The following is a 115343-nucleotide window of genomic DNA, read 5'->3' as shown; positions in this document are numbered from 1 at the left end:
GCGATCATGCTGCGACGCTCGATCGAATCTGTCGTGGCGACGTGGGCGGTCGCCAAATGCGGGGCCGCGTTCGTCCAGTTGGCCCCCGAGTACCCGCGGAAGCGTTTGGAACACATGGTCGCCGACAGCGGCGCAGCCGTGGCGATCACGATCGACGCCTTGCGCGAGCGGCTCCCACCGACGATGCGTTCCGTGGTTCTCGATGACCCCGCAACTCGGGGGAATGACCCCGCCGCGAGCGGGCCGATTTCCGACCTCGACCGTATCCGCCCACTACGGCCGTCCGATATCGCCTATATCACCTATACCTCGGGATCCACCGGAGCGCCGAAAGGCGTCCAGGTCACGCACACCGGTCTCGCGAATCTGGTCGCCGACCGCGCCGCCACGTACGGAATCGACACGACCTCTCGGGTGTCCTATGCCCTCTCGCCCAGTTTCGACGCCTCCCTCGAACAATTTCTGACCTGCTTCGCGAGCGGATCCACGCTGGTGATCGTGCCGCCCGAGACGACCGGCGGCGAGCCGCTCACGCGACTGCTGGCCGACGAGCACGTGACCCACCTGACGCTGACGCCCACGATGCTGGCGACCGTGGACCCGCAGTCGGCGACGGACTTGCGAGTGCTCGTGGTCGGCGGCGACGTGTGTCCACCGCACGTCATCGAGCGGTGGACACCGTTGCTGTCCATGTACAACGAATACGGTCCCACCGAAGCCACGGTGACCGCCGTCGGCGCGACGCTCAGACCCGGCCACGCGCACCTGGTCGGTGGCCCCATTCGTGGCGTCTCGGCGATGGTGCTGGACCGAACGCTCCAACCGGTGCCCAAGGGCACCGCGGGCGAGCTGTATCTCGCCGGGCCGGGATTGGCCCGGGGATACAGCCATCTGTTCGTCGAAACCGCCGCGCGGTTCGTCGCGGATCCGTACGGCGACGCCGGCGAGCGGATGTACCGCACCGGCGACATCGCGCGCTGGACCGGCGACAACGCCGCGCTGACGCTGGAATTGACGGGGCGCGGCGACTTCCAGGTCAAGATCCGTGGATACCGGATCGAACCGGGTGAGATCGACGCCGTGCTCACCACACACGAGGACGTGGACCTCTCCGTGACGGTGCCGGTGCGCAACAACGCGGGCACGACCGTGCTGGCGTCCTATGTGGTCCCGGTCAGCGGCCGTCGGATCGAACCGCTCGAACTCCAGCGCTTCGCCCACGACTCGCTGCCGCCGCATATGGTCCCGGCGGTGATCCTCGCGTTGGACAGCCTCCCGGTGAACGCCTTCGGCAAGCTCGATCGCAGCGCTCTGCCGAAGCCGGAATTCGGGACCGCACCGGTCGGCCGGGCACCTGCCACCGTCCGGGAAAAGGCGGTCGCGAGTCTGTTCGCCGAGGTGCTCGGCGTGCCCCTCGTCGGGGCGGACGACAGCTTCTTCGCCCTTGGCGGCGACAGCATTCTGTCGATCCGGCTGGTGGCGCGGGCCAAGGCCGAGGGCCTGAGTTTCTCCACCCAGGACGTGTTCGTGCACAAGACCGTCGCGGCCTTGGCGGCCACGGCGACGGAAGTAAGCGATACCCCCGAGTTGGACGAGTTGCCCGGAGGTGGCGTAGGACAGATGCCGTTGTCGCCGATCATGTGCGCGATGCTCGATCGGGGTCACTACGACCGATTCGGGCAGGCCGCGCTCGTGCAGCTCCCCGAAGGGGTCGATCGAGCGGGCCTCGTGCGCGCGCTGGGAGCCCTGCTGGACCGCCACGACATGCTGCGCGCGGTATTGCGCGGCGATGCAATCGATCGGTACGTCGAGGTCCTCGAGCGGAAAGCGGTCGACCCGGACGCCGCGCTCGTCGATGTTCGGCTCGATCGACGTGACGCCGCCGAAGTCGACCGGCACCTGCAGCAGGCCGCGGATCGATTGGACCCGGGCGAAGGTGTGCTCGTTCAAGCCGTCTGGATGCGGGATCGCGACGGCTCAGGACCGGACCTGATGTGGCTGGTGATTCACCATCTCGCCGTCGACGTGGTGTCGTGGCGCATCATCCTCGCCGACCTCGCGCGGGCCTGGTCGCAGGTTTCCGACGGCGGCGAACCGGATTTCGGTCCGGTCACCACCTCGTTCCGGCGGTGGGCGCACGGCCTGGTGGAGCGGGCGCCGGGCAGACGGGCGGCGGAGCTCGACGTGTGGAAAGACGTACTCGCGCGAGGTGAGCAGCTACTCGGATCGCGCCGTCTGGTTCCGGATCGTGATGTCGGGGCCACGGCGGGCCGGGTACATCAGCGCATCCCGGCAGCGGTCACCGAGGCGGTTCTCACCACCATTCCGGACCGCTTCCACTGCAGCGCCAACGATCCGCTGCTCGCGGCCCTGGTACTGGCACTCGGTGCGTGGCGACGCAGGCGCGGTACGGCGGCGACCGTCGCAGAGTTGATCTCGCTGGAGGGACACGGCCGCGAGGAGCGGGCCGTACCCGGCGCCGATCTCAGCGGCACCGTGGGCTGGTTCACCACCCGCTTCCCGGTTCGGATCGAGTGGGACGGTGTCGACCTCGACGATGCGCTGGCCGGCGGCATCAGTGCTGGACTGGCGATAAAACAGGCGAAGGAGCAGTTACGTGCGGTGCCGAACAACGGCATCGGCTATCAGGTGCTGCGCCATCTCGGCAGTGCCGAGCTCGCGGACCTGCCCGAACCGCAGATCAGTTTCAACTACCTCGGGCGGGTGGGTGTCGGTGAACGCTCGGGGCCATGGGTACCCACCACCGAGTTCACCGCACTGACCGCGACGAGCGATCCGGGGATGGCGATGTCGGCCGTGCTCGATGTCAATGCGATCGCCGAGGAAGGTCGCGACGGGCTCGAACTCGACGTGACCTGGGAGTTCGCCTCGCAGGTGCTGGACAGCGAGGAGGTCGACGAGCTCGCCGGGCTGTGGGCTCGAGCCCTCGGGGCGCTCGCCGAGCACGTCCGATCCGGCAACGGATACGGCTTCACTCCCTCCGACTTCCCGCTCACCGCGGTATCGCAGCACGATGTCGACCACTGGCTGGCGGAATACCCGTCGATGATCGATGTGTGGCCGCTCACCGCCTTGCAGACCGGGCTGCTGTTCCACACGGTCTACGACCGGGACGGCGACGACGGCTACATCGTGCAGGCGGCGCTGACGTTTGCCGGGCAGGTGGACGGTGAGCGGATGCGGCGGGCCGCGCAGGTGCTCATCGACCGGCACGACAGCCTGCGGACCGCGTTCGTCGAGAGTGGCGATGGACCACGTCAGATCGTATTGCGCGACACCGAGGTCGATTGGGGCGAGTCGAGTATCACCGATATCAGCGATGTCGGCCGACGAGCGCGAGCACTTCGGCGACTCGCGACGGCGGCCGCGGCTCCGTTCGACCCGGCCCGCCCACCGCTGGTGCGTTTCCACCTCGTGCGCACCGACGTCGATACTTTCCAGTTGCTGGTCACGAACCATCACCTCGTGCTCGACGGCTGGTCGATGCCGCTGCTGATCCACGAGTTGCTCTCGTTGTACACATCCGACGGCGACACCGCCGAGCTCGCGCCCCCTCGTTCGTACCGCGAGTACCTGCGGTGGCTGCATGCGCAGGATCGCGACGCCGCAATCGCCGCGTGGCGGGAGATGCTCGCCGGAATCGACAGTCCGACGCGGGTCACGGGCACGCCGGATCGGACCGTCACCGCGCACGCCGGTGAAGTCGGCCTGAACCTGGACGCCGCGACCACCGCCGCGCTTCTCGATCTCGGCCGCTCACACGGCGTCACTGCCAATACGGCCCTGCAGGTGGCGTGGGCCTTGCTGGTGGCCGCCCTGACCGGACGGTCGGATGTGGTGTTCGGCAATACGATCGCGCACCGCCCGCCGCAGATTCCGGATATCGAGCGCATGGTGGGGCTGCTCGTCAACACGCTGCCCGTCCGAGTCCGCCTCGAACCCGACGAAACCGTCGGCGACCTGCTCGTCCGCGTGCAATCCGACCAGGCCGCGATGCTGGATCATCAGCACGTCGGCTTGGCGGAGCTGCAACGAGCCACCGGTATCACCGATATGTTCGACACCGCGACGGTGCTCGAATCCTATCCGCTCGACCGGGAACTGTTGGCGCGCAATCTCTCCGACGCCGGCTTGCGGTTCGTCGAGATCGACGCACACGACGCCACGCCGTACCCGCTGAGTTTGCAGGTGTCCCCGCCGCGGTCGAGTCGCGACGGCGGACCGGACACCGCCGACGAGCCCGGCACCTACACGGTGACGCTGAAATTCGCCACCGACCGATTCGATTCCGACGATGTCCGCACGCTGCTCGAACGATTCGAGCTCCTGCTCACGCAGATCGTCAGGCATCCCACCCGGAAGGTCGCCGCGATCTCCGCATGCTGGGATCCCGAACGAGCGGAACTGCTTTCGATCGGCAACGAGGAGCCCGCCGCCGAGCTCGTGCTGCGCGACATCCTGTGGGGGACCGCGCGCAAATATCCGGATGCCGTGGCTGTCCGGTGCGGTGACACCACGTGGACCTATCGTGAGCTGGAGCGTCGCGCCGACGGGTTCGCTCGCCTGCTGGCCGACCACGGTGCTCGCGCCGAGTCGATCGTCGCCTTGGCCGTTCCCCGTTCGGCCGAACTGGTGGTGGCGATCTGGGCGGTGGCGAGAACCGGTGCCGCCTTCCTGCCGTTGGATCCCGGCAATCCCGCCGCCCGGATCGAGGCGTTGTTATCGGACTCCCGGACCGGTCTCGGCGTGACGACCAGCGCTGTCGCACCACAGCTTCCGAACAGTGTCGATTGGTTGATTCTGGACGCTTCGGCTTCTCCTGAGGCTGCACCACGTCCGTCAGATTTCCCCACCGGGGCCGACCGGCTGTCGGCCGACAACGCGGCCTACGTGATCTATACGTCCGGATCGACCGGCACACCGAAGGCGGTCCACCTCAGCCACCGAGGCCTGGCCGACCTCGTCGCGGCGCAAGTCGATGCCTTCGGTGTCGGTACGGATTCGGTGGTGTTGCAGGTCGCGTCGCCGGGATTCGACGCCTGCCTGTCGGAGTTGCTGTTGGCGCACGGCAGTGGCGCCGGTCTCGTGGTGGCACCGCCGGAGGTCTACGCCGGGACCGACCTCGAGGAATTGCTTCGTGCGCAGCGGGTTTCGCACGCGATCATCACCCCGTCGGTGCTGAAGACCATGGATCCGTCCCGGACGCCGTCGCTGACATCGCTCGCGGTCGTCGGCGAAGCGACCGAGCCGGACACCGTGCACCGGTGGGGCCATGGGCGACGGCTGATGAATCACTACGGACCTACCGAGTGCACGATCTGGGCGACGGGGTCGGATGCCCTCGTACCCGGCGAGCCGGTGACGATCGGCGGCCCGATCCGGGGCGCGTCCGCGATCGTTCTCGACACATGGCTGAGACCGGTGCCGGTGGGTGTCGCGGGCGAACTCTATATCGGTGGGCCCGGACTTGCCCGCGGGTACGTCGATCGACCGGGCGTGACCGCGTCACGCTTCGTCGCGGATCCGCGATCCACCCGCGGTGAGCGGATCTACCGCACCGGCGATTCCGTGCGCTGGGTCCGCGGCCGCACCGGATCGGTCCTGGAATACCTGGGCCGATGCGATCAGCAGGTCAAGATTCACGGCCTGCGGATCGAGCCAGGGGAAATCGATGCCCACATGGCCCGGCACCCGGATGTGGGCAGCGTCGCCACCGTTGCGGTGAAAGGGCCTGCAGGCGAACCGGTTCTGGTGTCCTATGTCGTCGCCGCGCCGGGTGCCGCGGTGGACGTGGCGGCACTCGTCGACGATCTCTCGAGCTCGCTACCCCGCTATATGAATCCCGCGGCGATCGTGCGGCTCGAGGAGATGCCGCGCACGCCTACGGGTAAGACCGATCGGAAAGCATTGCAGCAGCGGGCTTTCGAATCCGATGTCACAGGCGGCAGGCCGCCGTCCACACCTACCGAGCAGGTGGTGGCGAAACTCTTCGCCGAGGTGCTCCATCTGGACACTGTGTCCGCCGACAGCAACTTCTTCGCCCTCGGCGGGGACAGTATCGTCTCGATGCGGCTGGTGGCGCTGGCCAGATCGGCCGGGCTCACGCTCACGCCGCGAGATGTCTTCGAAGGCAAGACAGTTGCGGCCCTCGCCGCGATGGCAGGCGGCGCTGCGGCTCCGGTGACGGATCACGCCTCGGACGCTCCGCTCGTCGCGCTCACACCACCCGACATTGCTCGGCTCGAGCAGCGGTACCACGGCCTGTCCGACGTATGGCCGTTGTCGCCCATGCAGTCCGGTGTGCACTTCCACTCGACGTTCGACCCGGACGCCGGGGACAACTACACCGTCCAGACGACGATCGGATTCTCCGGCGCGGTCGACGGTGAGCGCCTGCGCCGCGCCGCGCAGGCCGTGGTGGACCGGCACGACATCCTGCGGGCCGCCTTTGTGGAGACCGCGGCCGGGCCGTGCCAGATCGTGCTCGACCATGCCGAGGTCGGGTTCCGGGAGATCGATCTCGCCGGCGGTGGCGATGCGCAATCCCCGGCTGATCCGGGATCGATTGCCGCGGCGGACGCGGCGGCGGGATTCGACCTGTCGGCTCCGCCGCTCCTGCGCTTGACGCTGATCCGTCTCGACGCGGGGTCCTTCCGGCTGCTCGTCACGAATCACCATGTGATCCTGGACGGCTGGTCGATGCCGCTGCTGATGCGAGAACTGCTCGACTACTACGGGTCGCCCGACCATATCGACTCCGCCGGACCTGCTCCCTCCTATCGCGACTATCTGTCCTGGCTGGGTCGGCAGGACAGCGCCACATCCAAAGCGGCATGGGCGCAAGCTTTTTCGGATGTCGACGCCCCTACCCGGGTGTCCCGCGACGCGGGCACGACGGGTTCGGTATCCGCCGGCGAGGTCGGGGCCGAGCTGACGGCGGATCGTTTCGGAGAACTCCGTCGCGTGGCGGCCGAGACGGCCGTCACCATCAATACGGCGGTCGCCGCGGCCTGGGCCCTGAATCTGCGCGTACTGACCGGTGAGACCGATGTGATCTTCGGGTCCTCGGTGTCGGGACGGCCCCCGGAGCTGCCGCTGGTCGATCAGACGCTCGGCATGTTTCTGACTACGATTCCCGTGCGAGTCCCGCTCGAACCCACGATGACGGTGCGCGCGTTGCTGACCGGCATTCAGGCGCGGCACGCCGACATGCTGGAACATCACCATATCGGCCTACCGGAGATCCACCGCAGCGTCGGCCTGCCCGAACTCTTCGACACCGCCATCACTTTCCAGTCGTTCCCCGTCGACCGGACGGCACTGCAGCGACTCATCGATTCGGCGGGCCTGCGGGTGGACGAGCTCAGCGGTGTCGATGCGACGCCGTACCCGCTGAGCCTGGTCGTGGAACCGAAACAGTCCGAGCACGGTGAAGCACAGGGACTGCGGATCACCCTCCGATTCCACGACCGCGCATTCGACACCGCGGCGGCGCGCCGGATCCTCGACCGCTTCGTCGAGTTGCTCGGCCGGATCGCCGCGAACGCCGACGTACGGCTGGGCGAGCTGGCGCTCGACGAGGAACCGGGCCCGTCGTGGCCGGTTTCGGGTGCGGGACCGGCGATCCCGGACACGCTGGACCGGATACTCGCCGCCGGCGCTGCCGCCGAACCCGACGCGATCGCCGTGCGATGCGATGCGAACGACCTGACGTACCGGCAGCTCGACGAGCGATCCGCACGTCTGGCCCGGGCCATGCTGCGGCACGGTGTCCGGCCGGGACAGGTTGTCGCCGCTGTGCTTCCACGATCCCTGGCGGCGACCCTCGCCCTGTGGGCCGTGGCGAAGACCGGTGCCGCTTTCCTGCCGATAGACCCGACACTGCCAGCGGAGCGGATCGAATTTCTGCTGTCGGACTCGAAAACCGCGCTCGCGCTGACCGACACGTCCGCCGGGAAACGTCGCCCCGACGGCGTCGACTGGCTGATCCTCGACCAGGAACAGCTGCTCGACGCCGAGGACTCGGTTCCCGCTGTGCCGATCACCGATGCCGAACGCGGCGGACCGATTCGGCGGGATCAGACCGCGTACGTGAGTTACACCTCCGGGTCGACCGGTGTGCCCAAGGGCGTACTCGTCAGCCATCGCGGCCTGGCCGATATCGTCGCGGCGCAGCGGCGGATACTCGGCGTCGATCCGATGTCGGTGATACTGCAGGTCGCCTCGCCCAGTTTCGACGCCTCGGTGTTCGAGTTGTTGATGGCGCACGGCTCGGGCGGCCGACTGGTCGTCTCGCCCGCCGATGTCTACGCCGGACCCGAGCTGGCGGAACTGATCGGGCGCGAACATGTTTCGCATGCGGTGATCACTCCCTCGGCGCTGGCGACAGTCTCGAGCGACGGTCTCGACGGGCTGCGTGTACTGGCGACAGCCGGTGAGCCGGTCGGTGCCGAACTGGTCGATCGGTGGGCGCCGCATCGCACCATGGTCAATCTTTACGGGCCGAGCGAGACCACTATCTGGGCTACCGCCAGCGACGCACTGTCGCCCGGTGCCGCGATCACGATCGGCAGGCCGGTGGGCCCTGTCGCGACCATCGTCTTGGATACCTGGTTGCGGCCCGTGCCCCACGGTGTCGCGGGCGAGCTGTATCTGTTCGGCGCCGGTCTGGCCGAGGGGTACGCCGCGAGAATGGGGTTGACCGCGGCGCGGTTCGTCGCATGCCCGTTCGCGGAGCCGGGTCAGCGCATGTACCGCACCGGCGATGTGGTGCGCCGCGGCGCCGATGGTGCGATGGAATTCTTGGGGCGCAACGATTTTCAGGTGAAGGTGCACGGCACCAGGGTCGAGCTCGGGGAGATCGACGCGGTGCTCGGTGCGCGTGCGGATGTGGCCTATGCGGTCACGGTGCCGCGCCGCGACGGCGGGCGACCGGTGCTGCTGGTGTCCTATGTCGTACCCGCGACGGGCACGGAGGTGTCGGGCGAGGAGTTGCGAACGGCACTGGCCGCGGCGTTACCCCGGTACGCGGTGCCGTCCGCGGTGATGGTGCTCGACGAGGTGCCGCTGACCGTCAACGGGAAGCTCGATCGCGAGCGGTTGCCCGAGCCGCTTGCCGTCACGCGAGAATTCCGGGCGCCGTCGCCAGGGGTGGAAGAGCTGGTCGCGCTGACATTCGAGCAGGTGCTCGACGTGGACCGGGTGGGAGTCGACGACGACTTCTTCGCGCTTGGCGGCGATTCCCTGAGCGCCGCGATGGTAGTGGCGCGCCTGGGCGCGGCCCTGGACGCGCGCGTGCCGGTGCGGTCGGTTTTCGAGGCGCCGACTGTCGGCGGACTGGCCGGGCTCGCGGCGGCGGTCAGCGGCGGAGGCCGATTGCCCCTGCTGCCGGGCGTGCACCCCGACTCCGTGCCGCTGTCGCTGGCACAGCAGCGGATGTGGTTCCTCAACCGGTTCGAGCCGGACTCCGCGGTGCACAACATTCCGGTGATGCTGCGGTTGTCGGGACAGCTGGACACCGAAGCGCTGGCTGCCGCGCTCGCCGACGTGGTCGCGCGCCATGAAGTATTGCGGACGATATATCCCGAAGTCGCCGGTGAGCCACGGCAGGTCGTTCTCGACGAGCACCCGGTGCCGGTGATGTCGGTGCGAGTGGCGACGGATTCGGTCCCGGACGTGGTCGGCGAGTTCGTGCGCCGTGGATTCGATGTGACTGCCCGAGTGCCGATGCGCGTGGGATTGTTCGAGCTGGGCGCCGAGCGCGGCAGCGGCACAGCAGAATTCCTGCTGGTGCTGGTGGTCCATCACATCGCCGGCGACGGTCAGTCGATGGGCCCACTGGCCCGTGATGTGATGGTGGCCTATGTCGCGCGACGGGCCGGGCAGGCACCGCTGTGGGAACCGCTCGCTGTGCAGTACGCGGATTTCGCGTGGTGGCAGCGCCAGATGCTGGGGGCCGCGGACGATGCGGCGTCGTTGATGTCGGAGCAGCTGGAGTTCTGGCGCTCGACCCTCGCGGGTGCACCGGACCGGCTGGAACTACCGGCGGACCGCCCACGCCCGGCTGTCGCGTCGCTGTCGGGAGGCCGGGTACCGGTGGAGATCGGCGCGCGGCTGCACGAGCGGCTGGTCGCGCTGGCACGGTCGCGGGGGACGTCGCTGTTCATGGTGATGCACGCGGCGCTGGCAACAGTATTGGGGCGGCTCAGTGACAGCGATGACGTAGTGATCGGCACCCCGGTCGCGGGGCGGGGCGAGCCTGGTCTGGACGAGCTGGTCGGGATGTTCGTGAACACGCTGGCATTGCGGACCCGGGTGGACACGGGCGAGCCGTTCGCCGAGTTGCTGATGCGCACCCGGGAGACGGACCTGCTGGCGTTCGAGCACGCGGACGTGCCGTTCGAGCGCGTCGTGGAGGAGTTGAACCCGGAGCGATCGGCGGCGCGGCATCCGTTGTTCCAGGTGGCCTTGGCGTTCCAGAACGTGTCGACGGTCGATGTGGTGCTGCCCGACGTCCGGGTCGCGCGGGCGGATGTGGATACCGGGGCGATCCAGTTCGACCTGCAACTGGTGCTGGCCGAATCATCCGGCAATGCCGTTGTGGCGCAGGGTATGTCGGGAATACTGACCTACGCTCGGGATCTGTTCGACGAGGCGACCGCAGCGGCGATCGTCCGGCGGCTGGTGCGGGTACTGGAAGCCGTCGCCGACGATCCGGCCGTAGTGGTCGGCGATATCGACTGGCTGGAAGCCGACGAGCGTTCGGCGCTCACGTCGCGGGTCGGGGCACACGTCGTGGCGGACCTGGAGCCGTCCGGGCTGCTGCCGGAGGTGTTCACCTCGGCCGTCCGGGACAACGGCGACGGTCTCGCCGTCGTCGCGGGGGATGCCACGCTGTCGTATGCGCAGCTGGACGACCGATCGAGCAGGCTGGCGAGAATGCTGATCCGCCGTGGCGCCGGACCGGAGAACCCGGTGCTGGCGGCGGCAGCGCGGTCGACGGAGTCCGTCGTCGCATGGTGGGCGGTGGTGCGGTCGGGTGCGGCATACGTGCCGGTCGACCCGAGCTATCCCGCACACCGGATCGAGCAGATCGTGTCGGATTCCGGTGCGACGCTAGGGATTACGGTGTCGTCGGTGCGCGCCCAGCTACCCGATTCGGTGGACTGGATCGTGCTCGACGACCCGGCCGTCGCCGCGCAGCTCGACGCGGCGACGAGCGGCCCGATCGACGACGACGAGCGGACGCGGCCGCTGCGGGCCTCGGATGTCGCCTACGTGGTCTTCACCTCCGGATCCACCGGGGTGCCGAAGGGCGTCGCCATCACACATGCCGGCATCGCCGACTTCGTCTCGGGGCGGCGCGCCGACCGGCAACTCCAGCACACGTCCAGGGTGTTGCATTTCGCGTCACCGTCGTTCGACGCCGCACTGATGGAGATCCTGATCGCGGTCAGCCGGGCCGGTGCGTTGATCGTGGCGCCGACGGGGATCTACGGCGGCGCCGAGCTGGCCGAGTTCTTGCGCGTGCAGCGGGTCACCCACGCCTTCATCACCCCGGCCGCGCTCGCGTCGGTGGATCCGACCGGGTTGGACGACTTGCGGATGGTGATGTCCGGTGGTGAGGAGGTCCCGGCGGACCTGGTGAGCCGATGGGCGGGCACCGACCTCGCGGGCGCCCGGGAGTTCCAGGTGCTGTACGGGCCGACCGAGGCCACGATGCTCGCCACCGCGACGGGCGCACTGCGACCGGATGACCGGCCGACGATCGGTGCCCCGCTGCCGGGTATACAGGCGCTGGTTCTCGATGCCCGGCTGCGACCGGTGCCGGTGGGAGTGGCCGGCGAGTTGTATCTGGCGGGCCGGGCGCTGGCGCGCGGGTACCTGAACAAGCCGGCTACCGATGCGACGCGGTTCGTGGCGCATCCGTTCGGCGAACCGGGACGTCGCATGTACCGGACCGGTGATGTGGTGCGCTGGAATGTCGACGGCAACCTGGAGTTCTTGGGACGCAACGATTTCCAGGTGAAGATCCGTGGCTACCGGGTCGAGCTGGGCGAGATCGACGCGGCACTGAGCGCGCGGGCGGAGGTGGCGTACGCGGTCACGGTGCCGTGGCGTGTCGGTACGGGTCCGGCGCAGTTGGTGTCCTATGCGGTACCCGAAACCGGGGCGAGCCTGTCGGGTGAACAGTTGCGTGCGGCGTTGGTCGAAGTGCTGCCGTCGTACCTGGTGCCCGCCGCGGTGATGATCCTCGACGCGATCCCCCTGTCGCCGAATGGAAAGCTCGACCGCGCGGCCCTGCCCGCACCCGTTGTCCAGGCCAAGCGATTCCGGGCCCCGGTGTCACCGGTGGAGGAGATAGTGGCGGGCGTCTTCGCCGACATCCTCGGCGTCGACGGTCCCGTAGGCGCCGACGACGACTTCTTCGCCCTCGGTGGCAACAGCCTGGTGGCCACCCGGGTAGCCGCGCGGATCGGTGCCGCGCTCGACGCGACCATCCCGGTCTCGATGATCTTCGAGGCGCCGACGGTCGAAAGGTTGGCCGCGCGCGCCGAATCGCAGGCCGACACCGGTCGGGTAGCGCTGACCGCACAGCCACGGCCGCAGCGAATTCCCCTGTCGTACGCACAGCAGCGGATGTGGTTCCTGAACCAGCTCGAGCCCGGCTCGGCCGCCTACAGCATTCCGATCGTGCTGCGGCTGTCCGGACAGCTGAATCTCGACGCGCTGCGCGTGGCGATCGAGGAGGTGCTGGACCGGCACGAAGTACTGCGGACGGTCTACCCCTATTTCGAGGGTGAGCCGACCCAGCTCGTGCTTCCCGCCGCCGAGGCATTCGCGCCGATGACCGTGACCTCGGTCGCGGAACCCGAACTGGCCGAGACGTTGTCGGCGTTCGTCTCGACGGTGTTCGATGTGACGGTCGAGGCGCCGGTGCGGGCACGGTTGTACGAGCTCGGGCCGAACGAGTGGGTCCTGGCCGTGGTGGTGCACCACATTTCCTGCGACGGGTCCTCACTCGGCCCGCTGGCACGGGACGTGATGGCCGCGTACACCGCACACCTGCTCGGGAAGACGCCGAGCTGGCCGGTGCTGCCGGTGCAGTACGCCGACTACGCGATCTGGCAGCGGACGGTGCTGGGGTCCGAAGACGATCCCGAATCGGTGCTACACGCCCAGATCGACTACTGGACACTCGAATTGGCGGAGCTTCCGGTGTTGCTGGAGCTACCGACCGACCGACCGCGTCCGCACGTGCGGACCCATGCGGGCGCGAGCGTACCGATAGCCATCGATGCCGATCTGCACGCGGGATTACAGCAGGTCGCGCGAGCGCACAACACGACGCTGTTCATGGTCTTCCACGCTGCGCTCGCGGCCACGCTGGCCCGGCTGGCCGATACCGACGATATAGCGATCGGCACACCGTACGCGGGGCGCGGCGAGCCCGAACTCGACGATCTGGTCGGGATGTTCGTCAACACCCTGGTGTTGCGGACCCGGTTGACGCCGGGGATGACGTTCACCCAGCTTCTCGAACAACAGCGCGGAACCGATCTGGCCGCGTTCGGGCACGCCGATGTTCCGTTCGAGCGTCTGGTGCAGGAGTTGAACCCGGTGCGGTCGCACGACCGTCATCCACTGTTCCAGGTGATGCTGGCATTCCAGAACGTTGCCGGGGCCCAGTTCGAACTTCCGGGGCTCTCGGCGTCGGCCATGACTGCCGACACCGATATCGCCCTGTTCGATCTGCTGATCACGATGTCGGATTCCTATGACTCCGCCGGTGGCCCGGCCGGTATCAGCGGCGGGGTGATCTACGCGAGCGACCTCTTCGACGCGACGACAGCGACAGCGATCGTCGATCGCCTGCTGCGATCGCTCGGCGCGCTGGTGACCGATTCGACACAGCCGGTACACGAGGTGGATCTCCTCGGCGCCGACGAACGGGAAACCATTCTGACGCAGTGGAATTCGACCGATCGCAGCCGTCCTGCCGGCGAGACGCTCGCCGCCGTCTTCGCCCACTCCGTGCAGGCGCACGCGGACCGGCCCGCGGTGACAGCCGCCGAACAGACGTTGACCTATGCGGAATTCGCGTCCCGCGTAAACCGGTTGGCGCGGTGGTTGATCTCCCGCGGAGTGGGTCCGGAGTCGTTGGTGGCGCTGCGGATGCGGCGCTCACTGGACCAGGTCACCGCCATCTACGCGGTGCACGCCGCCGGCGGCGGGTACGTGCCGGTCGATCCGGACCTGCCGGCAGACCGCATCGCCTACATGCTGGCCATCGCCGCACCGGCGCTGGAACTGTCGTCTCTCGATGGGCTGGAGCTGTCCGGATTCGATGACGCGCCGGTCACCGACGCCGATCGGCTCGCACCGCTGCGATCGCACAACGTCGCGTACGTACTCTTCACTTCGGGGTCGACCGGTCGACCGAAGGGTGTTGCGGTATCGCACTGTTCGGTGGTCAACCAGGTGCGGTGGGTCAACGAGACCTACGAGCTGACGCCGAAGGACGTGGTGCTGCAGAAGTCTCCGGCCACGTTCGACATGTCGGTGTGGGAGCTGTTCGCGCCACTGGCAGTGGGCGCGCGGCTGGTGATCGCGCGGGCCTACGGGCACACCGACCCGGCCTATCTGACCGAAACCATTGCCGCACAGCGGGTCACGTTCACCGCCCTCGTGCCGTCGATGCTGGCGGTACTCGCGGACATGGCGCCAGCGGAGTCGCTCGAGTCGGTGCGAACGCTGCTGGTGGGTGGTGAGGCATTCGGCCCCGAGACGTTGGCCGCGGCACGGCGAATAATGCCCGGGGTCGGGTTGCACAATCTGTACGGGCCGACCGAGTGCACCGTGTGCGCGACCGCGCATCGGGTGACCGAGGCCGAGAGCGGGAACATGCCGATCGGCTCACCGGTATGGAACACGCGGGCATACGTACTCGACAACCGGTTACATCCGGTACCGCCCGGCGTCGCCGGGGAGCTGTACTTGGCGGGCACCCAGCTCGCGCGCGGCTACCAGTCACGGCCGGGCCTCACCGCGGAACGGTTCGTGCCCGACCCGTACGGCGACGGCCGACGCCTGTACCGCACCGGCGACCTGGTGCGCTGGCGCCGGACGGGCGAACTGGATTACCTGGGCCGCACCGATCTCCAGGTGAAGCTGCGTGGCCTGCGTATCGAACTCGGCGAAATCGAGGCAGTACTCGCCGAGCACCCCGGCATCGCCCGGGCGATCGCTGTGGTGCGCCCCATCGGTGTGATGGAGCACCTCGTCGCCTACGTCGTGCCCTCCGCGGGCGCCACGGTCCATACCGAGGCGCTTTCGGCGCACGCGGCGACCAAACTTCCCGACTACATGGTGCCCGCCACGATCATGGTGCTCGACACGGTGCCCCTCCACACGTCGGGCAAGCTGGACCCGTTGCGGCTACCGGAGCCGGTGATCGCGGCAGCGGAGTTCAGGGAGCCGTCGTCGTGGCTGGAAGGCGAGGTCGCACGGGCCTTCGGGACGGTACTCGGCGTGGACCGGGTTGGCGCGGATGACGACTTCTACGCATTGGGTGGTAACTCGCTGAAGTCGGTGCAGGTGGTGAGCGAGTTGCGCAAGGAACTCGACTACGAGGTTCCGATCAGCTGGATGTTGTCCGATCCCTGCCCCGCCGACCTGGCGAAGCGGATCGAATCCAGAATCGACTCCGATCCCACCGTCGACGGGACCGATGTCGGCTTCGACACGCTGCTGCCGATTCGCACCGGTGGTGAGCGAGCCCCGCTGTTCTGTATCCACCCGGCGTTGGGCCTGTCGTGGTGTTACCGCACACTCGACCGCTACCTCTCCGACGATCGACCGATCTACGGCATCCAAGCGCCACAGATCGGCGGTGAGATGCCCGGTCCCACCTCGATCGAAGACATGGCCGCTCGCTACTTCGACGAGATTCGCGCGGTGCAGCCACACGGCCCCTATCACCTCCTCGGCTGGTCACTGGGTGGTGCGATCGCCCATACCATCGCTGTCCAGATGCGCGCTGCCGGTGAGCAGGTCGCGCTGCTGGCACTGTTGGACGCCGAGGTGGGCGGTGTCGACGAGTCGACGTTGCGCGCTGTCACGGCAGGCGAGCTGATCAGCAATCTCGGCCCGGTCATGGGCGTCGATTTCGTCAGCCCCGACGCGACTGCCGAGGAGGCCGCCGAGCTGATCGAACGGCACCTGGGGGCCAGCCTCGGTATCGACGCCGCCCGGATCCAGCGCCTGACCGATGCCTACAACCTGGCGATCCGGGCAGCCGGTGCGTGGCATCCCGCGGTCTTGGACAGCGACATGCTCTATTTCACCGCGACCCGCGAACGGCGCTCCGATGCCACGGGTCACCAGGGATGGGCGCGGGTGGTCCGCGGGCAGATGTCGATTTTCGACATCGATGCGACCCACCTCGCAATGACCCAACCGGGTGCGATCGCCGACATCGCCCGGATTCTCAACGCGCGACTGGATCGATAACCGCGTTATCTCTCGGCGAGGTGGCCCACCTGGCGGCCCGGTTCGGTGCCTGCGGTCGCGACGCCAACCTGGTCGCCTGCTATTTTGAACGTCGTTCAATTCTGTAGCGAAGGAAGTCTGCCGTGCCCGAAGTCGAGAAATCCCCGAAGCGGGCAACCGGATTCACCGCACGGGACATGGCGCAGATCGCGGTGTTCGCGGCCCTGATCGCCGCCCTCGGCCTGCCCGGTGCGATCACCGTCGGGTTCAGCGGGGTGCCGATCACGCTGCAGACGCTCGGGGTGATCCTCACCGGTGCGATCCTGGGCGCCCGCAAAGGCACGGCCGCGGTGGCGGTGTTCATCGCGCTGACGATGATCGGGCTGCCACTGCTCTCCGGTGGCCGCACCGGACTCACCGCGCTGGCCTCGCCAACGGCCGGTTACCTGATCGGCTGGATTCCGGCGACGCTGGTCATCGGGCTGCTCACCGCGATGATCCTGCCGAAGTATCCGATCGTGTTCGGCCTACTGATCAACGCCCTCGGCGGCATCGTGATCATCTACCTGTTCGGCACCGCCGGACTGCTGGTGCGCACCGATCTGAGCCTCTGGGCGGCGGTGTCGACCAACTTCGCGTTCCTGCCCGGTGACCTGGCCAAGGTCGTGATCGCCACGGTCGTCGCGAAGGGTGTGCATCGCGCGTATCCCGGGCTGATCGGTTCCCCGACGTCGTGAGCGAGATCGTCGTCAGCGCGGTCGGGCACCGTTTCGGTGAGCGGACCGTGCTGCGCGATATCGACCTGCGGATCACCGAACGCCGGGTCGGCTTCATCGGGGCCAACGGGTCGGGCAAATCAACGCTGGCCCGCATGCTCAACGGCCTGCTGAAGCCGACCACCGGCACGGTCACCGTCGACGGGCTCGACGTCGCCCGTAAGGGCGCGCAGGTGCGGCGCAAGGTCGGTTTCGTGTTCACCGACCCCGACACCCAGATCGTGATGCCGACGGTCGCCGAAGACCTCGCGTTCTCCCTGCGCCGCAGCGGCCTGAGCAAGGCCGAGATCGCGGAACGGGTGCAGCGGATGCTCGATCGCTTCGGCCTCGCCGCCCACCCCGACCATCCGGCGCACCTGCTCTCCGGCGGACAGAAGCAACTACTCGCCATCGGTTCCGCGCTGATCCGCGAGCCCGAGGTGATCGTCGCCGACGAACCGACCACGCTGCTCGATCTGCGCAACGCACGGCGGGTATCGCAGGCGCTGAACTCCCTCGATCAGCAGGTGATCGTGGTGACCCACCAGCTCGGACTGCTCGACGGATTCGATCGAGTCGTGGTGCTGGACAACGGTTGCGTCGTTTTCGACGGCCACCCGGTGGCGGCGATCGACGCGTATCGGCAACTGATCGAATGATCGGCCTGTATTGCCCCGGCGACTCGCTGCTGCACCGGATACCCGCCGGGGTGAAGCTGGCGCTGTTGCTGGTCTCGATCCTGGCGATGACGGTATTCGTTCGTGGTCCGCTCGGTGTGCTGGTCGTCGTGGCGCTGGTGGCCGGTCTGTTCGCGCTCGCCCGCGTCTCCTGGCGGGTGGCCTTCGCCCAGGTGCGCCCGGTGCTGTGGATGACCGCGATCATCGGGGTGTTCCAGCTGCTCACCACCTCACCGCAGCGGGCCGTGGTGGTGTGCGGGGTATTGCTCGTGTCGGTGGCCCTCGCGGCCCTGGTCACGGTGACCACGCGCGTGACCGCCATGCTCGACGCCCTGACCCGTGCACTCGGACCGCTGCGTCGTGTCGGCGTGAACCCGGAGCGGGTGAGTCTGCTTCTGGCCCTTGCCATTCGGTGTGTTCCGCTGCTGACACAGATCGTCAACGAGGTCGGTGAGGCGCGGCGGGCGCGAGGGGTGTCGTGGTCGGCGACCGCACTGGTCACGCCCGTGCTGGTGCGGGCATTGCGGACCGCCGACGCGATGGGGGAAGCCCTGGCCGCACGCGGTGTCGATGACGACTGAGGACTTGCTATTCCTAGACGACCGGTCGTATAGTTCTTCGCATGGCACGACCTCGGCGCAGCGACGACACGAGAGCGCTCCTCATCGAGGAGGGCGCCGTCGGCCTGCTGTCCAACGGCTATCACGGTACCGGCATCAAGCAGGTGCTCGACAAGGTCGGGGTGCCGAAGGGCTCGTTCTACAACTACTTCGACAGCAAGGAGAGCTTCGCGCAGGCGGTCATCGAGCATCACTCACAGTGCGTGCAGCGCAATCTCGCCGCCGCCTTCGCCGCGGCACCGGACCCGCTCAGCGGTATCCGCGCCTTCTTCGCGAACCTGACCGACGATTTCGTCGCCGCCGAGTACACCGGCGGCTGCCTGATCGCCAACCTCGGTGGGGAACTGGAAGGCAGTGAGCTGCTGCGGAAGTCGTTATCGAATGCCTGGGCGGTCTGGCGCGACGGCATCGCCGGCGCCTTGCGCGAGGCGCAGGCGCAGGGCACCGTGCGCGCCGACATCGACGCCGTGGATCTGGCGGATCTGCTCCTCGAATCCTGGGAGGGCGCGGTGATCCGGATGAAGATCGACCGCACCGTCGAGCCGCTCGACAAATGCCTGCGCCGCCTGCTCGACGACTACTTCCGGCCCTAACACCCGTCGGCGCCGATCCGGTGCGGACCTGACCAGCATGGTCGACCCGCGGGGCGACCCCTTTTTCGGTCGCTATTAAAAGACGACCGGTCGTATATCCATCGAAAGGATCAGCTCATGTCCACATTGAAGACGGTCGTGGTGACCGGCGGTTCCAGCGGCATCGGGCGTGATGTCGCCCGCGCTCTCGTCGCCCGCGGTGACAATGTCGTCCTCGGCGGGCGCGACGCGGACAAGCTCGCCGTGGTCGCCGCCGAACTGGCCGCGCCCGAACAGGTGGCTACGGTGGTCGGTGACATCGCCTCGCCCGCAACGGGTTCGGCGTACGTGCGCACCGCCCTCGACCGGTTCGGCCGGATCGACGCGCTGATCAACAGCGCGGGTGTCTTCGGCGCCACACCGTTCGTCGACGTCACCGAGGCCGAACTCGATCGCTACCTCGGCGGCAACCTCAAGGGCACCTACTTCACCAGCCAGGCCGTCGTTCGGCAGCTGCTCGCCCAGGGGGAGGGCGGCAGCATCGTCAACATCGGCACGGTGCTGATCGACCACGCCCTCGCCGGTCTGCCCGCCTCGGCCGCGCTCATCAGCAAGGGCGGCGTGCACGCGCTCACCACCAGCCTGGCCGCCGAATTCGCGTCCGCCGGTATCCGGGTGAACGCGGTGGCTCCCGGCATCATCCGCACCCCACTGTTCGGCGACGGTGACGAGCGCGCGTCGGGAGCGCTGGCGCTGCTGAACCGGCTCGGCGAGGTCGCCGACACCACCGCGGCCGTGCTGTATCTCACCGACGCCGAATTCGTCACCGGCCACATCCTGCCCGTCGACGGCGGCTTCATTTCCGGTCGCGCGGCCTGAAACACCATCGAAAGGACACGCTCATGCCGTACGTGAACATCAAGGTCACCGATGAAAGGGTCACCACCGAGCAGAAGGCGCAGCTCATCAAGGGCGTCACCGATCTGCTCTTCGATGTGCTCGGCAAGGATCCCAACCTCACCTTCGTGGTGATCGACGAAGTGCCACTCACGGATTGGGGTGTGGGCGGGCTGAACGTCGCCGAGTACCGGGCGAAGCGCGCGGCCAAGGGCTGAGTTGATCGGTGAGCCGGAATTCGCCCGGCTCACCGACTCAGGCGGGTCCGTCGAACGGCACCGAGGCGTCGAGTGCGAACCAGCCCATGGGGATTCGCCTGCCCCGGGCCGAGAAATAGCTCGGGCCCAGCCACAGGTCCGGCTCGATCTCGCGCAGTTCGTCATAGATCCGCCGGGCGGGCCTACGGGATCCGACACGGAGATCGTCATAGTCGAAGAGCACTGCCGGTCGCCCGTCGATCACCGAATCGCCCACCGTGGCAATGAAATTCAATGCCCGCAACCCGCCGAGCAGACGAAAGACATTGTGGCCGAACGCCACCGCGCCCACGTGACGAAACGACTTGGCCACCCAGAAGTACGACGGCCGAGCCATCACCGGCCCCAGCAGTCGCTCGCCCGAGCCGGGGAACGAACGCATCGTCACGTCGCCGTCGAGTCGCGCGAAGTCGGTCGCTGTCACGTCGGGCGCCCCGGCGAACAGCCCGTGAAATTCGGTGTTTCCCGCTGCCGACAGCGCGTCCAGGCGAGGTCGGTGGTCGGACGGGCGGCGGACCGGCATCAGACCGTACGTGGACAAGGGTGTCGGTTTCATGGGCGGACTCGATTCTGTCGAAACTCGGTCCTCGCATGGTGCCAAGCGAAGCCGCCCGCCGGTGCCGGTTTCGCCGGAGCAGACGACAACGGGCCGGGACGCGTGCTGCGTCTCGGCCCGTTGTCGGTGCGGTTGCGCCTAGCCGCGCAGGGCGTACGGCTCGATCGCGCCGCGCTCCAGTGCTCGCGCGTCGATGGTCTCGGCGCGGTAGGGGAGCAGGGCGAGGCGGTCGCGCATGCCGCGGACCGGATCGTCGATCTTCTCGTTCAGGCCGAACAGGAAGGTCCACTCGTGCTCGTCGCTGCCGTAGGGGACCACGGTGGCGAACTGCTCCTGGAAACGACCCCACGAACGCTTCAGCGTTTCGTTGCGCCACATGGTCGCGCAACCCGCCTGGGCCGTCAGGACGCCACCGGGCGCCAGCAATTCCTTACATCGGGACAGGAACTCCGGCTCGTAGAGGCGGTTGTGCTGGGCGTCCTCGACGCGCTCGTCGGGCAGATCGATGACGATCACGTCGTAGCGGGTGCCTGCTTTCTGCGCGTTCGCCAGGAAATCCCAGCCGTCGGCGTAGTGCACGTGGATCGGGCCCTCGTGCCTGACGGCCGCGCTCAGTTCGGTGGTGGTGTAGCCGTAGGGCAGGTGCTCGGCACACAGCTCCACTTCGCGCTGGTCGATATCGACATGGTCGACCAGGGTCGCCCCGGCCGCCACCGACATCTGCGAGGCCACCCCTTCACCCGAACCGATGATCAGCACCCGATCGAGCTTCTCGGCCAGCACGAACGCCGGGACCATCATGGCCTCGTGGTAGGTGACCTGGGAGAACTCGGTGGACTGACGATCGTCGTCGGAGAACAGGGAGATGCCCTGATCGGTCCGCGCGATCACCATGTGCTGGAACGGGGTGTTCGTATCGATGATCACCTCGTGCAGATCCCAGATCCGGGTCAGGCCGTCGCCCACCGGTTCGTAGATCTTCTCGGCGCCGTGGCCACGCTGGACCGTCTGCATCCGAACAGTGGTGGGGGACAACTTGTCTCGGAGCAGATCGACTGCTTTCGTCGCGCCCGCACCGATGCTGCCGCAGGTGAAGACGTCGACGAAGATGTCGCCGGACTCCGGATAAGTGTGAATCGAGGCGTGAGACTCCGCCAACAGCGCGAGGACGGTCACCCCCTGCGGATCGAACTTTTTGTGGACGACTTCGCAGATGGTGACGCCTGCCGCGAGCAGAGATTCACGCAACGCCGATTCGAGTCGTTCGAGATCGTCACACAGGGCTGTGTCGACGCCACCGAACTCGGCCAGCACGTGCCAACCGGTGAATTCCGCCGTCATGGGCAAACTCACTCTCGCTCAGCGCCCGAGACATGAACGGTCAAGGGCGGAAAACCATTGAAGGACACCGACGAATAACTCGCGGTATAAGCGCCGGTGTGCAGGATCTGAATCCGGTCACCGGCTCGCAACGTGGTCGGCAGAAGGACCTTCGTGCGTTGATACAGTACATCGTCGCCGTCGCAGGTCGGACCCGCGACCACCGCCTCGTCGACCGGATCGCCGTCGCGATCGGTGACGAAACGGTAAGCGATGTACTCGTTCTCGGTCTCGGCCATACCGTTGTATCGGCCGATGTCGAGATACACCCAGCGCCGGCCGTCCGGCGCGAAACGCACGCCGACGACCTCGGCGTGCACGGTGCCCGCGTTACCCACCAGCGCACGGCCGGGTTCGGTGATCAGGCCGGTGGCCGCGGGCAGGAACTCGGCGGCGGCAGCTCCGATGGCGGCCGCGATCGCGTCGAGTTCGGGGGCTGCGTCGGCGTAGGAGATCGGCAGGCCGCCGCCCACGTTCACCGCGCTGACGTGAATGTCCTTGTCCGCCAAGGCTTGCACGATCTCACCGGCCTGCTCGATACCGATCCGCCACGCGGCCGGGTCGAGCTGCTGGGAGCCGACGTGAAAGTACGGGCCCCCGACCGTCAGACCGAGATCGCGGGCGCGCACCAGCAGACGCAGGGCCTCGGCGGGCGCGCAGCCGAACTTGGTGCCGAACGGGGTCCGTGATTCGGGGGCGCTCGACAGGAACCGGCATTCGACCTCGGCGCCCGGTGCGTGCTCGGCGATCCGGTCGAGATCGTCTTCGGTGTCGAAGGCGTAGCGGCGCACCCCGAGAGCGAAGGCGCGCGCGATGTGGGCGCTCTTCTTGATCGGGTTGCCGTAGCAGAGCCGCTCGGGGGCGACGCCGAGGTCGAGGCACTGGTCGATTTCGCCGATGCTGGCGACGTCGAATTCGGCGCCCTCGTCGTCGAGCAGGGTGATCAGTTCCGCCACCGGTGCCGCCTTGACCGCGTACCTGATCCTGGTGCCGACAGGGAGGGCGGCGTCGAGGGTTCGGTAGTTGACACGTACCCGCTCGGGGTCGATCACAAGGTACGGGGATTCGGGCACGGTGAACTTTCTCCTCGGGGGCCGGGAGAGACTATCAGCGGCGCCTACCCAACAACGAATCCGTCAAACATTCGTCACAGACGTCATAGACAGCCGGTATTACTCAGCCCGCCGCGACTGTGACCTCGTCGAACACGACCTCGCCCGCGGCGTCGGACTCCTCGAGGTCCACGATCGCCGTCAGCGCCCAGCCGTGATCGCCGGCCGGGTCGTCGATCACTTGGCGCACATGCCAGAAACCGGGCCGCTGCTCCACCTGGAACAGCTGTGGGCCGCGTGCGTCGGGGCCGGTGCCGATCGTGGCGTACTCGTCGAAGTAAGGGGCGAAGTCCTCGGCCCAGTCGGGTCCCGTGCCGAGTTGGTCGAGTTCGTACCAGCGGCGTCGCGACGCCAGCTCCACGCGGCGGAACATCGCGTTGCGGACCATGATTCGGAAGGCGCGTTCGTTGGCGGTGATCGGGCGCACCGTTTCGGCGCCGAACGCGATCTGCTGGGCGTCGTTCTCGGCGCCCGGGTTGGTGAGCTGCTCCCACTCGTCGAGCAGGCTGGAATCGACCTGGCGGATCAGTTCGCCGAGCCATTCGGTGAGATCGTCGAGATCCTCGGTGCGCGCGGCATCGGGCACGGTACGGCGCAGGGCACGGTAGGCGTCGGCGAGGTAGCGCAGCACCACGCCTTCGGAGCGGGTCAGCTCGTAGTGTGAGATCAGTTCGGCGAAGGTCATCGCGCGCTCGATCATGTCGCGCACCACCGACTTCGGTGACGGCGCGAATTCGGAGACCCAGGGGTGCCCGGCCCGGTAGGTCTCGAACATCGGATCGATCAGCTCGGCCAGCGGCTTGGGCCAGGTGACCTCTTCGAGCAGCTCCATCCGCTCCTCGTATTCGATGCCGTCGGCCTTCATCTCGTTGACGGCGACACCACGGGCCTTGTGCTGCTGGGCCATCAGCAGCTGGCGCGGATCCTCGAGGGTGGCCTCGATCAGGGAGACCACATCGAGTGTGTAGGTGGGACTCTCACGATCGAGAAGGTCGAACGCGGCCAGCGCGAACGGCGACAGTGGTTGGTCCAGCGCGAAATCGCGTTGCAGGTCGACGGTGAGCCGCGCCATCCGGCCCTTCGCGTCGGGTTCGGAAAGTTGTTGCACCACACCGGCATCGCGCAGCGAACGGTAGAGCCGCAGGGCTCGCAGGATGTGCTTGCGCTGTGCGGGACGCGGCTCGTGGTTGTCCTCGAGCAGGTGACGCATCGCGTAGAAGCAGTTGCCAGGGCGGGCGATTACATTGAGCAGCATCGAGTTCGTCACCGCGAAGCGCGACACCATCGGCTCCGGCGGGGCGGCGATCAGGCGGTCGAAGGTTTCCTCGCTCCATGACACGAAACCCTCGGGAGGCTTGCGGCGCACCACTCTTCGCTGCTTCTTCGGGTCGTCGCCCGCCTTGGCGATGAGGCGGGTGTTCTCGACTTCGTGTTCGGGGGCCTGCACCACTACGGTGCCCATGGTGTCGTAGCCCGCGCGGCCCGCACGGCCGGCGATCTGATGGAACTCGCGGGCTTTGAGCCTGCGGGTGCGCACGCCGTCGTATTTGGTCAGGCCGGTGAGCAACACCGTCCGAATCGGCACATTGATGCCGACGCCGAGCGTGTCGGTACCGCACACCACTTTCAACAGGCCGTCCTGGGCGAGCTTCTCCACCAGGCGGCGGTATTTGGGCAGCATGCCCGCGTGGTGCACGCCGATACCGTGGCGGATCAGCCGCGACAGCGTCTTGCCGAAGCCCGACGCGAACCGGAAATCGCCGATGGCAGTGGCGATCGCGTCCTTCTCGGCGCGGGAGGCGAAGTTCACGCTCGTCAGCGCCTGCGCGCGTTCGAGCGCGGCGGCCTGGGTGAAGTGCACGACGTAGACCGGCGCCTGATGAGTGGTCACCAGTTCTTCGAGAGTTTCGGTGATGGGGGTACGCACGTACGAGAATGTCAGTGGGACAGGGCGTTCGGTGCCCGCGACGACCGTGGTGGAACGGCCCGTGCGCGCCTCGAGATCGGTGGCGAAGAAGTCCACCTCGCCCAGCGTCGCCGACATCAGCAGGAACTGGGCGCGGGGCAGCTCGATGATCGGCACCTGCCACGCCCACCCGCGGTCGGGATCGGCGTAGAAATGGAACTCGTCCATCACGATCTGGCCGACCTCGGCCGCCGCACCCTCGCGCAACGCCAGGTTCGCCAGGATCTCGGCGGTGGCGCAGATGATCGGGGCGTCGGCGTTGACCGCCGCGTCACCGGTCACCATGCCGACGTTCGCCGCGCCGAACACCTCGCACAACGCGAAGAATTTCTCGCTGACCAAGGCCTTGATCGGCGCGGTGTAGTAACTGCGCTGTCCGTTGGCCATCGCGAACAGGTGCGCGCCGACCGCCACCAGCGACTTTCCGGAGCCGGTCGGGGTCGCCAGAATGACATTCGACCCCGACGCCAATTCCATCAGCGCCTCGTCCTGCGCTGGATACAGGGTTGTGCCCTGCTCGGCAGCCCACGCCGCGAACGACTCGTAGAGTGCGTCGGCGTCGGTCCCGGGAATTTCCAGTAGGTCGGTCAGATCCACTCCGACAACCCTAGTGTGCGCAGCGTGTGAAGCCCTCGTCGGCCACGCACGGCCGCAGGTACGCCCAGTGGGCTGGGTCAGTCCTTACCGTCGCCCGCGGTGTCGTCGTAACCGCCCTGCTCGGCCAGGAAGCGCTCGAACTCCGCGCCGAGCTCCTCACCGCTGGGCAGCTCACCGTCGGCGGCCAACAAGCTGGACTGCTGTTCCTGGGCGGTGACGAAACTGTCGTACTGGCGTTCCAGCGCCGTGACGACCGTCTCCACCTCCTCGTTGCCCGCGATATGCTCGGCGACCTGCTCACGCACGCGCGCGGCCGCCTCACCCAGCGCCGAGAGCGGCAGGTCAAGGCCCGCGTTCTCGGCGAAATTCTCCAGCAGCGTCTGCGCGGCCTCCGGGTAGTCGGTCTGGGCCAGGTAGTGCGGCACATGCACCGAGAACCCGAGCGATTCGTGGCCGTGCTGCGCCATCCGGTACTCGAGCAGCGACGACGCGCTACCCGGCACCTGCAACTCGCCCGGCCAGCGCTGATGCTCACCGATCAGCGAGCGATCCGAGGAATGGGCGGTGACCCCGAGCGGACGGGTGTGCGGGATCGCCATCGGGATCGCCGACAGACCGATCGTGCGGCGCACGCCGAGCTGCTCGGCCAGCAGCCGCACCGCGGTGGTGAACTTCTCCCAGCGCAGATCCGGTTCCAGGCCCGAGAGCAGTAGGAACGGGGTACCCGCGGTATCGCGCAGCGCCCACAGGTTCAGTTCCGGCTCGGCGTAATCGGCGAAGTGATCGGTCTTGAACGTCATCAGCGGGCGGCGCGAACGGTAATCGAGCAACTCGTCGACATCGAACGACGCGACCAGCTCCGATTCGAGGCTCTCGCGCAGGTGCGTGGTCGCCAAGCGCACGGCGTGGCCGGCGTCGGTGAAACCTTCCAGCCCGTGCACCAGCACGGGGCCCGCACCGTCGTCCGCGGACAACTGCGGGGCCGGGAACTCCAGTTCGTACATATGCGACTGGTCATCCATCGCGTTTCTCCTTCCTGCGCGGTCCACCATCGCTCGCGGGGTGGGGAAGCGGATCTCCATTGTCCCCCACGCGAGCAGTGCCATCACACACGGCCGGGGATGGCTCGTCCTGGTAGGCAACATCATGGGCGTCGTTCGCATTCCCGACAGGTGTGGCGAGCGGGGTTCTGACGGTTGTCGTCGGCGTCGCTCGCATTCCCGACAGGTGTGGCGAGCGGGCTCAGCGCACTCCCTTTCGGCGTGGCATGAGCGGGCCGATCGGCGTGGTGGGGCACAGTGGACGGTGTGAACGTGGCGCAGGCGACACCGATCCGCGCGGGTGATCCCGGCCTGCGTCGCTGGTGGCTGGGGTTGGCGGCGTTGTCGTTCGCGCTGGCCGGATGTGGGGACAGCGTCAGCGGAACGCCGGTCGCCGAGAGCGCGGTGGCGGTGCGACAGGTCGAAGGCGCGCTGGCCGACCTGCTGCCTGCACCTGCGCGGTTTCCGGCGAAGTATCCGGCGGTCGTGCTGCCAGCGCAGGCAGCGACGGCGGCCGCGGGTGACCTCGACGGCGTGGGCGCGGGCGCGACGGTGCGCCCCGCCGAGTGCGCACCGACCGACACCGAGCCCGGTGGGGAACCGGCGGCGGTGGCTGTCGGCACCGACGATGCGAGCCGCGCGACCTTGACCGTCGAGCTGTCGCGCAGCGCTGAACTGGTCTCTGGGCTGCGCGATCGACTCAACGGGTGCGGGCAGATGCAGGTTTCGCGGGCGGGAGCGGGGTCGACCGTCACCACCGCGCTCGATCAGGTCGTCCCAGCGGGCGCCGACGACGCGATAGCGTTGCGGCGCACCGTGGTTCCCGACGTCGGTGGTGTCGGGCTGACCCAGACGATGCAGACCTCGATCGGGCAGATCGGCGACGTGCGCATCACGGTGACATCGATGACTTTCGGTGCGGGGCAACCGGATACGGCCGCCGTGGACGAGATGTTCGCGACCACCGTTGCCTCCGTGCGCGGGAGCTGAAGCGTCTACCACGAGGCGGTGACAGATTCGCCCACGGCGCAGCGCCGTAACCGGGATCACTCCACAGCTTCGCCGCTACTCACAGGGCAGATGAATGCCCAGGTCGCCGCATGGGTGGTGCGGCGGGCACCGGGCACGGTGGAGCCATGACGCCTTCGACGAACTCCACCCGCCGGGCCCAGCGCTCCGGACCGTTTCCCCGCGCACTCGGCTGCGCCGAATCGAACCCCCGCTACACCGGCGGATTGCCACGCCCGCCGCTGCGGGTCGACGAACCCGGCGAACTGATCGCCGCCCTGCCCGCGATGCTCGGCTTCGTCCCCGAACGATCCCTCGTTGTCGCCGTGCTGCACGCGGTGGCGGGCGGGGCGTCCGAGGCGATCGAGGCGGTGGTGCGCTTCGACCTCGATGTGGCCACCGACGTGCGGCTGCTCGATCAGTTCATCGCCTGCCTCGGATCGATCTGCTTGCGCGAAGAGGCGACCGGGGTGCTGGCCGTCTTCGTCGAGGACCGCGCCGAGTTCGAGGGCGAGGAGGTCCTGCGGGCGGCAGATCTGATCAGCGTGCTGGTCGAGGACGGAATCGCGGTTCGTGGGGCCTGGTCGGTGCCCGCGATCGCGGCGGGCGAGCGCTATCGCAGCGTGTTCGGCACGTTCGGCACCGGCCTGGTCGCCGATCCGTTGTCCTCGATCGTCGCGGTGTCACATGTGCTGGAAGGCAAGCAGATTCGCGGTTCCCGCCAGGAGATGTCGGCCCTGATGATCCCCGACGACCTGCTGAGCGCGCGGGTGCGGACCCAGCTCGCGGCGGCGGACGCGCGGTACCGCGGTGGGCTGACGGCGGCGACGCGGGCCGGGAACGCGGTGGCCTACCAGCGGCGGGCACTGGAGTGGGTGCTGTGGCAGATCGCCGACACCGCTTCCGGCGCACCCCGCGACGAACGCGAACTCGCGCGACTGGCCGCGACCCTGCGCGACCGGCCGATCCGCGATGCCATGTACGGGCTGGCGCTGGGCGACCATGCCGAGGCCGCCGAACTGCTGTGGGCGCAGCTGGCCCGCGCCACGCCGGGCCGCGACCGCGCCGAGGCCGCGGCTCTGCTCGGTTTCAGCGCCTACCTGCGCGGTGACGGACCGTTCGCCGGGGTCGCGATCGCCGCCGCCGTGGCGGCCGATGCCGAGCATTCGATGGCGGTGCTGCTGGAGACCTCGCTGCAAACCGGGCTGCGGCCCGAACGGCTGCGCAAACTCGCACACTGCGGGCACCAGGTCGCGGCCGACCTCGGTGTCGACATCGGCCCGATCGTCGGGTGAGGCAACTGATCTGGTGGCCGCTGACGACGATCCGGCGGCCACCGTCGGTGATTCAGCGGGCGCTGTGGGTGATTCAGCGGGCGCTGTGGGCTTTCGTACCGAGGGAACGCAGGAAATCCCAGGCGTCGGTGACGATCTCGTCGAGGTCGTTGTGCTCGGGCCGCCAACCCAGTTCGGCGACCGCGTGGTCGCTGGAGGCGATCAGAACGGCCGGATCGCCCGCGCGGCGCGGTGCGTCGATCGTCTCGATCGGCAGGCCGGTGACCCGCTCACACGCCGAGATCACTTCGCGCACCGAGAAACCCGTGCCCGAACCGAGGTTGCAGATCCGGTGCGTGCCCGGCTGCGACGACGACAGCGCGAGCAGATGCGCCTGCGCCAGATCGCGGATGTGGATGTAGTCGCGCACACACGTACCGTCCGGCGTCGGCCAGTCGGTGCCGTACACCGAAATGGCCTTGCGATGACCCAGCGCCACCTGCAACACAAGGGGGATCAGATGTGTTTCCACGACCCGGTTCTCGCCGAGCCCGGCATAGGCGCCCGCCACGTTGAAGTAGCGCAGGCTGGTCGCGGCCAGGTCGTGCGCTGCCGCGTAGGAGGTGATGGCGTGATCGATGGCCAGCTTGCTCGCACCGTAGGGGTTGGTGGGGCGAGTGGGCGAGGCCTCGGTGATCGGGACCTGCTCGGGCTCGCCGTACACCGCGGCCGTGGAGGAGAACACCAGGCGCGGCGTGCCGGTCTCGCGGATCGCCTCGAGCAGCGTCAGCGTCTTGACGACATTGCCGTGCCAGTACTTCTCCGGTTTCTCGACCGACTCGCCGACCAGCGACTGCGCCGCGAAATGCAGGACGCCGTCGAAGGATTCGGCACGCAGCAGGTCGGGGGCGGCAACGGCGATATCGCCGTCGACGAACCGGGCACCGGCTGGGACACCGTCGGCGTTACCGGTCGAGAGGTCGTCAACGACGACCACCTCGTGCCCGGATTCGAGCAGGACAGCGGCGCAGACGCCGCCCACGTAGCCGGCGCCGCCGGTGACAAGAAGTTTCACGTATCAGACCAGCCTCACCTGGACGGCATGCGCCATCTCTTCGGACAGTTCGAAACCGCTGTGGCCCGGCACTGTGATCAGCACCGCACCCGGCTTGGTCTCCACGGTAACGCGGGCATCGGGCACCACGCCCGCCTCACGCAACCGCCCGATGACCTCGGGGTCGGTCTGGATGTGCTCGGCCAGCCTGCGCACGACCACCGCGTGCAGCGCGCCGTTGGGCAGATCGGAGAGCCGGATCAGCTTCTCCTCGGCGGCGGACGCGTCGGCGAGGCCGAGTTCGTCCAGGCCGGGGATGGGGTTGCCGTAGGGCGAGGTGGTGGGGTGATTGAGCACCTCGATCAGGCGCCGCTCCACCTCCTCGCTCATCACGTGCTCCCAGCGACACGCCTCGGCGTGGACGTTCTCCCAGTCCAAACCGATTATGTCGACCAGCAACCGCTCGGCGAGCCGGTGCTTGCGCATCACCGACACAGCCATGGACCTGCCCTTGTCGGTGAGCTCGAGATGGCGGTCGCCCGCGACGAGCAACAGGCCGTCGCGCTCCATCCGCGCGACCGTCTGGCTCACCGTCGGACCACTCTGCTCGAGGCGTTCGGCGATACGCGCCCGCAAGGGCACCACGCCCTCTTCCTCGAGGTCGTAGATGGTACGGAGATACATCTCCGTGGTGTCGACCAGATCCTTCACCTGATACCCCTTCGTCAACACGAATTCTACCCACGCGCGAACGCCGGTCCGCCCGTCGGACCAGCGGCCCTATTTCTACTGCATGTCAACGCCACACGGGGTCCGCTGCTTCCGGCTAGCGTGGCGAGTATGGTCACGTCGCCGCGCAGCGAACCCACAGGGACCGTCGTGTGGACCGAGCGATTTCTCGGCTACACCTGGAGTCCGGAGCATCCGATGAAGCCGGCGCGCCTGCAATACACCATGTCGCTGGCCGAAAGCCTAGGTCTTCTCGAAGGTGTCGAACCGTTGGCACCCGGCGCGGCCACCGAAGCCGACCTGATGCGGGTCCACAGCGGCTCCTACATCGAGGCGGTGCGCCGGGCGGGCAACGGCCCGCCGACGCCCGAGGACGCCGTATATGGGCTCGGAACCGCGGACAATCCGGTGTTCCCGCGCATGCACGAAGCGGCGTCGGTGATCGTGGGCGGCACGCTCGCGGCCGCAGGCGAGATCGCGGCGGGGCGTACCCGGCGCGCGGTGAGCATCGGCGGCGGAATGCACCACGCCATGCGGGATTCGGCGGCCGGGTTCTGTGTCTACAACGATGCCGCGATCGCTATTTCGTGGCTGCTCGATCACGGCTTCGACCGCATCGCCTACCTCGATGTCGACGTCCATCACGGCGACGGGGTGCAACGCGCCTTCTATGCCGATCCCCGAGTGCTCACCGTGTCACTGCACCAGCATCCGGCGACGTTGTGGCCCAACACCGGCTGGCCGGAGGAGACCGGGGTCGGCGCGGCCGAAGGCACCTCGATCAATCTACCGTTGCTGCCCGGAACACGGGATGCACAGTGGCTGAGAGGATTTCACGCGGTGGTGCCCGGCGCGGTGGCGGCGTTCCGGCCGCAGATCATCGTCAGCCAGTGCGGTGTCGACACCCACCGCGAAGATCCGCTCGCCGATCTGGAACTCACCGTCGACGGCCAGCGGGCGGCCTTCCTCGCGATGCGCGAGCTCGCCGACGAACACGCCGAAGGGCGATGGCTGGCCATCGGCGGCGGCGGATACGGCGTGGTGCGGGTGGTGCCGCGAGCCTGGACCCACCTGCTCGCCGCGGCACTCGACCGGCCGCTCGCCCCCGAAACGCCGGTGCCCGCCGACTGGATCGAACAGGTGCGAGCATCCGCGCCGCGAGTACAACCACCGACGACCATGGGCGACGGCGGCGACACCGCCTACCGTGCCTGGGACGGCCCCGGTGGCACACCCGAGATCGGCGATGCGGGCCAGATCCGCGCGCAGCGCGCGGTCGACACCGCCATCACGGCCACCCGACGGGCGAGTTTCGGCCTGCTCGGGCTCGACCCGGAGGACCCCCGTGACTGAGCCACTGCTGCCCGACACCTCCGACACGCCCGCGAATCCGCCCGCGCCACCCCAACACTGGTACGGCGATGTGCTCGCCGCCGACGGCGGCGTGGTCCAGGTGCGCCCGATCGTGCCCGCCGATGCCGACGCGCTCGCCGCCTTTCACACCGGCCTGTCCGACCGCACCCGGTACCTGCGCTATTTCGGTCCGTACCCGCAGATCTCGCCGAAGGACATGTACCGCACCACCCATGTCGACTACCGCGATCGGGTCGGGCTCGTCGCGGTGCTCGGGACGGCCGTCATCGGGGTGGCCCGCTACGAACTGCTCGCCCGGCCGGGGCCACGCGCGGCCGAGGTGGCCTTCGTGATCGCCGACGAGCACCAGGGACGTGGACTCGGCTCGGTGCTGCTCGAGCACCTCGCCGGTGCCGCGGCCGAGAACGAGGTGGTCGCGTTCGTCGCCGAGGTGCTGGCCGAGAACGAGGCCATGATCACAGTCTTCCGAGAGGCGGGCTACCAACTGCAGCGCAGTCGCGACGGTTCCGAAGTGCACCTCGAATTCGCCATCGACCCCACCGAAGCGCTGCGCACCGTGCGGGATTCGCGCGAGGCGGCCTCGGAAGCACGCAGCGTCGGCAATCTGCTCGCCCCCGGTTCGGTCGCGGTGATCGGTGCCTCGCCGGAACAGACCCGCGTCGGCGGTGCCGTCCTGGCGAACCTGCTCGCAGGCGGTTTCAGCGGGCCGGTGTTCCCGGTGAACCTGCACCGGCGTTCGGTGCGCGGCGTGCGGGCCTACGCCACGGTGCGCGAGATCCCCGACGAGGTGGACCTGGCGGTGGTAGCGGTGCCGCCCGCCGCGATCGGGGCGGTCCTCGACGATTGCATGGCCAAGGGAGTCAAGGGCCTGGTCGTGCTGACCGCGGGCTTCGGCGAGACCGGGGTGGCCGGGCTGGCCGCCGAACACGACCTGGTGGCCGCGGCACGCGGGCACGGCATGCGGGTGGTCGGGCCGAGCGCACTCGGCATCGCCAACACCGACCCAGCGGTCGGCCTGAACGCCACCCTGGCCCCGGTCCTCCCCGAGCGCGGACGGATCGGATTCTTCTGCCAATCCGGCCCGCTCGGTGCGGCGATTCTCGGCGAGGCCGCGGCCCGCAACCTCGGCTTGTCGACGTTCGTCTCGGCAGGCAACCGAGCCGATGTCTCGGGCAACGATCTGCTCCAGTACTGGGACACCGCCGCCGACACCGAGGTGATCCTGCTGTACCTGGAGAGCTTCGGTAACCCGCGCAAGTTCTCCCGGCTGGCCCGCCGGGTGGCCCGCGGCAAACCGATCGTCGCGGTGAGCAGCGGCCGCCTCGCCGCGGGCGCCGACATGGACCGCACGGTGGTCCGCGACCTGTTCGGCCAAGCCGGCATCATCCAGGTCGACTCCATCTCCGAATTGTTCGACTGCGCCGCCCTGCTGGCCTGTCAGCCGCTACCTAAGGGTTCCCGGGTCGCCGTGGTCGGCAACAGCGCCGCACTGAACTGGCTGGCGATCGACGCCGCCCGCAGCGAAGGGCTGCGGGTGCATCGGCCCATCACAGCTGTCGACCGAGGTCCCGGCGCCCGCCCGACCGAGCGGCGGGCAGGCCGGGATTCCGATCGTGCGGAGCAGGGTTCGGATCGTGTCGGCCGGACCAAGTGGGGCGTGCGTAGCGCTCGGCGGTCCGGCCGTGGTGCGGACAGCGTCGAGCCCCCCGAGCGGACTACGGACGGTCCCGAGCCCATCGAGCGGGGAGCGGTCGGTGTGGGAGTCGACGGGCCGGTGGACCTCGGACCGGAGGCCACGCCCGCCGACTTCAGGGAAGCGGTCCTCGCCGCGCTGCGCAGCGACGAGGTCGACGCGGTGATCGTCGTGGTCGCTCCGCCGGTGCCGGTGCCGATGGAGGGCTTCGGGGATGCTTTGCGGGCGGCTGCCGCGGCAGCGCCGGAAAAGCCGGTGCTCACCACATTTGTCGCGGCATCGGGCATTCCGCGGCAGTTGGCGGTGCGTACCACCGCGGGTGCGCCTGCGCGCGGATCCATCCCGTCCTACCCGGACCCGGAGCGGGCCGCGCGTGCGCTGGCCAGGGTCGACCGGTACGCGCGCTGGCGGGACCGGCCGATCTCGCCGGTAGTGCGCCCGCCCGGGATCGACACCACGGCCGCGGCGGCACTCGTGGAGGGCTGGTTGGCGGATTCGGGCGGACGCTGGCTCACCGACGAGGAGGCGGTGCTGCTACTCGACTGCTACGGCATCGACGTGGTCGAGTTCCGGGCGGTGCGCGATGCTGAACAGGCAGTCGCCGCGGCTGACGAACTGGGCTATCCGGTGGCAGCCAAGGCCACCGGGGAACTGTGGCGGCGTCGGCCCGATCTGATCGGCGTGCGCTTGGACCTGTGGGGGCCGGACGCGGTCCGTCAGGCTTACACCGACCTGGTGGAGATCTGCGGAGATCCGCTGCTGCACGTGCAGAAGATGGCGACCAAGGGGGTCGGCTGCGTGCTGCGCGTCACCGATGACCCCTCGTTCGGGTCGGTCATCCAATTCGGCCTCTCCGGCATGATCATCGACCTGCTCGGCGATCGCGCCTACCGCGCACTACCGCTGACCCAGGAGGAGGCGAGCGCGCTCATCGACGCGCCACGAGCAGCGCCACTGCTGTCGGAGGGCCCGGGCCGAACGGGGGTCGACAAGGCGGCCCTCGCCGAACTGGCCCAACGTATCTCGGCCCTGTTCGACGACATCCCTCAGATGCGCGAACTCTCGTGCGATCCCGTGCTCGCCGCCTCGGCCTCGGCGGAGATCATCTACGCCCGAGCCCGCATCGGCCCCGAACCCAGCCGCTTCGACACCGGCCCCCGCCGATTGGCCTGAGGCGCGATGCCCTGACCTGCTGCTCCCCGCCGGGGGATCCGATGCGGGGTCGGGTGAACGAACAACGCCGACCGGCTCGCGACCCGGAGGGGAGGGTTCGCGGTCGCCGGTCGGCGTTTCGGCAGACGACCCCGTGGGGTCGTCGAGTTCTCGGATCAGCTGGCGTAGGCGCGCAAACGGTCGGCGCGGTCGCCCTTGCGCAGCTTGGACATGACCTCGCGCTCGATCTGGCGCACCCGCTCACGGGACAGGCCGAACAGCTTGCCGATCTGGTCCAGGGTGCGCGGCTGGCCGTCGTCGAGGCCGAAGCGCAGGCGGATGACCTGCTGCTCGCGCTCGTCGAGGGTGGCCAGGACGCTGCGCACATCGTGGTGCAGCAGGCCGGCGATGACGGCGTTCTCGGCGGAGGTGGCCTCGGAGTCTTCGATGAAGTCGCCGAGCGGGGCCTCCTCGTCGTTGCCGACGGGCATGTCCAGGCTCACCGGGTCGCGGCTGTGGTCGAGCAGGTCGGCGATCTTCTCCACCGGGATGCCCGACTCGTTGGCGAGTTCGGCGTCGGTGGCCTCGCGGCCCAGCTGCTGGTGCAGTTCACGCTTGATCCTGGCCAGCTTGTTCACCTGTTCGACCAGGTGCACGGGCAGCCGGATGGTGCGGCTCTGATCGGCCATGCCGCGGGTGATGGCCTGACGGATCCACCAGGTGGCATAGGTGGAGAACTTGAAGCCCTTGGCGTAATCGAACTTCTCCATGGCGCGGATCAGTCCGAGGTTGCCCTCCTGGATCAGGTCGAGCAGCGGCATGCCGCGGCCGGTGTAGCGCTTGGCCAGGGATACGACCAGACGCAGGTTGGCCTCGAGCAGGTGCGAGCGGGCGGCAGCGCCCTCGCGGACCAGGATCGCCAGATCACGCTTGCGAGCCGCCGTCAACCGCTTCCCGGTCGACAGCAGGTTCTGGGCATACAGGCCCGCCTCGATGCGCTTGGCCAGTTCGACCTCGTCGGCCGCCGTGAGCAGTGCCGTGCGACCGATTCCGTTGAGGTACACGCGTACCAGATCGGCTGCGGGGCTCTGGGCGTCGATATCGGCCTCGCTGGGGCGCAAACGAGTGGTGGCGGGGCTTGTCATGACTTGCCTCCTGTCGGTGGTGTCTCATTCCGATCAACGGATCCGACTTAGAGAAAGTTCCCGATCTCGCGGTTGATAAACCGCTCTGAGCTGCTGGTTTCCACCCCAACGGCTGAGAAGTTCCTGAGAAGAGCGCCGTAGTCGGAACTTGCCCCCATCGACGCGAGCCTCAGACGGGTCGCACCAGTCCGTGCCGGACCAGTCCGGCGACCACGCCGAGTGCCCGGTCCGCGAATTCCGGTGTGACCTGCTCGGCTCCGTCGGCGAGAGCGAGTAGTTCGATCAGTTCGTACAACGGCAGCCCGTCGGGTCGCATTCCCGCGACCAGGGCGAGGGTCGACTCGTCGACCTCGTGCTGCCAGCGCGGTCCGTCGCCGCGATGCAGCCGGGCGACCTGCTCGGTCCAGCCGAACTCGCCGGGCAGGAACACCCGTTCCAGCGCGGTCGCCGGGCTGGGCGCGAAACGGGATGTCCACGCGAGGTTTTCGTCGGTGGCCACCGCGCGCAGCCACGCCGATCGTGCGAAATAGCCTGCCACCTCGGTGCCGAGGGGGTCGTCGAAACCATGGGTGAGGTCCTCGGCGAGGAGTTCGGTGGGGCCGTCGATCGCACGCAGATAGACGAACCCGAACCCGACGCCCTCGACGTCGGCGGCCTCGAAGGCGTCGAGCCACCGTGCCGCCTGTTCCTGGGCGGCCGGGTCACGCGGGTCAAGGCCCGCGTCGCGCAGCCAGGTGCCGACATAGAGGGCGGGATCGGCGACGTCGCGCTGCACGACCCACGCGTCGACACCGTGCGCGGGCAACCAGCCCGACACGCGCCGGCGCCAGTCCTCACCGTCCACGTGCACCCAGGCGGCGAGCATCGCCGCGGTTCCGCCGGGTGCCAGCAGCTCGGGTGCCTGTCCGATGACCAGTTCGCTGGCGCCGTCGAGGGCGAGCCCGGAGTCGCGGTAGGTGTGTTCGACGCGTGCCGGGCCCACCACGAACGGCGGATTGGCCACCACCTGATCGAAGCGCCGCCCGGCCACCGGCTCGAACCAGGACCCCTCGAGCAGTTCGATGTCGAGTTCGTTGAGCGCGGCCGTGGCCTGTGCCAGCCACAGGGCCCGCGCGTTGACGTCGGTGGCGGTGACCCGGCCCGCGTAACCCGCCGCGTGCACCGCCTGTACACCGCAGCCGGTACCCAGATCCAGCACGGTGCCGACGGGTTCGGTGGGGGTGGCCCGCAGCAAGGACAGCGACGCGTGCCCGACGCCGAGGACGTGATCGGCGGTGAGTGTGCGCCGCCGCATCGAATCGTCGAGATCGGACAGGATCCATCGGGTACCGGCGCCGGCATCGAGCGGCCGCAGATCCAGCGCGGCCCGTACTTGGTCACCCTCGCGGGTGAGCAGACCCGCTGCCACCGCCGCGTCGATGCGCACCGGCGCCAGCGCGGCCCCGACCTCGCGCTCCGACAGCACGTCGCCCAGCAGCAACAACCGCACCAGCGTGCCGAGGTCACCGGCTGCCCGTGCGGCTCGGCGCACCGGCACCGGCTCCGAACGGCTCAGTGCCGCATGCACATCCGGCCCCAACGCCTCGACCAGGGTATCGGCGTCGTAACCGACACGGATCAGCGCGGTACGCAGGTCCGGGCACAGCGCGGTGAGCAGGGAGTCGGTCATCGTCGGGTTCGTAGGCACCGGCCTACTCTGCCAGGACCGCGAGTACGAAGATCGACCAGCTGGCGCTGCGTGTCGCCGCGCGCGCGGCGTCGCGGAGGCGTCAGCGGGCGGTCAGGGGCACAGCTCAGCCGGTGTAGGGGTCTCTGGGAGTCACGCAGTACAAGGCGTTTCCGGGGTCGCGCATGACGATCCACTTCGCGGCGTCGGTGACCCGGGTGGCGCCGAGGGTTTCGTGCCAGGCGGCGGTGGCGGTCATGTTCGAGGAGGCCAGGTCGGCGTGCGCGCCTGCCGGGCGCGGGTCGTCCAGGCGTTGGAGCAGGAAGTGCAGTGGCTGGTCGGGGCCGCGTAGGCGGGAAAATTCCGGACGGCTGCTCGGCCCCGCGGTCCACTGCGTGAGCGCTTGCCAGAAGGTGGTGTCGGCGTCGCTGTCGGCGGGGGAGACGTCGAGGCAGATCTGGTCGAGGCGGGTGACCGTGCCGTCGGGCGCGGTGGTGACCGTGACGGGCGCCGGTTCCCGGCCGGCTTGCTCGGCAGACGGCGTGAGGCAGAAGGTCTGTCCCGCAGGAGATTCCAGCACAGTGTAGTCGGGTAGCTCGGCGACGACGCGGGCACCGAGTCCGGTCGCGGTCGCGACCGCCGCGGGGATGTCGTCGACATCGAGGTCGAGATGGATGCCCCCGTCGCCGGTGACCGCTTGCATCTTGATCCACGCGGGTCCGGTGGCGGGCAGCAGCGTGCGGAACTCGTCGTGTTCGCCGCGCGGCGCCGACAGGGTGGAGTCGGTGATCTTCGCCCAGAAGCGCGCGCAGTCGGCGAACGTGTCGGCGGGCCGATCCAGAAATCCCCAGGTCCAGCGAATCATGCTGTCTCCCTTCCGATGAGAGGCCGCCACGGATCCATCACCTGGTTCCGGTTCGCCCGACCGGGCAGCGCGGGTGGTCCTGTCCGAACGGTAGGCGGTGCGGGCTTCGCTGTCGACACGTTCTGTCGCACCAGAGAATGGCAGGATATTGACGAAACATGTCACATCGGCCACTCGTTCGACTGGTGGTGATCCGGCAGTCTGAGTGAGTGACCGATCTCCGTGCGCCCCTACCGCCCACCGGCGACGACGCGGCCGAAAATCCCATCACCACAACGGTATCGGTCACCGACGAACGTCACAGACTTCACCCCGCGTGGATCGTGGCGGGCGTCGGATTCGTCGCGCTGCTCGGGGCGGCGGCCTTCCGCTCGGTCCCCAGCGTCCTCATCGATCCGCTGCACACCGAATTCGGGTGGTCGCACGCGACGATCTCCACCGCCATCTCCCTGAACATGCTGCTCTACGGTCTGATTTCGCCGTTCGCGGCCGCGCTGATGGACCGGTTCGGCATTCGCCGGGTCGTGTGTTCGGCGCTGGTGCTGATCGCCGCGGGCAGCGGGTTGACGGTGTTCATGACACAGGCGTGGCAGCTGGTGGCGACCTGGGGGCTGCTGGTCGGCATCGGTGTCGGGTCGATGTCGATGCCGTTCGTCGCCACCATCACCGGCCGCTGGTTCGTCCAGAGCCGTGGCCTGGTCACCGGCGTGCTCACCGCGGCGGGCGCCACCGGTCAGCTGGTGTTCCTGCCCTTGGTGTCGATGCTCGCCCACGCGCACGGCTGGCGATTGCCGTCGCTGATCGTGGCGGCGGTGGCACTCGCGGTGGTGCCGCTGGTGTGGCTCTTCGTGCGGGACTATCCCAGCGACGTCGGTATGCGCGCCTACGGGGCACCCGCCGGTTCGGACGCCGGCGTGCGAGTCCCGATCGCAGGCGGCGCCAACCGGGCGCTGACAGTACTGGCCTCGGCCGCGCGCAGACCCGGGTTCTGGCTGTTGGCAGGCGGTTTCGCGATCTGTGGTGCCTCGACGAACGGCCTCGTCGGCACCCATTTCGTCACCGCGGCCCACGACCACGGCATGCCGCCGACCACCGCGGCCGGACTCCTCGCGCTGGTCGGGATCTTCGATGTGGCGGGCACCATCGCCTCGGGTTGGCTCTCCGACCGCGTCGACCCGCGCTACCTGCTGCTCGGCTACTACTCGCTGCGTGGGCTCTCGCTACTGATCCTGCCGTCGCTGCTCGGCCCGCACACCGAGCCGAGCATGTGGGTGTTCATCGTGTTCTACGGCCTCGACTGGATCGCGACCGTCCCGCCCACCGTGCTGCTGTGCCGCGAACTCTTCGGCGCCGACGGCGCTATCGCGTTCGGCTGGGTCTTCGCCGCCCATCAGGTCGGCGCCGCCGTCGCCGCCACCGGCGCGGGCTTCATCCGCGACGTCCATGGCTCCTACGACCTCGCCTGGTACGTGGCGGGCGCCCTCTGCGGCATCGCGGCGATCATGTCGATGCTGGTCCGCAGACCGAAAACCGCCGTGTAGCCGAGGACCTGCGGCACCAGCCGCTATTCCAGCTCCCTGTGGTGTCCGGATTCCAGTGCGATCTGGTTGTTGCGGCCGTCCCAACGACTGGGTTCGTCCTTGGTTCGCGGCGGTCGGTCGTTGGCGATCAACACCGCGATCCACGGCAACGGCACCGAGGCGGCCAGGATCAGGATCGAGAGCAGCGGGTTCTCGAACGCGCTGTAGGCGATCGCGGCCAGGATCAGGCAGGGGATCCGGAAGGCCATGATGAACGTGTAGCGGCGCACCCTGGCGCGATGCTGGTCCTCGAGCGAGGGCGCGGCCTCGGTGATCAGCACCGCGTGCTCGGCGGGGGCGGGCCGGAAGAACCCGCGCGAGGGCCTCGGCTCGGCGGGCATGGTCACGTCCGGGTCCGGCTTCGGTTCGTCGGCGCTGGAGGCATCGCCGTAGGACTGCATACCCCGAGTCTTCCACTCGGCGTCAGCGAGCGCACACGCGGCTGGTCAGCGGTCCGGGCCGAGGATGCGGCATCATGGAGGGCGTGAGTACAGACACTCTGGTACGCCCGGAAACCACGACCGACGAGACGACCAGCGACGACACCCCCAAATTCTTCCATTACGTGAAGAAGGACCGGATCGCCGAGAGTGCCGTGATGGGCACGATGGTCGTCGCCCTGTGCGGCGAGGTCTTCCCCGTGACGCGTTCGGCCAAGCCCGGTTCGCCCGTGTGCCCGGATTGCAAGAAGGTCTACGAGGGCTTGCGCAAGGACGGCGACTGAGCCGAACGCTGCGTCGACGACGCCGGTGCCTCGGGTGAGGCGTCGGCGATGTCGTCGTGCTCGTCTTCGTCGTCACCACGCACCTGACTGCTGATCCAGTCCTTGACCTGCTCCATCCGGGTGGCTCTGGCAGGCCAGAACTCCTGCACGGCGGCGTTGAACTCCGCGCCGAGGATCACCGCGAACCCGAGAAAGTACGTGAACAGCAGGAACGCGATCGGGGTGGCCAGCGCGCCGTAACTCACCCCGGTGGCGGTGACCCACGACAGATACCGGCGCAGCAGGTCGCTGGCCGCCATGAAGAAGACCCCGGCCACCAGCGCGCCGCCGAAGAGCCGATGCCACGGCAGCGATTTGTGCAGCGCCAGCTTGTAGAGCGTGGTCAGCCCGACGATCAGCAGCACGCCGACGATCGGGTAGTAGAACGTGTCGATCAGCCGCAACCCGGGCTCGCGCCACGCCTCGGGCAGCACCCGCCCGATCCGGGTCGGTCCCAGCGCGATCATCGGCAGAATGAGCACCGCGGCGATCAGGAACTGCACGTACAGCAGCAGTGCGAAGATCCGCTGCCAGATCGGATGCCGGGCGTCCTGCTGTCCGTGTGCGGCCACGATGGCGTCGACGAAGGTGGCCATCGCCGAGGACCCGGCCCACAGCGACAGCACGAAGCCCGCCGACACCACCGCGCCGCGTCCCTTGCCGAGCACGTCGTCGACAGTCGGTTCGATCAGCTCCGAGACCACCGACGGGCTGAAGAAATCACGGCTGAACGCGATGATCTTGCTCTCCACGATCAACACGGTGTCGGGCCCGAACAACCCGCCCACGTAGCCCAAACTGCCGAGCAGACCGAGCAGCAGCGGTGTCAGCGACAGCGTCTGCCAGAACGCCGCGGCCGCGGACTTGTCGAAGATCGCGTTGTCCCAGCACTTGACCGAGACCCGGACCACCAGCCGCCATGCTGTCGACAGCCACCGCGCCCACCAGCCGCGATCGCTGCGACGTTGCGGGGCGGCCCGCGCGCCGCCGGGGGGGCGTGTGGGCGAGTCGCTCGGCGCGAGCGCCTGCGCCGGGTGCGTCGCGTCGGCAGCCGGGACCTGGTCGTTGTTCATCTCGTTGTCAAGCATCCCTCACGTCGGGGGTCTGCGTGGTGCGAGCTGGGCATCGTGTCGGCGGGTAACAGGTAAATGGCCGGTGACCACGGGCGCGGTTGTGATGCCTGTCGCCCACCCCGCGTCGGTTTGGCGACACGCCGCACCGGGCGGCTAGGGTCGTGTGCGTGACTGGGTCGGGTGGCGCCGCTACGGCGAAGCAAGCGGGGACACCGGGCGAGACTGCCGCCGGAGGTACCCCGTCGGGTTCGTTGCGTGCCTGGCAGCGGCGCGCGCTGACGAAGTACCTGGCCACCAAGCCGCGCGACTTTCTCGCGGTCGCGACACCCGGCGCCGGTAAGACCACCTTCGCGCTGAGGGTTGCCGCGGAGTTGCTGGCCGATCGCACGGTGGATCAGATCACCGTGGTCGCCCCGACCGAACACCTCAAGCACCAGTGGTCCGCCGCGGCCGCGCGCACCGGCATCCAGCTGGATTCACGCTTCTCCAACTCCACCGGCGCGACCTCCGGTGACTATCACGGCGTCGTGGTGACCTACGCCCAGGTCGCCGCCCACCCGACCCGACACCGGGTGCGCACCGAAAACCGACGCACACTGGTGATTCTCGACGAGATCCACCACGCGGGCGACGCCAAGACCTGGGGCGAGGCGACCGAGGAGGCCTTCGGCGACGCGACGCGCCGACTCGCGCTGACCGGAACCCCGTTCCGCAGCGACGATTCGAAGATCCCGTTCGTCACCTACGAGCCCGACGAAGGCGGTTTCCCGCGTTCGCGCGCCGACCACTCCTACGGCTATGCCGACGCTCTCGCCGACGGCGTCGTGCGTCCCGTGGTGTTCCTGGCCTATTCCGGCGACGCGCACTGGCGCGACAGCGCGGGCGAGGAACACACCGCCCGCCTCGGCGAACCGCTCAGCGCCGAGCACACCGCGCGGGCCTGGCGCACCGCCCTCGACCCGGCGGGCGACTGGATCTCGGCGGTGTTGCGCGCGGCGGACATGCGCCTGCGTCAGCTGCGCGCCTCCGGCATGCCCGACGCGGGTGGTCTGGTGATCGCCACCGATCAGGAGCGGGCCCGCGACTACGCCGAACTGCTCGAACACATCTGTGGCGAGCGGCCGACGGTGGTGCTCTCCGACGATCCGCAGTCCTCGCAGCGCATCGGCGAGTTCGGCAAGAGCACCCAACCGTGGATGGTGGCGGTGCGCATGGTGTCCGAAGGTGTCGACGTGCCGCGCCTGGCCGTGGGCGTCTACGCCACCAGCGCGTCGACCCCGCTGTATTTCGCGCAGGCCATCGGCCGTTTCGTGCGTGCCCGCAAGCCGGGTGAGACCGCGAGTGTGTTCCTGCCGTCGGTGCCGGTCCTGCTCGACCTGGCGGCCCAGCTCGAGTTGCAGCGCGATCACGTCATCGGCAAGCCGCATCGCGAGAAGGACGGCCTCGACGACGAGTTGCTGCTCGACGCGAACAAGGCCAAGGACGAGCCGGGCGAAGACGAGAAGTCCTTCGTCGCACTCGCCGCCGACGCCGAACTCGACCAGGTGATCTACGACGGATCCTCCTTCGGCACCGCCACCATCGCGGGCAGCGACGAAGAGGCCGACTACCTCGGCATCCCCGGCCTGCTCGACGCCGACCAGATGCGTGCGCTGCTGCGCGACCGTCAGACCCGCCAACTCGCCGATCGCAGCGCCGCCCAGGAGTCCGCTCCCCAGCCCGCGGCTGTCGCCGAACGCGTGGCCACCTCCGACAAGCTGGGCGAACTACGCCGTGAACTCAACAGCCTCGTCGCCATGCATCACCACCGCACCGGCAAACCGCACGGCGTGATCCACGGCGAACTCCGCCGCGAATGTGGTGGTCCGCCAACGGCACTGGCGAGTGTCGATCAACTGGGCGAACGCATCGCGGCACTCCGCCGGCTCTGAACGACCTCGACTCCGAGCAGACCACTCCTAGTGATCCGACCGGAACGCTCGGTGACGCCGCGCGGGTCGTCTAGCGTGTCACGGCCGCGAGTGTCTGCATGGCACTGTCCACGGCGGCGCTCATGTCGTCGGGGCTGACGCCGTCTCTGGCCTGGATCGACAGTCCGTACAGCACAGTGCTGTAGAGCATGGTCAACGAGGCCGTGTCGGTCTCGGGTGCGAGGTCGCCTTCGACGATGCCGCGGTCGAGGCGGGCGCGGATATCGGCCGTGGTGTGGCGTCGGGCTTCGACCAGGAATTCGCGGACCGCGGCATTGCGGCTGGTGTAGGTCGCCCCCGCGAGGACCACCATGCAGCCGTTCGGTAGGCCCGGGTCGGTGTAGGTGGCGATGTTGTCGCGCAGCATCGCCTCGATCGCGGTGTAGGCGGTGGGTCGCTCGCGCAGCGCCCTGGCCGTGTGTGAACCCTCGGTGCGGCCGTAGAGCTCGACGGCGGCGCGGAACAGAGCTTCCTTGTCGCCGAAGGCGGCGTAGAGGCTGGGGGAGTTGATGCCCATGGCGGCGGTGAGGTCGCTCATCGAGGCGCCGTCGAAGCCGAGTTCCCAGAACACTTCCATGGCACGGCGCAGCGCGATGTCACGGTCGAAACCGCGTGGGCGGCCGCGTTCTGCCATCGGGGAAACCTTTCTGTGCCGATCGGTAAATATACCCCGGTTATTGATGACCACGGCAGTCGCGGGCAATTCTGTGTCGATCAGTAAGAAACTCTTGACGGCACGGCGGCGATGCGCTTGTCTATTTGTGTATCAACCATTACAAAACTGGAGCGAGCCCTGATGACGAGCAACAACACCGTGGCCATGGTGACCGGCGCGAGCCGCGGGATCGGCGCGGCCATCGCCCGCGCGCTGGCCGCCGCCGGCACCGATGTGGCGTTCACCTACCAGCGCGACGACATCGCCGCGAAGGCGGTTGCCGCCGAGATCGAGGCGTTGGGCAGGCGAGCGTTGCCGATCAAGGCCGACAGCGCCGACGCCGCACAGGTCGTCGCCGCCGTCGAGCGGACCGCGCGCGAACTTGGCCGCCTCGACGTGCTCGTGAACAACGCGGGCATCTTCCCGGCCAAGCCCTACGCCGACTTCACCCTCGACGAGATCGACCGCGCGCTGAACATCCACGCCCGCGCCGCCTTCGTCGCGGGCCAGGCCGCCCTACCGCACCTCGGCGACGGCGGCCGGATCATCTCCATCGGCTCCAACCTGTCCGAACGCGCGCTCTTCGGCGGGCTGTCGCTGTACAACCTGAGCAAGTCGGCCCTCAACGGTTTCACCAAAGCCCTCGCGCGCGAACTGGGTCCGCGCGGCATCACCGTCAACCTCGTCCAGCCGGGCCCCACCGACACCGACATGAACCCGGCCGACGGCGACAACGCCCCGACGCAACGAGCGTTCAACGCGCTGGGCCGTCACGGTGCCGCCGCCGATGTCGCCGACCTGGTCGCCTTCCTCGCGGGCCCGTCCGGCCGATCGATCACCGGTGCGATCCTCACCGTCGACGGCGGCACCAACGCCTGAGCGACGACGGGCTCGGGTACGCCTGCCACGGATCGCCCGCCGACCGTCAGTGAGTCCGCTACTGAGCGGCGTCGAAGAAGTACGCTGGGTCGAGGGTGTGCAGGAGAGTCCAGCGTGATTCCTGTGCGGGGGTATCGGATTCGGTGGTCGCGTCGAAGTAGCCCTGCAATTCCAGTGCGAGGCGCGGATTCTCGTCGATCCGGCGGGCGATCGTGTACAGCGTCGCGAACACGTGCACGCAGCGTGCGGTCCGCGCCGAGCAGGAACAATCGGTGCTCACCAGGGTCGGCGCGGGGGAGTGCCCCGCGTCCAGCAGCGCCCGGTGCATCTCGTCGGTGACCACGGTCGGGTCGGTGATCGTGTGCCCGATCGCGGTCACCGCCGCCCGGGACAACGGCGCCACCTCGATGTGCGCGATCGAGGCCTGACCGCCACGATGCAGGTGCGCGCGCACGGTTCGCTCCTCGATCTCGAGACGCACACCGTCGTTGCGGGCGATGCTGCGTGCTCGGGGCAGCAGGGGTTCCAGGCGGGTCTGGCGCAGCGGTTCGGCCAGGCGCACCCAGTCCATACCCCACGGGGTGTAGCCGAATTCGTTGTCGGGCATCAGTTCTCTCGCTTCCGGCGCAGGATGTCGACGAGGGCATCGTCGTCGAGGCGGGCCAGTTCGGCGATGCCCGCGGCGTCGGACAGGTCGGTCAACGCGGACTTGCGGGTGTGCATCGCCGCGATGTGTTCCTCCACCGACGTGGCGCTGGTGAGGGTGGTGACGGTGACCGTGCGGGTCTGTCCGATCCGGTGTGCCCGGTCCGACGCCTGGGCCTCCACCGCCGGATTCCACCAGCGATCGAAATGGATCACATCGGCCGCCCGGGTGAGGGTCAGGCCGGTGCCTGCGGCACGCAGGCTCAGGATCAGCACCGGCGGTCCGTCCGGTGTCTGGAAGCGGGTGACGAGGTCGCCGCGCTGGGTGGCGTCGAGCCCGCCGTGGAAGAACGGTGCCTCGACCCCGAACTGTTCGGCCAGGTGACGGACCAGCAGGTCGCCGGTCTTGCGGTACTGGGTGAAGATCAGCGTGGGATCGCCGGTGTCGAGGTTGGTGCCGACGATGTTGGTGCACAGGTCGAGTTTGCCGGAGCGGCCTGCGAGTTCACCCAGGTCGCCGGAGATCAGTCCGGGGTGGTTGCACACCTGTTTGAGATGGGTCAGCGCGGCCAGCACCCGTCCCTGTCGTTGCAGGCCCGTGCCGAATCCCTCATCGAGTGCTTCGGCGAGCACCGCGTCGTACACCCGTTCCTGCTCGGCGGTGAGATCGCACAGCAGATCACTGTGAATCTTCGCGGGCAGCGACGCCGCCACCTGAATCTTCTTGCGTCCGAGGACAACCGGCTCGACAGCATCGCGCAGCCGCGCAGCCGCCGTGGCCGAACCCTCTTCGATCGGCCGCACGAACCTGCGCCGGAACTGGGTGCGATGCGCGAACAGTCGCGGCACGGTCAGATTGAGCAGCGCGAACAGCTCGTCGAGATGGTTCTCCACGGGAGTGCCGGTCAGCGCGACCTTCGCCTCGGCGGTCAGCGCCCGCGCCGCCTTCGACACCTGCGTGCGCGGATTCTTCAGCGCCTGCGCCTCGTCGAAGACCACGGTCGCCCACTGCTGCCCGGTCAACGCCGCCCCGTGCAGCCGCAAGGTCGGATAGCCGGTGACGACAATGGTCCCGGCACCAGCCGACACCGCACCCCCACGCCACGACACCGCCTTCAACCCCGGCGCGAACCGCGCGATCTCGTGCACCCAGTTGCCCACCAGCGAGGTCGGGCACACCACCAACTGTGGCCCGTCGGCGCGCCCCTGCAGAAACCCGATGGTCTGCACGGTCTTCCCGAGTCCCATCTCATCGGCCAGCACGGCCCCGCCGTAGGCCGACACCGTCTCGCGCAACCACCCCACCCCGCGCACCTGATACGGCCGCAGCGTGGCATCGACAACCTTCGCGAGCTCCTCGTCGAGCGCGTGCGTCTCGCGCAGTACCCGCGCCGCCCGCTCGGCCGACACCATCGCGGTCCCGACCGCATCCGGTACGGCATGGGCGGCGGCCGGCAGCGTGACGTCGGGCGACGCGGCACGGATAGCGCTGTTCAGCTGCTCGGCCGCCAGCAACGCGCGCCAGGCGAGCGCCGACGGTGCGAGCTCGTCGATCGTGACGCCCGCGAGTTCGGCGGGTGTCACCACGGCGGTCGCGACCTCGACGGGCTCGATCGCGCCGCGCTCGCCGACGGGCAGCGCGAGGGCGAGCTGTTCCGGATCGCCGATGCCGGTCGGCGCGGGTCCGGCATCGTGGCCCGTCCACGTCCACAGCGCGAACAGGTGACGGTCGGGCAGGTAGGTGGCCTGAATGGCGAGCAGAACATTCTCCTGACGATCGGACGACGGGCAACCGATTAACGTACACTGTACCGAGTTTGTTCCCGAGCGCCAGAAAGGACTGCGTGTGCCCGGCGACGAAGACGAGAAATCCACCGCACAGGCCACCCGGATCCTCGAACTGCTGTGGCGCCACGCCCTGCCGTCCAAGCCGGGCGCGCGCGGGCCGAAACCCGGCCTCGCTGTCGACGACGTGGTCGCGGCGGGCATCACCCTCGCCGACCGCGACGGGATCGACAAGCTGACGATCCGCGCGGTGGCCGCGGAACTCGGCCTGCGCGCGATGAGCCTCTACACCTATGTCCCCAGCAAGGACGCCCTGATCGTGCTCATGGTCGACGCCGTCGCCGCGACGGACACCCCGATCCCGACCGGCGTGGCGGTCCGTGAACGCATGATCGCCATCGCGACCCAGCTCAGGACCGAACTCATCGAGCACCCCTGGCTGCTCGAGGTCTCCCCGTGGCGCCAGGTCCTCGGCCCGGCCAGGATGCGACGCTACGAACGCCAACTGAGCGCGATCGACGGTATCGGCCTGAGCGATCTGGCCATGGACCGCGCGATCGCCGTTCTCACCGACTTCGCGACCGGTAATGCCCGCCTCGCCGTCGCCGCCGCGGGCGCCGCCGCCCAACTGAGCGACGCGGACTGGTGGGAGGTCAACGGTCCCCTGCTCGCCCAGGTGATGCCCGCCGACGAGTTCCCGCTGGCAGGCCGGGTCGGCACGACTGTCGGCGAGCACTACCAGGCACCCGCCGACCCGGACGGTGCGTTCCACTACGGCGTGGCCATCCTCGTGGACGGCATTCTCGGCGAGACCTGACCCGGATACAACAACAGCGGGCGACCTTGTCCAGGTCGCCCGCTGCCGGGGTTTTCTGTTGTCAGATGTTGTTGTTTCGGACGCGAGGAGTGGTCAGATCGCGGGAGCTGCTTCGGTGTCGATGACGGCTTCGAGCTCGCGCAAACGGTCCATGTGTTCATTCGCGTGGTGCTGGCAGAAGAGCAACTCGCCACCCGCGGGAAGAACTGCACGCACTCGGGCAGCCGCCCCGCAACGATCGCAACGATCAACTGCGGTCAGTGGGGTGCTGGTCAGGGTTCCTGGCATGACTCCTCCGTCCCGGCTCCCGGCACTGCGTGGCCGTTCGCCTAGGTGTGGGCCTCGTGGTCACTCCACGCGGCTCGCATCCGCTACTTCCCAGCAGTGGTACGACTACTCTGTCAGACGTTCGGGGTTCAGGCTTTGTTCCCGGAAGTGAATCTTTGTGTTTTCGATAACAGACCTGCGGTTTCGCTGAAAGCGAACACCCGCTGGTCCTCGATCTCGAGCACCCACCGATCACCCGCGAAGCGCTGACGCCACCTCCCCCTCGATCCTGTTACTCACCGATATGTCGCTCGCTGCGGTGTTGCTCGTTACGCACGGGCGCAATCACCGAACCGGGGCGAACATGATCGAGTTGTGCCAGGGTCTTGACCGTCCGAACCTGTTGTCTACCCGGAGATTACCCGTGACATCCGACACTCACACGCTAGTTCACCTGTGTTCTTCCCAAGAATGGGAAGAAACCCGCAGGATCGGCGAACGCAGACCGCCATCGCTGGCCGATGCGGGCTTCGTGCACCTGTCCACCCCGGAGCAGGTCCACCTGCCCGCCAACCGGCTCTTCGCCGGGCGCGCCGACATGGTCGTGCTGTGGCTCGACCCCACCGCGTTCACCGGTCCGGTGAAGTGGGAGCCGGGGGTGCCGAGCGATCCGTCCTCGATGCTGTTCCCGCACCTCTACGCCCCGCTGCCGGTCGCCGCGGTGCTGGCCGCGCAGCCGTACCTGCCCGGCCCCGACGGCGAGTTCACCACACCGCGCCGAGAGGGAGTGGCGTAGACCACGATCAGCGCCGGGCGCGTCTACTGTTGACGAGGTGAACGTCGACGTCACAGCACTACCGGGCATCGGAGTGCGTAAGGATTTCGAAGTCAGGTCGGGACGCCGCGTCGGTGTGGTCGCCCACCGCGACGGCGACATCGACCTGATCGTGTCCAAAACCGACGACCCGGACGCGATCGCGGCCCAGGTGCCGCTGTCCACCGACGAGGCGTCGGTGCTGGCGAACCTGCTCGGCGCACCGCAACTGGTCGCCAAACTCAACGACGACCACCGTGATCTCCCTGGCATTACTACCCGGCAACTCGCCATCGTCGACGAATCGCCCTATGCGGGACGCACCCTCGGCGAGACCGGCATGCGCACCCGCACCAAGACCTCGATCGTCGCGGTGATGCGCGCCGGTCAGCTCCACCCCTCACCCGGCCCGGACTTCACCTTCACCGAAGGGGATCTGCTCGTGGTCGTCGGCACCCCGGACGGTCTGGAAGCGGCCGCGAAGATTCTCGGCCACGGCTGACGCGCCGTGACCTCGCAGGCCTTGGCACTGCTCGAGCTCGGCGTGATCTTGCTCGTGCTGGGGATCTGCGGGCGAGTGGCGGGCCGGTTCGGGATGTCACCGATTCCGCTGTACCTGCTGGGTGGGCTCGCGTTCGGGCAGGGCGGTTTCATCGAGCTCCACGCCGCCACCGAGTTCGGGGAGCTGGCCGGCGAGATCGGGGTCGTGCTGCTGCTGTTGCTGCTCGGGCTCGAGTACACCGCCCCCGAGCTGATGACCGGCCTGCGGCGCTCCTGGGGGGCCGGAGTGCTCGATCTGGTGGCCAATGCGCTGCCGGGGGCGGCGGTGGCGTTGATCCTGGGCTGGGGCGTGCTCGGCGCCGTCGTGCTCGGCGGGGTCACCTACATCTCGTCGTCGGGAATCGTGGCCAAAGTCCTCGACGATCTGGGCCGCCTCGGTAACCGCGAGACCCCGGTGGTGCTGTCGATCCTGGTGTTCGAAGACCTCGCGATGGCGGTGTACCTACCGATCCTGACCATGATGCTCGCCGGGCTGAGCCTGCTCAGCGGGCTGATCTCGCTGGCGATCGCGCTGGCGACCATCACGGTGGTGCTCGTGGTCGCGCTGCGTTTCGGGCGAGTGGTCTCCGCGGTGCTCGACAGCGCCGATCGCGAAGTCTTCCTGCTGCAGCTGCTCGGCGCCGCGCTGCTCGTAGCGGGCGTGGCCTCGGCGCTCAATGTCTCGGCCGCGGTCGGTGCGTTCCTGCTCGGCATCGCCATCTCGGGCTCCACCGCGCACGAAGCCGCGAAACTGCTGGAGCCGCTGCGCGATCTGTTCGCCGCGATCTTCTTCGTCGCGTTCGGTCTGTCGATCGACCCGGCCGCGATCCCGCCGGTGTTCGCCTGGGCGGTCGCGTTGGCGGTCGTGACCACCGGCACCAAGATCGCGGTCGGCTGGTGGGCGGCGAGCAAGCAGGGGATTCGGCGGATGGGCCGCGCGCGAGCGGGCGCGGCGCTGGTGGCGCGCGGCGAATTCTCCATCGTCATCGCCGGTTTGGCGGTCGCCTACGGCAAAGCCGACGCGAAACTCGCCGCGCTCGCATCGGCCTACGTGCTGCTGATGGCGATCCTCGGGCCGGTCGCGGCGCGCGTGGTCGAACCGGTGGTCGAATTCGTCAGGCGCCGTTCAGACGTCGCGACCAGCTGATCAGTCGATGACTCGGCGTGGCCAGGCGCCCGCGCCGTCGTAACTCAGTTCCTCGGTGCGGTAATCGTGCTGGGCGGGTGCCGCGATCGGTGTCGCGACCGGCGGTGCGGGTTTGGCCGGTCGCGGCCGCGGGCGGTGCCGAGAGGTGAGCCACATGCGTGGCAGCGCTTCCTCGTTCTCGATCTCGGTGAGGCTCACGCTGATCAACACGAGCATGGTGACGATGCTGCTCACCCCGATCAGCGGCGCCAGCAGATCCATCGCATCGGCGCCGGTCGTCGGGGCGGTGTCATGCCCGGCGTGCGCGCGCATCGCCGCCATCCCGGTGTAGTGCATGCCGCACACGGCCACACCCATGATCAGCGCCGCACCCACGGTGGCGAGAAAACCCTTGACGCGCAACGTGAACCACAGCGCCACGACCGAAGCCACCACCGCGATCACCAACGACAGCGCCACGATCGCCGGGTCGTATTTCACGGTCGCATCGGATTTCATCGCGTACATGCCCGCGTAGTGCATGGTCCCGACGCCGAGCCCGGCGATGGTGCCACCGGAGAGCAACGAGCGCACGGTCGGCTGCGGCTTGTTGACCATGAACAGCCCGATCCCGACCACCACCATCGCGGTGATCGCGCTGAACAGCGTCAACGGGATGTCGTAGCGAATCTGGGCACCGCGGATGGTGAAGCCCAACATGGCGATGAAATGCATGACCCAGATACCGGTTCCGCCGATCGCCACCGCGGCGCCGATGAGCCAGCCGGCCCGTCCCTCGGCGGCGTTGCGACCGCGGGCCGCGCACTGCAACCCGAGCAGACAGCCGGTGACCGACATGAAATAGGCGAGAACCGGGGTGAGCCAGCCGTAGCTGAAGTGATAAATGTCGAGCACGCGTGCAGACCCTCAATGCCGATACCGCAGACTTGAGGCGGTAGAACGAAGAACTGGATGTGACGATACGGCGAAGATCGCCGATCCGGGTCCTCCACAGTGCAATCCGTCAGTGTGGGGTTGATCACGAAAAGATTACCGCGACGGCCCCTGGGATAGATGCAGACCGCTCGGAATGTAGTGGCCGAACGAAAACGAGGCCCGTACCACCGAATCGGGTGGTACGGGCCTCGTGGGAGAAACTGCTCAGTCGAGGTAGTCGCGCAGAACCTGCGAACGGCTCGGGTGCCGCAGCTTGCTCATCGTCTTCGATTCGATCTGGCGAATGCGCTCACGCGTCACGCCGTAGACCTGACCGATCTCGTCGAGAGTGCGCGGCTGACCGTCGGTGAGGCCGAAGCGCAACCGCACCACGCCCGCCTCACGCTCGGACAGCGTCTCCAGCACCGACTGCAACTGATCCTGGAGCAGGGTGAAGCTCACCGCGTCGACCGCGACGACCGCCTCGGAGTCCTCGATGAAGTCACCGAGCTGGCTGTCGCCCTCGTCGCCGATGGTCTGGTCGAGCGAGATCGGCTCACGCGCGTACTGCTGGATCTCGAGGACCTTCTCCGGCGTGATGTCCATTTCCTTGGCGAGCTCCTCCGGCGTGGGCTCACGGCCCAGGTCCTGGAGCAGCTCGCGCTGGATGCGGCCGAGCTTGTTGATCACTTCGACCATGTGCACCGGGATACGGATGGTGCGGGCCTGATCGGCCATGGCGCGGGTGATGGCCTGCCGGATCCACCACGTCGCGTAGGTCGAGAACTTGTAACCCTTGGTGTAATCGAACTTCTCGACCGCGCGGATCAGACCCAGGTTGCCTTCCTGGATGAGGTCGAGGAACGCCATGCCGCGGCCGGTGTAGCGCTTGGCCAACGAGACGACCAGTCGCAGGTTGGCCTCGAGCAGGTGGTTCTTGGCCCGGTTGCCGTCGCGCACGATCCAGTTGAAATCGCGGCGCGTGGTGACCGAGAGCTTCTCGCCCGACTCGGCGAACTCGCGCATCTTCTCCGCGGCGAACAGGCCGGCCTCGATCCGCTTGGCGAGCTCGACCTCCTCTTCCGCGTTGAGCAGCGCGACCTTGCCGATCTGCTTGAGGTAGGCGCGCACCGAGTCGGCGGAGGCGGTGAGTTCGGCGTCCTTGCGTGCTTGGCGCAGCGCTTCGGACTCCTCCTCGTCCCAGACGAAATCGCCGGAAGCCTTGTCCTTCTCGGTCGGCTCCACGGTCTCGGCGACCTCGGCGACGTCTTCGACGACGACTTCCTCGACGACGAGTTCGTCCTCGGCGACTTCGAGATCACCGAGATCGTCGACCTCGACCTCCTCGTCGTCGAGCTGTACTTCACCGCCCTCGCCCGAGGTCGCCTTCTTCGCGGCGGTTTTCTTGGCCGGCGCCTTCTTGGCGGCAGCCTTCTTCGCCGGCGCCTTCTTGGCTACGGCCTTCTTCGCCGGGGCTTTCTTGGCTACGGCCTTTTTGGCCGGCGCCTTCTTGGCCGGGTCTACGGCGTCGTCGGCATCGGCGTCGGAGGCCGAGTCGGCGGTCTGACGGGTATTCGTGGCTACCACGTACGCCCTTTCGTGACGGTCTCGTGCGGCGTCACGCCAGAGTGGTTTTCCGGCGGAGCGGTCGGTCGGGTTGCACCGGCGATGCGTCGGCCGGGGGAAGTCGGCGCTCGTTCACCGACCTTCTCGCGACCGGCCGCGGCCGGAAGGTTTCACCGGCTCACCGCCGGACGTGTTCCATTGTAACGATCCAACCAGGGTACTCATGGCACGATGCCACCCAGGCGTTGCGTCACCCGCCGCGCGGGGCTACGGCGCGATGCCCGCATCGATGGCCATCGCCGCGCCGACGATACCCGCGGTGTTCTTCAATACGGCCGGAATCACGGGAGTTCGGTTGGTGAGCAAGGGAATCCACTGTTCGTGATCACGGCTGATGCCGCCGCCCGCCACGATCACCTTCGGCCAGAACAGATCCTCCATGTGACGCAACACGCGACTCACCCGTTGCGCCCACTCAGGGTAGGTGAGGTCCTCGTTGTCCTTGACCGAGGCCGCGGCCAGATCCTCGGCGTCGACGCCGTCGATCTTGAGATGGCCGAGTTCGGAGTTGGGAACGAGCACGCCGTCGTAGAGCAGCGCGGAGCCGATGCCGGTGCCGAAGGTGAGCAGCAGAGTCAGCCCGTGCAGGTCGCGGGCGGTGCCGTAGGAGTCCTCGGCCAGGCCCGCGGCGTCGGCGTCGTTGAGCACGGTGACGGCGCGCCCGCCCAGCGCCGCGGCGAACAACGCGTGCGCGTCGGTGCCGATCCAGGCCTGGTCGATGTTGGCCGCGGTTCTGGTGTGGCCGTCGAGCACCACGCACGGCATGGTGATGCCGACCGGACCCTCCCAGCCTGCCTGGGCCACCAGTTCGGCCACCGCCGCGGCGACGGCGGCGGGCGTTGACGGCCGCGGCGTCGCGATCTTGATGCGGTCATGGGTGAGCAGACCGGTCGCCAGATCGACCTCGGCACCCTTCACTCCGCTGCCGCCGATATCGATCCCGAATGCGTGCCCCCGAGTGGACATGGTTCAACCCCTTGCTGACGCGGTCGATGTGCCTGACAGACACCAGCAAGCAGAGTAGCGGTAGTCACCCCTCGCGCGACGAGCCACGACATGTGATGCGATGGGTGCGTGCCCGAATACACCGAGCCCGAGAACGCAACCGCCCCCATCACATCCGCCGATTACGAGCAGTTGCGGCGTCTGGCCGTCGAACTCGCCGAGGCGGCCGCCGCGCATGTGCGCGCCCGTAGGCCCGAGGTGTTCGCCGCCGACGGACCCGTCGAGGGCGCGGTGGCGACCAAGGGTCACATCACCGATCCGGTCACCATCGTCGACACCGAATCCGAACAGCTGATCCGTGGCCTGCTCGCCGAGCGCAGGCCCGCCGACGCGATTCTGGGCGAGGAGGGTGGCGGCGATGTCGGTGCCACCGAACCGGGAACGGTGACCTGGGTCGTCGACCCGATCGACGGCACCGTGAACTTCCTCTACGGGCTACCCGGCTACGCCGTCTCGGTGGGCGCGGTGATCGACGGCGAGCCCGTGGCGGGTGCCGTGGTGGACGTGGCTGCCGCGACCACCTACAGCGCCGCACTGGGCGCTGGGTCGCACGCTGCGGCACCGGACGGCACCCGGGTGACACTGCGCTGCAGTAGCGAGGAATCGCTGTCGGTGGCCCTGGTGGGCACCGGCTTCGCCTACGGCAGCGCGCGCCGGGCCCGCCAGGCCCAGTTGCTGACCGAGATCCTCCCGCAGATCCGCGACATCCGCCGTCTCGGCGCCGCCGCCATGGACCTGTGCCACGTCGCCGCGGGCAGGCTGGAGGCGTACTACGAACACGGCCTCAACGCGTGGGACTGGGCCGCGGGCGCCCTCATCGCCGCCGAAGCGGGCGCGGTCGTCCACGTCCCGCCGGTCACCGTCGGGGGTGCCGCCGGTGAACTCACCGTCGTCGCGGCCCCTGGCATCGCCAAGGACCTCGACGACCTGCTCGACCGCGTCGGCGCGCCGAGCGCCCTACCCGACTAGCTCGCTCAGCATTTCACTTCGCGGGCGGCGTCGAGCAGATCCGGGTCGATCGAGGACGAGCTGGCGCCGGGGGCCAGGTTCTTCAGCGACCGGAGCACCGCCTCGGCATCGGCGCCGGGGCGCAACGATTCGCCGAACGCCTGGCCGAGGACCAGATCGACGGTGTCGTCGGTGCGCGGATCCTCGATCAGCTCGGCGCAGGGCGCGACCAGCTGTACCGAGGCGGCCGCCGGTCGACCGTTCACGCCGAACCGGATCTGACCGGTGCAGGTGAGATCGCCGCTGACATAGACCGGATCGTTACCCACCTGTGTCCCCGGCGCGCCCGCGAAGCCGAGGTCGCCCAGTGCGGAGGCGATGTTGCCCGCCTGGCCGCTCTTGCCGTTGGCGTTGAACACCCGCACCTTGGACTCCGACAGTGCTGCCGGGTCCACCTCCTCGAGCCGCGTCGGGCCCACTCGGGTGCCCAGTGCCGCGGGTTGCGGTGCGTTGGTTGCCGTCGGCGTGCTCGGCGCGTTGCACGCCATCGGTTCGTTGCTGTCGTCACGGGTTCGAAACGCCGTGATCCAGACGAACAGGCTCACCAGAGCCAGCACGAGCACCAGCGCGAGCCAGAGCTCGGGCCGCCGCCGCGGAAAGGGTTTGCCGTCGCGATCAGTCGCGCTGCCTTCGGTGATCAGTGAAACCACGCGCTCACTCTACGAGTCCCGCGGCGGCGCGCGAGTCCGGGAGGTCTCGGCGAGTTTCCCGGCAGGTGACGATTCGTCGTCGGTTTCGGCACGGCGGGGCTTTGATTGCGACTTTCACCCGTTGGTCCGCTATTGTCTGGCCGCCCAGATCGAATATTTACCGGTGAAACGGTGGTCGGTCGCGGGAACAACAAGGGCATGTCCTGCGTTTACCGAACGCTGTCGGTGTTGATCGCCACATGATCGAACCTGATAGATGACCGGTGCACGTGTGAGGTGCACCACCGGCGGGGCGGTTCGAACGCCGGAACCCTGCGGGGTTACGGCAATCGACTGATCCGGGATATACGGAGTAAGGACTGAGGGGAAGACGACATGGCAACCGACTATGACGCACCGCGGCGCACCGAATCCGACGAGGTGTCGGAGGATTCGCTCGAGGAGCTGAAGGCCCGCCGCAACGAGGCGCAGTCCGCCGTCGTGGACATCGACGAAGCCGATACAGCGGAATCGTTCGAGCTTCCCGGCGCGGACCTGTCCGACGAGGTACTCAGCGTTCGGGTGGTTCCGAAGCAGGCGGACGAGTTCACCTGCTCGAGCTGTTTCCTCGTGCATCACCGCAGCCGACTGGCCACCGAGAAGGGTGGACAGTTGATCTGCATGGACTGCGCGCTCTGAAGCAGGGCAGTGCGCAGCCCCGAGCGGTCGACTGATCCGCATGGGCTGCGCAAACTGATCCGGTAGGGATCAGCGAGGAAGGGTCAGCCCGCGCTCGGGAGTCCGAGCGCGGCCAAGACCAGGTCCGGCCTTCGCGTACTGACCAACCAGTACGGCGTCGGGTCGTCCGGGTCGTTCAGGACCAGCAGCGCCATCGGGCGGATCCAGGCCCGGTGCTGAACATAGGCGGCGGGGTCGAGTTGTCGACCCAGCGCCGCACTCTTGGCGGCAGGCGCGACGGCCGCGGCGCGCGCGACGAAGCTCACCGGCAGGTGGGCGCGGTCGACGCGCAGTTCCGCCGTACCGTCGTCCGCGACAGTGACATCGAGGCGATGCCTGCTCATCCACAACAGAATCCAGACCGGGACCGGCGCCAGCAACACATACGGCAGCCAGGCCCGTAGCCCCGGCGCGCCCATGTGGATCTCGGCCGCGAGCAGGCCCGCGATCGCGAAGCCGACCGGCCACCACCACAGCGGCACCCACAGGCGCTCGGTGTAGGGCGACGGACCCTGCGCGCGCGGCGCGCGATGGTCGGTGTCGGTGGTCGCGGTCGTCGGGGAATCGGGCTGGTCGGGCACCCCTCAACACTAGGTCACCGCACGAGGGCTGCGACGAGAAGGTCCGGCCGCGACGGCGTAGTCTCGACCGATGTGAACGCACTTGCACCGATTCCGCTGCGGCGGCTCGATCCCGGCATCCCTGTGCCGACGCGTGCCCATCCGGGTGACGCGGGCGTCGACCTCTGTACCACCGAGGATGTGATCATCGAACCGGGCGAGCGGGTGCTGGTCGGCACCGGGATCGCGATCGCGTTGCCGATGGGCACGGTCGGCTTGATCCACCCCCGGTCCGGGCTGGCCGCGAAGGCGGGCCTGTCGGTGGTCAATACGCCGGGCACGGTCGACGCGGGCTACCGCGGTGAGATCAAGGTGTGCCTGATCAACCACGATCCACGCACCGCCATCGAGCTGCGTCGCGGTGACCGCATCGCGCAGTTGCTGGTGCAGCGGGTCGAGTTGGTCGACTTCACCGAGGTCGACGATCTCGACGACACCGCCCGTGGCAGCGGCGGATACGGGTCGAGCGGCGGGCACGCGAGCCTGGCCGGCAAGGAGGCGTGATGGGTCTGTTCGGTAAGAAGAAGCGCGCGCGCGAGGACGACTACGTCGAATACGACGAGGTCGAGTACGACGAGGCGGACTACGACTTGGACGCCGACTCCGACGAGTACGACACCGACGAGTTCCCGCGCCCCGACTTCGCCCGTCTCGACTTCGACGATGCCCCGACCGATGAGCGCATCTACGGCAACTTCGACCATGCGCCCGACGCCCTCGCCGGTCCGTACGACATCAGTGAGGTGTCCGACGAGATGATCGCGCGTCGCCTCGACCTGGGTTCGGTGCTCATTCCGGTGCCCGAGGGTGGGCAGCTGCAGGTGGAGATGAGCCCCGACGGCACCCCGCAGGCGGTGCATCTGGCCACCGAGCACGGCAGGCTCACCGTCGCCGCCTACGCCGCGCCGAAGTCGGCGGGCCAGTGGCGTACGGTCGCCGCGGATCTGGCCGAGTCGCTGCGCGGTGACGGTGCGAGCGTGGCCGTCGAGAAGGGCCCGTGGGGTCGTGAGGTCAAGGCGATCACCGAAGGAGCCGACTTGCGCTTCATCGGCGTCGACGGCCCGCGCTGGATGATCCGACTGGTAGCCGCTGGCCCCAAGGGCGCCGTCGACGACCGCAGCCCGCTGATCACCGCGGCCCGCGCGGTCCTGGCCGACGCCGTGGTCCGCCGCGGCACCGACCCCCTGCCTGTCCGCGACCCGCTCCCGGTGGTCCTGCCCCAGGAACTGGCCGAACAGCTCGCGGCCGCCCACCAGCAGCAGATCGAGGCGCAGCAGGCGGCCCTCGAGGCCCAGGCCGCCGCGGCCGCCGCCCCGCCCCCCTCTGCCATCCCGCCGAAACTGCCGGACGAGCCGCGTCGAGGCGCGGACGGTTCGGCCATGCAACAACTCGGCCTCAACTAGCTGGGGCGCACTGCCCGTTGCCTATCGGCAGCGGGCAGTGCGCTGTGAATCGGTCAGTAGTGCGTCGAGTTCGGTGAAGCCGGTGTGTCCGAGTATTGCCGGGTCCTTGCCGAGGTCTGTCAGCGTTATCCGATGCAGGCGGGCCATCGGCAACGTCGACGCCCACTGTTCGGCGATGGCGATCGGATGAATTGGGTCGTCACTCGCGCCTACGACCGCGACCGGTACACGGTTGTCGGCCAACGCCGCCGATGTCGGCCAGGCGTAGCCCGCGGCCTCGTCCAGCGCCGCAGGCAGATGCGGCCACTGTCCACGCCACGACTGGGTCAGCGCGTCGGCCAGCCATCCCGGACTCGATGCCCGCATTCGCGCGATCACCGTCTCCAACCCGTCGGCGCGCAGTTGCTCGGCGGTAACCGAGGCGCTCAATGCGGCTGGGCAGGCGGCGGTTTCGGCGCCGGTCCAGGCGGGTAATGCTGTGATGACACCAACAACCGCGGTACGGTGCTCGGCTGCCCAGTCGAGTGCGATCGCGGCGCCGAGGGAGATGCCCGCGGCCAGGACCGGACCGCGCGCCGCGGCAGCGTCCAAAGCCGCGGTACAGCTCTTGATCACGGCCTGTGGGTCCGGTTCGACGGCGTGGAACGCGAGTCCGCGCGCGTGCGCGGCGGGACCGAACGCGCGGGCCGCGAAATCGGCGTCGGAGCCGGTCCCCGGCAGGGCGACCACGGTGACCTGGGGTGGGGTGCGCAACACCGACGCAGCGTAGCGGCCGGGCGTTTGCCCATCTACAGTGGCGGTGTACGGCCAACTAGCGGGAGAAGCGTGCCATGTCGTCATCCACGGGCGGACACAAGTCGGGATCGGGCCCGGATTCAGGATATTTTCGACGACTCGGCCGCCGACTCACCGCCGATATCGATCAGCTCGACGCCGAGGAATTGGCCGAGACGGTCGATGCCTCGGGTGCCCGGCGGGCCAAGGATTGCTGTCGTGGTGAAGAGGCGACGATCGTGGGCAGGCTCCGCAGTGTCGAGGCGTGTCCGAAGGCGGCCGGTGCCACCGTGCAGGCCGAGTTCTTCGACGGCACCGACGCCATCACCCTGGTGTGGATCGGGCGCAGGCGCATTCCCGGTATCGAACCGGGCAGGCGCATCCTGGTGCGTGGCCGCGTGGGCGACCGCGACGGCCGCAAAGTGATCTTCAACCCCTACTACGAATTGCGCGGGAACAGCTGACGTATGCCCTCCAGCGACGAGTACCGCCCTGCCGCGGACCCCGAAGCCACCGTGGTGTTGCCCGTGGTCACCGATGAGACGGTCGACCCGGAAGTCGACGCCGAGGTCGGCGAGGCCGAACAGACCTTGCTCGAGCAGCTCGGCGGTTTCAGCGGCCTGATCTATTCCACCCTGCCCGTGTTGGTGTTCGTTCCGGTGAACTCCTTCACGAATCTCACCGTGGCCATCTGGGCTGCCCTCGGGGTGGCCGCCGCCATCCTGGTCTGGCGGCTCGTGCAGCGCAGCCCGATCCAGCCTGCGATCTCCGGCTTCCTCGGCGTCGGCCTGTGCGCGCTGATCGCCCAGCGGGTGGGGGAGGCCAAGGGCTTCTTCCTGTTCGGCATCTACACCAGCCTGGTGTACGCGGGCGTGTTCGCGCTGTCGATCCTGCTGCGTCGACCGCTGGTCGGGGTGATCTGGGGTGCGCTCAACGGGCACGGTCACGGCTGGCGCACCGACAAGCGCATCCGCAAGCTCTACGACCTGGCCACCGTGGTGTGGGTGGTCGTGTTCGGCGCTCGCTACCTGGTGCAGTCGCAGCTCTACGACACCGACCACACCACCTGGCTGGCCGTGGCCCGCATCGGCATGGGCTGGCCGCTCACCGCCCTCGCCCTGGTCGTCACCGTGTGGGCGGTGCGCCGTGCCGGTCACCTGCCCGCCGCCAAGGCCGACAAGTCCGGTGCCGGAACGGAATCCGTGCCCGCGTAAGGGTGGGTAGTACGCCGCCGGAGGTGGGGAAGTACCCACCCTGGGGTATCTGGTTGCCGGGCCACGTTCGTCGCACGATCAATGCGTAGGAAAAACGCGATGATCGTGAAAGGAACGGCGACCATGATGGCAACCGAGCACCGAAACGAGCGACCGGCCGCCGCACCCCGACGCGACACCGCCAAGACCCCGGCGCCCGCGCTCTCGGAGAGCAAGCGCATCGGCCTCGAACTCGACGCCCTGATCGGCCCGGCCGCCCGCGGTGACCGCGACGCTGTCGCCGAGATCCTGCGCCTGGTCCATCCGCTGGTCCGCCGGTACTGCGCGGCCCGCATGGGCGCCACCGGCCACCTCACCGTCACCGCGGACGATGTCACCCAGGAGGTCCTGATCGCCACCGTGAGCGCGATCCCGCGCTACCGCGATCAGGGCAAGTCGTTTCTGGCCTTCGTCTACGGCATCGCCGCCAACAAGGTCTCCGACGCCTTCCGTCGCGGCAAGCACACCGCCTACCCGACGGCCGAGCTGCCCGACACGGTCAGCACCTCGGCGGGCCCGGAGGAATGGGTCCTCGCCTTCGAACGCCGCGCCGCCACCCTCGAACTGATGAAGGTCCTCGCCCCGAACCACCGCGAGGTGCTGGTGATGCGGATCGTGCTCGGCTGGAGCGCGGCACAGACCGCCGAGGCCATCGGGACCAGTCCCGGTGTCGTCCGGGTGATGCAGCACCGCGCGCTCAACAAGCTGCGCGCGGAACTGAAAGTGGCGTAAGGACTTACGGCCGCACGCCGTGGGTGGCCAGGGTCAGCCGCAGATCCTCTTCGGCCTCCACCGAAGTGACGAACAGCAGTTCGTCGTCGCCCTCGAACGGATCGTCGGGTTGTGGCACGATCACTCGGCCACCGCGCAGGATCGTCACCAGCGCGGTGTCGCGCGGCATCGACAGCGTGCGCACCGGCTTGCCCGCCAGCTGGGTGTCGGGGGGCAGGGTGATCTCGACCAGGTTGGCCTGGCCCTGCCGCAGCGTCATCAGCCGCACCAGATCGCCCACCGACACGGCCTCCTCGACGAGCGAGGCGAGCAGCCGCGGCGTCGACACGGCGACATCGACGCCCCACGACTCGTTGAACAGCCATTCGTTGCGCGGATCGTTGACCCGCGCCACCACCCGGCGCACCCCGAACTCGGTCTTGGCGAGCAGGGCGTGGACCAGATTCGCCTTGTCGTCACCGGTGGCGGCGATCACCACCTCATAGGTCTCGAGGTCGGCGTTCTCCAGCAGCGACAGCTCGCAGGCGTCCGCGTGGACCCACACGGCGTCGGGGATGGCGGCCGGGTCGATGTGGTCGAGCTGGCGTTCGAGCAGCATCACCCGATGCCCGCCGCGCAGTAGTTCCCTGGCGATCGAGCGTCCGACCGCGCCCGCTCCGGCGATGGCGACCTTCATGTGTTCAGTCCTCGCTCACGGGGGCCTTGGCGGCCAGGGCGATCGCCTCGCCGACAGTGCCGGACGTGGCCGCGACGTAGACGACGTCGTCGGCCTGGACGATCGTCTTGGATTCGGGGAGCAGGCCCTGGCCGAAGCGCAGGATGAACGCCACCCGCACGGTCAGGTCGCGTTCGAGATCGCGCACCGTGCGGCCGGACCAGTCCTCGTGCAGGGTCAGCTGGGTCACCGCGACCGCGCCCGTGGGGTCGCGCCAGGTGGTGGTGGAGTTGTCGCCGATCAGGGTGCGCAGGAACCGGTCGGTGGTCCACGGCACGGTCGCGATGGTCGGGATGCCGAGCCGTTCGTACACTTCGGCGCGCTTGGCGTCGTAGATGCGAGCGACGACACGTTCCACCCCGAACATCTCCCTGGCCACCCTGGCCGAGATGATGTTGGAGTTGTCACCGGAGCTCACCGCGGCGAACGCGTCGGCGCGTTCGATTCCCGCGCGGGTCAGCACGTCGCGGTCGAACCCGACGCCGATCACCTCCTGGCCGGTGAATCCCTCACCGAGGCGGCGGAAGGCGGTGGGATCGCGGTCGATGACCGTGACCTCGTGACCCACCCGGGTCAGCGCACGCGCCAGTGACGAGCCGACACGCCCGCACCCCATGATCACTACGTACACCGTGCACCCTCGTTCCTGGCCTACCCGTGGCGTCCGGCAAGGACCGTACCCGCCGGATGCTCCCATCGCCCATTTTCCCCGCGGTAACGCGGGGCAAACAATCTCCGACACCGCCGTGACGCCGAGGAACGTGCGCGCGAAGGTGCTGGTGAACTCCTCTATGCTCAGCCCGGTGTCCAAGTTGACGACGGCAGCCAAGCGCGTGCTGCTGGGTAGGCCGTTCCGTAGCGATTCGCTCGGCCACACGTTGTTGCCCAAGCGTATCGCTCTTCCGGTCTTCGCTTCCGATGCGATGTCGTCGGTGGCCTATGCCCCGGAGGAAATCTTCCTGGTGCTGTCGGCGGCGGGCATCGCGGCCTATGTGTACGCGCCGTGGGTCGGCCTCGCGGTGGTGGTGGTGATGGCGGTGGTCGTCGCCAGCTACCGGCAGAATGTGCACGCCTATCCCTCCGGCGGCGGTGACTACGAGGTCGCGACCAAGAACATCGGTCCCAACGCGGGTTTGACGGTCGGCAGCGCGTTGCTGGTCGACTATGTGCTCACCGTCGCCGTGTCGATCTCCTCGGCGGCGTCGAACATCGGCTCGGCCATTCCGTTCGTCGCCACGCACAAGGTGTTGTTCGCGGTGGTGGCGATCGTGATCCTGACCGCGATCAACCTGCGCGGCGTGCGCGAATCCGGTACCGCCTTCGCTGTGCCGACCTACGCGTTCATCGTCGGCATGTTCGCGATGCTGATCTGGGGCCTGTTCCGCACCTATGTGCTGGGCGAGGACATCCAGGCCGAGTCCGCCGGCTTCGGGCTCAACGCCGAAGACGAGCACCTCTACGGCCTGGCGTTCGCCTTCCTGATCGCGCGCGCCTTCTCCTCTGGCTGTGCGGCACTGACCGGTGTCGAGGCCATCAGCAACGGCGTGCCCGCGTTCCGTAAACCCAAGTCGCGCAATGCGGCGACCACCCTGCTGCTGCTGGGCACCATCGCGATCGTGCTGCTGATGGGCATCATCATCCTGGCCCAGAAGATCGGCGTCGTCTACGCCCACGACGCCTCGAATCTGGTCGGTGCGCCCGCCGATTACCACCAGAAGACGCTGATCGCGCAGATCGCCGAGGCGGTGTTCCACGGCTTCCCGATCGGCTTCTTCTTCATCACCATCGTCACCGCGCTGATCCTGGTGCTGGCCGCCAATACCGCGTTCAACGGTTTCCCCGTGCTCGGTTCGATCCTGGCGCAGGACCGCTATCTGCCCCGTCAGTTGCACACCCGCGGCGACCGGCTCGCGTTCTCCAACGGCATCCTGTTCCTGTCGGGTGCGGCGATCGCGTTCGTGGTGTTCTTCGGCGCCGAGGTGACCAAGCTGATCCAGCTCTACATCGTTGGCGTGTTCGTCTCGTTCGTGCTGAGCCAGACCGGCATGCTGCGGCACTGGACGCGCCTGCTGCGCACCGAGACCGATCCGGCGCAGCGCAGGCAGATGATGCGGTCCAGGGTGATCAACGCGATCGGGCTGACCGCGACCGGCACGGTGCTGGTGATCGTGCTGGTCACCAAGTTCTTCGCGGGTGCCTGGATCGCGATCATCGTGATGGTGGCGATCTTCGTCGTGATGAAGCTCATCCGCAAGCACTACGACTCGGTCTCGCGCGAACTCGACGAGTCCGACTGGGACGGTGTGCTGCCCAGCCGGACCCACTCGCTCGTCCTGGTCTCCAAACTGCACCTGCCGACGCGCCGCGCGCTGGCCTACGCCCGCGCGACCCGCCCGGACACCCTCGAAGCGGTGACGGTCAACGTCGACGACGCCGACACCCGCAAGCTGGTGCGCGAGTGGGAGAACAGCGAGATCAACGTGCCGCTGAAGGTGATCGAATCGCCCTACCGCGAGATCACCAAGCCGGTGCTCGAATACGTCAAGCGGGTGCGCAAGAACGCACCGCGCGACGTGGTCACGGTGTTCATCCCCGAATACGTGGTCGGGCACTGGTGGGAGCAGGTGCTGCACAACCAGTCCGCGCTGCGGTTGAAGGGCAGGCTGCTGTTCGAGCCGGGTGTGATGGTGACGAGCGTGCCGTGGCAGCTCAGCTCCTCGACCAGGGCCAAGCAGGCAGGTGAAGGAAACGCGCCGGGTTCGGTGCGCCGAGGTTTCGAACGACCAGGACGTCGCGAATGAGCGGCGCGCCGGTCGAGGGTGAGAGTGGGTGTGACCGTGAGTGATTGGAGCGGACAGGAATTCGAGGTGCGCCTCGGTGCGCCGGGGCACGGTGGTTTCATCGTCGGGCGCCACGAGGGGCGAGTCGTGTTCGTGCGGCACGGGTTGCCCGGTGAACTGGTGCGGGCCCGGGTGACCGAGGATCGTGGCGGGTCGTTCTGCCGGGCCGATGCCGTCGAGATCATCGAGGCGTCACCGGATCGGGTGCCCGCGACGTGTCCGGTGGCCGGACCGGGTGGGGCGGGGTGCTGTGATTTCTCCTTCGCCACACCCGAGGCCCAGCGCGCGCTCAAGGCCACCGTGGTGTCGGAGCAGTTGCGGCGGTTGGCCAAGATCGAGCCGGAGGTGACGGTCGAACCGATCGCCGGGGATTCCGGTGCGGTGACCGGTGGTTGGCGCACGCGGGTGCGGTTGGTCGTCGACGCGGCGGGGCGTGCGGGTGTGCATCGCTACCGGAGCACCGATGTGATCGCGGATCTGCGTTGTCCGCAGCCGGTTGCCGGTGCGCTCGACGGTGTCGCGGATCGGCTGTGGACGCCGGGCGCCGATCTGGTTGTCGCGGTGGACGGCGATGGTGTGCGCCATATCGTCGAACTCGCGCAGACCCCCGGCGCGGGCCCGGCCGGTCGGCCCGAGACCCCGCGTGGTGCGAGCCGCGGTCGTGGGCAGCGGCCGGGGCGTCGTCGTGAGTCGACGCCGCCCGCGGGGGACGAGCGTGGTGCGATCAGGGATCGGGCGGCTACGCGAAAATCGGCGATGAACGCGCCGCGTGAGGAGTGCGTGGTCGAAGGTTCGGGTCGGGTCGTGGAGTATGTGGCCGGCCGTCGCTGGGAGCTGTCGGCGACGGGGTTCTGGCAGGCGCATCGTGGTGCGGCGCAATGCTATTCGGATCTGATCGCCGAGTGGTCGGGGCTCGCCCCTGGCGGTTCCGGCTGGGATCTCTACGCCGGTGTCGGTGTCTTCGCCGCGCGGCTGGCCGAACAGACGGGGCAGACCGGGGCGGTGACCGGTATCGAATCCGCTCGCTCGGCCGTTGTCGACGGTGTGGCCGCCCTGGGTGATCTGCCCTGGTTGGACCTACGGGCCGACCGTGTCGAGAGCTGGGCTCGCAGTGCTTCCGGCACACCGGATGTCGTTGTGCTCGATCCGCCGCGTGCGGGTGCGGGCAAAGACGTCGTCGCCGCGGTGACCGATGCGGATCCTCGTCGGATCGTGCACATCGGTTGTGACCCAGCGGCTTTCGGTCGTGATCTGGGGTTGTACCTGGATGCGGGATATCACTTGGCGCAGCTGCGGGCGTTCGACGCCTTCCCGGGAACACATCATGTCGAGTGTGTGGCGCTGCTCGACCGCTGAGGTGTTAGGTAGTCCCGGGCATTCCGCCGATAGAAAGAGAGAATTCGCGCTACATTGCCTCAATGGTGGACGCAAGCGACTCACGCCGGTTCGTTGTCATCGGGGGCGGGCTGGCCGGGCTGGCCGCCGCCGTGTGGCTGGCGGAGGCCGGTAAGCAGGTGACTCTGCTGGAGCGGCGAGGTCGGCTCGGCGGCCGCACGCAGGCGATGCGGGTTTCCGGGGTGGACGACCTGCCCGACAACGGCCAGCACGTGGTGGCCAGCGGATACCGCAGTCTGTGGCGGTATCTGGAGAGCGTGGGCACCCGCCGGCACATCGAGTTCCCCGGCGCCGGGAGTCTGCGCTGGCCGGGTGGGCGCGCGGTCATGTTGCCCACCAAGGGTTTCGGTGCCCTGCGCACACTGATGGGTGCGCATCCCGACGCGGGACCGCTGGAACGGCTGCGCGCGTTGCGATCCTCGCTGATGTTGGTCCGGCAGGCACTGTGGCAACCGGCGTACCTCGCCGACATCACCACCGACGAGTGGTTCCGCCGCGTCGCGATGCCGGCGAAAGCGCGAGAGGCCCTGTGGGATTGGCTCGCGCTCGGCATCGCCGCGGAACCGGTGGACCGGGAGTCGGCGAAGGTGTTCGCCGATGTGCTGGCCACCGGGGTCCGGATCGGACTGCGGGACCGGACGGGCGTGACGATCGGCTATCCCACCGTGGACCTGGACACGCTCTACATCTCCGGCGCCGAGCAGGTCTTCGAGCGCCACGGGGTCGACGTGCGCTACCGGGCGGTGGCCCGCAAGATCGTCATCATCGACGGCAAGGCGACCGGGGTGCAGCTGGCGGACGGCTCGGTGCTCGAGGCCGACGCGGTGATCTGCGCGGTCCCGAACTCCGCGATCGGCGGGCTCCTCGACGATCTACCCGAACATGCCGAAATCTACGCTGCCGCGGACAAACTGGGCTCCACCCCGATCGTGAGCACGAACCTGTATCTGGACCGGCCGCTGAAGACCGAGTCGGCCATGGAGGCGCTGATCGGCGGCACCGGCGTGATCGATCAGGTCTTCGACCGGCAGCGCATGCACCAGCGCACGCCCGACGGCACCTGGCTGTACTGCCTGACCACCAGCGGCGCCTACGAGCAGATCCACAAGAGCAACGAGGAGATCCTCGCCGAGCAGATGGATCTCATCCGCCGCTACTACCCGGAGGCCGCCGACGCTCAGGTCGTGACCGGTCACGTGGTGAAGATGGCGAAGGCGACCTTCTCCCAGGTGCTCGGCACCGACAACCTGCGCCCGGACCAGCGCACCTCGGTTCCGAACTTGATGCTGGCCGGTGACTGGACCCGCACCGACTGGTCCGCCACGATGGAAAGCGCCGTCCAGAGCGCCGAACGCGCCGTCGAAGCGCTCCTCACGCAGCCCGAATAGACCGTGCGCTACTCGAGGGCCCAGCTCACGCGGACGCTCGCTCCGACTTCGGTCTCGCCGGGAACCATGGGGACGGGGGAGCCGCCGCGGGCCATCAGCATGGGAGACGAGTCCATCTCGGCGCTGATGTCGTAGGCGCGGGAGGACGGTGCGGAAGTGTCCTCGGTGATCTGGAGGACGGCGCCCAGTATGACTCCGGCGCGGGCCGCGTACTGCTCGGCTTTCGCTTTCGCGTCGTCGAAGGCCGCGTCGCGGGCCTGTTCCAGGAGCGGGGCCGGGTCGGCGATGCCCCGGGTCAGACCGCCGAGGCGGACGTCGTCACCGCCCGCGTTCACCGCGGCGGCGACGGTTTCGGCGGGGTCGGTTCCGGTGCCTTCGCGCAGCGACACGAGCAGCCCGGTGGACGCCAGGTAGCCGGCGATCTCGTTGCGTCCGTTGTCGGTGTAGACGGTCTCGGTGCGCACACTCAAGCCACTGGTCGCCATGTCCGCGTCACCGACCCCGGCTGCCCGCAGCGCCGCGACGACCGCGCTCACGCGGTCGCCCGCACGCCCATAGGCGGCCACGACGGTGTCGGCTCGCGATTCCACCGACAACGTCAACCGGATCAGATCGGGGACCGCGCGCACCACCCCGCGCCCGAATGTGGTTGTGCTCGCCTGCCAGGACTTCTTGCTCACCGCGGTACTCCTGTCGGTTGAAGGCTGCTGTGCTGCTCAACGTCTCGCGTCCGCACCGAGTTCCGTCGCCGCGACTGGGAGTTCGCGGATACGGTTCGGACGGCAGCGTTCGGAGATGGTCAGTAGTTCTGGGAGTTCGCCGATATTGTTCGGACGGCAGCGTCCATTTGTGCGTACGCCCCCGCGGCGAGTCGTTGCAGCAGAGCGAGTTTCAGGCGCGGGTGCTGCTCGGCGAGCTCGTCGAACACGGCGGGGCTCATCACCGCCACCCGTACCCCGGTCTCGGCGACCACGTCGTTGACGAACTTCTCCCCGATCAACATCGGGATCTCGCCGAACGACATCCCCGCCGACAACGTCACCAACCGGTGCACCCGCCCGTCGGTCCCGGGAAACGTCATCCGCACCCGCCCGTCGAGGATCAGGTACAGCCCGGATCGTGGCTCACCGCGCTCGGCGATCACCTCACCCCGGGCGAAGGTTCGCGCGACGAAGTCCGCGCACAGCCGGTTTCGGTCGGCCTCCTCGAGCCCGACCAGCAGCGGATGCTCGTCGAGGGCGATGGACGTGCGCGTCGCGGTTCCCGGTGGCCGGTGCCGGTCCAGCACGATGTCCTCACACCATTCGGTGGCCGTGTCCCGGTCGATGAACACCCGCCCGCGCGGATCGTCGGGATCCAGACTCGACACCTCGTGCCCGAGCGTGGCATCGGGATCGACCAGCGCCACCCGGCTGCCTCGGCGCACCAGTGCGGCCTGCAACTCGTCGAGCATGCCGCGTGCCACCTGACTCACCTCGCCGACCCGGCGCAGGTCGATCACCAGCGCGTCGAGCTCGTCGGCCCTGCCCTCGATCGCCCGCACGGCGCGTTCGGCACCGGCGAACAGCAGGTCGCCGTGCAGTTCATAGATCCGCGCCCGGTCACCGTGTGCGGCCAGTACCGCGGCGTCCTCGGGCGTGCGGCGCAATCGCGACGGCAGCTGTGCGACCGTGTAGTCGGCGCGGATCGCGGTGCGCGCCGATCGGGTCACGTGACAGAAGTGCAGTTCCAGCCGCCGCGACAGCTCCCGGCACGCGGCGACCCCGCGCACACTGTTGCCCTGCCCGTCCAGGCGTGGCGAGTACACCGAGATCCCGAGCTGGCCCGGCAGCACCGCGATGATCCCGCCGCCGACCCCGCTCTTGGCGGGCAGGCCGACCGTGGTCACCCAGTCACCGGCCGCGTTGTACATGCCGCAGGTGGTCATCACACTGAGCACCCGCTCGGTCAGCACCGTCGACAGCGCCCGTTCTCTTGTCCTCGGATTCACGCCGTTGTCGGCCAGTGTCGCCGCCATCACGGCCAGGTCCGCACAGGTGACCTCGAGCGAGCACTGCCGGAAATACCGGTCGACCACCTCGTCGGGTTCGACGTCGAGGATGCCGACCGAGCGCAGCATGTACCCGATGGCGCGATTGCGGTACCCGGTGCGAGCCTCGGATTCGTAGACCGCCTCGTTCATCGTCAACTCGCGCCCGGCGAAGCGGGAGTAGCAGCGACGCACCCGCTCGAACTTGTCCGCCGCGTCGCGTCCGTTCACCAGCGAGGCCGCGGTGATGGCCCCGGAGTTGATCATCGGGTTGCTCGGGCGCTGGGTGTCGGGTTCGAGGCTGATCTCGTTGAACGGCTCGCCCGACGGCTCCACATCGATGTGTTCGGCCACCCCGTCGAGCCCGCGATCAGCCAGGGCCAGTGCATAGGTGAACGGCTTGGAGATGGACTGGATGGTGAACCCGATATCGGTGTCGCCGACCTCGTAGACGAGCCCGTCGGCGGTGGCCAGGCACAACCCGAACGAATCCGGTGCCACGGCGGCGAGTTCGGGGATGTAGTCGGCGGGGGCGCCGGAGGTGTCGTCGCGGCAGGCCGCGTACACCTCGTCGAGCATGCCTGCCACCACACCCGGGTCGATCGTGCGCGTCGCGCTGTGCGCTGGAGTCACAGCGTCACTGTAGGGCGGCGGTCGGCGGGCCGGTCGCCGGACGCGCGGGGAGATTGTCCTCACAGCCCGCAACACAGTGAGGTAAGCCTTTGCCGAACCGGATTTCCGGCCGCGCGTCCTGTTCAGCGGGCCTGCGGCGGTGTCGTCGTCGCGACGGTAGACCTAGCCGCGCGTGTGCTCGGAAGGGCCCGCGGGCCGGTGCCCGGCACGCGGGCAAATACACTGGGCGGATCACAATGTAGTCCGGAGGGAGCGAGTTCAGGTGGGAGTGCTGTCGCGGGTGGATTCACCCGAAGATCTGCGCCGGCTGAGCGTGCCGCAACTGCGCGAGCTGGCGGGCGAGATCCGCGAGTTCCTGGTGCAGAAGGTCGCCGCCTCCGGAGGTCATCTCGGCCCCAATCTCGGGGTGGTCGAGCTGACCATCGCCCTACACCGGATTTTCGATTCGCCGGCCGACCCGTTGATCTTCGACACCGGTCACCAGGCCTACGTGCACAAGATCCTCACCGGTCGCAAGGATCGCTTCGATTCGCTGCGCAGCCGCGACGGTCTGTCGGGCTATCCGAGTCGCGCCGAGAGCGAACACGACTGGGTGGAGTCCTCGCACGCCTCGGCCGCGCTGTCCTATGTCGACGGACTGGCCAAGGCGTTCGCGCTCACCGATCAGAACCGCACGCCGGTCGCGATCGTCGGTGACGGCGCGCTCACCGGCGGCATGTGCTGGGAAGCGCTCAACAACATCGCGGGTGCCCCCGATCGTCCGGTGGTGGTGGTGGTCAACGACAACGGCCGCTCCTACGCCCCCACGATCGGTGGACTCGCCGACCGCCTCACCGCCCTGCGCACCCAGCCCGCCTACGAGCACGCCCTCGACGCCGGGAAACGCATTCTGAAAAGCATTCCCGCCGTGGGGGATTCGGCGTATTCGATGTTCCACGCGCTCAAGGTCGGGATCAAGGACGCGGTGAGCCCGCAGGAACTGTTCTCCGATCTGGGCATGAAGTACGTCGGTCCGGTCGACGGCCACGATCTCGTGGCGCTCGAGGCGGCGATGCGGCGCGCCAAGGACTTCGGTGGTCCGGTCGTCGTGCACGTGGTCACCCGCAAGGGCAACGGCTACGAGCACGCCGAGAACCACGTCGCCGACCAGATGCACGCCTGCGACCCGATCGACCCCCTCACCGGTCGTCCGCTGGCGGGCAAGAAGGCCAAGGGCTGGACCGCGGTGTTCTCCGAGGAGCTCATCGAACACGGGGCGCGCCGCGAGGACATCGTCGCCATCACCGCCGCCATGCCCGGCCCCACCGGCCTGGCCGCGTTCGGCGAACGCTTCCCCGAGCGCATGTTCGACGTCGGGATCGCCGAACAGCACGGCATGGCCTCGGCCGCCGGTCTTGCGCTGGGCGGCATGCACCCGGTGATCGCCATCTACGCCACCTTCCTCAACCGTGCCTTCGACCAGCTCCTGATGGATGTGGCGCTGCTGAAGCAGCCGGTCACGGTCGTACTCGACCGTGCGGGCGTCACCGGCCCCGACGGAGCCAGCCACAACGGCATGTGGGACTTCTCGCTGCTCGGCATCATCCCCGGCATCCGTGTCGCCGCCCCCCGCGACGGTGCGACGCTGCGGGAGGAACTGGGCGAAGCGCTCGCGATCTCCGATGGTCCGACCGTGCTGCGTTTCCCGAAGGGCAGTGTCGCCGAAGACATCACGGCCGTGGAACGGCTCGACGGCCTTGATGTGCTTCGACTGGCCGTCCCCGGTGCGGGTTCGGCGCAGTCCCAGCACGGTGACGTCCTGATCGTCGCCGTCGGCCCCTTCGCCGAAACGGCCATGAAGGTCGCCGAACTCCTGGAGCCCCAAGGTATTTCGGTCACCGTTGTCGACCCGCGCTGGGTGATCCCGGTCTCCGACACCTTGGTCAAGCTCGCCGAGAACTACCGTCTGGTCGTCACCGTCGAAGACGGCGGCCTGCACGGCGGTATCGGCTCCACCGTCTCCGCCCGCCTGCGCGACGCGGGCCTGGACGTCCCCACCCGCGATCTCGGTGTGCCCCAACAGTTCCTGGACCACGCCTCCCGCAACGAGATCCTCGAAGACCTCGGCCTCACCCCCGACGCCATCGCCCAACGCATCAGCGGCTGGCTGCATTCGCGCTGATCGCCGCCCGGACACGGCCGTCAACGCCTCGATGACGGAGAATCAGTGGGAACTGTCGGTGGGCGTCAGTGCCTCGGTCAGCGCGGGGACGGCCAGGGTGCGCTGCCACCGGCGGGCGCCGCCGGCGAGGAGGAATGCCTCGATCTTCGCGGACAGTTCTTCGGGGGTGCCGACGTTGTTGTAGTCGGGGAGTCCGTCCCAGCAGAGCCGGCGAACCAGGTCGGGGGACAGGAGGTTCTCGACCGGGACGGCGTGTTCGGTGGAGAGTTCGCCCATGGCACCGCGGGCGGTGGTGAGGCGGGCGGCGGCGATGGGGTCGCGGCGTTCCCAGCGGTTGACCGGCGGTGGGCCGTCGAAGGGCAGGGTCAGCGGGGGGAGTTGTTTGTCGGGGAGGGTGCGGCCTCGTTCGACGGCGGCCAGCCAGTCACGGGAGTAGCGGCGTTGGCGGGGTCCACCGAAGACGGGCAGGGTGCGCAGTTGGGCGATCGAACGGGGGTCGGCGGTGGCGGCGGTGACGATGGCCGCGTCGGGCAGGATGCGGGCGGGGGCGACGTCGCGGGCGCGGGCGAGTTCGTCGCGGGTGGTCCACAGCTCGCGCACGATCGCCAGTTGGCGGGTGCGGCGCAGGGCGTGGATGCCGGAGGTGCGGCGCCAGCGGTCGGCCTTGGGCGTGGGCGGGTCCATGGTGCGGACGTGCTCGAATTCCTCTGCGGCCCAGTCGAGTTTGCCCTGGGCGGTGAGGTCGGCGGCGACGGTGTCGCGCAGCTCCAGGAGCAGTTCCACGTCGAGGGCGGCGTAGTTGAGCCACTCGTCGGGCAGTGGTCGGCTCGACCAGTCGGCGGCACCGTGGCCCTTGCGCAGGGAGCGGCCGAGAAGGTTTTCGACCATCGCGGCCAGGCCGACGCGTTCGTAGCCGGCGATGCGCCCGCCGAGTTCGGTGTCGAACAGGCGGGCGGGGCGCAGACCCAGCTCGGCGAGGCCGGGCAGGTCCTGGTCGGCGGAGTGCAGGACCCACTCGAGGTCGTTGATCGCCTCGGCCAGAGGGGTCAGCGAATCCGTGACGGGAATGGGGTCGATGAGGAACGAGCCAGCGCCCGCACGGCGGAGCTGGATCAGGTACGCCCGCGCCGAATAGCGGAAACCGGACGCGCGTTCGGCGTCGACCGCGAGGGGGCCGGTGCCGGCGGCGATGGTCTTGGCGGCCGCGGCGACCTCTTCGGCGGTCGCCAGCACGGGTGGAACCCCCTCGGCGGGGGCGAGCAGGGGCTCTGCTGCGGTGGGTTCCTCGGCGACCGACATAAACGTGAACTCTACGTGGCGATCAAGGGTGTTCGGTGCGGGTATAGGACTCCGGTCGCAAATGGGTGACCCCGGCGGGCGGCAACCCGGCGGCAAAGGCCAGCACCTCGCAGAACGCTTCGACGTGTTGTCGCATCTCGGTGCTCGTCGCCGTCCACGACGCGCGCAGTTCGAGCTGGTGGGCGCGGGGTGGGCCAGCGATATCGCCGTAGCGGACCGAACTGGTCGCGGTGACGGTGCCGCCGAGGGCGGTGAACGGTTCGCCGCGCGATTCCAGGGAGTCGACCAGCCAGCTCCACGCCACTTCGGGAAGTAGCGGGTCGGCGGCGAGGGCGGCGTCGATGTCGGCCTGGATGTAGGCGACGAGCCGGAACACGCCGTTCCAGGCCTCGTCGCCGTCGGGGTCGTGCAGCAGGATGAGCCTGCCGAACGCGTCGCCCTCGGAGTCGGTGGGCACCACCGGACTGTCGGGGTGGATGACCTCCGCTCCGAGCGCATAGGAGAACGGCGCCAACCGTTGCGGAGGACGGATAGGCGCCAGCTCGATTCGGGGGTGCACTGTTGCGGTGCCCATCGCATCGACCGCCGCCCGAAAAGGAGCAGGCTCGCGGGGCGTTCCCCCGGTCGGTGCGGCGCCGTCGCGGATGTCGAGCGGTGTCACGAGGAGGAACGGTAGACGGTGGGCGCCCGGCGCCGTCGGAGGCGCGCCGCCGTGCGCGTTGCGTGCGCGGTCGTGTTGCGCAGGGCGCATTCTCGGGGGCGATGCGATGCGCGATGTGCGACGCGAACGGGTGCGGTGGGTGGGGAGCACTCGACCGGCTGAACATGTGGCCGGTCCCACACCGGCCGGGGCGTGCGGTTCGTCGGGGCTCGACGCTTAGGATGAACGGCGATGAGCACTTACACCCGCCGCCGGTTGCCCGATGCCCCCTTCCTGGCCGCCGCCACCGGCGCGACGCCGAGCAGGCGCCCGGTGTGGTTCATGCGTCAGGCAGGCCGGTCGCTGCCGGAGTACCGCGAACTACGCAAGGGCGTCGGCATGCTCGAGTCGTGCTTCGACCCGGAGCTGGTCTGTGAGATCACCATGCAGCCGATCCGCCGCCACGGTGTAGACGCGGCAATCCTGTTCTCCGACATCGTCGTTCCCCTCAAGGCCGCGGGCATCGACCTCGACATCGTGCCCGGCGTCGGCCCCGTCATCGCCTCGCCCATCCGGACCGAGGCCGACGTCCGCGCGCTGCCGCGACTGCGTCCCGAAGAGGTCGGCGCAGTCACCGAAGGCGTGCGCCTGCTCACCGCCGCGCTCGGCGACACCCCGCTCATCGGCTTCGCGGGCGCCCCGTTCACCCTTGCCTCCTACCTGGTGGAAGGTGGGCCGAGCAAGCAGCACGAGCGCACCAAGGCGATGATGCACGCCGACCCGAAGACCTGGCACGCCCTGCTCGGCGCCCTCACCGACATCACCATCGCCTTCCTGCAGGCCCAGCTCGCGGCCGGCGTCGACGCGGTGCAGCTGTTCGACTCCTGGGCCGGCGCGCTCTCGCTGGCCGACTACCGCGAGTACGTGCTGCCGCATTCGGAGCGCGTGTTCGCCGAAGTCGCCTCGGCGGGAGTGCCGCGCATTCACTTCGGTGTCGGCACCGGCGAGCTGCTGGGTGCGATGGGTGAAGCAGGTGCCGACGTGGTCGGGGTGGACTGGCGGGTGCCGCTCACCGACGCGGTGCGTCGCGTCGGTGCCGGAAAAGGCTTGCAGGGCAACCTGGATCCGGCGATCCTGTTCGCCGGATTCGACGCGGTCGAGTCGGAGACCCGCCGGATCCTGCGCGAAGCGGATGAGGCGATCACCCTCGGCGCTACCGGCCACATCTTCAACCTGGGGCACGGGGTGCTACCGGATACCGATCCCGGCGTGCTGACCGCACTGGTCGAGTTGGTGCACTCGCTGTAGCTACGCCCCGCTACGGTCGTGGCATGAGGATCGCGGTCGTCGGTGGCGGGATCAGCGGGCTCGTCGCGGCCTATCGGTTGCGGCAGCGGCTGGGACAGAAGGTCGATATCGTCGTGCTCGAGCAGAGCGGGCGGGTCGGCGGGGTGCTGCACACCGGCGAATTGGCCGGGGAGCCAGTGGATCTCGGTGCCGAGGCCTTTGTCGGGCGCAGGCCAGAGGTCATCGAGCTGATGAGCGAGCTCGGTCTGGCCGACCAGTTGGTGCGGCCCGCGGGCAAGCGACCGCTGATCTGGGCGCAGGGGTCGGCACACCCGTTGCCGGGGCGCACGCTGATGGGGATTCCGTCCGATGCCGAGTCGTTGCGCGGGCTGGTCGACGACGCGACCCTGGATCGAGTCGCGACCGAGGCGCAGCGGCCGCTGCGTTGGGAGCCGGGCAGTGATGTCGACGTGCAGACCCTGGTGGGCGACCGGTTCGGCCGCCAGGTGGTCGAGCGCAGCGTCGATCCGCTGCTGGGCGGGGTGTACGCGGGGATCAGCGCTTCCATCGGCATCCGCGCCGCACTACCCACCCTCGCCGCGGCACTCGACGACGGGGCCTCCAGCCTCACCGAGGCTGTCCGGGCGGCAATGCCCGCTCCCAGTTCTGCCCCGGTGTTCGGTGGGCTGCGTGACGGCTATGGAGCCCTGCTCGCCGCACTGTCCGAGGCGTCGCAGGCTCGATTCGTCATGACCACGGCGGGAACGCGGGTAGCTCGCGGGCCCCGGGGCTGGGTGGTCGATCCGCTGGGCACCGTCGACGCCGTCGTCATCGCGACGCCCGCCCCCGTCGCCGCCCGCCTCCTGCACTACGCGGCACCGGCAGCGGCCGAAGCCGCGGCGGGCATCGAACTGTCCTCTTCGGCCCTCGTAGCGATGGCTCTGCCGCGCGCGACCGCACTACCGGACAACTCCGGCATTCTCGTCGCCACCGGAGAACCCTTGCGCGCCAAGGCTTTCACCCTGTCCAGCCGCAAATGGCCCCACTTGGCCGAGCGTGCCGTCGCCCTGGTCCGTGCCTCCTTCGGCCGCCTCGGCGACGACGCGCCGCTCTCCTGGTCCGACGACGAACTCATCGCCGCGGCCGTCGCGGACCTGACCACCGTCACCGGCATCCCGATCACCCCGCTCGACGCGGTCGTCCAGCGCTGGCCCGGCGGACTCCCGCAGTACGCCCCCGGCCACACCGACCGCATCGCCACCCTCGAATCCGCCCTCGCGAGCATCGACGGCCTCGCGGTCGCGGGCGCCTACCTCCACGGTGTCGGCGTCCCCGCGTGCGTGGCCTCGGGCACCGCGGCGGCCGATCGCATCGTCACCGCCATCGCGTCGCACATCGACTGAATCGGCCGCGTCCTCCCCGGCCTGGTGTGGCCGCGGACTCGCACTCGAGTATCGTGAGCGGGCCGATTGTGGCTGTGAGGGTTAGAGGGATTCGCGCGTGGAATCAGGGTGGGAAACGGACCGGACCGAAGAGGGCCGATCCGCTGTTGCGGCTATCGATCGAACCGCACCGGAAACGGTCGAGTCGCGCCGCACTCCGGCGCAGTGGCTGCGCTCGGCGCGCACCGACCTGATCGTCGCCGGTGGCTATCTGTCGCTCGCGGTTTTCGTACTCGCGGGGCTGTGGTCGAACCTTGGTAGTGGCTACCTGAGCAAGAGCGATCAGGACCAGACGCTGTAAGAGTGGTTCTACGCCGTCACGGCGCGAAACATCACCCACCTGGCGAGTCCGTTCAGCACCCAGTTGCAGAACTATCCCGACGGCGTGAACATGATGGCCAATACCCTCATGTACGGCTGGGGGGTACCGTTCACGCCGATCACCCTGCTTTTCGGGCCGACCGTCACCTTCGTGTCAGCACTCACCTTCGGCCTGTCCGGCACGGCATTCGCCTGGTACTGGGTAGTTTCGCGCGAGCTGGTGACCTCGAAATTCGCTGCGGCCGTTGGCGGTGTGTTCTGCGGCTTCGCACCCGCGATGATCGCGCACACCAATGGGCACGCGAATTTCGTTGTCCTGGTGTTGCTTCCGCTTATCGCATTGCAGGTCATCAAAATGGCGCGGCACGCGGAGAACGCCGTCGGGACGCGACCGGTATGGCAACCGCGCGCCGCCCTCGTGCTCGGACTGCTGGTCGCTGTGCAGCTCACGCTGGGTGAGGAGCCGCTGCTGATCTTCGCGCTCGGCTTCGCGGTCTTCGCCTTGGCCTACGTGCGCACTCCGCGCGCCATCGCGCTCACGCTGCGCACGGCGGGCCCGTCGATCCTGCTCGCGGCGCTGATCACCTTGACGCTCACCGGTTTCGGTCTGTGGTGGCAGTTCGCCGGACCGCAGTCGTATCGATTCATCGGGATCGGCCGGGTCGGCAACGACATTCTGTCGCTGTTCCAGTTCTCGCCGGAATCGGCGGGCAGCATGTTCTCGTTCGGCCCCGACGTGAGCATCAATCCGACCGAGGACAACACCTATTTCGGTTGGCCGCTGCTACTGCTCGTCGCCGTGGCCGCTTACTTCCTGCGGCGCGAGCGCATCGTTCGGGCCGCCGGGATCGTCATCGTGGTGTTCACGGCGCTGTCGCTCGGCATCGTGCTGTCCTTCGACGGCGTCGTGCGCTTCGGCGACGGCGACTTCGCCATGGTGCCGATGCCGTGGCTGGCCTTCGGGTGGATCCCGCCACTGAACGGGATCATCGAATCACGGTTCGCCATGGTGGCCATTCCGGCCATCGCGATAATCCTGGCCCTCGGGACCCAGCGGGCGATCGACTCGCGACGCACCTCCGCCACCATGCGGCGGCCCGCTGCCTGGTTCGGCGCACTGACCTTGGCGCTGCTGCCCATCGCGCCGACCATGGTGCCCGTCACGGAACGCCCCCGACGCCCGCGTTCTTCGCGGACGGCACTGTGCGCCAGTATGTCTCGGACGGCTCGGTGGTGATCGTGCCGCCGCCCACCTCGGGTGACGCCATCGCACTGCGGTGGCAGATCGACGCCGACTTCGCCTTCCCGCTCGTCGGCGGCTACTTCGTCGGCCCGAGCGGTGAGGACCAAGGGGCCGGTTACAGCTCCGACCCCCGATCCACCGCAGTACTGCTCATGCTGGTCCGGATGCGTCGACGACCTGCTCGGCTTTCCGGCCACGCAGGTGGACGGTGTGTGGGTGTGGGACGTGCGCGGTCTCGTTTGACCGCGCCGGGCATCCTCGGCGAACACCGGCCCTCGCGGAACTCGTCGCGGCAGCACCGCGTGTTATCCGCCCATCGGCGATAGCGGTCCTGCATGATCGCACGCTGTGACCATTGCCGGTGAGCAGAGCAGCGCGCGGACCCTGATCCTCGACCCCGATCTCGGGCCCGTCGAACTTCATGGGGGTGAGGTGACGACGGTGACCTCGGTGTTCGGTACCGATGAATCGTCGCCGTGGCGGGCGAGCAGGCCGAACCCGGACCGAGCCCCAGCGGTAGGCGAAAACCCCGCAGTGGCACCATAGATCCATGGCGCGACTCGACTTCCAGGCTCTCAACTCCACCATTCGCTACCTGATGTTCTCGGTGTTCCAGGTTCAGCCGGGCGTGCTCGGTGAGGACCGGGCGGAGGCGATCAAGGAAGCGCAGGCGTTCTTCGACGGGCTCGAAGACAAGGGTGTGGTGCTGCGCGGCATCTACGACGTGGCGGGGCTGCGGGCCGACGCCGACTTCATGCTGTGGACCCATGCCGAGCGAGTCGAGGATCTGCAGGCCGCGTACGCCGATTTCCGACGGACCACCGCGCTGGGCAAGGCGAGCGCTCCGGTCTGGAGCAACGTCGCCGTACACCGGCCCGCCGAGTTCAACAAGAGCCACATTCCGGCGTTCCTTGCGGGGGAGGACGCGGGCAACTACATCTGCGTCTACCCGTTCGTGCGGTCCTATGAGTGGTACCTGCTTCCCGACGAGGAGCGTCGCAAGATGCTCGCCGACCACGGCAAGGCCGCGCGTGGATACGCCGACGTGCGGGCCAACACCGTGAGTTCGATGGCGCTGGGCGACTACGAGTGGATCCTCGCGTTCGAGGCCCCCGAACTGCACCGGATCGTCGATCTGATGCGCGACCTGCGGGCCACCGAGGCGCGGCTGCACGTGCGCGAAGAGGTGCCGTTCTTCACCGGCCCGCGCGTCGAGGTCGAGCAACTGGTCACCGCACTGCCCTAGCTCATGGAACACGAGATCACTACACAGGTCGATTTGTGTCGACCCGATGGTCGGCTCGACCCGGACGCGGTCGGCTGGACGCGGCGGCCGTTGCATCGGACCGATCTGCGGGGCTGGGGGCGGTGTAAGCGCTGGGAGTACTGGGGGATCGTCACCCCGCGTCATATCGTCGGCATTGTCGTGTCGTCGCTGGATTACGCCGGCGTGCACGGGATCTACGTCCTCGACCGGGAGACCGGCGAGGAGGTCACGCGCGATGCCGTGGTGCCGCTGGCACGCGGCACGGTGCTGGCCGCGCGCAGCGGTGTGGGGAGGACATCGGCGCGGGGTGGTGGTGTCGAGATCGAGGTCTCCGAGGACGAGGGCGGTAGCTCGGTCCAGGCCAGCGCCGCCGGCGTGCGGCTCTCGGTGCGGGTGCCGAGGCCGCCCGGTCATGAGTCGCTCGGTGTGGTGGTGCCGTGGAGTGCGCGGCGCTTCCAGTACACGGTCAAGGATGTAGGGCGGCCGGTGTCCGGGACTTTGGCCGTGGATTCGGAGGTTCATCGGATCGAGGAGGGTTTCGCGGTACTCGACCACGGCCGGGGGAAATGGCCGTACTCGATGACCTGGAATTGGGCGGCCGGTGCGCGGCCCGGATTGGGAATCCAGTTCGGGGGCAAGTGGACCGACGGGACCGGCAGCACCGAGAACGCCATCGTTGTCGACGGTCGTGTCCAGAAGATCAGCGATGAGCTGCGCTGGGACTACGACACCACCGATTGGCTGCGACCGTGGTCGATCACCGGCGACCGGGTCGAGGTCGGGTTCCGGCCGTTCCATGAGCGTGTGGCGGTGTCGAATCTGATCGTCGTCGCCGGGGAAACGCATCAGTGTTTCGGGCATTTCACCGGGCGGGTGCGTGGTGAGGACGGTCGCTGGCTCGATCTGGACGGGGTCGTGGGGTGGGCGGAGGAAGCCCGGAACCGATGGTGACCGGTGAGTGCTCACCAAGTCAATGTGGTACCGATTCACTGATTGAAACAGTGATTGAATTACTGATTGAAACGTGTTTCACTTTTAGGCATGGTCGATGAGGTCAAGACAGGGACGCGGCAGCGACTGCTGATCGCCGCCGAGTCACTGCTGCTGACCGAGCCGTACGACGAGGTCTCCGTGCGCGGCATCTGTGCGGCCGCCGGTGCGAACACCGCCGCGGTGCACTACCACTTCGGATCGAAGGAAGCCCTGATCGGTGCGCTGATCGAGGACCGGTTGGGACCACTGTGGGCCGATGAGCTGGCCCGCGCGAGCGCCGGACGCGATTCGCTGCCCGCCGTCGTCGACACGATCCTGGCCCCCTTCGTGCAGCTCGCGGGAGATCCCCTGGGCCGCTTGCATCTTCGACTGCTGTCGAGGTTCGTGCTCGGACGGCACCTCACGGCGTGGCGCGGCCCGTGGTTTCGGATGGGCACCTGGGTCACGCTGCTTCCGGAGCTGAGTGACCGGGAGAGCCGCCGTCGATGGATGCTCGCCTTCGACCTGATCATCCTGCGTTTCGGCAGCCCCGAAATCGAGGAACACGGCATGGCGCAGCCGGACCTGGCGACACTGCGGGATTTCGTGGTGGCCGGTTTGACCGCGCCGACGGGAGAACAGTTGTGAACGACATCTTCGCACCGGCCACGCTGGGCCCGATCACCTTGCGCAACAGGGTGATCAAGGCCGCGACCTTCGAAGGCCGCACGCCGGACGCCCTGGTCACCGAGGAACTGATCGACTTCCATCGCGAGGTCGCCGCCGGCGGTGTCGGGATGACCACCGTCGCGTATTGCGCGGTCGCGCCCGGCGGTCGCACCGATCGACATCAGATCTGGATGCGTCCGGAAGCCGTTGCGGGACTGCGGAAGCTGACCGATGCCGTGCACGCGGAGGGCGCCGCGGCCAGCGCGCAGATCGGTCATGCCGGACCGGTGGCCAACGCCGCTTCCAATCGAGTGCCCGCGCTCGCGCCGAGCCGGATGTTCAACCCGCTCGGCATGCGATTCACCAAGACGCCCACCGTCGCCGAGATCGCCGAAACCGTGGCCGCGCACGCCGATGCGGCACGCCTGGCCGAGCAGGCCGGATTCGACGCGGTGGAGATTCACTTCGGCCACAACTATCTGGCCAGCGCGTTCCTGAGTCCGGTGCTGAACCGGCGTAAGGACGCCTACGGCGGATCCCTGCTCAATCGGGCTCGGATGGCACGTGAAATCGCCTGTGCGGTCAAGGATGCCGTGGGAGATCGGATCGCGGTCACGGCCAAGCTCAATATGGAGGACGGCCAGGCCGGTGGCCTCACCATTCCCCAATCGCTCCAGGTGGCCGCCTGGCTCGAGGCCGACGGCGCGCTCGACGCCCTCGAATTGACCGCGGGCAGTTCGCTGCTGAACCCGATGCTGTTGTTCCACGGCACCCCACCGCGCCGCTCCTTCGCGAAAGTCCTGCCCGCTCCGGCCCGCATGGGCTTTCGCCTGGTCGGGAAGTCCTTCCTGAAGGAGTACCCGTACCGGGAGGCCTACCTGCTCGAGCGGGCCCGCCACTTCCGGCGCGCGCTGTCGATGCCGCTGATCCTGTTGGGCGGCATCACCGAACTCGACACGATGCGCCTTGCCCGGACCGAAGGCTTCGAATTCGTCGCCATGGGCCGGGCCCTGCTACGCGAACCGAATCTGCTGCAGCGCATCCAGGCCGATGAATCCACGCGCTCGGCATGCGTGCACTGCAACGAATGCATGCCCACCATCTACTCGGGCACGCGCTGCGTGTACCGCCCCGACCTTTCGCGCGAGCCGATCCAGCTGACACTGGGCTGAAACACCCGACGGATCGGACACGCCATGAGTGGACAGCCGCCCGCTGTGCCGCGAACAACTGGGAGATCGCGGATGCAGATCGAGGGAAGCGTTTTCGTCGTCACCGGAGCTGGAAACGGCATCGGACGATGCGTCGCAGTGGAACTGATCGCCCGCGGCGCGGTCGTGGTCGGTGCCGATCGGGATGAGCGGGCGCTGGCCGCCACCGCCGCACTTGTCGCCGACAGCGAGCGCTTCACCGCCCACCCGATCGATATTTGCGACCGTGTCGCCGTGGCCGCGTTCCCCGACAGTGTGATCGCCGCCCACGGACATGTGGACGGGCTGCTGAACATCGCGGGGATCGCCCAAGAACTCCAGGCCGTCGCAGACCTCAGCGAGGCTCGGATCGAGACGCTGATGCAGGTGAACTTTTTCGGCGCGGTGTGGATGTCGCGAGCCTTCCTCCCGCACCTGCTGCAACGCCCTCGTGGTGTCATCATGAACACCTCGAGCCTGTCGGCGATCGTTCCGGTCCCCGGCTCGGCGGTGTACGGCGCGTCCAAGGCCGCGCTCGCCCTGTTCAGCTACGGCCTGGCGCAGGATCTGCGTGGCCGCTCGAATGTCACGGTGACCACGGTGCTTCCCGGTTCGGTCTGGACCGACCTGGTGCGCGAAGTGGCTCAGCAAATGGGTGCGCCCGAGTGGCTCGCCAAGGGATTCTCGGCCCAGCCGGAGCGGGTGGCGCGCCGCATCGTCGATGCGACCGCCGAGGGCAGGGGCCGTGTTGTGATCGGCAAGGACGCCCACGTCTATGACGCCCTTCGACGGCTCAGCACCCGACTGGCCGACCGGCTGTCCTACCTACAGGTCGGTCACGGCGTCTATCCCAAGAGCACCACACCCGACCGGAGCAGCTGACCACCTGCCCGCCCCCGGTGACCTCGGGCGGGCTTACCGAGCTTCAGTGGTCAGCTGGCAGGACCCTCCGCAGGGTGCAGACGCAACGAGATCGAGTTGATGCAGTAGCGCTGGTCGGTGGGGGTGGGGTAGCCCTCACCCTCGAAGACGTGCCCGAGGTGGCTGTGGCAGTTCGCGCAGATCACCTCGACCCGGCGCATGCCGAGGGTGTCGTCGGTCTTGAGGATCACGGCATCGGAATCGGCGGGATCGAAGAACGACGGCCACCCGCAGTGCGAGTCGAATTTCTCTGTGCTGCGGAACAATTCGGCGTCGCAGGCGCGACAGGTGTAGACACCCTCGGTCTTGGTGTCGGTGTATTCGCCGATGAACGGTCGCTCGGTGGCGGCCTCGCGCAGGACGGCGTATTCCTCGGGGTCCAGTTTCGCCCGCCATTGCTGCGGCGTGAGCTGGATACGCGGCGTGGGCAACGAAGTTTCGGAACTCATGGCTCCACGCTAATGGTTTCGGCCGGTGCGCGCCGTGAGCGGTGCGTCACCGGCCGACAATTACTTGAGCGCGGGCTCGCGGTCTTCGACCGGCGTGACCGGATCCTCGCGGTGCGGCGGGGTCTGCGCGACCGGGGCGACGGGTGCCGGTTCGTCGGTGCCGTCCCGCGAATCGGGCGCGTTCGCGATCCATGTCGGGTCGATCCCGAACTGCAGCCTGCCCTCGCGACGGGCCGCCAGGTACCGGTCGCCGAGCACGCAGAACACGACGATGAGCAGCAGCCCCCAGCCGAAGGTCACCCGCAGATATTCGACGTTGCGGCCGACGTCCTGCCAGCGATCGGAGAGCCACTTGTCGTAGGTCATGAACCCGAAGATCGCCAACCAGGCGGGCCAGTTGCGCAGCACGGAATTGCGCAGCACCACCGTCATCAGGAACGGGAACACCATCATCGAGTAGTACATCTGGCCCAGTGAGGGCAGCAGGAACCACGCGGTGAGCAGCACACCGGAGAATGTGGTGACGAAGAACAGTTCGTCGTGGCGGTAGTAGCGCCACAGCAGCCACAGCGACACCGCCACCACACCGGCCATCAGGACCTTTACCAGCAGGATCAGCCAGTCCGGCAATCCGAAGTAGAGCCCGTTGCCACCGACCGAGCTGTTGAAATAGTCGCGCGTCTCGGCCAGATAAGGCATGACGTGGGTGAAGAACTTCTCGGGGTCCGCCGACAGCGGCCAGGCGATCGCGGTGAGCGTCAACGGCACACCGAGCGCGGTGATGAACACCTTCCACTGCCCGCGAACGGCCGCGACCAGCAGTAACGGAGCCAGGGTCGGCTTCACCGCGATACTCAAACCGAGCGCGACACCGGCCCAGAGGTCCCGACGGGCCAGCAGCAGCGTGATGAACAGCAGCTCGGCCAGCAGCAGACAGCCGTTGACGTTGGTGAAGACCAACGTATTGGTCACCGTCTCGGAGGTGAACATCGCCAGCAGCAGTGCGGGCGCGGCGATGGAGCCCAGTCCGAACTTGAACAGGCGCAACAGCAGGTACCAGGCGAGCAGGATCGCGACGGCGTTGAGCCCGATGAACAGCCAGCGCGACAGCTCGTAGTCGATGATCGCCACCGGCGCGATCAGCAACGTGCCGCTCGGATAGTAGAGATAGTGCGGGTCGACCGACGAGAAGTCGGCGGTGTAGAGCGGCCTGCCGTTCAGGAACTCGAACGAGGCATTGTACACCGGCCGGTAGTCGTCGGTGACGAAGCCGTTGATCGCCTTGATGAAGACGCGGTTCAGCACCATCATGACCGCGAAGGGCCAGAGCGCGAACTTGATCACCTCGGCGGAGGTGCGAGCGGTACGGGGCTCGAGCTGTCGGAACAACACTGGGGCACGGTACACCGAATCGAGTAGCGATGGTGTCGCCGGACCCCGATGACGCGCCGGAACCGGGCGGCTGCCCGAGGTGGATCAGGCCGGGCAGGCGCCGCCGTCGGCGGGAAGTTTCGCCTCCGCGAGGTAGTCGTTGACGGCCTTCTGTGCGCAGCCGGAGTGCGCGACGACCGGATGTCCCCAGCCCTGCCAGGTCATGGTCGCGTGCCGGGCGCCCGCCGAGCCGAGCGCGCCGGTCACCGAGGGGGCGGCCCCGCCGACGACCGGATCGGCGGCACCGGCGAACACCAGCACCGGCAGTTCGAGTTCCGACGGCAGCGGCGCCGCGGTGGAAACCGGCCACGCCGAGCAGACCATCAGCCCGATGGCCGCGGTGCGCCCGAATACCGGATATTTGCCCGACCAGGTCTGCGCGAGTTCACGGGCCTTGTCCGCGGTCGGGGGCTGCTGGCTGTCGGTGCACCGGTTGACGAACTCGCCGTCGGAGGTGATCGCGGCGGCCTCGCGCACGATCATGGCCGAGAGCGGTCCGCGGTTACCGCGGTCGGCGGCGGCCAGGATGTCGGCCATGGCGGTGACCCGATTCGCCTGGTCACCGCGGGGACTGGACAGGAATCCGGTGAGCGCGGTCGACAGGTCCGCGGCCGAGATCTCACCGAGCCCGCCGCTGCCTGCCTTGTTCATCAGCGCCGTGATCGCCGCACGCGGATCGGCGCCGAGAGCGCAGTTGGCGGCCTTGCAGCGCTGTGCGAACGCGGTGAGGGCCGCTTCGGCGCCGATGACGCGCGCCTCGGCCATGGTGGTGGCGTCGGCACCGACCGGCTCGGGGGCGTCGAGCACGAGGCGGGCCAGGTGGTCGCCGTAGCGGCGGGCGTAGCTCAGTGCCACCTTGGCGCCGTTGCCCGCACCGAGCAGATTGATCTTGTCCACCTGCCACTGCTTGCGCAGTTGTTCGATGTCGTCGGCGGCGTGTGGCGCGTCGAAGGTGCCCTCGTAGGGCTGCAGGAAATCGCGGCAGGCGATGGTGGCGTCCTGGCTGAAGCCCGCCACCGCGCCGACCTGATCGGCACTGCCGACACCGGTCTGGCCGAGATCGGTCATCACCGCGCGCAGCTGTGCGGGAATGCAGTCGATGGGCTGGGAGGCGCCGATGCCACGCCGATCCACCGCGACGATCGGCTGCGCGGCCAGCAATGCGCTGTTGGGCCCGATCGCCAGCCCGGCCAGCGTCGAGGCCGACGAACGGTCCGACCCGGAGGTGAGCACCAGCGGGGCCGCGTCCGCGGGTGTCTGCGGCAGCCGGGCGCGCAAGGCGCCCGCACGGAAAGTACCGATCACGGTGCCCGCGGTGTCGATCGGAGTCGAGAACTCGGCGCAGTCGAGAACCAGCCCCGCGGGCGCGGCGCCGAAGTCGAGCGAACTCAGGGTGGCCGCGGTGCAATCACGCCAGGCGAGGTCGGTTTTGGGCACCTCGGCCTTGGCCAGGTCCTGCGGTGCGGGTGCCTCGGTCTGCGCGCCACCGGCCCCGGGGCGTTCGACGGCGACGACGGGCCGATCCGACGGCCCGGCCCCACAGCCCGCGAGCATGATCGACAGTGTCGCGGCCGTTGCCGCGGCCCGAGTCCAACGCATGCGCTACACACTGCCAGGTTCGGCGCCAGGTTTCATCGACGGGCCCAGCGGGCCAGGACAGTGCCGTCCTCGGCGAGCACCAAGTGCTTGCGCGCCATCGGCAGGTCGAATGTGCTCGCCGACAGTGCGATTCGCCCGCCCGCGCCCCCGACCAGCACCGGGGCGGTGGTCAGGCACAGTTCATCGACCAGGCCGGCCTCGGCCAGCTGCCCGAACAGATGCGGTCCGCCCTCACACAACACCCGGTGCAGACCGCGCTCGGCGAACACCCGGATCAGCGCGGACGCCATGATCGCGACCTCGCCGGCGATCACCACCTGGGCGCCCGCGTCCTCGAGTGCGCTGACCTGCGTCGCGTCCGCGTGCCGGGTGGTGATGATCAGCGGCGGCACCTCGGTGTCGGTGAAGAATTTCGAACCGGGATCGAGCTTGGCGGTGGCCGTGACCACCGCGATCTGCGGCGGGGTGCCGTCGGGGTGGCCACCGATTCCGTGCCGATGGTGGGCGATGCGCCGTTGCGGGTCGGTGTGGGCGCCGCCGTAGTTCTCCGCGCGCACGGTGCCCGCGCCGACGACGATCACGTCGGCCAGTTCGCGCAGGAGGGTGAACACTTTCTTGTCCGACTCGGTGCCCAATCCCTCGGAAACGCCGTCGACGGTGAACGCGCCGTCGATGCTGCTGACGAAGTTCGCCCGCACCCACGGACCGTCCAGATGCCGCGGATAGGCATAGCACCTGGCCAGTGCGTCGGGGTCGAGGTCTGCGAGCTGGGTCACATTGTGGATACGCTGCATAGGGATCGATGCAACCACGTCCGTACCATTCGGACATGCAAGAACGCCTTGTCGATCGCCATCCGGAGGTCCCGGCCGACCAACTCGTCGCGCAGATGGTGCCTCCGCCCATGTTCGACGAGGTCAGCTTCGCCTCCTACATCCCCGACCCCGACGAACCCAGCCAAGCGGCCGCGGTCGCCAAGGCCGAGGCATTCGCAGGCCAGGTGGCGAAGATCCACAAGGCCGCCTCGAAGAAGAGCCTGTTCGGCAAGAAGAAGGCCGTTTCCGGTGCCGGCCTGTATCTCGACGGCGGCTTCGGTGTCGGCAAGACCCACCTGCTCGCCTCGATCTTCCACAGCTCCCCGGCGCCCAAGTCGTTCGGCACCTTCGGCGAGATCACCAACCTGGTCGGCGCGCTGGGCTTCAACAACGCCGTCGAACGGCTCTCGGCCAACAGCGTGCTGTGCATCGACGAGTTCGAACTCGACGATCCGGGCGACACGATGCTGGTCTCGCGACTGCTCACCGAGCTGTCGGCCCGCGGGGTCTCCATCGTGGCGACGTCGAACACCCTGCCCGGCCAGCTGGGCGAAGGTCGGTTCGCGGCCTCGGATTTCCTGCGCGAGATCAAGAAGCTCGGCTCGATCTTCGATCCGGTCCGCGTCGACGGACCCGACTACCGGCACCGCGACCTGCCGCCCGCTCCCGAACCCACGTCGACCGAGCTGCTCGGCGAGCGCGCCGCGGCCATCCCGGGGTCCACGCTCGACGAGTTCGACGTGCTGCTGAAGCACCTGAGCACGCTGCACCCGTCCAAGTACGGTGCGCTGATCCAGGGCGTGGCGTCGGTGTTTATCGCCGATGTGCACACCGTGACCGATCAGGCTGTCGCGCTGCGCGTGGTCGTGCTGGCCGACCGCCTCTACGACGCCAGCATCCCGGTGACGGTCTCGGGCGTGAAGCTCGACGAGATCTTCTCGAAGGAGATGCTCGACGGCGGTTACCGCAAGAAGTACCTGCGCGCGATCTCGCGCCTGCTGGCCCTGTCCCGCTTCGAAGCAGCTGTGTAATCAGCGGCTGGTGCCGCAGTGGAGCGTCTAGAGAGCGCGTTCGAAGACGAAATCGGAGTGCAGTTGGCTGCCGACCATGAAGGTCTTGGTGCCCACCTGGCGAAAACCGTGCTTGGCGTAGAACTTCTGCGCGCGCTCGTTGGCCTGGTTGACCCCTAGCCACACAGTCTCGGCGCCCGAGTTGCGCGCGGTGTCGACCGTGGCCTCCATCAGCGCCGCGGCGACGCCGCTGCCGTGGTGTCCGGGCAGCACATACATCTTGCTCAACTCGACCACCGCACCCTCGCTCACCTGCGCGGCGACGTCGGGGTCGTTCGGCCTGCCCGCGACGAGCATGGCGTAGCCGACGATCTCGTCGCCCTCGACGGCCTTGAGTACGGTCCTGGCCGGGTCGGACAGGTATTCGCCGAAGCGTTCGCCCGAGAGCATCTGCGCGAGGAAGATCTCGATATCACCCGCGGTGGCCTCGGGCGGGCAGGCGAGCGGGAACGTCGCGGCGGCGACATCGCTGAGCGCCTCGGCGTCCCAGAGTCCGGCCCGGTCGACGACGACGGAACTGTTGGTCATCCATCCAGTACAGCACGGGTCGTCCTGGCTGCCGAGTGACTGTGGGCCGTCCAGCGCGGTGGCACCTTACCTATATGTCCGAGTAGTCTCCTGCGCATGACGAGCGGTAGCCGCATCGGGATCGTCGGTGCGGGAGTGGCGGGTTTGGCCTGCGCGAAGGTATTGAGTCAGGCGGGGTTCCCGGTCGAGGTCTTCGACCGAGCCCCCGACGTCGGCGGTGTGTGGAGTGCCACCCGCCGGTATCCGGGACTTCGCGCGCAGAACAGCAAGTCCACGTACGCCTTCAGCGATCACCCGATGCCCGAGGATTTCCCCCGCTGGCCCGACGGCCAGCAGATGCAGGCCTACCTGGCCGGATACGTGCAGGAGTTCGGCCTCGGCCCGCACCTGCGCCTTGGCACCGAGGTGGTGGCGGCCGACCCGGTCGACAGCGGCTGGCTGCTCGAGATCCGCGACGAGCGGGGCGGGCACCGCACCACCTGCGATCACCTGATCGTCGCCAACGGTGTCTACAGCGATCCGGTGCTGCCGAATCTGCCCGGCGCCGCGGCCTTCCGGGCCGCGGGCGGGCGACTGTGCCACGTCTCGGAGTTCCACGATGTCGAGCAGGCGCGCGACCGCTCGGTGGTCGTGCTCGGCTACGGCAAGTCCGCGTGCGATGTGGCCGAGGCCGTCAGCCATATCGCCGACGAGACCACCGTGGTGGCGCGCAGACTCACCTGGAAGATGCCGCGCAAACTCGGCCTCGGCGCCGACTACGAGCGCCTGCTGCTCACCCGCGCGGGGGAGGCGCACTTCCCCTCCCGCTTCCCGCACCGCGCCGAACGACTACTCGACAGCCTCGCGCTGCGGCAAACGAACATGGACCTGCTGCAGGAGCGGGTCACGCGCAAGCTGCGGCTGCGTGAGCTCGACCTGGTGCCGACGGGCCCGATCTCCGAGATCGGCACCAGCAGCGCGAGCCTGGCCACCGAAGGCTTCACCGAGCAGGTCGAGGCGGGCCGGATCGGTGTGCACCGCGACACCGAGATCACCGAACTGATCGGTGGCCGACACGGACCCGCGGTGCGCTTGGCCGACGGCAGCCTGAAACTGGCCGAGATCGTCCTGTGCGCCACCGGATACCGCCAAGAAGTCCCGTTCCTCACCCCGTTCGTGCGGCGTGCCCTCACCGACGAGGTGAGCGACTTCCGGCTCTACCGCCACATCCTGCCGGTGGAGGTCCCGAACCTGAGTTTCGCCGGCTACAACAGCTCCAATGTGAGTGCTCTCAGCGCCGAGGTGAGTGCGCACTGGATCGCCGGGCTGCTCACGGGCAGGTTCGTGCCGCCGATGGCCGAGCTGATGAACAACGAGATCGATGCGCGCCTGGAGTGGTCGCGGCTGCGCAGCGACGGCAACCACGCGCACGGCGCTTCGGTGGTCCCGTTCTCGCTGTCCAATATCGACGAGATGCTCGACGATCTCGGCACGCCGCTGCCGTTCATGTCCCGGCTGGCACAGTGGGTGCGACCCGTTCGACCCTCGTCCTACCGCGGGGTGCTGCGCAATCGCGCGGTGGCCGTTCCCGTCGCGCCCACACCGGCGCCCGTAGCGGAGCGGTAGCCGACACGCCGGATCGCCGTCGGCTTCGCTTGGCGGCGATCGGTGCGTTGGTGATAATCCTCGCGTGGACGCGCTGGATCTGAACCTACTGCTCGCTCTCGACGCGCTGCTCGACACCAACAGCGTGACCGAGGCGGCCCGGCGACTACACACCTCGACTTCGGCGATGAGCCGCACCCTCACCCGGCTGCGCGAGGTGCTCGGCGATCCGCTGCTCGTGCGCTCCGGCAGACAGATGGTGCCGACGCCACGGGCCCTCGAGCTACGCCACGATGTGGCGAGCCTGGTCGATCAGGGACGATCGCTGCTCACCGCCCGTGACGGACACGGTGCCAGCAGGCATCGCGATTTCGTTGTCCGCGTGGGTGATTCGGTGGGCGCGCGGCTGTCCGGACCGCTGCTGGCCGCGGTGCACGCACAGCTGCCTGGGGTCACGTTGCGATTGCTGGCCGCCGATGCCGCCGACGGCGCGGTGGCCCTGCGCGACGGCCGGGTCGACGTCGAAGTCGGCATGATCGGCCAGACCGATCCGGAAACGGTGGTCAAGCGCCTGTTCACCGACCGTTGGATCGGCGTCGCCGCCGCCGACCACCCGTTCGCCGCCGACCGCCCCACCGTCGCCGCCTACGCCTCGGCCCGCCACCTCGAGGTTTCTCCCACCGGTCGCACGCACGGCCCGATCGACGACCGCCTGGCCCTACACGGCCGCACCCGCCGCGTGGTGGCCACCGTCGCCGACCTGCCGACAGCGCTCCTCACCCTCGACTCGACCGAATTGGTCTGCCCCGCACCGGAACTGCTGTCCCGATCCGCACGCACCGCACTCGGCCTGGCGATGTTCGAGATCCCGCTGCCACTACCCGCCCCCGTCGTCGCCATGGCGTGGCATCCGCGCAACACCGCCGACTCGGGTCATCGCGCCCTGCGCGACCTCATCGGCGCCGTCTTGCACGAACCGAAACCGGACGTGGACCCGGGCTTCGTCCCGCTCGCTACGCCCGCCTGACGGGCGCCGCCTTGCACGCGCGTCGCCGCGCCTTGCCCGAGATCGCGCAGGCCGCGGTGCTCGCCGGTCCGGTCTACCCGAGGTCCGGCGTCGGTGGGCCGAAGACGTCGCGGCGGCCCGGCGGGAGGCCTGCCGAGCGCTTCAGCTCGTCGAGCATGGCCTGCAGCTTGTCGACGTGGGCGCGTTCGATGTCGAAGGCACGGTAGGTGCCGGTCACCGTGATGCCGGCCGAGTCGGTGGCGGTGGGCGGAATCGGGTCGGCGACAGGGCGTTCGAGGGGATCGGGCGAGCTCGTCGACGATTCACGTCCGGTCGGCAAGCCGAGGGTCGGCGGATCGTAGTCCGCGGCCGGGCGGTCCTGGTCGGTGCGCGCTGCGTGGGTGGTGAGCGGCGCGTGGTCGGTCAGGCCGACGGGGTCGAGCAGCCTGCCGATGTTCGCCGATCGGTCGGCGCTCGACAGGTCCGGGTAGGCAGGGCTGTCGCTGGAGCCGTTGACGTGCGACGGGCCGACGGTGCGCGTCGGATCCGGGGTCGGCTGGGTGGTGATCTCGGTCGGCGGGGTGAGCCGTGCGGGCGGACCGGAGACAGTCTGCGACTCGGGGATTTCACCGGTGCTCATGCGGTCACGGGGGGTGAAATCGTCGAAGAGGGACTCGGCGCGGCGCGCGGAGTCGGTGGTGAAGCCGTTGCGGGCGTGCCCGTTTCGGTCCGGTGTCGGCGGTGCCGGATCCTCGGAGAAGGACCAGTGGATCCCGTTGGCGGTGTTGCCTACGGGATGCGCGTCCACCGACGTGTCGGGACGAGGTTGGAATTCACCTGTGGGCGTAGGGGTTTCGTTGCGTAGAGGAGCGGCCTCGAAGGAGTGTGATTCGAATCCGTTGATCGGCTTGCCATTCGGGGTGGACGGCCCGCCCGTGAATCCCGAGGACGGGTGGCCGTTTGCGGTGTGCGCCGACGGGAGCCGTGCGGCACCGTTCCCGATGCTGGAGGGCTCTTCCGGCGACGCAACGCTGAGCCTGGCGCCGCCGGTGGCCGAGCTCTCCGTCGGCTTCTTGACCGGACGGGCCCGCTCGATCACGGCATCCGGGCTGGTTTCCGCCGTCAGGGGATCTCTGATGCGCGCCGGGGTCGGCGTCGACTGTTCCTCGACTGGAACATGCTTCATCGCACCGGAATCGGGCCCGAACCCGTTGAACCCACCTTCACGCACGACGGCGCTGAGCTCCGCACTCCCCGGCAGGGTCGTGCCGGCCGCTGCCGAGGCCGTGGTGCTGTCCAGACCTGACGTGGGCGCGCGGTCCTCGGAGTGCGCCGCGGCGGCGTGCTTCGTCGATGTCTGCGCCGTGGTTCCCGATGCGTGGTCGCCGACAGGTGCCGTCAGCACTGTTCCGATCACCGCGGGCACCGGTGTGCCGTTGCGCGGGGTCGCGATGTCGTCGGCCACCCCGCGCACGATGCCGTTGGTCCCGCTCGGCGATGACGGGTTGCCTGCCGAGGCGGCCGCGACCCGCTCACCGGACCCGGCGCCGGTACCTGTCGCGCCGAGCCGAGCGGGCGCGGGTCGCCGGTGTTCGCTACCGGCGGCCACGGCGAACGAATCGGTGTCGAACGAGACCGGTTGGCCGAAGGGCGTCGCCGCGTCGGCCGCGGCGGTGCGCGGGATCGGCGTCGCGGCCAGCGCGGTGGGATCGCCGAGATGGTCGGTGGTCGGCCGGGCGGGGGAGTTGCGGCGTTCCAGCGGCGGGCGGGAACCGTCGTCGTCGCGGTTCTGGTGCGCCGGTAAAGGATCGGGGCCCGATAGATGGTCGTCTGGTCCGTCGGCGGCGCGTTCGGCCGCCTCCGCGGCTTCACGGACCTCGCGGCGGCTGCGCGTGCCGCGGGCCGGGCCGGAATCGGACTCACCGCCGTTGTCGAGGGCGTCCAGGCGCGAGCTCAGCCGTGAAATGTCCTGTGACGCACAGAATGCCCAGGATTCGAGCCGCCTGATCCTGGTCTGGTCGGGCAGATCCTCGTCGACCGGGAAGGTTGGCACGTCGAGCTGGACCCGCGCGGCGACGATATCGAGCTTGTCGCTGACTTCACGCAGCGCCGCGGCGATACTCGCCAGCATCGACCCGATGGATTCGTCGTGCTCAGCGTGGTTCATGCACACCCTACTTCCCGTGGTCGCCCGAGCGTGCCCGCCTCGGCCGCAGCGATCATATCCACCGGGGCAACAGCACGTGTTGTCGCGACCGCTTGCGCGACGCGCCGAACTGATTCGCAATCAGGATGAAACGGACAGGCAACAGGCCGGGTCTGTGTATCGAAATGATCAAGATATAGGCGGCATTGTGCGACGTTGGCACAATGAAATGGCTTGATATACAAGCAGAGTCGCCGATGTGATGTCTATCACCGATTGGTGACGCACCCGAACGCGGGTCAAGGGGGCTGGCGCCTTTTCGGTGGCTGCGGGAACCTGATGGAGGACGTGCGCGTGCGCCTGCGGCAGGTTCGATGGTGAGGGAGTGATGGTGTGAGGACGCAGCGGTTGAGCGAGACACAGGTGGCGTGTGGTCGCCGAGCGCTGCTCGACGAGCTGGGGATTTCCGAGGGCAGCCGCCGCGCCGTCACCGAACGCACCGGGTACGGCTGCGGGTGCCCCGACTGCGCTGCGAAGCAATGGAATACGCAGCGTCTCGAACACTGGATCTGCGGCAGACTCACGGCGGCGGGCGCCGACGAGGCCCAGGTCGACGCGCGAATCGAAGATATCCCCGTCGACATCTACTGGCGCCGCGGCGACCGGCGCTGCGTGGTCGAGGTGCGCAGCGGCCCGCTCGACATCACCGCGGCCCGCGCACACCGGAAACGCTTGCAGGCCGCCGGAATCGACGATGTGCTGTGGGTGTGCCCGCAGGGTTACTGGGTCCCGCTGGTCCCCGCGGTCGGCGTCGCCGATTTCGAGCCCGCGGCCGCCGACTACCGCATCGACCAGGGCATGCTCGCCGCGGGTGACACCGGTTTCGCCGCCCCGGTGCGCGCCGGCACTGAGTTGCGCGATCTTCTCGCGGGCTGGGTGACCGGTGAAATCCATTGGGGGCACGCGGATCTCACAACAGGAGGGTGGGCCGACGTGGGCACCTGGGAACGGCACACCGCGGCACAGGCCGCGATGATCGAGCATCAGCGCACCGAGTTGCGTGATCAGCGAGTGCAGCTGGCGGTCTCACGCCAGGCCGTCCGCGCCAAGCAGCGGCTGGTCGGCCGTCTGCACAATCGGATCGATCGGGCCGGAGTGATCGCCGACGCCGAAGCCATCACGATGGCCGGGTTGCGCAGTGAGCTCGTCGCCCAGCAGCGCATCGCGGCGAGCCTGCGCGCGAGCCTCGGGCGGATGGATCGCACCCTGGATCAGTACCAGTGGCTCACCTGCTGCGCGATGCTGTTGGTTCTCACGGTGATGGTCGGCGCGATGGTGATGCGCTGAGCCGCATCGGCATCCGGTCCCACTGCCAGTCGTTGCGTAGGACGAGACCGGCCAGGTCGAGTAGGTCCAGGCCGGTCTCCGCGCTCACTGCAGCCAGTGCGAGCCGATCGTAGGGGCCCTGTTCCAGGTCGGTGGCCAGGCGTTGCTCGATCGAGGTGTCGACCGTGCGGGCCGCGAGCTGGGGCGGGCCGAGCGCGCTGCCGGTCCAGGCGAGCCAGCCCCAGCCGTGCTCGTGCGCGTAGGTGCGGCCGAGTTCGGTCTGGACCCGATTGTGGTGGAAGGCGATGCGGCCCAACGGGACCACGTCGATGAGCACTATCCGACCGTCGGTGAGCTGCGCGGCGACCGCCGGATAATGCACCTGCTCCTCGTCTCCGAACCGGTACGTCAGCGCGGTCGGTTCTTCCTGGAACGCGGCCACCGCCGGGTCGGCGTCGAGGGTTCGCAGCAGCCGGGCCGCCATGGCCGAGTCGTAGGCCACGTCGCGGCCCGCCTTCGCCAAGTAGAACCGTCCGCGGCCGTCGTCGTCACCGTCGGCCACGCGCGCCGATTCGGTGGGCAGCGGGGCGGGGGACCCGGTCGACCACTCGACGTCATCGAGCAGCAGCGCGTCGGCGCCGCCCTCGGGCACATGCAGTTTGGCCAGAATGCTGGCAGTCTTCTTCTGCCACCCCAGGATTCGCTGCATCACATAGCCCGCGACCCGTTTGGCGTCGCCCGGCTCGTGGCCCGCCAACCGCAGCTTCAGGTACGACCATTCCATGGCCACCAGGTCGGTGTCGGTCGCGTAGGTCTCGACCAGGAGCATGCGCACCAGGCGCAGATCACCCGCCTCGACCGGATAGCGGTGCGCGAACACCCGCGCCGACCGGTGTCCCGAGCGAGCGGCTTCGCGCACGATCCGCCCGACCGCCTTGGCGTAGAGCTGGCGGACCCGGTCGCGGGCCAGGTCGTAGCGGGCGCCGATCCGGGTGAGGGTTTCCGGGCGCTGCCCGCCGATCCCGAGGCGCAACGCGACGATCCGCGCGTCGCGGGCCGCGCGTTCGGCATGGTCGGTGATCAGTTCGCCGACCAGCTCATCGAGCTCCTCGAGTTCGAACGAGACGTCGGCGGCGATATCGTGACCCGGTTGGACGACGATCTCGGCACTCACAGCGGCGACCTCCCTGGCTCGGTCGGGTCAGCGTAGCCGCAGACTCCGACAACTAGAGCGAGGTCATGTACTCGCCGTAGAACAGGCACAGTCCGGTCGCCGACGCGATCCCGGCCAGCACCCAGAACCGGATGATCACCGCCGTCTCGGGCCAGTTGTTCAGTTCGAAGTGATGATGGAACGGTGCCATCCGGAACAGCCGGGTATGGGTGGTGCGGAACACCACGATCTGCAGCACCACCGACATGACCTCGGCGACGAACAGCGCCCCGATCACCACCGCGAGCAGTTCGGTGCGGCTGGTGATCGACAGCCCGGCCAGCAACCCGCCCAGCCCGAGCGAACCGGTATCGCCCATGAAGATCTTGGCGGGCGCCGCGTTCCACCACAGGAAACCGATGCACGCCGCCGCGCCCGCGGCACTGACCATCGCCAGGTCGAGTGGGTCGCGCACCGTGTAGCAGCCCCGTCCCGGGCTGATCTCGCACGAGTTGTCGTACTGCCACAGCGTGATCACCACGTACGCGCCGAGCGTGAGGCTCATCGAACCCGCCGCCAGCCCGTCGAGGCCGTCGGTGATGTTCACCGCGTTCGACCACGCCACCACCAGCAACACGATGAACGCGATGAAGAACAGCGACGCGAAGGTGATGGTGTGGATGTCGCGGACATAGGACAGGTTGCGACCGGCGGGCGTGAGCCCGGTGGCGCCGGGGAAGCGCAGCACCAGCACGGCGAACACCACGGCGGCCGCGATCTGCCCGAGATACTTGCCCGCCGCGGTCAACCCGAGATTGCGATGCTTGCGCAGCTTGATCGAGTCGTCGAGGAAGCCGACCACGCCCAGCGCCGAGGCCAGCAGCAGCACCAGCACCCCGGACGCGCTCGGCCCCGGCGCGTCCCACAGCAGCCCGATCAGATGCGACCCCAGATACCCGGCCCACACCCCGGCCCCGATCGCCAACCCACCCATGGTCGGCGTCCCACGCTTGGCCTGATGGCTGGCGGGCCCGTCGATCCGGATCTCCTGCCCGAACCCGCGCCGCGCGAAAATCCGGATCAAGACCGGCGTGAGCGTAATGGTGACGACCAGGGCGATCCCCGCCGACAACAGGATCTGCCTCACTGGATCGCCCTCCATGCCGCCGGCCCCGCACCGGACCAGCCCGCCGATACCGTGTGCCGATACTAGGGGAGCACACTCGGGAACCGTACCGAGAGTGAGCTGGGTTACAAACGTGGGGCCACGGCGGTACGCAAAATCCCGGTCGGCGGCCGGCGCAGCGCGGCGCCGAGCTGTGCGAGTGGGACCGGCTCGGCGACGACCTCGTCCCACGGATACCTGCGTACCGTGCGGTCGAGGAAGTCGACGGCTCGATGCAGATGCCGCGGTTCGTAGTTGTGCACGCCGGTGATGGTCAGCCAGCGGCGGACCAGGGTCTCCGGGTCGACCGGCAGCGGCGGCCCCGGGGTGACCGAGCCTGCCAGAACGAGGACACCACCGACGTCGAGCCGCGCGAGGGCGGCGTCGATGGCGGTCACCGACCCGGTGTAGTCGATGGCGATATCCACCGGATCGGTGTCGGTGGTCATGGCGCCGAACCGTGGGGCCATGACCAGCCGTTCGGGATCGATGTCGACCGCTTGGACGTCCGCACCGGCCTCGTCGCACGCGGCGACGGCGGTGAGGCCGAGCATGCCCGCTCCGGCGACGAGGACGCGGCGGCCCCGCAGATCGCCCGCGGCCTCGATCGTGGCCATGACGGTCGCGGTGGCGCACGCGGCAGGCGCGGCCACTGAATCCGGAAGGCCTTGGGGCACAACGGCTGTCGTCGTGCCTCGGGGCAACACGATGTGCTCGGCGTAAGCGCCCGACAGCGGCCAGTCGCCCTGGAAGGACTCATGGCCGACCTTGCGGACCGAACTGCACTTGGCGGTGCGCCCCGACCGGCAGCGCGCGCAGTCCCCGCACGCGACGGTGACCGACCAGATGACGCGCTGCCCGACCGCCGCGGGCGACCCGGCGCCGACAGCGACGACATCCCCTACGGCTTCGTGGCCGAGGATCGACGGGCACGCGCCGGACCGACGGCCGGTGACGGTGTGCAGATCGCTGCCGCACACCGTCGCCAGCCGGACCCGCACGAGGGTCTCGCCGTCGGCGAGCTCGGGAATCGCGACCGGGCGCAGGTCGATGTCCGAGCCGCCGACCCAGATCGCGGCGGTGGTCACACGAGTCGAGACCGGATCCATCCGGACAACCTTTCGATGGCGTAGACGATCACGAAGATGACGATCACGATGGCGCCCGCGACGTCGAAGTTCAGCGTGCGGATGGATTCGAACAGCAGGAATCCGATGCCACCCGCCCCGACGATGCCGAGAATCGTCGAGGTACGCACATTGACGTCGAGCAGGTACAGCCCGGAACCGACGATCGCGGGCATCGACTGTGGCAGTACCGCGGCGAACAGCACCTTCCACCAGCCACCGCCGATCGAGCGCACCGCTTCCATCGGCCCCGGCTCGATCTCCTCGATCGCGTCGGCGACGAGCTTGGCGAGGAAACCGATGGACCCGATGGCCAACGCGCAGGTACCGGCCACCGGCCCCAGCCCCAGCGCGGCGACGAAGACCACGGCCAGGATGAGTTCGGGCACGGCGCGCACCACCAGCACCCAGGCGCGCGCGACCCAGTACACCGCGGCATTCGGCGCCACATTGCGTGCGGCGAGAATGCCGACGGGCAGCGAGAACACCACGCCGATCGCGGTGGCCACGACACCGATCGCGACCGTCTGGGCGGCGGCCTCGAACAGATCGGCCCCCAGTGCGCCGAAGTCCGGCGGAATCATCCGTCCGAAGATCTCGACCGAGGGCCCGATCCAGGTGAACAGCGACACCGGGTTCAGGTCGAGGACAACGAACGCGGCGACAGTCGTGCCGATCAGCAGCCCGCTGAAGCCGAACCGGACCGCCCGGTCGCGGCGCGGACCGGTGTGCGTCGGATCGAGCAGCATGCGCCGGATCGCGATCGACAGCAGTTCCATCGCGGTGATGACGACCAGGATCACCCCGACGATCCCGAGCGCCCGCGGATAGATCAGCCCACGCAGCGCGTCCTGCAACGCGAAGCCGATGCCACCCGCACCGACGAACCCGAGCACCACCGACATCCGCAGATTGATGTCGATCCGATAGACGAAGGTGCCGATCCACGCCGGAACCACCTGCGGAACAACAGCATTGAGCATTTCCCGGAAATAGCCGACACCGGTGCTGCGCACGGCTTCGCGTGGCCCGAGATCGGAGCCCTCGATCGCGTCGGCGAACAGTTTGCCGAGCATGCCGATCGAGTGCAGCGCGAGCGCGAGAATGCCGGGCAGCACGCCGATGCCGAGCGCGCGCACGAACAGCACGGCGAACAGCAGGTCGGGCATGGCGCGGCAGAAGGTGATGATCGCGCGGGCCACTGCGTAGAGGGCGGGGTGCGGGCTGGTGTTGCGCGCGGCCAGGAATGCCAGCGGAACCGACGCGATCGCGGCGAGCACCGTGCCGAGAACGGCCATGAGCAGCGTCTGCATTGCCAGGTCGGCGATCCGCGCCGGATTGTCGAGCCGCGGCGGCAGCATCCGTTCCAGCAGCGCCACCACGTCGTCGGCACCGTCGAGCAGGGCGGCGGGTGCGAAGTCGATGAACCAGGCCGAAAGAAGGGTCGCGGCGAGAAAGGCCAGGGCCACCAGGTGCAGCAGGTCGGGTCGTGGCCGGATCGGCGGCTTGTCGAGCGTCGTGATCATGACGGTTCCACGGCGGCGGGATCGACGCGTTGATAGATGGCCATCGCGTCGTCGCGGGTCATCCCGACCGCGGGCCGGTCGAGCACCTTCTGGCCGTTGCGCAGGCCGACGATGCGGTGCGCCCAGCCGAGCGCGAGGTCGACCTGGTGCAGCGTGCACACCACCGTCAGCTTCTCCTCGATACAGACCCGGAACAGCAGATCCATGACGATGGCGGCGTTTTCGGGGTCAAGCGACGCGACCGGTTCGTCGGCGAGTACCAGTCCGGGTTTCTGCATCAGCGTGCGCGCGATGGCGACACGCTGCTGCTGCCCGCCCGAGAGTGTGTCGGCGCGCCGTTCGGCGAGGTCGGCCAGCCCGACCCGGTCCAGATGGGCGCGTGCTTCGGCGCGCATCGTCGCCGGATAGGTCAGCGTGCCGTAGCGCGGCAGACGTAATTGGGCCAGGCCACCGATGAGCACGTTCTCCACACAACTCAGTCGGCCGACCAGATTGAAGTCCTGGAACACGAAGCCGACATTGCGGCGCAACGCCCGCAGCTGCGACTTGGAAGCCTGGTCGACGCGCGTGCCGCCGACCTCCACGGTGCCCGAACTCACTGGTTGCAGCCCGTTGAGGCACCGGAGCAGGGTGGATTTGCCGGACCCGGACAGGCCGAGCAGAACGAGCATTTCGCTGCGGCGCACGTCGAGCGAGACATCGTCGAGAGCCAGGGTGCTCCCGAATCGCTTGGTGACATCGCGCGCGTCGATGACGAGATCGTCGCCTGCGACGACCCGGCCGGGTTCGGCAGTGGTCACGATGCTCAGCCCTTGCACTTCTCGGAGCCGGTCACCGTGCAGACCTTGCGGACACCGGCGAAGTCGTCGTCGGTGACGGGGACGAAGCCCCATGCCCGCTCGTCGGTGATGCGGCAGGCGTCGCCGGTGCAGTAGCCCGCGCTCTCCAGGCTCGGGACGTTCACCTTGTCGACGAACAGCGCCTTCAGCTTGTCGACGGCCGCGGTACCCAGTGCATTGCTGGCGGCGAAGACCGATCCGGCGATCATCTCCGACTTCCACACCGTCTTGAGCTCGCCTGCCTTCAGGTCGCCCTTGTCGATCATGGTCTTGTCGACCATGGTGTCGAAGGCGAACCCGGCGTCGCAGTCACCGTGGGCGATGGCCAGTGCCGAGGAGTCGTGCCCGCCCGCGAAGATCGGCGACATGCCAGCCGAGATGTCCGCCTCCGCACCGGATTTGATGACCCCGGCCTCGATCAGCCCCGCTGTCGGATACAGGAAACCCGAGGTCGAACTGGGATCGACGAAGCACACCTTCTTGCCCGCGAAGTCCTTCAGCCCGGTGATCGAACTCGCGTCCGAGCGAGCCAGCCCGTAGGACTGATAACCGGGCTTGGCGCCCTTGGCCTTGATGACCGCGCCCACCGGGGTGATATCGGCGCCGTTGACACCGGCCACCACATAGGCGAACGGTCCGAAGAACGCGAGGTCAACATTGCCGGCGATCATGCCTTCGACCACACCCGCGTAGTCGGAGGCCTGGACGAACTCGACTTTCGAGCCGGTCTCCTTCTCCAGCACCTTGATCAGCGGCTCGTAACTGGCCTTGAGGTCGGTGGAGTTCTCGGCTGGGATCGCCGCCAGGGTCAGGGTTTCGGGGAATCCCTGCGCGGTCACCGCGTCGGAATCGGAGCCCGAACATCCTGAGAGGGCGAGCGAGAGCGTGGCGGTGACCGTCGCGGCGATCAGGGCGGGACGGCGCATGCGAATCTTCATGGCAGTGACGGTGATCCTTGGTCTATACCAAGGCGTGCATGCCGGGGAAGCGGCAGGTAAACAACAATCGACTTCTTGGTCTAGACCACGGTTTGATACGCTCGAGCGATGACCGCACCCGCCGAACCCCGAGTGCTCAAACACCAAGTCGTCCGGGCTCGACTGGACCGGATGCTCGATGACATGCAGGTGGGCGACCCTTTTCCCGCCGAGCGTGAGATCGCCGAGAAGTACGACGTCGCTCGCGAAACCGTGCGCCAGGCGTTGCGCGAACTGTTGCTGGCAGGCCGGGTCGAACGCCGTGGCCGCACCACGATCGTCGCGCGACCCAAGATCTCGCAGCCGCTCGCGATGGGCTCCTACACCGAGGCGGTCAAGTCCCAAGGCTTGAGCGCCGGGCGCATCCTGGTCGGCTGGACCGACCTGACCGCGGACGAATCGCTGGCCGCCACCCTGGAAGTCGAGATCGGCGCACCGATCATCCAACTCGAGCGCGTACTGACCACCGACGGTGCGCGAGTGGGCCTCGAGACCACCCGGCTCCCCGCCGACCGCTACCCCGGCCTGGCCGAGACCTTCGACTACCGCGACTCGCTGTACGCCGAAATCCGCAGCCGCGGAATCAGCTTCGAGCGCACCGTCGACACGATCGAGACCGCGCTACCCGACGCCCGCGAGTCGGCCTTGCTCACCGTCGACACCCGAACCCCGATGTTCCTGCTGAACCGCGTCTCCTACGACCAGAACAACATCCCCATCGAACAACGCCGGTCCCTGTACCGCGGCGACCGGATGACCTTCACAGCGATCATGCACGCCGACCAGCATCCGCCGACCTAACCGCCACGCAAACAAGTCCGGCCCCCTCGAAAGGGGGCCGGACTCGGTACGGTGGTGCGCGATACTGGGATTGAACCAGTGACCTCTTCCGTGTCAGGGAAGCGCTCTCCCGCTGAGCTAATCGCGCGAGGTGGAGACGGGAATCGAACCCGTGTGCACGGCTTTGCAGGCCGTTGCCTCACCACTCGGCCACTCCACCGTACAAAGGAGGATGGGGCTAGTGCCTTACCTACCTCTCGAGCGGATGACGAGATTCGAACTCGCGACCCTCACCTTGGCAAGGTGATGCGCTACCACTGCGCCACATCCGCATTTACTTCACACTGAGGGGAGCGGCTCAGCCTGGCGGCTTCGCTGCTCTCTGCGGTGCGATGAGAACATTAGCCGACGTGCGAGGCAGACTACAAATCGCCTGGTAGATCACCCTAAATGTGAATTACAAGCATGTCGCCCACGTCCCTGGGCCGATCCCAGCCGTTCGCCGTCAATCACATCATGGAAGGTAGATATGCGCATCTATCGATAATTCCGACCGGCGGCACCGCAAAGGACATCGATCGCCCGCTCGCGCCCACACGCGCGCGAGCGCGGCCCAGAGTCAACCCACCCCATCGCCCTAACCCCCCGTTCACAAGGCGATTTGGTGTCATCCCAACCCTCCGTGCTAATGTTCCATCTCGTTCGAGCGGCTCAAATCCCGCCCGACACACCACCCGGTCCCATAGCTCAGCGGGAGAGCGTCCGCCTCACACGCGGAAGGTCGCTGGTTCGAAACCAGCTGGGACCACCGAATCCCCTCGACATAACACCTGGTCGGGGGGATTTCTCGTGTGATACCCCCGGGGTGCATGTCATCGTGATTGACCACTGTTGGCCGCCGCGATCCGGGGCTAAGGGCACGCGTGGGGCACGGGTTCCCTAGGGCTCGCGGTTATGAGTAGTGATCGCAGTCGGTGTGCAGCGGTGGCGTGTAAGTACACCACCTGGCCAGGACCGAGCCGGTGACCGTTCGGACAGTAGCGGGGAGCCGGTTCCGTCCAGCGCCCATTGCGCAGGAAGGGCCGGATCGATTCGCACATAGGTTCGATTATTGCTCGACCTGCTGCGAGGGTGCGATCGGGCCCCGGATCGACGCACCTTGCATCCGATCCGGGGCGAGCCTGCCCGTGCTGCGAATCGACCAAATCTCTTTGCGACTTGCGAGATCTCTTGGGAGACTTGCGCAACCGTACAGCCGCATCCACGAACGGAGCCAGTCATGAAGTCCGTCTTGCCAGAATGGTATCGACCGGACGACGACGAAATCGCCGACTTTGTGCCACTGTATGTGGATTTTTGTGCAAGAAGAGTTCTGAGTTGATCGCCTGACCGCAGCAAGATTTTTGGAATGGATTGGACTGGAATGGCGCACCCCTCACTCGCTACCTTCCCGATGAAGATCGAAATAGACTCGACCATTAGTAAGGTGATCTTTAGTCAATCTGATTCCGGTAAATTTGAACTCCACGGGATGGCGGGAGTCACGAAGGAAACACAAGAGCCTGTATTTATTGTGGCGACCGAACTGCCGACCAGTCGGCAACCGCCTCGCAGCAAACAGGAGCAGGAGACGGGCGACGTTAAAGCCTTTTTGACAGCGGGGGGCGTGCCGTCTTTCGAGGTCGTCCCCGGCCCGCATAAAAATGACCCACCCGACTGTCTCGTCGACGTAGGGGATCGTCGATACGCCATAGAAACCGCCCAACTTCTCCTCCCTGCACGGAAGGGGAAGCCCAATGCTGTGGGCCGATGGAAACTTTTTGAGCAACTCCGGGATCAACTGTTCCGACAATCAGGGCGGCTCCAGTCACGCCTTCGCCAGCATCGCGGATACATGGTAACGGTTTGGTTCAACATGGAGGACGAGAACCGTCTCCCTCCTCGGACTCGAGAGATCGACCAGATGATTGACCATTTGAAAGCCGTCCGCCCACCTGGCAAGGACCTCGTTGCTCCGTCCTACGTGGCTCGGCTACCCAATACCATTCCACCGAACACTGTCATGAACCAAAATGACAGCAAAAGCGTTGGTTGCACATGGGCAGCTTTGCCTCCGGGCGTCCAAAGCGGCCTCCAGCGAGCAATAGGTTTCGACCTCGCGCTCGCCTACTTTGAGACCTACACCCAGTCGATGCTGCGCGCTGAACTGGTAAGGATCATCGACCAGCATGACGATCCGCGGTCCGACATTTTAGTCCTCACCGTTGGGGCTGATACGCGGGAAGGGATATATTTCCCTTCCACCAGGCTATTCGCTGATGCAGTCTTCGATGACCCGGACCCACTCAACGGCTGGGTCCCCCAGCACCTCCCTTTAGTTGCGATTCATGATGCTAGAAGGGGCCTGGTCAGGTGGATCCACGGCGACACACCATTTGCGTGACGATGGCTCAATAGAAATTGCCCGGTGACGACCGCAAGGACTGCCAGAATTTCTCCTGGCCCTGTTCGGGGTTGGGTTGCGCAAGCAGGGCTGGCTCACCGGCTGCGATACGTCCTACTGTTCACGCGCAGAGACATCCCAGCTTTTAAATTGTCAAGCCGCGACCGGCTCGTGGTATTCATGCGCGGCCCAGGCGGTCGCCTCGTCGTAGAATGTCCTGGATTTCAGGCAGCCGTGAAGTATGCCGACGAGCCAGTTGGCGACATGTCGTAGCGCGGCACTGTGGTTGAGGCCCCGGCCGCGTTGCTTGTCGTAGTAGGGCGCGGGCGCCCGGTGATGCCTTCAGCGCGCAGAATGCCTGTGTGAGTAGCGCATCGACGAGGCGGTCTTGGTGCACGAACCGGGCCACCACGACCTTCGACTTCCCCGTCGCGCGGGTGATCGGAGAGGTCGCGGCATAGTTCTTGCGGGATTTCGCGCTCGTGTAGCGGGTGTGGTCGTCTCCGAATTCGGCGAGCACCCGGGCCCCGAGGATCTGTCCGAGCCCCGGCTGGGACAAGATGATCTCAGCGTCCGGGTGCCGGAAAAAAATGGGCCTCGACCTCGCCATGCAAGGCCTTGAACAGCGCATATAGAGTGATCAGCACCGCGATCGTGGCCGGGGTCCCAGCCGCGTATGCGGCCGCGATCACCGGTTCCCGGCCCAGCTGCTCAGCACGCAGGACCGCCTGTATCCCCGCAGCTTTCTCATCGCGGTCTCCACGGCGACCGGCGCGTTTGAGCGCGGCATCTGGTTGAGCGACAACCGGGACGCGGTCTGCGGGTCTGGTGCCTTGCCGAGCAGTTCCTAGGCCTCGGGGGCATCGGGATCGGGGAACGCCTCGATCGCGGCCGGGAAATACTCCCGCAGAGCGTGTTTGAGTGTGGCGGGTGCGTTCCCAGATCATCGTCTTGTGGATCCGGGCGACCCCTTGCACCGCTTGCGCGTCAGGTGTGTCGCCGGCCACGGGTCGCAGTTGGTGAGCATCGGTGCGGACCATATCAGCTAAGACATGGGCATCGGCGGCATCGGATTTCGCGCCCGATACCCTGCGGCGTTCCCGGAACCGTGCTGCTTGCAGCGGGTTCACCGCGTAGACGGTGTAACCGGCCGCGATCAGCGCCGCAACCCCACGGGCCACGATCGGTTTCTATGCCGATCCTGACCTCGGTGTCCTCGTCGTCGCTGAGGTGTTCGCCGATCATTGTGTGCAGGCGGGTGATCCCGGCGATTTTTTCGGGTAGGTGGGCTTTGGCCAACCGTTTGCCGGACTCATCCATCAGTTCGACATCGTGATGATCCGATGCCCAATCGTCTCCGACCGGCAGCACCACAAGCTCCCGTTCGTCGTTGTTGGACAACCAGTTCCGGCAGCGTGCGGGAGAAACGTCGGCGACCTAATGAATCAGTGCTCACACCACGGCGGGCGGGCACGACATCCCATCAGCGATCCTCTCCTCCCGGCCAACCGGCTGGGGCACGATCTCTGCTCAGGACTCGAAGTCCGGGCTCAATGTGTGCTCACCCGCCGGTCACTACCGATAGCGAGTCTGCCTGAACAGTCGACCGAGTGGACCCGCTGCAACTCATTAGGCAATCTCCATCCCGAGAAACCCCGCGCCGACGACGATTACCGCCGACGCCGCTTCCGAAGAGGAGCGCAACGACCGCGCGTCTCGAAGGGTTCGGAGGATCTCGGTGATATCGAGATCGGACAGGTTCCGACCGAATGCGTCGGAGCCGGGCGAGTTGAGGACATGCTCCCACCTTCGAAGGCAAGTGCACGGAGTTCACCCGCGGCGTGCAACCTGCTATCGACTCGCCAATGACTGCGATCGGTCCAGCGCTACCGTTCATTGCACCTCTCGGAGTGCCGCGACCGGGCAGGCACCGATCGCCGACCGTGCCGCCATGGCCTCGCCCTCCGGGATTTTCCGGTTGTCGTAGGCGAAATGCAATTCGCCGTCGTCGTCGAGACTGAAAACGTCGGGTGCGGCTGCCTCGCACTGGCCGTGCCCTTCACAGCGTTCCCAATTCACATCGATCTTCATGCTGCTGTCCCGTCTGCTCGAACGAGCTCGAGGGGGAGGTGCTCGAGCCTGTGAATGATGTTGTTGACAGTCCACTTCGGCTCGCCGGCCAACTCGATGCGGTCGACGCGACCGGCTAACGCACGAAGAATCGAAGTGGTTTCGAGTCGTGCCAACCCCTGGCCGGCGCAACCGTGCACACCCGATCCGAAGCCGAGTTGGCGGGCCGCATCACGGGTGATGTCGAACGAATCGGGTCGTTCCCATTCGGCCGGGTCGCGGTTGGCGGAGGCGTAGATCACCAGTACGCGGCTCCCTCTCGAGATCTTCACTCCACCGACGTCGGCATCGCGCGCGGCCGTGCGCGTGAACGCGCGCAATGGCGACTCCACCCGGACAACTTCGTTGACGGCGTTTGGGATCAGGTCCGGGTCGGACCGCACGGCCTGCCACTGTTCGGGGTACTGCGAGAAAAGGTAGAGCGCGCTCGAGATCGCGCCGATGGTCGTGTCCAACGATGGCGCGAGATAGTCGATCATGAGCGCCGGACATGACTTGTTGTCGATCTTGCCCTCATCGGCGGCTTGGAAGACATCACGGCTCATGCTGCCGTCGAGGGCTGATCGATGGCGCGCGACACGATGAGCGAAGGCCAGCATCTCGGCGGTTGCCTTTGTCGCGCCGACGGAGTGTCTGTTGATCGGCCCCATCGAGTCGAACGTCGCACCGGCCCAGCGCAGCAATTCGTCGCGCCCGTCGGCCGGCCAGCCGATGAGATCCGGTACAACCGACAGGGGTAGTGCGGTAGCGAGGTCACCGACCCCGTCGACACGGGTCTTCTTCACCGCCCTGTCCACCACATCTTCGGCGAAGTGCTCGACAGTATCGGTCATCTTTCGCAACGCCTTCGGCGTCAGCCGGTGCGCGAGAACGGACCGCTTGGTGGCGTGCTCTGCCCCGTCGCTGTTCAGGGTGGTTCCCCTGCCGAGGCGATTGGCAATGGGGTTCAGTGACACGCCTTTGCCTGAGATGAAGGTCTCGTCGTCCAGAAGGACAGCCTTGCAATCGGCATATCGGGAGATCGCGTAGACACGATGGCGCTGCAGCCATACCACCGGTCCCGCTGTGCGCAAGGCCTCGTAGTGCGGATAGGGGTCGAGTATTGCTGTAGTGCTGTAAAGGTTCTTGTGATACCGAGGGATCGAGATGTCAACCGGCATGGGAACTCCTGAGCGAGGAACCGCTGGATAGGGCGGGGCAGCTCGGCATGCGAGTGTGCAGCGACGGCACCGATCGTCCGGCTGCCATCACGGTTCTGTCCGGACGCACGATCGCAGCGGTCGCGCGACCGCGTCGCAGCCAGTTGCCGACTTCGGATGTCGCTGGTACTTCCAATACCACGGCACCACGTCGGTCGACCTCCGCACGTTGTTCACGCGTGAGCGGGGTCACCGAGACGAAGAGAAACCGCCCTGCTGCGAGGTCATCGACACGCATTCCGCCTTCGACAACGCTGTTCGGACACAGTGAGCCGGCCAGATCGCGCGGCAGCATCGCCTTGCGGAAAACAAGCATCGACCGCGACAGGCGCGGGGTGGCGCTGTCGGTCACCTTGGACCTGATGATCGGAATGTAGCCGAGGATCGGCGCTACTCGCTCGCGGAACATGACACTGACCGCTGCTTCACTCGTCATCGCCCATCCGATGGCGACGGCCAGTTCGATCATCGATGTCGCGTGCGGTTTACGCTCGGATTGATAGGTGTCGAGCGCGACGTCGGGCAGCGCTCCGCTCATGACTGCGACCAGTTTCCAGACCAGGTTCTCGGCGTCACGAAGGCCCGCACCCAGGCCCTGCCCGATGAACGGTGGGGTGAGATGTGCGGCGTCACCGAGCAGAAAGACTTTGCGGTCACGCCATCTGTCGACCACTTGGGCACGAAAAATGTATTCGGTGGTCCGGATCAGGGACAGTTCGGGATCTTTCACGTTGCGCAGCCACGGTGACACGAGCGGCACGATGGCGTCGAGCGTGGCGAACTCGTCCGCGGATTCGCCGTCTCGAAGGCGGAACTCCCACCGGTAGCGCGATGCCCCGATGCGCATGTATGTCGCAGCCCGTTCGGCGTCGCACACCTGGTGAACGCCCTCCCACTGCCCGAGATCGGCGTCGGTCGCGATGTCGACCACCAGCCACCGCTGTTCGAAACCCAGGTCGCGCATTCTCGAACCGATCGCAGCACGCACGACGCTGTTGGCGCCGTCGCATCCGAGTACGTAACTCGCTGTGACGAACCCTCTTTCACCCGTCCGAACGTCGCGGTAGCTCACGCGTGCGCGATCGCGCACGGTCGCCACATCGAGGACTTCACACCCACCGCGCATCTGTGCGACGTCCGAGGATGCCAGCCTGGTCCGCATGATGCGCTCGAGATCCGGCTGGTCGAACATGTTGGACTGCGGAAATCCGTTCGGCAGACGGTCGGAGTCGCGATCGAACTGCGCGAGGGTGGCGATGGTGCGGTCGACCAAGCGAAGGCCCCGGCCGGGCCGGGAAATTCTCGCGAACTCGTCGGTGAGTCCGAGATCTCCCAGAATGCGGTGCACCTCGTCGTCGAGATGTACCGCCCTCGGCTGCGGGTACACATCGTCCCAGCGATCGATGATCAGACATTCGATGCCGTACTGCGCCAACAGCAAAGCGGCAGTCATGCCGGTCGGGCCCGACCCGACGATCACGACCGGGTAGTGCTCGATCCCGTCTTGATCAGTGCCCATACCGCACCGTCGTACGCTGAATTCCGAGGTCGAGCGCGCCGTCCGGTGTCGAGATGGTCAGCTCCACTACGTCGCCGTCTCGCAGGTACCGCGGATTCGCTGTCTGCTTGTTGAAGAAGATCTTCCACTTGAGCGCGGCCGGTATCAACGACCCGATGATCTCGATGGGCTTTGCAGGTGCCTTCAAGGCCGTTCCGCCGGGGGTGCCCGTCAGCAGCAGGTCGCCTGCATCCATGCGTTGAAATCCGGTGAGGACGCGCAGGGTTTCGAGTGGGCGATAGATCATGTCCGCCACCGTGCTGTTCTGCCGCACTTCGCCGTTGACACGCAGCGTCAAACAGAGGTCGGAGAATCTGTCGAAGTCGCCGGGCTCGAGCAGTAGCAACACCGGGCCCGCTGGTGTGAACGTCGGATACGACTTGCCTTCGTAGAACTGGGTTTTGGGCAGTTGTACGTCGCGTGCGGACACGTCGTTGGTGATGACCAAACCTGCGATGAAGTCACCGATGTTCGAGTCATCGAGTTCGGTGCCCACGGGCAGTGTCGCGCCGAAGACAAGTCCGATCTCGATCTCGTAGTCGAGCAGCTTCACATGCGCCGGTTTGACGATGTCGTCCTCGGGTCCGCTGATGGATCCGGACGATTTGCGAAAGAACGTCAGCGGAACGGTCTTCGGGTTCATGCCCGAATCCGTGACGTGGGAGACGTAGTTGGTCATCTGAGCGACGATGCGGCATGGGGCGGTCACCGGTGAGAGGAGTGCCAAGGTGTCCACCGGCCTGGTGTGGGTGCCGCTGCGCGCTGCGTCGACCGCGGTCCTATCGGCCAGGAGTTCGCCTGTGGTGGTCGCGCCGGTGTCGACTCGGACGGCGCCGCCCGCGGTCTGTACCCACCACGCGTCGGCGGTACGCAGAACGGAAATGCTCATGTGTTGGCTACTTTCAGCAGGCCCCGCAAACGCTGGGCGTCGAATTCGTTGTCTTCGCGGAGCGAGGAGAAGATGGACCTGAGTTCTTGCAGGGATTGGCGGCCGGGTGCGATGCCGAGGAAGTCTCTGGTCGCTGGGGGACCCCACTGTGCGAGGCCCGACGCTGTCATCGGTGCCCAACCCGGTTCCAGAGAGCTGTCGAACATGTCACCATCGCTGAAGTGTTCGACGAGGAAGCCGTCGGGATCGCGCCAGTAGTCGAAGATTTGACTGCCCTGGATATGGCGCCCGATTCCCCAGGAACGGCGATAACCGCGGTCGGCCAAGAACTCGCCACCGGCCGCAAGCGCATCGAGGTCGCGAACCTGGTACGCCGAATGCACATACCGGTCGGTGGGGCCGAGCGTCATGGCGAGGGTGTGATGATCGGTGGGGGTGTCGCCGCGGTCGCAGCGGATGAAGCTCATCACCGGTCCGCGTTGCCGCTGGCCGTCGTAATACAAGAAGTCGCTGACGATCAGCCCGAGATGGCCCAGGTACCAGTTCAGGTTCTCGAGGTAGCGGGTGCGTGAGAGAACGACATGGCCGAGCCGCTCGATGCGGGCGGGCTCGCGTGGGGGTCGCTGCGTCGCGTTGACTCGGGCATGCGGCCTGCCGAAGTTGAGCGTGTGGGTATGTTGCCCGGGTAGCTGGGGCAGTTGGTGCGTGCCGGCCACGACGCGCACGGGCTGGCCACCTCGGTCGTGCAAGGTGACGCCGATTCCGCCGATGCTCTCGTGCAGCCGTTTCACCCGATGGCCGGTCACTTTGCCGAGCTTGACCACGTCGGACTCGTCGGCGGCGAGGAACGCGGCGCTGACGAAGCGGGTGCGGGTTCCCCTTCTGATGATCACGCACGGTGTGCCGACCTGCGTGCCGCGCAGGTGGATTTCCTCCGACGTACGGTAAGCGACCGAGAACCCGAAAGCCTGCGCGAAGGCTTCGGCCTTCATCAGATCGGGCTTGCAGAACTCGAGCCAAGCAAGGTCGTGGACCTTGATGATCGGATTTTTGGCGCGGCCCGGATGCTCGCCGGGCAGGGCTCCCTGATTCGCATGCATGCCGCGATGTGCGTCGCCGTCGGTATGTACCTCTGACACGACGACTCCCTTGTGCTCGACTTCACTGCTGAGGATATCGTCACACATGACTTTGAGATCAGTCAACAGTGCTGATGAATTCGTCAGATTTGAAGGGCGATAAGATCGCGGCAATCGAACACCACCGTGAGAAGGCGACCCAAGAAGATGCCCGCTGCAGTGAACCGGCTCGAACGTCGCAAAGCTCGTACACGCTCGGCGCTGATCGCGGCCGGGCAACGCTTCATCGCCGAGGGAAAGCTCAATGTGCCGATCTTGGAGATAACCCAGGCGGCGGATGTGGGGATGGGTTCGTTCTACAACCACTTCGACAGCAAGGAAGAGCTGTTCGTCGCAGCTGTCGACAGCGCGTTGGAGTCGTTGGGCGACTACCTCGACTCGCTCGGTACCGAACTCGATGATCCGGCTGAGATCTTTGCGCAGTCCTTCCGAATAGTCGGCCGATTGTTTCGGCTGCAGCCTGAACTCAGCCGCGTTCTGATCCACTCCGGAACATCGCTCATCGAGTCCGGACATGGCCTCGCTCCGCGTGCTGCACGAGACGTTGCCGCCGCGGTGAACGAGGGTCGCTTCGTGGTCGAAGACATCGATCTGGCGATGGCACTCGTCTCCGGTTCACTCTTCGGTCTCGGGCGTCTGCTGCTGCAACAACCCGATCGTGACGGCGCCCAGACTGTGGACGAGATGACCATCGGAGTCTTGGTCGCTCTGGGACTTCCGCGTGGTGAAGCACAGGCGCTCTGCAGCAAGCCCGTGCCGTTGGATGCTGGGACTTCGGTCGACATCGCCGACGCCGGTTCTGACTGAAACCTGCTCGCCCGCAAGTGATATCGGGACCTCGTGGCTCGCGTGTGTCTCGAAATGGACATCACCGGGCGCTACTTCGAGCGATACCCACCGATCTCCCCGTCAGGACACTGTTCGTCGGTGTCGCCGGGCTTACCGCCTACAGTGCCGATCGAGTCCGGGGTCCGCTGGTAGTTCCGGCTCCGCCGGCGGCGATACCAGGCTGGCCGTCCCAGGGCCCGGAGAACAGTCCAGTCCGGGACAAGGCGGTCCAGCTCCTCGTCGCCGACCACGACTCCTACCGATGGGCTGCGGCCACGGTGGTGGGTGGGTCGTCGTTCAGGCGAGTGCGAGGAGCAGTTCATCATGTTTGACTATTTCGTCAGAACTATTGACTGAGGTATAGATCACATGTGACTATATCGTCAACAACTGGCAGTGGGGCGTAACGGACGAGCTTCTCAATCCACGCGACCAACAGGACCCTCGGTCACCGATCTCGTCGAGCTGCCGCTCGGGTCGGCGCGCGTGCCCTGAGGTTGCACATCGCCCAGGCTGGGTCCGCATCTGCGGCAACACGTCCTGCCGAAGAGAGGACCTCTAGGCCGTGTCTCCCAATCGAGTTGCCGGTTCTCGCCCGATAGATCGTCGGGTCGGGCATCATGTTCGCCGTGGCGGAGACTGTCGGTGATCGGCACCAGGTTCTGACGGACAACCAGTGGGAACT

At 67.9% G+C, this 115343-nt stretch carries 93 protein-coding genes, 4 tRNA genes and 1 pseudogene (1 of these 98 running past the window's edge); 49 read left to right on the top strand and 49 right to left on the bottom strand.

What is annotated here, in order from left to right; genetic code table 11:
* From ACLJPD_RS00490 to ACLJPD_RS00460, 7 genes are all read left to right on the top strand, one after another.
* Positions 1-16533: the 3' portion of an amino acid adenylation domain-containing protein gene (locus ACLJPD_RS00490; RefSeq protein WP_410869669.1), read on the top strand. The gene continues 1614 nt to the left of window position 1, outside the view; 16533 of the gene's 18147 nt are visible here — the last part of the coding sequence; the start codon falls outside the window, past its left edge; its stop codon occupies positions 16531-16533.
* 176 nt (positions 16534-16709) lie between these two features.
* The gene (locus ACLJPD_RS00485) at positions 16710-17249 is read left to right on the top strand and encodes a biotin transporter BioY (RefSeq protein ID WP_410871871.1); all 540 of its coding nucleotides are present in this window, start codon (positions 16710-16712) and stop codon (positions 17247-17249) included.
* Positions 17246-17926, top strand: coding sequence for an energy-coupling factor ABC transporter ATP-binding protein (locus ACLJPD_RS00480; RefSeq protein WP_410869668.1), 681 nt, complete (start codon positions 17246-17248; stop codon positions 17924-17926). The genes ACLJPD_RS00485 and ACLJPD_RS00480 overlap by 4 nt, the downstream gene beginning before the upstream one ends.
* Positions 17923-18525, top strand: coding sequence for an energy-coupling factor transporter transmembrane component T family protein (locus ACLJPD_RS00475; protein ID WP_410869667.1), 603 nt, complete (start codon positions 17923-17925; stop codon positions 18523-18525). Before ACLJPD_RS00480 ends, ACLJPD_RS00475 begins: the two co-directional genes overlap by 4 nt.
* 41 nt (positions 18526-18566) lie before the next feature.
* Positions 18567-19157 (top strand): TetR family transcriptional regulator C-terminal domain-containing protein, encoded by a 591-nt coding sequence (locus ACLJPD_RS00470; protein ID WP_410869666.1) that lies wholly within the window; start codon positions 18567-18569, stop codon positions 19155-19157.
* A gap of 117 nt (positions 19158-19274) precedes the next feature.
* Entirely contained in the window at positions 19275-20015 is a 741-nt protein-coding gene (locus ACLJPD_RS00465) for an SDR family NAD(P)-dependent oxidoreductase (protein ID WP_410869665.1), read from the top strand.
* Positions 19955-20251, top strand: coding sequence for a tautomerase family protein (locus ACLJPD_RS00460; RefSeq protein WP_410871870.1), 297 nt, complete (start codon positions 19955-19957; stop codon positions 20249-20251). Before ACLJPD_RS00465 ends, ACLJPD_RS00460 begins: the two co-directional genes overlap by 61 nt.
* Positions 20252-20288: 37 nt before the next feature.
* Here the strand turns inward: ACLJPD_RS00460 and ACLJPD_RS00455 are convergent, their stop codons facing one another.
* The 5 genes from ACLJPD_RS00455 to ACLJPD_RS00435 all read right to left on the bottom strand — a co-directional run bounded on the left by ACLJPD_RS00455 (position 20289) and on the right by ACLJPD_RS00435 (position 26923).
* A complete protein-coding gene (locus ACLJPD_RS00455) occupies positions 20289-20846 on the bottom strand; it encodes a hypothetical protein (protein ID WP_410869664.1) in 558 nt (185 codons plus the stop codon).
* 138 nt (positions 20847-20984) lie between these two features.
* Positions 20985-22187, bottom strand: a complete 1203-nt coding sequence (gene speD / locus ACLJPD_RS00450) for an adenosylmethionine decarboxylase (RefSeq protein ID WP_410869663.1) — start codon at positions 22185-22187, stop codon at positions 20985-20987.
* Positions 22188-22195: 8 nt separating this feature from the next.
* The gene (locus ACLJPD_RS00445) at positions 22196-23299 is read right to left on the bottom strand and encodes a type III PLP-dependent enzyme (RefSeq protein WP_410869662.1); all 1104 of its coding nucleotides are present in this window, start codon (positions 23297-23299) and stop codon (positions 22196-22198) included.
* Positions 23300-23402: 103 nt separating this feature from the next.
* A complete protein-coding gene (locus tag ACLJPD_RS00440; protein WP_410869661.1) occupies positions 23403-25901 on the bottom strand; it encodes a DEAD/DEAH box helicase in 2499 nt (832 codons plus the stop codon).
* A gap of 77 nt (positions 25902-25978) precedes the next feature.
* Positions 25979-26923, bottom strand: coding sequence for a proteasome assembly chaperone family protein (locus ACLJPD_RS00435; protein WP_410869660.1), 945 nt, complete (start codon positions 26921-26923; stop codon positions 25979-25981).
* 285 nt (positions 26924-27208) lie between these two features.
* Between ACLJPD_RS00435 and ACLJPD_RS00430 the strand changes: the two genes are divergently transcribed.
* Both ACLJPD_RS00430 and ACLJPD_RS00425 read left to right on the top strand, forming a co-directional pair.
* Positions 27209-27931: a sensor domain-containing protein gene (locus ACLJPD_RS00430; protein ID WP_410869659.1), complete on the top strand. Its 723-nt coding sequence runs from the start codon at positions 27209-27211 to the stop codon at positions 27929-27931.
* Positions 27932-28077: 146 nt separating this feature from the next.
* Positions 28078-29244: a DUF4192 domain-containing protein gene (locus ACLJPD_RS00425; protein ID WP_410869658.1), complete on the top strand. Its 1167-nt coding sequence runs from the start codon at positions 28078-28080 to the stop codon at positions 29242-29244.
* 73 nt (positions 29245-29317) lie between these two features.
* On the opposite strand, the gene galE is transcribed toward ACLJPD_RS00425, so the two are convergent.
* Both galE and ACLJPD_RS00415 read right to left on the bottom strand, forming a co-directional pair.
* Positions 29318-30298: a UDP-glucose 4-epimerase GalE gene (gene galE, locus ACLJPD_RS00420; protein WP_410869657.1), complete on the bottom strand. Its 981-nt coding sequence runs from the start codon at positions 30296-30298 to the stop codon at positions 29318-29320.
* A 3-nt stretch (positions 30299-30301) separates the two neighbouring features.
* On the bottom strand, positions 30302-30988 hold the full coding sequence (locus ACLJPD_RS00415) for a metal-dependent transcriptional regulator (protein WP_410869656.1): 687 nt from the start codon (positions 30986-30988) through the stop codon (positions 30302-30304).
* A gap of 129 nt (positions 30989-31117) precedes the next feature.
* On the opposite strand from ACLJPD_RS00415, the gene ACLJPD_RS00410 reads away from it, so the two are divergent.
* The gene (locus tag ACLJPD_RS00410) at positions 31118-32359 is read left to right on the top strand and encodes an acetoin utilization protein AcuC (protein ID WP_410869655.1); all 1242 of its coding nucleotides are present in this window, start codon (positions 31118-31120) and stop codon (positions 32357-32359) included.
* Positions 32352-35246 (top strand): GNAT family N-acetyltransferase, encoded by a 2895-nt coding sequence (locus ACLJPD_RS00405; protein WP_410869654.1) that lies wholly within the window; start codon positions 32352-32354, stop codon positions 35244-35246. Before ACLJPD_RS00410 ends, ACLJPD_RS00405 begins: the two co-directional genes overlap by 8 nt.
* Before the next feature lie 155 nt (positions 35247-35401).
* On the opposite strand, the gene ACLJPD_RS00400 is transcribed toward ACLJPD_RS00405, so the two are convergent.
* The 3 genes from ACLJPD_RS00400 to ACLJPD_RS00390 all read right to left on the bottom strand — a co-directional run bounded on the left by ACLJPD_RS00400 (position 35402) and on the right by ACLJPD_RS00390 (position 38901).
* Entirely contained in the window at positions 35402-36370 is a 969-nt protein-coding gene (locus ACLJPD_RS00400) for a sigma-70 family RNA polymerase sigma factor (RefSeq protein WP_410869653.1), read from the bottom strand.
* A gap of 169 nt (positions 36371-36539) precedes the next feature.
* Positions 36540-38039 (bottom strand): methyltransferase, encoded by a 1500-nt coding sequence (locus ACLJPD_RS00395; protein WP_410869652.1) that lies wholly within the window; start codon positions 38037-38039, stop codon positions 36540-36542.
* Between the two features lie 124 nt (positions 38040-38163).
* Entirely contained in the window at positions 38164-38901 is a 738-nt protein-coding gene (locus ACLJPD_RS00390) for a VOC family protein (protein WP_410869651.1), read from the bottom strand.
* A gap of 266 nt (positions 38902-39167) precedes the next feature.
* On the opposite strand from ACLJPD_RS00390, the gene ACLJPD_RS00385 reads away from it, so the two are divergent.
* Positions 39168-40442, top strand: a complete 1275-nt coding sequence (locus ACLJPD_RS00385; protein ID WP_410871869.1) for an MFS transporter — start codon at positions 39168-39170, stop codon at positions 40440-40442.
* A gap of 23 nt (positions 40443-40465) precedes the next feature.
* Here ACLJPD_RS00385 and ACLJPD_RS00380 read toward each other — a convergent pair whose 3' ends face one another.
* A complete protein-coding gene (locus ACLJPD_RS00380) occupies positions 40466-40822 on the bottom strand; it encodes a DUF3099 domain-containing protein (protein ID WP_410871868.1) in 357 nt (118 codons plus the stop codon).
* Between the two features lie 143 nt (positions 40823-40965).
* Between ACLJPD_RS00380 and ACLJPD_RS00375 the strand changes: the two genes are divergently transcribed.
* Positions 40966-41205 (top strand): DUF3039 domain-containing protein, encoded by a 240-nt coding sequence (locus tag ACLJPD_RS00375; RefSeq protein WP_056815556.1) that lies wholly within the window; start codon positions 40966-40968, stop codon positions 41203-41205.
* Here the strand turns inward: ACLJPD_RS00375 and ACLJPD_RS00370 are convergent.
* Complete coding sequence (locus ACLJPD_RS00370; protein WP_410869650.1) at positions 41175-42332, bottom strand: YihY/virulence factor BrkB family protein; 1158 nt, start codon at positions 42330-42332, stop codon at positions 41175-41177. The two genes, ACLJPD_RS00375 and ACLJPD_RS00370, sit on opposite strands and share 31 nt — an antisense overlap.
* 236 nt (positions 42333-42568) lie before the next feature.
* Between ACLJPD_RS00370 and ACLJPD_RS00365 the strand changes: the two genes are divergently transcribed.
* Complete coding sequence (locus tag ACLJPD_RS00365; protein WP_410871867.1) at positions 42569-44248, top strand: DEAD/DEAH box helicase; 1680 nt, start codon at positions 42569-42571, stop codon at positions 44246-44248.
* A 70-nt stretch (positions 44249-44318) separates the two neighbouring features.
* Here ACLJPD_RS00365 and ACLJPD_RS00360 read toward each other — a convergent pair whose 3' ends face one another.
* Positions 44319-44921 carry a TetR/AcrR family transcriptional regulator gene (locus ACLJPD_RS00360; RefSeq protein ID WP_410869649.1) on the bottom strand — a complete coding sequence of 201 codons (603 nt, stop codon included), beginning with the start codon at positions 44919-44921 and terminating at the stop codon, positions 44319-44321.
* Positions 44922-45083: 162 nt separating this feature from the next.
* Here ACLJPD_RS00360 and ACLJPD_RS00355 point away from each other — a divergent pair, with 162 nt between their 5' ends.
* Positions 45084-45821 (top strand): SDR family oxidoreductase, encoded by a 738-nt coding sequence (locus ACLJPD_RS00355; RefSeq protein ID WP_410869648.1) that lies wholly within the window; start codon positions 45084-45086, stop codon positions 45819-45821.
* Between the two features lie 58 nt (positions 45822-45879).
* Here ACLJPD_RS00355 and ACLJPD_RS00350 read toward each other — a convergent pair whose 3' ends face one another.
* On the bottom strand, positions 45880-46428 hold the full coding sequence (locus tag ACLJPD_RS00350) for a hypothetical protein (protein ID WP_410869647.1): 549 nt from the start codon (positions 46426-46428) through the stop codon (positions 45880-45882).
* Positions 46428-48188, bottom strand: coding sequence for a DEAD/DEAH box helicase (locus tag ACLJPD_RS00345; RefSeq protein ID WP_410871866.1), 1761 nt, complete (start codon positions 48186-48188; stop codon positions 46428-46430). Before ACLJPD_RS00345 ends, ACLJPD_RS00350 begins: the two co-directional genes overlap by 1 nt.
* 124 nt (positions 48189-48312) lie before the next feature.
* Here ACLJPD_RS00345 and ACLJPD_RS00340 point away from each other — a divergent pair, with 124 nt between their 5' ends.
* The gene (locus tag ACLJPD_RS00340; RefSeq protein WP_410869646.1) at positions 48313-49068 is read left to right on the top strand and encodes a TetR/AcrR family transcriptional regulator; all 756 of its coding nucleotides are present in this window, start codon (positions 48313-48315) and stop codon (positions 49066-49068) included.
* Positions 49069-49161: 93 nt separating this feature from the next.
* Here ACLJPD_RS00340 and ACLJPD_RS00335 read toward each other — a convergent pair whose 3' ends face one another.
* Complete coding sequence (locus ACLJPD_RS00335) at positions 49162-49356, bottom strand: hypothetical protein (RefSeq protein ID WP_410869645.1); 195 nt, start codon at positions 49354-49356, stop codon at positions 49162-49164.
* Between the two features lie 403 nt (positions 49357-49759).
* Here ACLJPD_RS00335 and ACLJPD_RS00330 point away from each other — a divergent pair, with 403 nt between their 5' ends.
* Genes ACLJPD_RS00330 through ACLJPD_RS00320 form a run of 3 tightly spaced genes read left to right on the top strand, consistent with a single transcriptional unit; the run spans position 49760 to position 51836 of the window.
* Positions 49760-50131, top strand: a complete 372-nt coding sequence (locus ACLJPD_RS00330) for a DUF952 domain-containing protein (RefSeq protein WP_410869644.1) — start codon at positions 49760-49762, stop codon at positions 50129-50131.
* Between the two features lie 37 nt (positions 50132-50168).
* Positions 50169-50651, top strand: a complete 483-nt coding sequence (locus ACLJPD_RS00325) for a cation:proton antiporter regulatory subunit (protein ID WP_410869643.1) — start codon at positions 50169-50171, stop codon at positions 50649-50651.
* 6 nt (positions 50652-50657) lie between these two features.
* Entirely contained in the window at positions 50658-51836 is a 1179-nt protein-coding gene (locus ACLJPD_RS00320; RefSeq protein ID WP_410869642.1) for a cation:proton antiporter, read from the top strand.
* On the opposite strand, the gene ACLJPD_RS00315 is transcribed toward ACLJPD_RS00320, so the two are convergent.
* The 3 genes from ACLJPD_RS00315 to ppgK form a co-directional block, all read right to left on the bottom strand.
* Positions 51837-52730 (bottom strand): MHYT domain-containing protein, encoded by an 894-nt coding sequence (locus tag ACLJPD_RS00315; protein ID WP_410869641.1) that lies wholly within the window; start codon positions 52728-52730, stop codon positions 51837-51839.
* Positions 52731-52976: 246 nt separating this feature from the next.
* On the bottom strand, positions 52977-54338 hold the full coding sequence (locus tag ACLJPD_RS00310) for an RNA polymerase sigma factor (protein ID WP_410869640.1): 1362 nt from the start codon (positions 54336-54338) through the stop codon (positions 52977-52979).
* 246 nt (positions 54339-54584) lie between these two features.
* Positions 54585-55343 (bottom strand): polyphosphate--glucose phosphotransferase, encoded by a 759-nt coding sequence (gene ppgK / locus ACLJPD_RS00305; RefSeq protein WP_410869639.1) that lies wholly within the window; start codon positions 55341-55343, stop codon positions 54585-54587.
* Between the two features lie 108 nt (positions 55344-55451).
* On the opposite strand from ppgK, the gene ACLJPD_RS00300 reads away from it, so the two are divergent.
* On the top strand, positions 55452-56351 hold the full coding sequence (locus tag ACLJPD_RS00300) for an inositol monophosphatase family protein (RefSeq protein WP_410869638.1): 900 nt from the start codon (positions 55452-55454) through the stop codon (positions 56349-56351).
* A gap of 5 nt (positions 56352-56356) precedes the next feature.
* Here ACLJPD_RS00300 and cei read toward each other — a convergent pair whose 3' ends face one another.
* Positions 56357-57040 carry an envelope integrity protein Cei gene (gene cei, locus ACLJPD_RS00295; RefSeq protein WP_410869637.1) on the bottom strand — a complete coding sequence of 228 codons (684 nt, stop codon included), beginning with the start codon at positions 57038-57040 and terminating at the stop codon, positions 56357-56359.
* A 375-nt stretch (positions 57041-57415) separates the two neighbouring features.
* On the opposite strand from cei, the gene ACLJPD_RS00290 reads away from it, so the two are divergent.
* Positions 57416-57718, top strand: a complete 303-nt coding sequence (locus ACLJPD_RS00290; RefSeq protein WP_194824363.1) for a DUF4193 domain-containing protein — start codon at positions 57416-57418, stop codon at positions 57716-57718.
* A gap of 83 nt (positions 57719-57801) precedes the next feature.
* Here ACLJPD_RS00290 and ACLJPD_RS00285 read toward each other — a convergent pair whose 3' ends face one another.
* On the bottom strand, positions 57802-58338 hold the full coding sequence (locus ACLJPD_RS00285) for a DUF3093 domain-containing protein (RefSeq protein WP_410869636.1): 537 nt from the start codon (positions 58336-58338) through the stop codon (positions 57802-57804).
* Positions 58339-58410: 72 nt separating this feature from the next.
* Between ACLJPD_RS00285 and dut the strand changes: the two genes are divergently transcribed.
* Positions 58411-58881, top strand: a complete 471-nt coding sequence (gene dut, locus ACLJPD_RS00280) for a dUTP diphosphatase (RefSeq protein WP_410869635.1) — start codon at positions 58411-58413, stop codon at positions 58879-58881.
* 5 nt (positions 58882-58886) lie between these two features.
* Positions 58887-59780 (top strand): DUF3710 domain-containing protein, encoded by an 894-nt coding sequence (locus ACLJPD_RS00275; protein ID WP_410871865.1) that lies wholly within the window; start codon positions 58887-58889, stop codon positions 59778-59780.
* 21 nt (positions 59781-59801) lie between these two features.
* Here the strand turns inward: ACLJPD_RS00275 and ACLJPD_RS00270 are convergent, their stop codons facing one another.
* Positions 59802-60536 (bottom strand): alpha/beta fold hydrolase, encoded by a 735-nt coding sequence (locus ACLJPD_RS00270; RefSeq protein WP_410869634.1) that lies wholly within the window; start codon positions 60534-60536, stop codon positions 59802-59804.
* A gap of 74 nt (positions 60537-60610) precedes the next feature.
* Here ACLJPD_RS00270 and ACLJPD_RS00265 point away from each other — a divergent pair, with 74 nt between their 5' ends.
* From ACLJPD_RS00265 to ACLJPD_RS00255, 3 genes are all read left to right on the top strand, one after another.
* Positions 60611-61018, top strand: coding sequence for an OB-fold nucleic acid binding domain-containing protein (locus ACLJPD_RS00265; RefSeq protein WP_410869633.1), 408 nt, complete (start codon positions 60611-60613; stop codon positions 61016-61018).
* A gap of 3 nt (positions 61019-61021) precedes the next feature.
* Positions 61022-61768: a DUF3159 domain-containing protein gene (locus ACLJPD_RS00260; protein WP_410869632.1), complete on the top strand. Its 747-nt coding sequence runs from the start codon at positions 61022-61024 to the stop codon at positions 61766-61768.
* Between the two features lie 99 nt (positions 61769-61867).
* A complete protein-coding gene (locus ACLJPD_RS00255; RefSeq protein ID WP_410869631.1) occupies positions 61868-62539 on the top strand; it encodes a sigma-70 family RNA polymerase sigma factor in 672 nt (223 codons plus the stop codon).
* A gap of 4 nt (positions 62540-62543) precedes the next feature.
* On the opposite strand, the gene ACLJPD_RS00250 is transcribed toward ACLJPD_RS00255, so the two are convergent.
* Both ACLJPD_RS00250 and ACLJPD_RS00245 read right to left on the bottom strand, forming a co-directional pair.
* Positions 62544-63215 carry a potassium channel family protein gene (locus ACLJPD_RS00250; RefSeq protein WP_410869630.1) on the bottom strand — a complete coding sequence of 224 codons (672 nt, stop codon included), beginning with the start codon at positions 63213-63215 and terminating at the stop codon, positions 62544-62546.
* A 4-nt stretch (positions 63216-63219) separates the two neighbouring features.
* Entirely contained in the window at positions 63220-63885 is a 666-nt protein-coding gene (locus ACLJPD_RS00245) for a potassium channel family protein (RefSeq protein WP_410869629.1), read from the bottom strand.
* Positions 63886-64057: 172 nt separating this feature from the next.
* Here ACLJPD_RS00245 and ACLJPD_RS00240 point away from each other — a divergent pair, with 172 nt between their 5' ends.
* The 3 genes from ACLJPD_RS00240 (at position 64058) to hpnE (ending at position 68877) form a co-directional block, all read left to right on the top strand.
* Positions 64058-66055, top strand: a complete 1998-nt coding sequence (locus ACLJPD_RS00240; protein ID WP_410869628.1) for an APC family permease — start codon at positions 64058-64060, stop codon at positions 66053-66055.
* Positions 66056-66091: 36 nt separating this feature from the next.
* Positions 66092-67450 carry a class I SAM-dependent RNA methyltransferase gene (locus ACLJPD_RS00235; RefSeq protein ID WP_410869627.1) on the top strand — a complete coding sequence of 453 codons (1359 nt, stop codon included), beginning with the start codon at positions 66092-66094 and terminating at the stop codon, positions 67448-67450.
* 62 nt (positions 67451-67512) lie between these two features.
* Positions 67513-68877: a hydroxysqualene dehydroxylase HpnE gene (hpnE, locus tag ACLJPD_RS00230; RefSeq protein ID WP_410869626.1), complete on the top strand. Its 1365-nt coding sequence runs from the start codon at positions 67513-67515 to the stop codon at positions 68875-68877.
* Between the two features lie 8 nt (positions 68878-68885).
* On the opposite strand, the gene ACLJPD_RS00225 is transcribed toward hpnE, so the two are convergent.
* Together ACLJPD_RS00225 and glsA are read right to left on the bottom strand one after the other, a co-directional pair.
* Positions 68886-69557: an SIMPL domain-containing protein gene (locus ACLJPD_RS00225; RefSeq protein ID WP_410869625.1), complete on the bottom strand. Its 672-nt coding sequence runs from the start codon at positions 69555-69557 to the stop codon at positions 68886-68888.
* 119 nt (positions 69558-69676) lie between these two features.
* Positions 69677-71485, bottom strand: a complete 1809-nt coding sequence (gene glsA / locus ACLJPD_RS00220) for a glutaminase A (protein ID WP_410871864.1) — start codon at positions 71483-71485, stop codon at positions 69677-69679.
* A 316-nt stretch (positions 71486-71801) separates the two neighbouring features.
* On the opposite strand from glsA, the gene dxs reads away from it, so the two are divergent.
* A complete protein-coding gene (gene dxs / locus ACLJPD_RS00215) occupies positions 71802-73700 on the top strand; it encodes a 1-deoxy-D-xylulose-5-phosphate synthase (RefSeq protein ID WP_410869624.1) in 1899 nt (632 codons plus the stop codon).
* Between the two features lie 42 nt (positions 73701-73742).
* Here dxs and ACLJPD_RS00210 read toward each other — a convergent pair whose 3' ends face one another.
* Both ACLJPD_RS00210 and ACLJPD_RS00205 read right to left on the bottom strand, forming a co-directional pair.
* Positions 73743-74999, bottom strand: a complete 1257-nt coding sequence (locus ACLJPD_RS00210; RefSeq protein ID WP_410869623.1) for an HRDC domain-containing protein — start codon at positions 74997-74999, stop codon at positions 73743-73745.
* A 22-nt stretch (positions 75000-75021) separates the two neighbouring features.
* The gene (locus ACLJPD_RS00205) at positions 75022-75573 is read right to left on the bottom strand and encodes a DUF3000 domain-containing protein (protein ID WP_410871863.1); all 552 of its coding nucleotides are present in this window, start codon (positions 75571-75573) and stop codon (positions 75022-75024) included.
* 318 nt (positions 75574-75891) lie between these two features.
* Between ACLJPD_RS00205 and hemE the strand changes: the two genes are divergently transcribed.
* The 11 genes from hemE to ACLJPD_RS00150 all read left to right on the top strand — a co-directional run bounded on the left by hemE (position 75892) and on the right by ACLJPD_RS00150 (position 84912).
* On the top strand, positions 75892-76947 hold the full coding sequence (gene hemE / locus ACLJPD_RS00200; RefSeq protein WP_410869622.1) for a uroporphyrinogen decarboxylase: 1056 nt from the start codon (positions 75892-75894) through the stop codon (positions 76945-76947).
* Between the two features lie 23 nt (positions 76948-76970).
* On the top strand, positions 76971-78329 hold the full coding sequence (locus tag ACLJPD_RS00195; protein WP_410869621.1) for a protoporphyrinogen oxidase: 1359 nt from the start codon (positions 76971-76973) through the stop codon (positions 78327-78329).
* 97 nt (positions 78330-78426) lie between these two features.
* Complete coding sequence (locus ACLJPD_RS00190) at positions 78427-78669, top strand: hypothetical protein (RefSeq protein ID WP_410869620.1); 243 nt, start codon at positions 78427-78429, stop codon at positions 78667-78669.
* 63 nt (positions 78670-78732) lie between these two features.
* Positions 78733-79926: a hypothetical protein gene (locus tag ACLJPD_RS00185; protein WP_410869619.1), complete on the top strand. Its 1194-nt coding sequence runs from the start codon at positions 78733-78735 to the stop codon at positions 79924-79926.
* Positions 79893-80258, top strand: a complete 366-nt coding sequence (locus ACLJPD_RS00180; RefSeq protein ID WP_410869618.1) for a hypothetical protein — start codon at positions 79893-79895, stop codon at positions 80256-80258. The genes ACLJPD_RS00185 and ACLJPD_RS00180 overlap by 34 nt, the downstream gene beginning before the upstream one ends.
* Positions 80259-80280: 22 nt before the next feature.
* Positions 80281-80478, top strand: coding sequence for a hypothetical protein (locus ACLJPD_RS00175; RefSeq protein ID WP_410869617.1), 198 nt, complete (start codon positions 80281-80283; stop codon positions 80476-80478).
* A 4-nt stretch (positions 80479-80482) separates the two neighbouring features.
* A complete protein-coding gene (hemQ, locus tag ACLJPD_RS00170) occupies positions 80483-81178 on the top strand; it encodes a hydrogen peroxide-dependent heme synthase (RefSeq protein WP_410869616.1) in 696 nt (231 codons plus the stop codon).
* A 33-nt stretch (positions 81179-81211) separates the two neighbouring features.
* A complete protein-coding gene (locus ACLJPD_RS00165) occupies positions 81212-82150 on the top strand; it encodes a DUF2804 domain-containing protein (RefSeq protein ID WP_410869615.1) in 939 nt (312 codons plus the stop codon).
* A 90-nt stretch (positions 82151-82240) separates the two neighbouring features.
* Positions 82241-82819 (top strand): TetR/AcrR family transcriptional regulator, encoded by a 579-nt coding sequence (locus ACLJPD_RS00160; protein ID WP_410869614.1) that lies wholly within the window; start codon positions 82241-82243, stop codon positions 82817-82819.
* Positions 82816-84012 carry an NADH:flavin oxidoreductase gene (locus tag ACLJPD_RS00155; RefSeq protein ID WP_410869613.1) on the top strand — a complete coding sequence of 399 codons (1197 nt, stop codon included), beginning with the start codon at positions 82816-82818 and terminating at the stop codon, positions 84010-84012. Before ACLJPD_RS00160 ends, ACLJPD_RS00155 begins: the two co-directional genes overlap by 4 nt.
* Positions 84013-84084: 72 nt before the next feature.
* Positions 84085-84912, top strand: a complete 828-nt coding sequence (locus ACLJPD_RS00150) for an SDR family NAD(P)-dependent oxidoreductase (RefSeq protein WP_410869612.1) — start codon at positions 84085-84087, stop codon at positions 84910-84912.
* 50 nt (positions 84913-84962) lie between these two features.
* Here the strand turns inward: ACLJPD_RS00150 and msrB are convergent, their stop codons facing one another.
* The 4 genes from msrB to ACLJPD_RS00130 form a co-directional block, all read right to left on the bottom strand.
* Positions 84963-85400 carry a peptide-methionine (R)-S-oxide reductase MsrB gene (gene msrB, locus ACLJPD_RS00145; RefSeq protein ID WP_410869611.1) on the bottom strand — a complete coding sequence of 146 codons (438 nt, stop codon included), beginning with the start codon at positions 85398-85400 and terminating at the stop codon, positions 84963-84965.
* A gap of 60 nt (positions 85401-85460) precedes the next feature.
* Positions 85461-86792, bottom strand: a complete 1332-nt coding sequence (locus ACLJPD_RS00140; protein WP_410869610.1) for a glycosyltransferase family 87 protein — start codon at positions 86790-86792, stop codon at positions 85461-85463.
* A gap of 84 nt (positions 86793-86876) precedes the next feature.
* Positions 86877-88430, bottom strand: a complete 1554-nt coding sequence (locus ACLJPD_RS00135) for an alpha/beta hydrolase (protein WP_410869609.1) — start codon at positions 88428-88430, stop codon at positions 86877-86879.
* 32 nt (positions 88431-88462) lie between these two features.
* Complete coding sequence (locus tag ACLJPD_RS00130; protein WP_410869608.1) at positions 88463-89224, bottom strand: pyrimidine reductase family protein; 762 nt, start codon at positions 89222-89224, stop codon at positions 88463-88465.
* A gap of 35 nt (positions 89225-89259) precedes the next feature.
* On the opposite strand from ACLJPD_RS00130, the gene zapE reads away from it, so the two are divergent.
* Positions 89260-90276 (top strand): cell division protein ZapE, encoded by a 1017-nt coding sequence (zapE, locus tag ACLJPD_RS00125; protein ID WP_410869607.1) that lies wholly within the window; start codon positions 89260-89262, stop codon positions 90274-90276.
* A 27-nt stretch (positions 90277-90303) separates the two neighbouring features.
* Here zapE and ACLJPD_RS00120 read toward each other — a convergent pair whose 3' ends face one another.
* Positions 90304-90843 carry a GNAT family N-acetyltransferase gene (locus ACLJPD_RS00120; protein WP_410869606.1) on the bottom strand — a complete coding sequence of 180 codons (540 nt, stop codon included), beginning with the start codon at positions 90841-90843 and terminating at the stop codon, positions 90304-90306.
* A gap of 96 nt (positions 90844-90939) precedes the next feature.
* Between ACLJPD_RS00120 and ACLJPD_RS00115 the strand changes: the two genes are divergently transcribed.
* Positions 90940-92448, top strand: a complete 1509-nt coding sequence (locus ACLJPD_RS00115; protein WP_410869605.1) for a flavin-containing monooxygenase — start codon at positions 90940-90942, stop codon at positions 92446-92448.
* 64 nt (positions 92449-92512) lie between these two features.
* Complete coding sequence (locus ACLJPD_RS00110) at positions 92513-93454, top strand: LysR family transcriptional regulator (RefSeq protein ID WP_410869604.1); 942 nt, start codon at positions 92513-92515, stop codon at positions 93452-93454.
* A gap of 73 nt (positions 93455-93527) precedes the next feature.
* Here the strand turns inward: ACLJPD_RS00110 and ACLJPD_RS00105 are convergent, their stop codons facing one another.
* Positions 93528-95600, bottom strand: a complete 2073-nt coding sequence (locus tag ACLJPD_RS00105; RefSeq protein WP_410869603.1) for a hypothetical protein — start codon at positions 95598-95600, stop codon at positions 93528-93530.
* A gap of 387 nt (positions 95601-95987) precedes the next feature.
* On the opposite strand from ACLJPD_RS00105, the gene ACLJPD_RS00100 reads away from it, so the two are divergent.
* Positions 95988-96926: a hypothetical protein gene (locus ACLJPD_RS00100; protein ID WP_410869602.1), complete on the top strand. Its 939-nt coding sequence runs from the start codon at positions 95988-95990 to the stop codon at positions 96924-96926.
* Here the strand turns inward: ACLJPD_RS00100 and ACLJPD_RS00095 are convergent.
* The 6 genes from ACLJPD_RS00095 to ACLJPD_RS00070 form a co-directional block, all read right to left on the bottom strand.
* Complete coding sequence (locus tag ACLJPD_RS00095; protein WP_410869601.1) at positions 96892-98079, bottom strand: hypothetical protein; 1188 nt, start codon at positions 98077-98079, stop codon at positions 96892-96894. The two genes, ACLJPD_RS00100 and ACLJPD_RS00095, sit on opposite strands and share 35 nt — an antisense overlap.
* A gap of 52 nt (positions 98080-98131) precedes the next feature.
* On the bottom strand, positions 98132-99205 hold the full coding sequence (mraY, locus tag ACLJPD_RS00090; RefSeq protein WP_410869600.1) for a phospho-N-acetylmuramoyl-pentapeptide-transferase: 1074 nt from the start codon (positions 99203-99205) through the stop codon (positions 98132-98134).
* Between the two features lie 104 nt (positions 99206-99309).
* Positions 99310-100332: a zinc-binding dehydrogenase gene (locus ACLJPD_RS00085; protein WP_410869599.1), complete on the bottom strand. Its 1023-nt coding sequence runs from the start codon at positions 100330-100332 to the stop codon at positions 99310-99312.
* Positions 100308-101876 (bottom strand): phosphonate ABC transporter, permease protein PhnE, encoded by a 1569-nt coding sequence (phnE, locus tag ACLJPD_RS00080; RefSeq protein ID WP_410869598.1) that lies wholly within the window; start codon positions 101874-101876, stop codon positions 100308-100310. Before phnE ends, ACLJPD_RS00085 begins: the two co-directional genes overlap by 25 nt.
* Positions 101873-102676: a phosphonate ABC transporter ATP-binding protein gene (gene phnC / locus ACLJPD_RS00075; protein ID WP_410869597.1), complete on the bottom strand. Its 804-nt coding sequence runs from the start codon at positions 102674-102676 to the stop codon at positions 101873-101875. The genes phnE and phnC overlap by 4 nt, the downstream gene beginning before the upstream one ends.
* 5 nt (positions 102677-102681) lie before the next feature.
* On the bottom strand, positions 102682-103653 hold the full coding sequence (locus ACLJPD_RS00070) for a phosphate/phosphite/phosphonate ABC transporter substrate-binding protein (RefSeq protein ID WP_410869596.1): 972 nt from the start codon (positions 103651-103653) through the stop codon (positions 102682-102684).
* 108 nt (positions 103654-103761) lie between these two features.
* On the opposite strand from ACLJPD_RS00070, the gene ACLJPD_RS00065 reads away from it, so the two are divergent.
* Entirely contained in the window at positions 103762-104493 is a 732-nt protein-coding gene (locus ACLJPD_RS00065; protein WP_410869595.1) for a GntR family transcriptional regulator, read from the top strand.
* Positions 104494-104545: 52 nt separating this feature from the next.
* On the opposite strand, the gene ACLJPD_RS00060 is transcribed toward ACLJPD_RS00065, so the two are convergent.
* The 3 genes from ACLJPD_RS00060 to ACLJPD_RS00050 form a co-directional block, all read right to left on the bottom strand.
* Positions 104546-104620: transfer RNA gene (locus ACLJPD_RS00060), tRNA-Val, on the bottom strand.
* Position 104621: 1 nt separating this feature from the next.
* Positions 104622-104692, bottom strand: a tRNA-Cys gene (locus ACLJPD_RS00055).
* A gap of 40 nt (positions 104693-104732) precedes the next feature.
* Positions 104733-104804 (bottom strand) — tRNA-Gly (locus tag ACLJPD_RS00050).
* A gap of 404 nt (positions 104805-105208) precedes the next feature.
* On the opposite strand from ACLJPD_RS00050, the gene ACLJPD_RS00045 reads away from it, so the two are divergent.
* Positions 105209-105280 (top strand) — tRNA-Val (locus tag ACLJPD_RS00045).
* A gap of 600 nt (positions 105281-105880) precedes the next feature.
* Entirely contained in the window at positions 105881-106915 is a 1035-nt protein-coding gene (locus ACLJPD_RS00040) for a hypothetical protein (protein WP_410869594.1), read from the top strand.
* Positions 106916-107068: 153 nt separating this feature from the next.
* Here ACLJPD_RS00040 and ACLJPD_RS00035 read toward each other — a convergent pair.
* The 6 genes and pseudogenes from ACLJPD_RS00035 to ACLJPD_RS00010 all read right to left on the bottom strand — a co-directional run bounded on the left by ACLJPD_RS00035 (position 107069) and on the right by ACLJPD_RS00010 (position 113791).
* Positions 107069-108286: pseudogene (locus ACLJPD_RS00035) on the bottom strand (IS110 family transposase).
* 522 nt (positions 108287-108808) lie between these two features.
* On the bottom strand, positions 108809-109006 hold the full coding sequence (locus ACLJPD_RS00030) for a ferredoxin (RefSeq protein WP_410869593.1): 198 nt from the start codon (positions 109004-109006) through the stop codon (positions 108809-108811).
* On the bottom strand, positions 109003-110205 hold the full coding sequence (locus ACLJPD_RS00025) for a cytochrome P450 (protein ID WP_410869592.1): 1203 nt from the start codon (positions 110203-110205) through the stop codon (positions 109003-109005). Before ACLJPD_RS00025 ends, ACLJPD_RS00030 begins: the two co-directional genes overlap by 4 nt.
* Positions 110195-111763 (bottom strand): bifunctional 3-(3-hydroxy-phenyl)propionate/3-hydroxycinnamic acid hydroxylase, encoded by a 1569-nt coding sequence (locus ACLJPD_RS00020; RefSeq protein ID WP_410869591.1) that lies wholly within the window; start codon positions 111761-111763, stop codon positions 110195-110197. Before ACLJPD_RS00020 ends, ACLJPD_RS00025 begins: the two co-directional genes overlap by 11 nt.
* Entirely contained in the window at positions 111753-112691 is a 939-nt protein-coding gene (locus ACLJPD_RS00015) for a fumarylacetoacetate hydrolase family protein (RefSeq protein WP_410869590.1), read from the bottom strand. Before ACLJPD_RS00015 ends, ACLJPD_RS00020 begins: the two co-directional genes overlap by 11 nt.
* Positions 112688-113791, bottom strand: coding sequence for a VOC family protein (locus tag ACLJPD_RS00010; protein ID WP_410871862.1), 1104 nt, complete (start codon positions 113789-113791; stop codon positions 112688-112690). Before ACLJPD_RS00010 ends, ACLJPD_RS00015 begins: the two co-directional genes overlap by 4 nt.
* Before the next feature lie 186 nt (positions 113792-113977).
* Between ACLJPD_RS00010 and ACLJPD_RS00005 the strand changes: the two genes are divergently transcribed.
* Positions 113978-114637, top strand: a complete 660-nt coding sequence (locus tag ACLJPD_RS00005) for a TetR/AcrR family transcriptional regulator (protein WP_410869589.1) — start codon at positions 113978-113980, stop codon at positions 114635-114637.
* The last annotated feature ends 706 nt before the right edge of the window (positions 114638-115343 follow it).

The sequence above is a fragment of the Nocardia sp. A7 genome (genome assembly GCF_046549215.1).
Classification (GTDB): Bacteria; Actinomycetota; Actinomycetes; order Mycobacteriales; family Mycobacteriaceae; genus Nocardia.
This window is presented reverse-complemented; position numbering and strand designations above follow the sequence as displayed.

What these genes read in the sequence shown, in the direction of transcription:
- ACLJPD_RS00485 (WP_410871871.1), top strand. Translation starts at nt 16,710, where the DNA reads ATGGCGCAGATCGCGGTGTTCGCGGCCCTGATCGCCGCCCTCGGCCTG.
- ACLJPD_RS00475 (WP_410869667.1), top strand. Translation starts at nt 17,923, where the DNA reads ATGATCGGCCTGTATTGCCCCGGCGACTCGCTGCTGCACCGGATACCC.
- ACLJPD_RS00470 (WP_410869666.1), top strand. Translation starts at nt 18,567, where the DNA reads ATGGCACGACCTCGGCGCAGCGACGACACGAGAGCGCTCCTCATCGAG.
- ACLJPD_RS00465 (WP_410869665.1), top strand. Translation starts at nt 19,275, where the DNA reads ATGTCCACATTGAAGACGGTCGTGGTGACCGGCGGTTCCAGCGGCATC.
- ACLJPD_RS00455 (WP_410869664.1), bottom strand. Translation starts at nt 20,846, where the DNA reads ATGAAACCGACACCCTTGTCCACGTACGGTCTGATGCCGGTCCGCCGC.
- speD (WP_410869663.1), bottom strand. Translation starts at nt 22,187, where the DNA reads ATGACGGCGGAATTCACCGGTTGGCACGTGCTGGCCGAGTTCGGTGGC.
- ACLJPD_RS00435 (WP_410869660.1), bottom strand. Translation starts at nt 26,923, where the DNA reads ATGGATGACCAGTCGCATATGTACGAACTGGAGTTCCCGGCCCCGCAG.
- ACLJPD_RS00425 (WP_410869658.1), top strand. Translation starts at nt 28,078, where the DNA reads ATGACGCCTTCGACGAACTCCACCCGCCGGGCCCAGCGCTCCGGACCG.
- ACLJPD_RS00410 (WP_410869655.1), top strand. Translation starts at nt 31,118, where the DNA reads ATGGTCACGTCGCCGCGCAGCGAACCCACAGGGACCGTCGTGTGGACC.
- ACLJPD_RS00400 (WP_410869653.1), bottom strand. Translation starts at nt 36,370, where the DNA reads ATGACAAGCCCCGCCACCACTCGTTTGCGCCCCAGCGAGGCCGATATC.
- ACLJPD_RS00395 (WP_410869652.1), bottom strand. Translation starts at nt 38,039, where the DNA reads ATGACCGACTCCCTGCTCACCGCGCTGTGCCCGGACCTGCGTACCGCG.
- ACLJPD_RS00390 (WP_410869651.1), bottom strand. Translation starts at nt 38,901, where the DNA reads ATGATTCGCTGGACCTGGGGATTTCTGGATCGGCCCGCCGACACGTTC.
- ACLJPD_RS00380 (WP_410871868.1), bottom strand. Translation starts at nt 40,822, where the DNA reads ATGCCCGCCGAGCCGAGGCCCTCGCGCGGGTTCTTCCGGCCCGCCCCC.
- ACLJPD_RS00370 (WP_410869650.1), bottom strand. Translation starts at nt 42,332, where the DNA reads ATGCTTGACAACGAGATGAACAACGACCAGGTCCCGGCTGCCGACGCG.
- ACLJPD_RS00360 (WP_410869649.1), bottom strand. Translation starts at nt 44,921, where the DNA reads ATGGCAGAACGCGGCCGCCCACGCGGTTTCGACCGTGACATCGCGCTG.
- ACLJPD_RS00355 (WP_410869648.1), top strand. Translation starts at nt 45,084, where the DNA reads ATGACGAGCAACAACACCGTGGCCATGGTGACCGGCGCGAGCCGCGGG.
- ACLJPD_RS00350 (WP_410869647.1), bottom strand. Translation starts at nt 46,428, where the DNA reads ATGCCCGACAACGAATTCGGCTACACCCCGTGGGGTATGGACTGGGTG.
- ACLJPD_RS00335 (WP_410869645.1), bottom strand. Translation starts at nt 49,356, where the DNA reads ATGCCAGGAACCCTGACCAGCACCCCACTGACCGCAGTTGATCGTTGC.
- ppgK (WP_410869639.1), bottom strand. Translation starts at nt 55,343, where the DNA reads ATGTCCACTCGGGGGCACGCATTCGGGATCGATATCGGCGGCAGCGGA.
- ACLJPD_RS00290 (WP_194824363.1), top strand. Translation starts at nt 57,416, where the DNA reads ATGGCAACCGACTATGACGCACCGCGGCGCACCGAATCCGACGAGGTG.
- ACLJPD_RS00265 (WP_410869633.1), top strand. Translation starts at nt 60,611, where the DNA reads ATGTCGTCATCCACGGGCGGACACAAGTCGGGATCGGGCCCGGATTCA.
- ACLJPD_RS00260 (WP_410869632.1), top strand. Translation starts at nt 61,022, where the DNA reads ATGCCCTCCAGCGACGAGTACCGCCCTGCCGCGGACCCCGAAGCCACC.
- ACLJPD_RS00255 (WP_410869631.1), top strand. Translation starts at nt 61,868, where the DNA reads ATGATCGTGAAAGGAACGGCGACCATGATGGCAACCGAGCACCGAAAC.
- ACLJPD_RS00250 (WP_410869630.1), bottom strand. Translation starts at nt 63,215, where the DNA reads ATGAAGGTCGCCATCGCCGGAGCGGGCGCGGTCGGACGCTCGATCGCC.
- hpnE (WP_410869626.1), top strand. Translation starts at nt 67,513, where the DNA reads ATGGTGGACGCAAGCGACTCACGCCGGTTCGTTGTCATCGGGGGCGGG.
- glsA (WP_410871864.1), bottom strand. Translation starts at nt 71,485, where the DNA reads ATGCTCGACGAGGTGTACGCGGCCTGCCGCGACGACACCTCCGGCGCC.
- ACLJPD_RS00210 (WP_410869623.1), bottom strand. Translation starts at nt 74,999, where the DNA reads ATGTCGGTCGCCGAGGAACCCACCGCAGCAGAGCCCCTGCTCGCCCCC.
- ACLJPD_RS00205 (WP_410871863.1), bottom strand. Translation starts at nt 75,573, where the DNA reads ATGGGCACCGCAACAGTGCACCCCCGAATCGAGCTGGCGCCTATCCGT.
- hemE (WP_410869622.1), top strand. Translation starts at nt 75,892, where the DNA reads ATGAGCACTTACACCCGCCGCCGGTTGCCCGATGCCCCCTTCCTGGCC.
- ACLJPD_RS00195 (WP_410869621.1), top strand. Translation starts at nt 76,971, where the DNA reads ATGAGGATCGCGGTCGTCGGTGGCGGGATCAGCGGGCTCGTCGCGGCC.
- hemQ (WP_410869616.1), top strand. Translation starts at nt 80,483, where the DNA reads ATGGCGCGACTCGACTTCCAGGCTCTCAACTCCACCATTCGCTACCTG.
- ACLJPD_RS00160 (WP_410869614.1), top strand. Translation starts at nt 82,241, where the DNA reads ATGGTCGATGAGGTCAAGACAGGGACGCGGCAGCGACTGCTGATCGCC.
- ACLJPD_RS00150 (WP_410869612.1), top strand. Translation starts at nt 84,085, where the DNA reads ATGCAGATCGAGGGAAGCGTTTTCGTCGTCACCGGAGCTGGAAACGGC.
- msrB (WP_410869611.1), bottom strand. Translation starts at nt 85,400, where the DNA reads ATGAGTTCCGAAACTTCGTTGCCCACGCCGCGTATCCAGCTCACGCCG.
- ACLJPD_RS00135 (WP_410869609.1), bottom strand. Translation starts at nt 88,430, where the DNA reads ATGCGTTGGACTCGGGCCGCGGCAACGGCCGCGACACTGTCGATCATG.
- ACLJPD_RS00130 (WP_410869608.1), bottom strand. Translation starts at nt 89,224, where the DNA reads ATGCAGCGTATCCACAATGTGACCCAGCTCGCAGACCTCGACCCCGAC.
- zapE (WP_410869607.1), top strand. Translation starts at nt 89,260, where the DNA reads ATGCAAGAACGCCTTGTCGATCGCCATCCGGAGGTCCCGGCCGACCAA.
- ACLJPD_RS00120 (WP_410869606.1), bottom strand. Translation starts at nt 90,843, where the DNA reads ATGACCAACAGTTCCGTCGTCGTCGACCGGGCCGGACTCTGGGACGCC.
- ACLJPD_RS00115 (WP_410869605.1), top strand. Translation starts at nt 90,940, where the DNA reads ATGACGAGCGGTAGCCGCATCGGGATCGTCGGTGCGGGAGTGGCGGGT.
- ACLJPD_RS00105 (WP_410869603.1), bottom strand. Translation starts at nt 95,600, where the DNA reads ATGAACCACGCTGAGCACGACGAATCCATCGGGTCGATGCTGGCGAGT.
- ACLJPD_RS00085 (WP_410869599.1), bottom strand. Translation starts at nt 100,332, where the DNA reads ATGGATCCGGTCTCGACTCGTGTGACCACCGCCGCGATCTGGGTCGGC.
- phnE (WP_410869598.1), bottom strand. Translation starts at nt 101,876, where the DNA reads ATGATCACGACGCTCGACAAGCCGCCGATCCGGCCACGACCCGACCTG.
- ACLJPD_RS00070 (WP_410869596.1), bottom strand. Translation starts at nt 103,653, where the DNA reads ATGAAGATTCGCATGCGCCGTCCCGCCCTGATCGCCGCGACGGTCACC.
- ACLJPD_RS00065 (WP_410869595.1), top strand. Translation starts at nt 103,762, where the DNA reads ATGACCGCACCCGCCGAACCCCGAGTGCTCAAACACCAAGTCGTCCGG.
- ACLJPD_RS00040 (WP_410869594.1), top strand. Translation starts at nt 105,881, where the DNA reads ATGGATTGGACTGGAATGGCGCACCCCTCACTCGCTACCTTCCCGATG.
- ACLJPD_RS00030 (WP_410869593.1), bottom strand. Translation starts at nt 109,006, where the DNA reads ATGAAGATCGATGTGAATTGGGAACGCTGTGAAGGGCACGGCCAGTGC.
- ACLJPD_RS00025 (WP_410869592.1), bottom strand. Translation starts at nt 110,205, where the DNA reads ATGCCGGTTGACATCTCGATCCCTCGGTATCACAAGAACCTTTACAGC.
- ACLJPD_RS00020 (WP_410869591.1), bottom strand. Translation starts at nt 111,763, where the DNA reads ATGGGCACTGATCAAGACGGGATCGAGCACTACCCGGTCGTGATCGTC.
- ACLJPD_RS00015 (WP_410869590.1), bottom strand. Translation starts at nt 112,691, where the DNA reads ATGAGCATTTCCGTTCTGCGTACCGCCGACGCGTGGTGGGTACAGACC.
- ACLJPD_RS00010 (WP_410871862.1), bottom strand. Translation starts at nt 113,791, where the DNA reads ATGCATGCGAATCAGGGAGCCCTGCCCGGCGAGCATCCGGGCCGCGCC.
- ACLJPD_RS00005 (WP_410869589.1), top strand. Translation starts at nt 113,978, where the DNA reads ATGCCCGCTGCAGTGAACCGGCTCGAACGTCGCAAAGCTCGTACACGC.